General features: G+C 67.6%; 102 protein-coding genes, 2 tRNA genes and 3 rRNA genes (2 of these 107 only partly in view). 43 read left to right on the top strand and 64 right to left on the bottom strand.

The window, feature by feature from the left end:
• From sufC to QWG60_RS12110, 3 genes are all read right to left on the bottom strand, one after another.
• Positions 1–436, bottom strand: the 5' portion of a protein-coding gene (gene sufC, locus QWG60_RS12100; RefSeq protein WP_046079888.1) for a Fe-S cluster assembly ATPase SufC. Its footprint begins 317 nt before the window's first position; only the first 436 of its 753 coding nucleotides appear in the window; it begins with the start codon at positions 434–436; its stop codon lies beyond the left edge, outside the window.
• A 79-nt stretch (positions 437–515) separates the two neighbouring features.
• Positions 516–1,958, bottom strand: coding sequence for a Fe-S cluster assembly protein SufB (sufB, locus tag QWG60_RS12105; RefSeq protein ID WP_035595374.1), 1,443 nt, complete (start codon positions 1,956–1,958; stop codon positions 516–518).
• Between the two features lie 69 nt (positions 1,959–2,027).
• Positions 2,028–2,489, bottom strand: coding sequence for an SUF system Fe-S cluster assembly regulator (locus QWG60_RS12110; RefSeq protein WP_035595372.1), 462 nt, complete (start codon positions 2,487–2,489; stop codon positions 2,028–2,030).
• 392 nt (positions 2,490–2,881) lie between these two features.
• On the opposite strand from QWG60_RS12110, the gene QWG60_RS12115 reads away from it, so the two are divergent.
• The 7 genes from QWG60_RS12115 to QWG60_RS12145 all read left to right on the top strand — a co-directional run bounded on the left by QWG60_RS12115 (position 2,882) and on the right by QWG60_RS12145 (position 9,330).
• Complete coding sequence (locus QWG60_RS12115; protein ID WP_035595369.1) at positions 2,882–3,547, top strand: ABC transporter permease; 666 nt, start codon at positions 2,882–2,884, stop codon at positions 3,545–3,547.
• A 45-nt stretch (positions 3,548–3,592) separates the two neighbouring features.
• Positions 3,593–4,750, top strand: a complete 1,158-nt coding sequence (locus tag QWG60_RS12120; RefSeq protein ID WP_146907142.1) for an ABC transporter ATP-binding protein — start codon at positions 3,593–3,595, stop codon at positions 4,748–4,750.
• 4 nt (positions 4,751–4,754) lie between these two features.
• Positions 4,755–5,486, top strand: coding sequence for an ABC transporter permease (locus QWG60_RS12125; protein WP_046079890.1), 732 nt, complete (start codon positions 4,755–4,757; stop codon positions 5,484–5,486).
• Positions 5,487–5,548: 62 nt separating this feature from the next.
• Positions 5,549–6,430 (top strand): glycine betaine ABC transporter substrate-binding protein, encoded by an 882-nt coding sequence (locus QWG60_RS12130; protein ID WP_146907138.1) that lies wholly within the window; start codon positions 5,549–5,551, stop codon positions 6,428–6,430.
• A gap of 78 nt (positions 6,431–6,508) precedes the next feature.
• The gene (locus QWG60_RS12135; RefSeq protein WP_146907136.1) at positions 6,509–7,819 is read left to right on the top strand and encodes an MmgE/PrpD family protein; all 1,311 of its coding nucleotides are present in this window, start codon (positions 6,509–6,511) and stop codon (positions 7,817–7,819) included.
• A 47-nt stretch (positions 7,820–7,866) separates the two neighbouring features.
• Complete coding sequence (locus QWG60_RS12140; RefSeq protein ID WP_046079893.1) at positions 7,867–8,709, top strand: nitrilase-related carbon-nitrogen hydrolase; 843 nt, start codon at positions 7,867–7,869, stop codon at positions 8,707–8,709.
• Between the two features lie 99 nt (positions 8,710–8,808).
• Positions 8,809–9,330 (top strand): gluconokinase, encoded by a 522-nt coding sequence (locus QWG60_RS12145; protein WP_146907133.1) that lies wholly within the window; start codon positions 8,809–8,811, stop codon positions 9,328–9,330.
• A gap of 20 nt (positions 9,331–9,350) precedes the next feature.
• Here the strand turns inward: QWG60_RS12145 and QWG60_RS12150 are convergent, their stop codons facing one another.
• The 5 genes from QWG60_RS12150 to QWG60_RS12170 form a co-directional block, all read right to left on the bottom strand.
• Positions 9,351–9,503: a hypothetical protein gene (locus tag QWG60_RS12150; RefSeq protein WP_173834956.1), complete on the bottom strand. Its 153-nt coding sequence runs from the start codon at positions 9,501–9,503 to the stop codon at positions 9,351–9,353.
• A 33-nt stretch (positions 9,504–9,536) separates the two neighbouring features.
• The gene (locus QWG60_RS12155; RefSeq protein WP_290130902.1) at positions 9,537–10,838 is read right to left on the bottom strand and encodes a TRAP transporter large permease; all 1,302 of its coding nucleotides are present in this window, start codon (positions 10,836–10,838) and stop codon (positions 9,537–9,539) included.
• Positions 10,838–11,434 carry a TRAP transporter small permease subunit gene (locus tag QWG60_RS12160; protein ID WP_107181026.1) on the bottom strand — a complete coding sequence of 199 codons (597 nt, stop codon included), beginning with the start codon at positions 11,432–11,434 and terminating at the stop codon, positions 10,838–10,840. The genes QWG60_RS12155 and QWG60_RS12160 overlap by 1 nt, the downstream gene beginning before the upstream one ends.
• 82 nt (positions 11,435–11,516) lie before the next feature.
• Positions 11,517–12,536, bottom strand: a complete 1,020-nt coding sequence (locus QWG60_RS12165) for a TRAP transporter substrate-binding protein (RefSeq protein WP_046077864.1) — start codon at positions 12,534–12,536, stop codon at positions 11,517–11,519.
• Positions 12,533–13,336, bottom strand: a complete 804-nt coding sequence (locus QWG60_RS12170) for a FadR/GntR family transcriptional regulator (RefSeq protein WP_046077872.1) — start codon at positions 13,334–13,336, stop codon at positions 12,533–12,535. Before QWG60_RS12170 ends, QWG60_RS12165 begins: the two co-directional genes overlap by 4 nt.
• A 197-nt stretch (positions 13,337–13,533) precedes the next feature.
• Here QWG60_RS12170 and QWG60_RS12175 point away from each other — a divergent pair, with 197 nt between their 5' ends.
• Positions 13,534–14,439, top strand: coding sequence for a complex I NDUFA9 subunit family protein (locus QWG60_RS12175; protein ID WP_146909507.1), 906 nt, complete (start codon positions 13,534–13,536; stop codon positions 14,437–14,439).
• Positions 14,440–14,479: 40 nt separating this feature from the next.
• On the opposite strand, the gene QWG60_RS12180 is transcribed toward QWG60_RS12175, so the two are convergent.
• The gene (locus QWG60_RS12180; RefSeq protein WP_046077862.1) at positions 14,480–14,818 is read right to left on the bottom strand and encodes a zinc ribbon domain-containing protein YjdM; all 339 of its coding nucleotides are present in this window, start codon (positions 14,816–14,818) and stop codon (positions 14,480–14,482) included.
• A 131-nt stretch (positions 14,819–14,949) separates the two neighbouring features.
• Between QWG60_RS12180 and QWG60_RS12185 the strand changes: the two genes are divergently transcribed.
• A complete protein-coding gene (locus tag QWG60_RS12185; protein WP_046077861.1) occupies positions 14,950–15,153 on the top strand; it encodes a YjfB family protein in 204 nt (67 codons plus the stop codon).
• A 9-nt stretch (positions 15,154–15,162) separates the two neighbouring features.
• Here QWG60_RS12185 and QWG60_RS12190 read toward each other — a convergent pair whose 3' ends face one another.
• Together QWG60_RS12190 and QWG60_RS12195 are read right to left on the bottom strand one after the other, a co-directional pair.
• Positions 15,163–15,495, bottom strand: a complete 333-nt coding sequence (locus QWG60_RS12190) for an antibiotic biosynthesis monooxygenase family protein (protein ID WP_237022360.1) — start codon at positions 15,493–15,495, stop codon at positions 15,163–15,165.
• Positions 15,492–15,929 carry a nucleoside deaminase gene (locus QWG60_RS12195; RefSeq protein WP_046077860.1) on the bottom strand — a complete coding sequence of 146 codons (438 nt, stop codon included), beginning with the start codon at positions 15,927–15,929 and terminating at the stop codon, positions 15,492–15,494. Before QWG60_RS12195 ends, QWG60_RS12190 begins: the two co-directional genes overlap by 4 nt.
• A 298-nt stretch (positions 15,930–16,227) precedes the next feature.
• Here QWG60_RS12195 and QWG60_RS12200 point away from each other — a divergent pair, with 298 nt between their 5' ends.
• From QWG60_RS12200 to QWG60_RS12215, 4 genes are read left to right on the top strand one after another with little or no spacing between them, the layout of a single operon-like run.
• Complete coding sequence (locus QWG60_RS12200; protein ID WP_222593872.1) at positions 16,228–16,395, top strand: hypothetical protein; 168 nt, start codon at positions 16,228–16,230, stop codon at positions 16,393–16,395.
• A gap of 12 nt (positions 16,396–16,407) precedes the next feature.
• Positions 16,408–17,841 carry an arylsulfatase gene (locus QWG60_RS12205; RefSeq protein WP_222593871.1) on the top strand — a complete coding sequence of 478 codons (1,434 nt, stop codon included), beginning with the start codon at positions 16,408–16,410 and terminating at the stop codon, positions 17,839–17,841.
• A gap of 39 nt (positions 17,842–17,880) precedes the next feature.
• Positions 17,881–20,400 (top strand): tetratricopeptide repeat protein, encoded by a 2,520-nt coding sequence (locus QWG60_RS12210; protein WP_146909505.1) that lies wholly within the window; start codon positions 17,881–17,883, stop codon positions 20,398–20,400.
• A 55-nt stretch (positions 20,401–20,455) separates the two neighbouring features.
• A complete protein-coding gene (locus QWG60_RS12215) occupies positions 20,456–21,037 on the top strand; it encodes an NADPH-dependent FMN reductase (protein WP_035595910.1) in 582 nt (193 codons plus the stop codon).
• A 19-nt stretch (positions 21,038–21,056) separates the two neighbouring features.
• Here QWG60_RS12215 and QWG60_RS12220 read toward each other — a convergent pair whose 3' ends face one another.
• Positions 21,057–21,341, bottom strand: a complete 285-nt coding sequence (locus QWG60_RS12220) for a DUF2798 domain-containing protein (RefSeq protein ID WP_046077859.1) — start codon at positions 21,339–21,341, stop codon at positions 21,057–21,059.
• 132 nt (positions 21,342–21,473) lie between these two features.
• Here QWG60_RS12220 and QWG60_RS12225 point away from each other — a divergent pair, with 132 nt between their 5' ends.
• Positions 21,474–22,409 carry a LysR family transcriptional regulator gene (locus QWG60_RS12225; protein WP_046077858.1) on the top strand — a complete coding sequence of 312 codons (936 nt, stop codon included), beginning with the start codon at positions 21,474–21,476 and terminating at the stop codon, positions 22,407–22,409.
• Positions 22,410–22,427: 18 nt separating this feature from the next.
• On the opposite strand, the gene QWG60_RS12230 is transcribed toward QWG60_RS12225, so the two are convergent.
• The 4 genes from QWG60_RS12230 to QWG60_RS12245 form a co-directional block, all read right to left on the bottom strand.
• On the bottom strand, positions 22,428–22,793 hold the full coding sequence (locus QWG60_RS12230) for a thiol-disulfide oxidoreductase DCC family protein (RefSeq protein ID WP_046077857.1): 366 nt from the start codon (positions 22,791–22,793) through the stop codon (positions 22,428–22,430).
• 31 nt (positions 22,794–22,824) lie between these two features.
• Positions 22,825–23,451 carry an O-methyltransferase gene (locus tag QWG60_RS12235; RefSeq protein ID WP_246124704.1) on the bottom strand — a complete coding sequence of 209 codons (627 nt, stop codon included), beginning with the start codon at positions 23,449–23,451 and terminating at the stop codon, positions 22,825–22,827.
• A gap of 37 nt (positions 23,452–23,488) precedes the next feature.
• Positions 23,489–24,064, bottom strand: coding sequence for a retropepsin-like aspartic peptidase RloA3 (rloA3, locus tag QWG60_RS12240; protein WP_146909503.1), 576 nt, complete (start codon positions 24,062–24,064; stop codon positions 23,489–23,491).
• A 148-nt stretch (positions 24,065–24,212) separates the two neighbouring features.
• Positions 24,213–24,719 (bottom strand): Hsp20/alpha crystallin family protein, encoded by a 507-nt coding sequence (locus QWG60_RS12245; RefSeq protein WP_146909501.1) that lies wholly within the window; start codon positions 24,717–24,719, stop codon positions 24,213–24,215.
• Positions 24,720–25,001: 282 nt separating this feature from the next.
• On the opposite strand from QWG60_RS12245, the gene QWG60_RS12250 reads away from it, so the two are divergent.
• On the top strand, positions 25,002–25,940 hold the full coding sequence (locus tag QWG60_RS12250; RefSeq protein WP_146909499.1) for a zinc metalloprotease HtpX: 939 nt from the start codon (positions 25,002–25,004) through the stop codon (positions 25,938–25,940).
• Positions 25,941–25,957: 17 nt separating this feature from the next.
• On the opposite strand, the gene QWG60_RS12255 is transcribed toward QWG60_RS12250, so the two are convergent.
• From QWG60_RS12255 to QWG60_RS12285, 7 genes are all read right to left on the bottom strand, one after another.
• Entirely contained in the window at positions 25,958–26,242 is a 285-nt protein-coding gene (locus tag QWG60_RS12255) for a YrhK family protein (protein ID WP_046077853.1), read from the bottom strand.
• Positions 26,243–26,271: 29 nt separating this feature from the next.
• Positions 26,272–26,898, bottom strand: coding sequence for a cell division protein ZipA C-terminal FtsZ-binding domain-containing protein (locus QWG60_RS12260; protein WP_146909497.1), 627 nt, complete (start codon positions 26,896–26,898; stop codon positions 26,272–26,274).
• A gap of 240 nt (positions 26,899–27,138) precedes the next feature.
• Positions 27,139–28,056, bottom strand: a complete 918-nt coding sequence (locus tag QWG60_RS12265) for a ribose-phosphate diphosphokinase (protein WP_146909495.1) — start codon at positions 28,054–28,056, stop codon at positions 27,139–27,141.
• Positions 28,057–28,075: 19 nt separating this feature from the next.
• Positions 28,076–29,659, bottom strand: a complete 1,584-nt coding sequence (locus QWG60_RS12270; RefSeq protein WP_107181017.1) for a thymidine phosphorylase family protein — start codon at positions 29,657–29,659, stop codon at positions 28,076–28,078.
• Positions 29,660–29,876: 217 nt separating this feature from the next.
• Positions 29,877–31,382, bottom strand: a complete 1,506-nt coding sequence (locus tag QWG60_RS12275) for a CoA-acylating methylmalonate-semialdehyde dehydrogenase (RefSeq protein WP_146909492.1) — start codon at positions 31,380–31,382, stop codon at positions 29,877–29,879.
• Positions 31,383–31,503: 121 nt separating this feature from the next.
• Positions 31,504–32,787 carry a M24 family metallopeptidase gene (locus QWG60_RS12280; protein ID WP_107181015.1) on the bottom strand — a complete coding sequence of 428 codons (1,284 nt, stop codon included), beginning with the start codon at positions 32,785–32,787 and terminating at the stop codon, positions 31,504–31,506.
• Between the two features lie 89 nt (positions 32,788–32,876).
• A complete protein-coding gene (locus tag QWG60_RS12285; RefSeq protein WP_107181014.1) occupies positions 32,877–33,761 on the bottom strand; it encodes a HalD/BesD family halogenase in 885 nt (294 codons plus the stop codon).
• A gap of 103 nt (positions 33,762–33,864) precedes the next feature.
• Here QWG60_RS12285 and QWG60_RS12290 point away from each other — a divergent pair, with 103 nt between their 5' ends.
• Positions 33,865–34,764 (top strand): LysR family transcriptional regulator, encoded by a 900-nt coding sequence (locus QWG60_RS12290; RefSeq protein ID WP_107181013.1) that lies wholly within the window; start codon positions 33,865–33,867, stop codon positions 34,762–34,764.
• A 54-nt stretch (positions 34,765–34,818) separates the two neighbouring features.
• On the opposite strand, the gene QWG60_RS12295 is transcribed toward QWG60_RS12290, so the two are convergent.
• Positions 34,819–35,295, bottom strand: coding sequence for a YbhB/YbcL family Raf kinase inhibitor-like protein (locus tag QWG60_RS12295; protein WP_146909490.1), 477 nt, complete (start codon positions 35,293–35,295; stop codon positions 34,819–34,821).
• A gap of 123 nt (positions 35,296–35,418) precedes the next feature.
• On the opposite strand from QWG60_RS12295, the gene QWG60_RS12300 reads away from it, so the two are divergent.
• Entirely contained in the window at positions 35,419–35,880 is a 462-nt protein-coding gene (locus QWG60_RS12300) for a flavodoxin family protein (protein WP_107181011.1), read from the top strand.
• A gap of 38 nt (positions 35,881–35,918) precedes the next feature.
• Here QWG60_RS12300 and QWG60_RS12305 read toward each other — a convergent pair whose 3' ends face one another.
• Positions 35,919–37,469: a malonate--CoA ligase gene (locus QWG60_RS12305; protein WP_146909488.1), complete on the bottom strand. Its 1,551-nt coding sequence runs from the start codon at positions 37,467–37,469 to the stop codon at positions 35,919–35,921.
• Positions 37,470–37,506: 37 nt separating this feature from the next.
• Positions 37,507–38,874: a malonyl-CoA decarboxylase gene (locus QWG60_RS12310; RefSeq protein WP_186810087.1), complete on the bottom strand. Its 1,368-nt coding sequence runs from the start codon at positions 38,872–38,874 to the stop codon at positions 37,507–37,509.
• A 134-nt stretch (positions 38,875–39,008) separates the two neighbouring features.
• Here QWG60_RS12310 and QWG60_RS12315 point away from each other — a divergent pair, with 134 nt between their 5' ends.
• The gene (locus QWG60_RS12315; protein WP_107181008.1) at positions 39,009–39,680 is read left to right on the top strand and encodes a GntR family transcriptional regulator; all 672 of its coding nucleotides are present in this window, start codon (positions 39,009–39,011) and stop codon (positions 39,678–39,680) included.
• A gap of 85 nt (positions 39,681–39,765) precedes the next feature.
• Here the strand turns inward: QWG60_RS12315 and fadA are convergent, their stop codons facing one another.
• Together fadA and fadB are read right to left on the bottom strand one after the other, a co-directional pair.
• Positions 39,766–40,944 carry an acetyl-CoA C-acyltransferase FadA gene (gene fadA / locus QWG60_RS12320; RefSeq protein ID WP_146909483.1) on the bottom strand — a complete coding sequence of 393 codons (1,179 nt, stop codon included), beginning with the start codon at positions 40,942–40,944 and terminating at the stop codon, positions 39,766–39,768.
• Between the two features lie 20 nt (positions 40,945–40,964).
• Positions 40,965–43,130 (bottom strand): fatty acid oxidation complex subunit alpha FadB, encoded by a 2,166-nt coding sequence (gene fadB / locus QWG60_RS12325; RefSeq protein ID WP_046077836.1) that lies wholly within the window; start codon positions 43,128–43,130, stop codon positions 40,965–40,967.
• Between the two features lie 146 nt (positions 43,131–43,276).
• On the opposite strand from fadB, the gene QWG60_RS12330 reads away from it, so the two are divergent.
• Complete coding sequence (locus QWG60_RS12330) at positions 43,277–44,437, top strand: DUF5924 family protein (protein ID WP_146909481.1); 1,161 nt, start codon at positions 43,277–43,279, stop codon at positions 44,435–44,437.
• 72 nt (positions 44,438–44,509) lie between these two features.
• Positions 44,510–44,950, top strand: a complete 441-nt coding sequence (gene slyA / locus QWG60_RS12335) for a transcriptional regulator SlyA (protein WP_035595941.1) — start codon at positions 44,510–44,512, stop codon at positions 44,948–44,950.
• A gap of 58 nt (positions 44,951–45,008) precedes the next feature.
• On the opposite strand, the gene QWG60_RS12340 is transcribed toward slyA, so the two are convergent.
• Entirely contained in the window at positions 45,009–45,539 is a 531-nt protein-coding gene (locus QWG60_RS12340; protein WP_107181006.1) for a preprotein translocase subunit YajC, read from the bottom strand.
• 106 nt (positions 45,540–45,645) lie between these two features.
• Here QWG60_RS12340 and QWG60_RS12345 point away from each other — a divergent pair, with 106 nt between their 5' ends.
• Positions 45,646–46,098, top strand: coding sequence for a universal stress protein (locus QWG60_RS12345; protein ID WP_046077832.1), 453 nt, complete (start codon positions 45,646–45,648; stop codon positions 46,096–46,098).
• A 308-nt stretch (positions 46,099–46,406) separates the two neighbouring features.
• Here QWG60_RS12345 and QWG60_RS12350 read toward each other — a convergent pair whose 3' ends face one another.
• The gene (locus tag QWG60_RS12350; protein WP_046077831.1) at positions 46,407–48,353 is read right to left on the bottom strand and encodes an ATP-binding cassette domain-containing protein; all 1,947 of its coding nucleotides are present in this window, start codon (positions 48,351–48,353) and stop codon (positions 46,407–46,409) included.
• 136 nt (positions 48,354–48,489) lie between these two features.
• Here QWG60_RS12350 and QWG60_RS12355 point away from each other — a divergent pair, with 136 nt between their 5' ends.
• Positions 48,490–49,371, top strand: coding sequence for a TatD family hydrolase (locus tag QWG60_RS12355; RefSeq protein ID WP_046077830.1), 882 nt, complete (start codon positions 48,490–48,492; stop codon positions 49,369–49,371).
• Complete coding sequence (locus QWG60_RS12360; RefSeq protein WP_035593054.1) at positions 49,364–49,846, top strand: hypothetical protein; 483 nt, start codon at positions 49,364–49,366, stop codon at positions 49,844–49,846. The genes QWG60_RS12355 and QWG60_RS12360 overlap by 8 nt, the downstream gene beginning before the upstream one ends.
• Positions 49,847–49,862: 16 nt before the next feature.
• Here the strand turns inward: QWG60_RS12360 and QWG60_RS12365 are convergent, their stop codons facing one another.
• Positions 49,863–50,453, bottom strand: coding sequence for an elongation factor P hydroxylase (locus QWG60_RS12365; RefSeq protein ID WP_107181004.1), 591 nt, complete (start codon positions 50,451–50,453; stop codon positions 49,863–49,865).
• 133 nt (positions 50,454–50,586) lie between these two features.
• Entirely contained in the window at positions 50,587–52,011 is a 1,425-nt protein-coding gene (locus QWG60_RS12370) for an FAD-binding oxidoreductase (protein ID WP_146909478.1), read from the bottom strand.
• 205 nt (positions 52,012–52,216) lie between these two features.
• Here QWG60_RS12370 and QWG60_RS12375 point away from each other — a divergent pair, with 205 nt between their 5' ends.
• From QWG60_RS12375 to QWG60_RS12385, 3 genes are all read left to right on the top strand, one after another.
• The gene (locus QWG60_RS12375) at positions 52,217–53,665 is read left to right on the top strand and encodes an MATE family efflux transporter (RefSeq protein ID WP_146909476.1); all 1,449 of its coding nucleotides are present in this window, start codon (positions 52,217–52,219) and stop codon (positions 53,663–53,665) included.
• On the top strand, positions 53,637–54,668 hold the full coding sequence (locus tag QWG60_RS12380; protein ID WP_046077827.1) for a DUF3080 family protein: 1,032 nt from the start codon (positions 53,637–53,639) through the stop codon (positions 54,666–54,668). Before QWG60_RS12375 ends, QWG60_RS12380 begins: the two co-directional genes overlap by 29 nt.
• A 118-nt stretch (positions 54,669–54,786) precedes the next feature.
• Positions 54,787–55,503, top strand: a complete 717-nt coding sequence (locus QWG60_RS12385; RefSeq protein ID WP_046077826.1) for a hypothetical protein — start codon at positions 54,787–54,789, stop codon at positions 55,501–55,503.
• A 28-nt stretch (positions 55,504–55,531) separates the two neighbouring features.
• On the opposite strand, the gene tusA is transcribed toward QWG60_RS12385, so the two are convergent.
• Positions 55,532–55,783 carry a sulfurtransferase TusA gene (gene tusA, locus QWG60_RS12390; protein ID WP_035593066.1) on the bottom strand — a complete coding sequence of 84 codons (252 nt, stop codon included), beginning with the start codon at positions 55,781–55,783 and terminating at the stop codon, positions 55,532–55,534.
• Between the two features lie 45 nt (positions 55,784–55,828).
• Between tusA and QWG60_RS12395 the strand changes: the two genes are divergently transcribed.
• Positions 55,829–56,116, top strand: a complete 288-nt coding sequence (locus QWG60_RS12395; protein ID WP_035593068.1) for an antibiotic biosynthesis monooxygenase family protein — start codon at positions 55,829–55,831, stop codon at positions 56,114–56,116.
• Positions 56,117–56,120: 4 nt separating this feature from the next.
• Here QWG60_RS12395 and rlmM read toward each other — a convergent pair whose 3' ends face one another.
• From rlmM to QWG60_RS12460, 13 genes are all read right to left on the bottom strand, one after another.
• Complete coding sequence (gene rlmM / locus QWG60_RS12400) at positions 56,121–57,188, bottom strand: 23S rRNA (cytidine(2498)-2'-O)-methyltransferase RlmM (RefSeq protein WP_107181001.1); 1,068 nt, start codon at positions 57,186–57,188, stop codon at positions 56,121–56,123.
• A 47-nt stretch (positions 57,189–57,235) separates the two neighbouring features.
• Positions 57,236–57,688, bottom strand: coding sequence for a DUF2721 domain-containing protein (locus tag QWG60_RS12405; protein WP_046077824.1), 453 nt, complete (start codon positions 57,686–57,688; stop codon positions 57,236–57,238).
• Positions 57,689–57,827: 139 nt separating this feature from the next.
• Positions 57,828–59,405: a BCCT family transporter gene (locus QWG60_RS12410; RefSeq protein ID WP_046077823.1), complete on the bottom strand. Its 1,578-nt coding sequence runs from the start codon at positions 59,403–59,405 to the stop codon at positions 57,828–57,830.
• Positions 59,406–59,765: 360 nt separating this feature from the next.
• Positions 59,766–59,880: ribosomal RNA gene (gene rrf / locus QWG60_RS12415) — 5S ribosomal RNA — on the bottom strand.
• A 90-nt stretch (positions 59,881–59,970) separates the two neighbouring features.
• A 23S ribosomal RNA gene (locus tag QWG60_RS12420) occupies positions 59,971–62,857 on the bottom strand.
• Between the two features lie 226 nt (positions 62,858–63,083).
• Positions 63,084–63,159, bottom strand: a tRNA-Ala gene (locus QWG60_RS12425).
• A 107-nt stretch (positions 63,160–63,266) separates the two neighbouring features.
• Positions 63,267–63,343 (bottom strand) — tRNA-Ile (locus tag QWG60_RS12430).
• Between the two features lie 96 nt (positions 63,344–63,439).
• Positions 63,440–64,977 (bottom strand): 16S ribosomal RNA (locus QWG60_RS12435).
• The 16S, 23S and 5S rRNA genes sit together here with 2 tRNA genes alongside, the layout of an rRNA operon.
• Positions 64,978–65,575: 598 nt before the next feature.
• A complete protein-coding gene (gene prpF, locus QWG60_RS12440; RefSeq protein WP_146910054.1) occupies positions 65,576–66,745 on the bottom strand; it encodes a 2-methylaconitate cis-trans isomerase PrpF in 1,170 nt (389 codons plus the stop codon).
• On the bottom strand, positions 66,742–69,378 hold the full coding sequence (acnD, locus tag QWG60_RS12445) for a Fe/S-dependent 2-methylisocitrate dehydratase AcnD (protein ID WP_146910051.1): 2,637 nt from the start codon (positions 69,376–69,378) through the stop codon (positions 66,742–66,744). Before acnD ends, prpF begins: the two co-directional genes overlap by 4 nt.
• 188 nt (positions 69,379–69,566) lie before the next feature.
• A complete protein-coding gene (prpC, locus tag QWG60_RS12450) occupies positions 69,567–70,694 on the bottom strand; it encodes a bifunctional 2-methylcitrate synthase/citrate synthase (protein ID WP_107182553.1) in 1,128 nt (375 codons plus the stop codon).
• Positions 70,695–70,779: 85 nt separating this feature from the next.
• Positions 70,780–71,682: a methylisocitrate lyase gene (gene prpB / locus QWG60_RS12455; protein WP_035598803.1), complete on the bottom strand. Its 903-nt coding sequence runs from the start codon at positions 71,680–71,682 to the stop codon at positions 70,780–70,782.
• Positions 71,679–72,422 (bottom strand): GntR family transcriptional regulator, encoded by a 744-nt coding sequence (locus QWG60_RS12460; protein WP_035598806.1) that lies wholly within the window; start codon positions 72,420–72,422, stop codon positions 71,679–71,681. The genes prpB and QWG60_RS12460 overlap by 4 nt, the downstream gene beginning before the upstream one ends.
• Before the next feature lie 225 nt (positions 72,423–72,647).
• Here QWG60_RS12460 and pabB point away from each other — a divergent pair, with 225 nt between their 5' ends.
• Entirely contained in the window at positions 72,648–74,003 is a 1,356-nt protein-coding gene (gene pabB, locus QWG60_RS12465; protein ID WP_146910049.1) for an aminodeoxychorismate synthase component I, read from the top strand.
• Between the two features lie 171 nt (positions 74,004–74,174).
• On the top strand, positions 74,175–74,795 hold the full coding sequence (locus QWG60_RS12470) for a phosphoadenosine phosphosulfate reductase domain-containing protein (protein ID WP_035598813.1): 621 nt from the start codon (positions 74,175–74,177) through the stop codon (positions 74,793–74,795).
• An 87-nt stretch (positions 74,796–74,882) separates the two neighbouring features.
• On the opposite strand, the gene cysB is transcribed toward QWG60_RS12470, so the two are convergent.
• On the bottom strand, positions 74,883–75,854 hold the full coding sequence (gene cysB, locus QWG60_RS12475) for an HTH-type transcriptional regulator CysB (RefSeq protein ID WP_035598816.1): 972 nt from the start codon (positions 75,852–75,854) through the stop codon (positions 74,883–74,885).
• A 240-nt stretch (positions 75,855–76,094) separates the two neighbouring features.
• Between cysB and trxA the strand changes: the two genes are divergently transcribed.
• Positions 76,095–76,418, top strand: a complete 324-nt coding sequence (gene trxA / locus QWG60_RS12480) for a thioredoxin (protein WP_035598819.1) — start codon at positions 76,095–76,097, stop codon at positions 76,416–76,418.
• A gap of 68 nt (positions 76,419–76,486) precedes the next feature.
• On the opposite strand, the gene QWG60_RS12485 is transcribed toward trxA, so the two are convergent.
• Positions 76,487–77,599 carry an AI-2E family transporter gene (locus tag QWG60_RS12485; RefSeq protein ID WP_146910047.1) on the bottom strand — a complete coding sequence of 371 codons (1,113 nt, stop codon included), beginning with the start codon at positions 77,597–77,599 and terminating at the stop codon, positions 76,487–76,489.
• Between the two features lie 171 nt (positions 77,600–77,770).
• On the opposite strand from QWG60_RS12485, the gene QWG60_RS12490 reads away from it, so the two are divergent.
• On the top strand, positions 77,771–78,574 hold the full coding sequence (locus tag QWG60_RS12490; protein ID WP_146910045.1) for an SIMPL domain-containing protein: 804 nt from the start codon (positions 77,771–77,773) through the stop codon (positions 78,572–78,574).
• A gap of 86 nt (positions 78,575–78,660) precedes the next feature.
• Here QWG60_RS12490 and serS read toward each other — a convergent pair whose 3' ends face one another.
• Positions 78,661–79,938 carry a serine--tRNA ligase gene (serS, locus tag QWG60_RS12495; RefSeq protein WP_146910043.1) on the bottom strand — a complete coding sequence of 426 codons (1,278 nt, stop codon included), beginning with the start codon at positions 79,936–79,938 and terminating at the stop codon, positions 78,661–78,663.
• 169 nt (positions 79,939–80,107) lie between these two features.
• Here serS and QWG60_RS12500 point away from each other — a divergent pair, with 169 nt between their 5' ends.
• From QWG60_RS12500 to QWG60_RS12510, 3 genes are all read left to right on the top strand, one after another.
• Positions 80,108–83,374, top strand: a complete 3,267-nt coding sequence (locus tag QWG60_RS12500) for an FAD-binding and (Fe-S)-binding domain-containing protein (protein ID WP_146910040.1) — start codon at positions 80,108–80,110, stop codon at positions 83,372–83,374.
• A gap of 37 nt (positions 83,375–83,411) precedes the next feature.
• Positions 83,412–83,612 (top strand): DUF2905 domain-containing protein, encoded by a 201-nt coding sequence (locus QWG60_RS12505; RefSeq protein ID WP_107181590.1) that lies wholly within the window; start codon positions 83,412–83,414, stop codon positions 83,610–83,612.
• Between the two features lie 103 nt (positions 83,613–83,715).
• On the top strand, positions 83,716–85,542 hold the full coding sequence (locus QWG60_RS12510) for a cation:proton antiporter (RefSeq protein ID WP_146910038.1): 1,827 nt from the start codon (positions 83,716–83,718) through the stop codon (positions 85,540–85,542).
• Positions 85,543–85,619: 77 nt separating this feature from the next.
• Here QWG60_RS12510 and eat read toward each other — a convergent pair whose 3' ends face one another.
• From eat to QWG60_RS12525, 3 genes are all read right to left on the bottom strand, one after another.
• Positions 85,620–87,071 (bottom strand): ethanolamine permease, encoded by a 1,452-nt coding sequence (gene eat, locus QWG60_RS12515; RefSeq protein WP_035598836.1) that lies wholly within the window; start codon positions 87,069–87,071, stop codon positions 85,620–85,622.
• A gap of 91 nt (positions 87,072–87,162) precedes the next feature.
• Positions 87,163–87,987 carry an ethanolamine ammonia-lyase subunit EutC gene (eutC, locus tag QWG60_RS12520; protein WP_146910036.1) on the bottom strand — a complete coding sequence of 275 codons (825 nt, stop codon included), beginning with the start codon at positions 87,985–87,987 and terminating at the stop codon, positions 87,163–87,165.
• Positions 87,984–89,393, bottom strand: a complete 1,410-nt coding sequence (locus QWG60_RS12525; RefSeq protein WP_046077976.1) for an ethanolamine ammonia-lyase subunit EutB — start codon at positions 89,391–89,393, stop codon at positions 87,984–87,986. The genes eutC and QWG60_RS12525 overlap by 4 nt, the downstream gene beginning before the upstream one ends.
• Before the next feature lie 234 nt (positions 89,394–89,627).
• Here QWG60_RS12525 and QWG60_RS12530 point away from each other — a divergent pair, with 234 nt between their 5' ends.
• Positions 89,628–90,539, top strand: coding sequence for a helix-turn-helix domain-containing protein (locus tag QWG60_RS12530; protein ID WP_146910060.1), 912 nt, complete (start codon positions 89,628–89,630; stop codon positions 90,537–90,539).
• Between the two features lie 75 nt (positions 90,540–90,614).
• Here the strand turns inward: QWG60_RS12530 and trpC are convergent, their stop codons facing one another.
• The 5 genes from trpC to QWG60_RS12555 form a co-directional block, all read right to left on the bottom strand.
• Positions 90,615–91,421: an indole-3-glycerol phosphate synthase TrpC gene (gene trpC / locus QWG60_RS12535; protein WP_046077978.1), complete on the bottom strand. Its 807-nt coding sequence runs from the start codon at positions 91,419–91,421 to the stop codon at positions 90,615–90,617.
• 37 nt (positions 91,422–91,458) lie between these two features.
• Positions 91,459–92,478: an anthranilate phosphoribosyltransferase gene (gene trpD / locus QWG60_RS12540; protein WP_046077979.1), complete on the bottom strand. Its 1,020-nt coding sequence runs from the start codon at positions 92,476–92,478 to the stop codon at positions 91,459–91,461.
• A 32-nt stretch (positions 92,479–92,510) separates the two neighbouring features.
• Positions 92,511–93,095, bottom strand: a complete 585-nt coding sequence (locus tag QWG60_RS12545) for an anthranilate synthase component II (protein ID WP_046077980.1) — start codon at positions 93,093–93,095, stop codon at positions 92,511–92,513.
• A 306-nt stretch (positions 93,096–93,401) separates the two neighbouring features.
• The gene (gene trpE, locus QWG60_RS12550) at positions 93,402–94,889 is read right to left on the bottom strand and encodes an anthranilate synthase component I (RefSeq protein ID WP_146910058.1); all 1,488 of its coding nucleotides are present in this window, start codon (positions 94,887–94,889) and stop codon (positions 93,402–93,404) included.
• A gap of 218 nt (positions 94,890–95,107) precedes the next feature.
• On the bottom strand, positions 95,108–95,803 hold the full coding sequence (locus tag QWG60_RS12555; RefSeq protein ID WP_107181588.1) for a phosphoglycolate phosphatase: 696 nt from the start codon (positions 95,801–95,803) through the stop codon (positions 95,108–95,110).
• 290 nt (positions 95,804–96,093) lie between these two features.
• On the opposite strand from QWG60_RS12555, the gene QWG60_RS12560 reads away from it, so the two are divergent.
• Positions 96,094–97,389 carry an NAD(P)/FAD-dependent oxidoreductase gene (locus QWG60_RS12560; RefSeq protein WP_035598856.1) on the top strand — a complete coding sequence of 432 codons (1,296 nt, stop codon included), beginning with the start codon at positions 96,094–96,096 and terminating at the stop codon, positions 97,387–97,389.
• Between the two features lie 239 nt (positions 97,390–97,628).
• Here the strand turns inward: QWG60_RS12560 and QWG60_RS12565 are convergent, their stop codons facing one another.
• The 3 genes from QWG60_RS12565 to rpe all read right to left on the bottom strand — a co-directional run bounded on the left by QWG60_RS12565 (position 97,629) and on the right by rpe (position 99,542).
• Positions 97,629–98,474, bottom strand: a complete 846-nt coding sequence (locus QWG60_RS12565) for a mechanosensitive ion channel family protein (RefSeq protein ID WP_146910034.1) — start codon at positions 98,472–98,474, stop codon at positions 97,629–97,631.
• Positions 98,475–98,544: 70 nt separating this feature from the next.
• Positions 98,545–98,841, bottom strand: a complete 297-nt coding sequence (locus QWG60_RS12570; protein ID WP_107181585.1) for a GIY-YIG nuclease family protein — start codon at positions 98,839–98,841, stop codon at positions 98,545–98,547.
• 2 nt (positions 98,842–98,843) lie between these two features.
• On the bottom strand, positions 98,844–99,542 hold the full coding sequence (gene rpe / locus QWG60_RS12575; protein ID WP_016853796.1) for a ribulose-phosphate 3-epimerase: 699 nt from the start codon (positions 99,540–99,542) through the stop codon (positions 98,844–98,846).
• A 186-nt stretch (positions 99,543–99,728) separates the two neighbouring features.
• Here rpe and ggt point away from each other — a divergent pair, with 186 nt between their 5' ends.
• Complete coding sequence (ggt, locus tag QWG60_RS12580; protein WP_290130903.1) at positions 99,729–101,504, top strand: gamma-glutamyltransferase; 1,776 nt, start codon at positions 99,729–99,731, stop codon at positions 101,502–101,504.
• Positions 101,505–101,550: 46 nt separating this feature from the next.
• Here ggt and QWG60_RS12585 read toward each other — a convergent pair whose 3' ends face one another.
• A complete protein-coding gene (locus QWG60_RS12585) occupies positions 101,551–102,567 on the bottom strand; it encodes an IS481 family transposase (RefSeq protein WP_290130894.1) in 1,017 nt (338 codons plus the stop codon).
• 322 nt (positions 102,568–102,889) lie between these two features.
• Between QWG60_RS12585 and QWG60_RS12590 the strand changes: the two genes are divergently transcribed.
• Positions 102,890–103,480 (top strand): YajG family lipoprotein, encoded by a 591-nt coding sequence (locus tag QWG60_RS12590; protein WP_046078965.1) that lies wholly within the window; start codon positions 102,890–102,892, stop codon positions 103,478–103,480.
• Positions 103,481–103,551: 71 nt separating this feature from the next.
• Here QWG60_RS12590 and QWG60_RS12595 read toward each other — a convergent pair whose 3' ends face one another.
• A complete protein-coding gene (locus QWG60_RS12595; protein WP_107181584.1) occupies positions 103,552–104,193 on the bottom strand; it encodes a class I SAM-dependent methyltransferase in 642 nt (213 codons plus the stop codon).
• Positions 104,194–104,202: 9 nt separating this feature from the next.
• Positions 104,203–104,844: a TIGR04211 family SH3 domain-containing protein gene (locus QWG60_RS12600; RefSeq protein WP_035598875.1), complete on the bottom strand. Its 642-nt coding sequence runs from the start codon at positions 104,842–104,844 to the stop codon at positions 104,203–104,205.
• Positions 104,845–105,239: 395 nt separating this feature from the next.
• Between QWG60_RS12600 and miaB the strand changes: the two genes are divergently transcribed.
• From miaB to lnt, 5 genes are all read left to right on the top strand, one after another.
• On the top strand, positions 105,240–106,583 hold the full coding sequence (gene miaB / locus QWG60_RS12605; RefSeq protein WP_046078961.1) for a tRNA (N6-isopentenyl adenosine(37)-C2)-methylthiotransferase MiaB: 1,344 nt from the start codon (positions 105,240–105,242) through the stop codon (positions 106,581–106,583).
• A 250-nt stretch (positions 106,584–106,833) separates the two neighbouring features.
• Positions 106,834–107,922 carry a PhoH family protein gene (locus QWG60_RS12610; protein WP_146910132.1) on the top strand — a complete coding sequence of 363 codons (1,089 nt, stop codon included), beginning with the start codon at positions 106,834–106,836 and terminating at the stop codon, positions 107,920–107,922.
• Complete coding sequence (ybeY, locus tag QWG60_RS12615) at positions 107,919–108,431, top strand: rRNA maturation RNase YbeY (protein ID WP_046078959.1); 513 nt, start codon at positions 107,919–107,921, stop codon at positions 108,429–108,431. The genes QWG60_RS12610 and ybeY overlap by 4 nt, the downstream gene beginning before the upstream one ends.
• Entirely contained in the window at positions 108,428–109,297 is an 870-nt protein-coding gene (locus tag QWG60_RS12620; protein ID WP_035598886.1) for an HlyC/CorC family transporter, read from the top strand. Before ybeY ends, QWG60_RS12620 begins: the two co-directional genes overlap by 4 nt.
• Positions 109,298–109,347: 50 nt before the next feature.
• Positions 109,348–110,805 (top strand): apolipoprotein N-acyltransferase, encoded by a 1,458-nt coding sequence (gene lnt / locus QWG60_RS12625; RefSeq protein ID WP_046078958.1) that lies wholly within the window; start codon positions 109,348–109,350, stop codon positions 110,803–110,805.
• 196 nt (positions 110,806–111,001) lie between these two features.
• Here lnt and phaC read toward each other — a convergent pair whose 3' ends face one another.
• On the bottom strand, positions 111,002–111,361 hold the final stretch of the coding sequence (gene phaC, locus QWG60_RS12630; RefSeq protein ID WP_146910135.1) for a class I poly(R)-hydroxyalkanoic acid synthase. Its footprint extends 1,470 nt past the window's final position; only the last 360 of its 1,830 coding nucleotides appear in the window; its start codon lies off the right edge, out of view; it ends in the stop codon at positions 111,002–111,004.

Raw genomic sequence — 111,361 nt, forward strand, 5'->3', positions numbered from 1 at the left:
AGCCTTCGTTGACGGCGCGCTGCAGGAAGCTGGCGTCCATCTTCATGAAGGCGATCTTCTCCTTGATCAGCTTCATGAACTCGGGCGCCGGAATCTCGCCCAGGCCCTCGGCCTCGCGCTTGGCGTTGAGCGCGGCCTTGAGCAGGTAGATGTTCTTCACCCCGGGGATCTCGACCGGGTACTGAAAGCCCAGCAGCAGACCGACGCGGGCGCGCTCCTCGATCTCCATCTCGAGGACGTCCTGGCCCTCGTAGGTGATCGAGCCGGCGGTGACCTCGTAGCCGTCCTTGCCGGCGATCACCGCGGACAGCGTGGACTTGCCGGCGCCGTTGGGGCCCATGATGGCGTGGACTTCACCGGCGCCGATGGTCAGGTTGAGGCCCTTGAGGATCTCGGAACCCTCGACCGTGACGTGCAGATCCTTGACTTCGAGCATCTTGACTACCTTTCGATCTTTGGGCCGCCGCGGCGGCTCGCAATAAGTTGATTCGTTTCCAACCCGCACTAGACGTGGCCTAGCCGACCGCCCCTTCGAGGGTGACGTTGAGCAGCGCCTCGGCTTCGACGGCGAACTCCATCGGCAGCTCCTGGAAGACGTCCTTGCAGAAGCCGTTGACGATCATGTTCACCGCGTCTTCCTCGGAGATGCCGCGGCTCTGGCAGTAGAACAGCTGGTCCTCGCCGATCTTGGAGGTGGTCGCCTCGTGCTCCACGGTGGCCGTGCTGTTGCCGATCTCCTGATAGGGGAAGGTATGGGCCCCGCAGGTGTCGCCGATCAGCAGCGAGTCGCACTGGGTATAGTTGCGCGCGCCCTTGGCCCGCGGCCCCACCTTGACCAGGCCGCGATAGGACTGCTCGGAGCGGCCGGCGGAGATGCCCTTGGAGACGATGGTCGAGCGCGAGCCCTCGCCGATGTGGATCATCTTGGTACCGGTATCGGCCTGCTGACGGCCGTTGGTCACCGCCACCGAGTAGAACTCGCCGACGCTGTCCTTGCCGCGCAGCACGCAGGAGGGATACTTCCAGGTGATGGCCGAGCCGGTCTCGACCTGGGTCCAGCTGATGTGGGAACGGTCGCCGCGGCAGTCGCCGCGCTTGGTGACGAAGTTGTAGATGCCGCCCTTGCCGTCCTCGTCACCCGGATACCAGTTCTGCACCGTGGAGTACTTGATGGAGGCGTCTTCCAGCGCCACCAGCTCGACCACCGCCGCGTGCAGCTGGTTCTCGTCGCGCTGGGGTGCGGTGCAGCCTTCCAGGTAGGAGACCTGGGCACGGCTCTCGCAGACGATCAGGGTGCGCTCGAACTGGCCGGTGTTGGCGGCGTTGATGCGGAAGTAGGTGGACAGCTCCATGGGGCAGGTCACGCCTTCCGGCACGAACACGAAGGAACCGTCGGTGAACACCGCGGAGTTCAGCGCCGTGAAGTAGTTGTCGCCCTGGGGCACCACGCTGCCGAGGTACTGCTTGACCAGCTCCGGGTAGTCGCGGATCGCCTCGGAGATCGAGCAGAAGATCACGCCCGCCTCGTGCAGCTTCTCTTTGAAGGTGGTGGTCACGGAGACGGAGTCGAAGACCGCGTCCACCGCCACGCCGGCCAGCGCCGCCCGCTCGTGCAGCGGAATGCCCAGCTTCTCGTAAGTCTCGAGCAGCTTGGGGTCGACCTCGTCGAGGCTCTGGGGCTTGTCCTCGTCGCGCTTGGGGGCGCTGTAGTAGGAGATCGCCTGGTAGTCGATCGGCGGGTAGTTCAGATGCGCCCAGGAGGGCGGCGTCATCTTCAGCCACTGGTGGTAGGCCTGGAGGCGCCACTCCAGCATCCATTCCGGCTCGCCCTTCTTCTTGGAGATGAAGGCGATGGTGTTCTCGTCCAGACCCGGCGGTACCGTATCGCTCTCGATGTCGGTCACGAAACCTTCTTTGTATTCGCGACGGACAAGCTGTTCCATTTCCTGACTTGCCATGATGTCTCCCCTCCCGGGCTGGTTGGGTCGGCGAGCCGGGCTCGCCTCGGGTGGTGAATCCGCGGGTGATCAGGCCTCGGCGGCCAGACTCACGCCTTGTATGGGCAGCTGCACCGGCAGCTTGATCGGGGTGGTGTCGGCCAGGTGGGCCAGGGTCACGCTGTGGAGCAGTGTCTGCATCGCCAGCGACACCCGCTGCCAGTTGTCGGACACCCCGCAGGTGTCCACCAGTTCGCAGTCGCCCTCGGCCTGGCTGCATTCGGTCATCGCCACCGGCCCCTCGATCGCCGCGATGATGTCGCCGGCGGTGATCTGCGACGCGGGACGCGCCAGAGAATAGCCGCCCTGGGCGCCACGGCGGGACTCCAGCAGCCCGGCGCGCACCAGCATCTTCAGGGTCTTGCTGACCGTCGGGTGCGGCACCTGCACCGCCTCGGCGAGCTCCGCCGCCGCGTGTGGCTGCTCGGGGTGACGGGCGATCTGCGCCATCACCACCGCCGCGTAGTCGGTCAGTCTGGACAGCTTCAGCAAGACAGGCCTCCCCGGGAACACCCCTGGTGATCGATTGCGGACCATTTTAGTCCTGTATGTCGACGATGTGAACCCTCGCCGTGCCGTATTGCGCCGCCGAACACGCCGTTGGCGACACGTTCGACACCGTTCACATCAAAAACAACAATCGTTCTCATTGGGAGGCACTATGCCCCGAACCCGCGGCCCAGCGCATGCATCAGCCCCCGCAATTTATCCCATTGCGCATCGTCATCCATGGAAAAACAAATAGATATGGAGCTTTGCTAAGCTGAGTCACCGCTTCACGGCCTTCCATCGCGGCCCTGCCACCGCCGGAGGCGCCACCCACGCCGTCAACGCGCCTCGAGCGCTATGCTGTATCGGCATGGGAACGACCAGGAGATAGGGACTTGGAACTCATTCAATACGCCATCGACAACCTCGACCTGCTGCTCTCGAGAACCCTCGAGCACATCGCGCTGGTCGGGGTCGCCGTCGGCATCGCCACCCTCACCGGGGTGCCCATCGGCATCGCCATCACCAAGAACGAACGCCTGGCCAAGGCGGTGCTGTATGCGGCGTCCATCATCGTCACGGTGCCGTCCATCGCGCTGTTCGGGATCATGATCCCGGTGCTGTCGCTGATCGGCCAGGGCATCGGCTATCTGCCGGCGGTCATCGCCGTGCTGCTCTACTCGCAGCTGCCGATCATCCGCAACACCTACACCGCCATCCACAACGTGGATCCGGCGCTGCGCGAGGCGGCACGCGGCATCGGCATGAGCCAGAACCAGCGCCTGCGCATGGTCGAGATCCCGCTGGCGGTGCCGGTGATCATGGCCGGCGTCAGGACCGCCGTGGTGCTCAACATCGGCGTGATGGCGATCGCCGCCTACATCGGCGCCGGCGGGCTCGGCACCTTCATCAGCCGCGGCATCTCGCAGTCCGACCCGCGCCAGCTGATCGTCGGCGCGGTGGCGGTCAGCCTGCTGGCCATCATCGTCGACTACGGCCTGCTGGCGCTGCAGAAACGCCTGACGCCCCTCGGGATGGAGCGCGCCGCCGAGACGGCCTGATCCCGTCCCGCGCGACTCCGGCTCATCACACAAGGATTCCCCTGCATGATTCGACTCGACAACCTGACCAAGGTCTTCGACACCCCCAAGGGCGCGGTCACCGCCGCCGACCACATCAACATGGAGGTGCCGGCCGGCGAGATCTGCATCCTGCTCGGCCCCTCCGGCTGCGGCAAGACCACCACCCTGAAGATGATCAACCGCATCGTGCGCCCCACCTCGGGCAAGGTGTTCATCAACGGCGAGGACACCACCGGCCTGGACACCCAGGAGCTGCGTCGCAACATCGGCTACGTGATCCAGCAGATCGGCCTGTTCCCCAACATGACCATCGAGGACAACATCACGGTGGTGCCCAAGCTGCTGGGCTGGGACAAGGCCAAGTACCGGGAACGCGCCCGGGAGCTGATGGACATGATCGCGCTGGACCCGGACGCCTTCCTCAAGCGCTATCCCAACGAGCTGTCCGGCGGCCAGCAGCAGCGCATCGGCGTGGCCCGGGCGCTGGCGGCCGATCCCCCGGTGATGCTGATGGACGAGCCCTTCGGCGCCATCGACCCGATCAACCGCGCGGTGATCCAGGACGAGTTCCTCAAGATGCAGCAGGCACTCAACAAGACCATCATGTTCGTCAGCCACGACATCGACGAAGCGATCAAGATGGGCGACCGCGTCGCCATCTTCCGCGCCGGCCGCCTGGAGCAGTACTCCACCCCGGACGAGCTGCTGGCCAATCCCAAGGACGAGTTCGTGGAGTCCTTCCTCGGCGAGGACCGGGCGCTCAAGCGCCTCAACCTGGTGAAGGTGCGCGACGTGGTCTCCGACGAGATCGGCACCGTATCGCCCAGCGACACCCTGGAGACCGCCCTGGCCCGGATCGACGACTTCGGCTACCAGAACGCCATCCTGGTGGTGAACGATCGTCGCCAGCCGGTGGGGCTGATCAGCCGCTCCCAGGCGCGTACCACCAAGGGCTACTGCCGCGACCATTTCCAGAACGTGCCGGCCACCGTGTCGCTGGACGACGACCTGCGCAAGGTCGCCTCGCTGATGTTCTCCAACGACATCACCTGGCTGCCCTGCGTGGACGAGGCCGGCCGGGTCTGCGGCCAGATCACCCAGCGCGCCATGACCCACCATCTGGGCTCGCGGTTCCGCCCCACGGAACCCGCCGCGACCGCCGAACCGGCCACCAAGGAGTAAGCCGATGCCGATCCGGAGCCTGAAGGGGGCCCTGCGCATTGCGCTGCTCATCGCCATCTTCTTTCTCGGCGTGTGGAGCCAGTCCAGCGGGGTCATCGACGACTTCATCTTCTATCTGCCCGACGTGCAGTTTCTGGCCGTGCAGCACCTGTGGCTGACCCTCATTTCCGGGGGCCTGGCCATCCTGGTGGCCATTCCGCTGGGCGTGGTGCTGTCGCGACCCAGCATGGCGCGCGTCGCCGAATCGGCCATGCAGGTGCTCAACGTCGGCACCACCATCCCGACGCTGGCGGTGCTGGCGCTGTCGATGAGTTTCCTCGGCATCGGCACCGTACCGGCGGTGTTCGGGCTGTTCGTGGCCACGCTGCTGCCGATCACCCGCAACACCTACGCCGGCCTCAAGGGCGTCAACCCGGCGCTGAAGGAGGCCGCCTCGGGCATAGGCATGTCGCCGGCCCAGCGCCTGCTTCGCGTCGAGATGCCCAACGCCCTCTACGTGATCTTCGCCGGCATCCGCACGGCGCTGACCATCAACGTGGGCACCGTGCCGCTGGCCTTCCTGATCGGCGCCGGCGGGCTGGGCGAGCTGATCTTCACCGGCATCGACCTCTACGACCCGGTAATGATGCTGTCCGGCGCCATCCCTACCGCCCTGCTGGCGATCGTGGTCGATGCCATCGTGGCGACCACCGCCTTCCTGGTGGTACCCCGAGGGGTCAACCCCTCCCGCAGCTGAGCAAGAGTCCTTTCGATCCGGCCGCCGATGAGCGGCTACGCGGCAACCACAAGGAGATCACCATGAAACGCTTGATGATGACGCTTTCCGGCCTGGCACTGGCCGGCGCCATGACTACCGCCCAGGCCGAAGAGATCGTGGTCGGTGGCAAGAACTTCACCGAGCAGCAGATACTCGCCAGCATGACGTCCCAGTACCTGAGCGGGCTCGGCTACGACGTCGAGACCCGTGCCGGCATGGGCTCCGCCGTGCTGCGCCAGGCCCAGGAGAACGGCCAGATCGACCTCTACTGGGAATACACCGGCACCTCGCTGATCAACTACAACGACGTCACCGAGTCGCTGTCGCCCGAGGAGACCTATGAACGGGTCAAGGAGCTCGACGGCGAGAAGGGCCTGGTGTGGCTGGAGCCCTCGGCGGCCAACAACACCTACGCCCTGGCCATGCGCCAGGAGAGCGTCGAGGAGACCGGCATCGAGTCGCTGTCCGAGCTGGCCCAGGCGGTCAACGACGGCGAGGACCTGACCTTCGCCATGAACGCCGAGTTCTACGCTCGCGAGGACGGCTGGCGCCCGCTCCAGCAGGCCTACGACTTCCGCGTCGGCCGCGGTGAGGTCAAGCGCATGGACTCCGGCCTGGTCTACCAGGCGCTGCGCGACGGTCAGGTCGACGTGGGCCTGGTGTTCGCCACCGACGGCCGCATCCCGGCCTTCGATTTCCAGGTCCTCGAGGACGACCAGGCCTTCTTCCCGGCCTACGCCCTGACGCCGGTGGTGCGCGAGGAAACCCTCGAGGCCAACCCGGACCTCGCCGAGCAGATGAATGCGCTGTCCGCGCTGCTCGACGACGAGACCATGGCCACCCTCAACGCCCGGGTCGACGTCGAGCGCGAGACCATCGAGGACGTGGCACAGAGCTTCCTCGACGACAACGAACTGCTGTAACGGCATCGCCCGTCATGCGATCGCACCGGAGGCCGCCCCAGGGCGGCCTCCGTCGTTTCCTCGAAGCGAGAGGTCCTCATGCCCCGGCCCACTACCCTGCTCGACTGGATGCTCGACGCCGACCCGCTCCCCGACGACGCCCTGCTGACCCAGGCCAAGCGCTGCCTGCTGGATCTCGTCGGCGTGGCCGCCGGCGCCACCCGCACCGAACTGGCCGCGCCTGCCCGGCGTTTCGCCGTCTCCCAGCACGGCGGCGAGCGGCCGCTGCTGTTCGCTGAGGGGCGCGCCTCGTCCACCGGCGTGGCCCTGCACGGGGCCTGGCTGATCGATGCCCTGGACGCCCACGACGGCCAGGTGCTGACCAAGGGGCATGCCGGGGTCGCCCTGCTGCCGGGGCTGCTCGCCCTGCCCGAGGCCGACCGCCTCTCCGGCCGCGATTTCCTCGGCCTGCTGGCCATGGGCTACGAGATCGCCACCCGCGCCGGCATCGCGCTGCATGCCACGAGCCCCGACTACCACACCTCGGGCGCCTGGAACGCGCTGGGCGTGGCGGCCGTGGCCGGCCGCCTGATGGGGCTCGACGCCGAGCGCCTGCACCACGCTCTGGGCATCGCCGAGTTCTACGGGCCGCGCAGCCAGATGATGCGCTGCATCGATCACCCCACCATGCTCAAGGACGGCTCGGGCTGGGGCGCCATGACCGGCGTCTCCGCCGCGCTGCTGGCCCGCGACGGTTTCACCGGCGCCCCGGCGCTGACCGTTGCCGCCCCCGAGGTCGAACAGCTCTGGGCCGATCGGGGTCAGCGCTGGTACCTTCACGAGCAGTACTTCAAGGCCTATCCGGTGTGCCGCTGGGCCCAGCCGGCGGTGGAGGCGGTGCTGTCGCTGCGCGAGCGAATCGGTGATCCGGCGACGATCGCGCGCATCGAGATCACCACCTTTCACGAAGGCAAGCGGCTGCATGTGGTGCACCCGGACAGCACCGAGCAGGCCCAGTACAGCCTGCCCTGGTCGGTGGCCTGCGCGCTGGCCCGCGGCACCCTCGACGCCGAGGCCGTCACCGAGCTCGGCGCACCGCTGCCCCGCGCCCTCGCCGAGCGGGTCGAGATCCGCGAGAGCGACACCTTCAATGCGCGCTTCCCGGCCGAGCGCTGGGCCTCGGCGCGGCTGCATCTGAGCGACGGCCGGATCATCGAGAGCGAGCCCTGCGAGGCCCGCGGCAACCCGCACAACCCGCTGTCCGACGACGAGCTGGCCGCCAAGTATCATGCCCTCGCCGGCCCGGTGCTCGGCGAGCGCGCCGAGCGCCTCGAACGCGTCATCCAGACCCTGGAGGACCGCCCGGCCGGCGACCTGCTCGCCCTGCTCGGCCCGCCCGGGGCAGAATGACGTTCCGGGCATCGCCCGCCTTCCTGCTGCAACGACGAGACCGTGACATGCACTATCAGGACGAACTCCCTGTGGCCGCCGCCCAGATCAACGCCGCGCTGGGCGAGGTCGACACCAACCTCGAGCGCCATCTCGAGATCATTCACGAGGCCGGCCAGCGCGGCGTGGCGCTGCTGGTCTTCCCCGAACTCTCGCTGACCGGCTACGGGCTCGGCGGCGAGGTCATGCGCGTCGCCATGCCGGTCGAGGACCCTCGCCTGGCCCGGCTGGCCCGGGCCTGCGGCGAGATGCAGACGGTGGTCGGCTTCGTCGAGGAAGCCAGCCCCGGCGAGTACTACAATGCCCTGGCGATCCTCCAGCACGGCGCGATCGTCGCCGTGCACCGCAAGCTCAACCTGCCCACCTACGGCGGGCTAGAGGAAGGCAAGTGGTTCACCCACGGCAGCGAGCTCACCCAGGCCGAGATCCTCCCCGGCTGGTCCGCGACCCAGCTGATCTGCGCCGACCTGTGGAATCCCGCCCTGGTACATGCCGCCCTGCTGCCCCGCCCCACGGTGCTGTGTGCGCCGATCAACTCGGCCTCGGGCATCGTCAGCGAGGACTTCTCCAACGAGCAGAACTGGGTGCTCAACGTGCGCTTCTACGCCATGACCTACGGCACCCCGGTGATCATGGCCAACCGCTTCGGGCCGGAAAACGGCAGCCACTTCTGGGGCGGCTCGCGCATTCTCGGCCCGCGCGGCGAGGCCCTGGCCGAGGCCGAGGACGGCGAAGGGCTGATCACCGCGACCCTGTCGCGTACCGCCATCGCCCAGGCCCGCTTCGAGCTGCCGACCCATCGCGATGCCGATACGCCACTCATTCGCGAGCTGATGGCCGGCCACCGCTGAACAATCCCTGACCAAAGAGCGCCCTTTTCACTCCCCATCCCGTCAAAAAATGCTAGAATTCCCGACATTCTTTCGACGCCATGAAAAGCAGACTCGCGCATGAAGACGACCGCCAAGAGCCTTCTCGTCATGGGCGTTTCCGGATCGGGAAAGTCCCATATCGGGCGCCAGCTGGCCGCCTCTCTCGGGGCTACCTTCATCGACGGGGACGACCATCACGGTCCAGACAACATCGCCAAGATGAGCCGCGGTGAGCCCCTCAACGACGACGATCGCGCCGCCTGGCTGGCGACCCTCGCCGACCTGTATCGCCAGTATCGCGACCAGGGCCGCGATCTGGTCATCGGCTGCTCGGCGCTCAAGCGCCGCTACCGTGACCAGCTTCGCGAAGCCGCTCCCGATCTGGCGATCCTCTATCTGGCCGGCAGCCGCGAGGTGCTGCTGGAGCGCCTCGGTTCCCGCGACGATCACTTCTTCGCCGGCGCCCACATGCTCGACAGTCAGCTCGCCACCCTGGAAGCGCCCGGCGAGGACGAGGCCGTCCTGGCCGACATCCGTCGACCTCCCCAGGCAATCGTCGAGAACTTTCTCGCGGCGATATCCCGTGAAGCCTCAGACTGATCCAGTCTCTCCAAAGACAGTCAACCATAAGAAAACGGCGCCGCGGCGCCGTTTTCTTTTTGCCGAAAAACCGGAAAACCTCCATGAAAGCGCATCAATAAAAAACGCGCCATATCGCTATGCGATATGGCGCGCTTCCAGAGCGCTGATATCAGCAGTTCATGGCGGGGCATCGAGGCGTCTTTGCCCCGCCATGGACAGCGCCTTTACACCAGCCACATGGCGAGGTTCGGCCAGAACAGCAGCGCGAACAGCACGCACAGCTGTAGGGCGATGAAGGGCAGCACCGCGACGAAGATGTCCTTCAGGCTGACCTCGGGCGGCGCCACGCCCTTGAGGTAGAAGGCGGCCGGACCGAACGGCGGCGACAGGAACGACACCTGCATGTTCACCGCGAACAGGATACCGAACCAGATCGGGCTGTAGCCCAGCTGCTCGACGATGGGCACGAAGATCGGCAGCGTCAGCATGGCCACGCCGATCCAGTCGAGGAACATGCCCAGCACCAGCAGGATCGCCATCATCACCAGGATGATCGCGATCGGCGCCACGTCGAGGCCCATGATCATGCCCGAGATGAAGCGGTTGCCGCCCATCAGGTTGTAGACGCCCACCAGCGCCGCGGCGCCGATGCCGATCCAGATGATCATGCCGCAGGTGGTCAGGGTCTGGCCCAGGCTCTGGTGCAGCGTCTTGACCGAGAACTCGCCGCGGGCGACCACCGCCAGCAGCACGCCGAACACGCCCATGGCCGCCGCCTCGGTGACCGAGGCCACGCCGCCGTAGATCGAGCCCAGCACCAGGCCGGCGATCAGCGCCGGCACGATGATGGCGCGCAGCGCCTGCCAGCGGTTGGCGAAGCCTTCCTCGCGGTCGGCGTCGGTCATCGGCGGCCCCATCGCGGGATTCTTCAGGCAGCGCACCAGCACGTAGCCGATGTAGCTGGCCATCAGGATCACCGCCGGGGTGATGGCCGCGGTGAACAGGTCGGCGATCGACTGGGAGGCGATCAGGCCGTAGATGATCAGCACGATGGACGGCGGCATCATGGTGCCGAGCGCACCGCCGGCGCAGACCACGCCGATGGAGAGGTGCTTGTCGTAGCCCAGGCGCAGCATCTGCGGCAGCGCCAGGATGCCCAGCAGCACGATCTCGCCGCCGATGATCCCTGACAGCGCGGCCAGGAAAAAGGCCACCACGACGGTCTGCACCGCCACGCCGCCGGGCAGGCGACCGGCGAACACGCGCATGGCGTTGAACAGGTCCTTGGCGATCCCCGATCGGTCCAGTAGCGAGGCCATCAGCACGAACATCGGCACCGCCACCAGGGAGTATTCGGTGACGAAGCCGTAGACCCGGCTGGTGACCAGCGGCAGGGCGTTGGGCCCGAACCAGCCGAAGGTGAAGGCTAGTGCCACCAGGCCGGTGATGAAGGCCAGCGGTAGGCCGGTGACCAGCAGGGCGAAGATCAGCCCCACCATCAGCATGGTTCCGGTTGCGATATCCATCAGGCAGCGCCCTCCGTGTCATCCGGGGTGGGGGCGGGCTTGCCGCGCAGCGACTGCACCACGTGCAGCAGGGCCTGGATGCACATGATGGCCAGCGCCAGCAGGATCACGCCCTTCACCAGCGCCGGGAACGGCGGGTTCCAGGAGGTGCCGGAACGCTCCAGCTGCCATTCGCCCAGCGGGTTGTGGGAGGCACCCCAGAACATCACGAAGGCGGCGTAGCTCATGGCCAGGCAGAAGCCGAAGGTCACCAGGTCGTTGAAGCGATCGAGCCACAGCCTGAGGCGCGGCCCGGCGCTGTCGTAGATCACCCGCACACGAATGTGGCGGTTGCAGGCCAGCGTCGCCGGCCCGCCCAGGGCGAAGCTCACCGCCACCAGCATCACCACGCTCTCGTGGACCCAGGAGGTGGGGGAGCCGAAGCCGTAGCGCATGATGACCTCATAGACGCTGATCGCCATGGCGATCAGCACCAGCCAGGCGGCTACTCGGCCGCCCCCCATGATGGCGCGGTCGAAGGCGTTGCGAGCCGGATCGGGCGGGCTCGCCTCGGCGGCGGCCGGGTCGCCCTCCGGACGACGAGACGCTTGTGTCATGGAACTTCCTCGATACAGGAGCGGGCCACCCGGAGTGGCCCGCCGTCAGGATGGCCGGCACCATTCGGTGCCGGCGGGTGGATCACATCAGGTTGTGGTTTTCCAGGTAGCCGACCACGGAGTCGTAGAACTCCTGGGTGATCTCGTTCTTCTCGGCCCAGCTGGCCCACTCTTCCTTGGCGATGTTGCGGAACTTGACGCGCTCCTCGGCCGGCAGATCGATGATCTCGATGTCCGGGTTCTGGCGCGCCTCGCGCACGGCCTCGAGGTCGCGGGTCTTGAGCTCGGCGACCATCTCGTAGGCCAGATCATCCACGGAGGTCTCGAGGATCGCCTGGAGGTCCGCCGGCAGGCCATCCCAGATGTCCTTGTTCAGCGAGACCGAGACCATCGGCAGGGAGTGGAAGCCCGGATACAGCGGATACGGCGCGAACTCGTGCAGGCCCTGGGCCTGGTTGGTGGCGAACACCGTGTAGTCGGCCGCGTCGATCACGCCCTTCTCCAGGCCGGTGTAGACCTCGGAGCCCGGCAGGTTGACCGGCGTCGCGCCGGCGGCCTCGAAGATGTTGTAGACCATGCCCTCGGGGGCACGCAGCTTGAGCCCCTGCATGTCCTCGATGGAGCGAATCGGCTTGGTGGACGGCAGCGACTCGAGGCCGGTGGCGGCGGCGCCGATCAGGTGCAGGCCGTAGGGCTCGACGAGCTCGTTGTAGAGCTCTTCGCCACCGGCGTTGTTCATGTAGTCGAGGAAGTCGTAGGGATCGCTCCAGGCGCCGACCAGGTTGCCGATCATGCCGAAGGCCGGGTTCTGGCCGGTGAAGTAGCTCGGGTCGGTCAGGTGGCCCTGGAGGATACCGGACTGCACCGCCTGCAGGGTCTGGTTGGCCTGGACGACCGCGTTCACCGGCAGGATCTCTATGCTGATGCGGCCATCGGACATCTGCTCGACGTTGTCGGCCCAGGCCTTCTTCATCTCGAACTGCGGCTCGCCGGAGGTCTCGGACGTCTGGAAGGTCCACTCGTAGTCGGCGGCCTGGGCGTTGAAGGCCATGGCACCGAGCACGGCGACGGTCAGGGTCTTGAGAGGCATGCGTGTGATCATGAGGCTTCCTTATCGCTGCTTGTTTTAGAAACGTCAGATGTCGAAACATCGAGGGTGGGAAGGGCCGGCAGCATGGCCTCGAGGCCCAGATCCCGGCCGGTGCGTTCCAGCACCTTGAGGGCCGCCGCAGCGGCCTGTTCCGGCTGACGCAGGCGAATCGCCTCCATCATCCGGCGATGGCGTTCCATGCTGTCATGGAGCTCGTCGGCACTATGGTTGGAGCGCTCTACCAGCAGCGCGATGGCCGGCTTCAGCACATGGCTGATCTGGGCCCAGACCAGGTTGTGCGACGCCGCGAAGATGGCCTCGTGAAAGGCCACGTCGTAGTCGTCGTGGGAGATGCCCTGCCAGTGCAGATCGTCATGTTCCAGCGCGTGGATCATGCCCTCGTAGGCGGACTCGATGGCCAGCAGATCGGCGGCAGTGGCGTGCTCCGCGGCCAGGCGCGCGACGAACGGTTCCACGGCGACCCGGAAGGCGAAGATCTCACGCTGGATGCGCGGGTTGGGCTGGGCGAAGCGCGCCATCCAGCCGCTCACCCGGGGATCGAGGAGATGCCACTCGGTCAGCGCCCGCACCCGCGTGCCCTGGCCGGAGATGCGCGTCAGCAGGCCCGCCGTGACCAGCGTCTGCAGGGCGCTGCGCACGGTGCTGCGACTGACGCCGAAGCGCTCGCAGAGGTCAAGCTCCTTGGGCACGAAGTCGCCCGGGCCGTAATGGCCGCTGAAGATGTCCTCGGCGAGCACATCGGCGATGTCGGGGCGCGCGGCGCGGCGCGTGGAGTCGGCGGCGTGGGACATGTTCGGCATTCCACTGTTCCGGAGCCCTGTCGGACTCCATTCTCGTTATGTCGGACATAGGCTCGGATAAAATCGGACTCGACGCCTTTAGACTTTGGTCTTCTTTCTATACCCGAGCGCATCGCGCCCGACGCTTGCGACCCCGCAGACGTCAGGCACAATGCCTCCATGGACCCTGAGCAGCGGCAAGGAACGATATGACGCGACCGATCGTCGTCTTCGGCGGCAGCGGCTTTCTCGGCGACGCCCTGGTGCGCGAACTGGTGGAGGCCGGGCGGCCGGTGCGTCTGGTGGCCCGTCACCCGGCCTGGCCGAGCTGGGCCGAGAGCGGCGATCCGCTGGAGCTGGTCACGGCCGATATCCGCCATGAGGAAGAAGTGGCCGCGGCGCTGGAAGGCGCGGCGACGGTGGTCAACGCGGTCAGCCTCTACGTGGAGACCCGCGAGCTCGGCTTCGAGGCGATTCATGTGGAAGGAGCCGGCCGGCTGGCGCGGCTGGCGAGGGAGGTCGGCATCGACCGGCTGGTGCAGCTCTCGGGCATCGGCGCCGAGTCGACCTCGCCCTCGGCCTACGTGCGCGCCCGGGCGCAGGGAGAGCGCGCGGTGCTGGCGGCCATGCCCAGGGCGATCATCGTGCGACCGAGCGTGCTGTTCGGGCCGAATGACGCCTTTCTCGGCGGACTGGCGCGGCTCGTCCGGCTCCCGGCAGTCCCGCTGTTCGGGCGCGGCGAGACCCGCCTGCAGCCGGTGCACGTCATCGACGTGGCGCGCGCCCTCGCCCGCCTGACCGGCCCCGAGGCGCCGGCCCGGCGGCTGTTCGAGCTCGGCGGTGGCGACGTGCTGCGCTATCGGGAGATCGTCGAGCTGGTGATGGCCCGACTCGGCCATGAACGTCCGCTGGTGCCGGTGCCCTTCTGGCTGTGGCGGGCCCTGGCCGGCGGGCTCTCGCGGCTGCCGAGCCCGCCGCTGACCCGCGATCAGATCATCCTCATGCAGCGCGACAACGTGGTCGCCGACGGTGTCGGCACCTTCGACGACCTGGGACTCCGGCCGCGCTCGCTACGCGAGGGCCTGCCGGACAGCCTGGTGTCGCCTGCCCGCTGAGCCCCGCTCGACGAGCCCGCCGCACGGCGGCGGGCGAGGCTCAAGCCTTCTTGACGAACGCCGACTTCAGCTTCATCGGGCCGATGCCGTCGATCTTGCAGTCGATGTCGTGATCCCCGTCGACCAGGCGAATGCCCTTCACCTTGGTGCCCACCTTCACCACCGAGGACGAACCCTTGACCTTGAGGTCCTTGATCACGGTGACGGTGTCGCCGTCGACCAGCGCGTTGCCGTTGGCATCGCGGATCACCGGGGCGTCGTCTTCCGCGTCCGGGGCCGCATCGGTCCACTCATGAGCGCACTCGGGGCACACGTACTGCAGGCCGTCGTGATAGGTGAACTCGGAGGCGCACTGGGGGCACTGGGGCATATCGCTCATGAAAAAGACCTCAGGGAAATTCGGAGAGCGCGCAAGCCTACACCGTTGGCCACTCGAACTCCATGTCGCCGTTGCACCCGGTCAGGATCCTGCTAGGGTGAGACCGACATTCTCTCATGCAGGAGATAGCGATGGACTCATCCGTCAACAACGTCGTCGCCCAGTCGCAGATGCTGGCGCACTACCAGACCGCCCAGCAGGCCCAGATGCAGGTGTTCAAGGAAGCCCTGGACACCCAGCAGCAGCAGGTCACCTCACTGCTGGAATCCGCCGCCGCCCAGCCCCAGCTGGCCCGGGACGGCAGCCTCGGCACCCAGATCAACACCTACGCCTGAATCTACGTCCTAGAGGCCGTACTCGCGCTCCACCCGCGCCACGCGTACCCGGTAGCGCGAGTACCAGACCTCCCGCCCCAGCCGCTGCGCCTCGCGATGTTCCACCTGCGCCTTCCAGCCTCGAATCGCCTCCGGGTCCGACCAGTAGGACACGGTGATGCCCACGCCCTCCCGGGCCGACTCCACGCCCAGAAATCCCGGCTGTCCGGCGGCCAGCGCCAGCATGCGCTCGGCCATGGCGGCATAGCCCTCGTCATGCTCGTGGCGCAGCGAGGTGAAGATCACGGCGTAGTAAGGTGGCTGGGGCGTCTCGGCCAGCATGCCGGCCTCCATGACACTCATTCGCCGATGTCCTCATGCCAGAGCGCGGGCTTCTCGGCGATGAAGGCCTCCATCAGGGCGATGCAGTCCGGATCCTGCAGCACCTCGACCTCGACGCCCCGCTCCCGCAGCAGCGCCTCCTCGCCGAGGAAGGTGCGGTTCTCGCCGATCACCACCCGCGGGATGCCGTAGAGCAGGATCGCCCCGGTGCACATCGCGCAGGGCGACAGCGTGGTATAGAGGGTCGACTCGCGATAGATCTCTGCCGCCTGGCGCCCGGCGTTCTCCAGGGCGTCCATCTCGCCGTGCAGCACGGTGCTGCCGAGCTGCACGCGTTGATTGTGGCCGGTGCCGAGGATCACCCCGCGATGCACCAGCACCGATCCGATCGGAATGCCGCCCTCGTCACGGCTGGTCCGCGCGGCCTCCAGTGCCGCCCTCATGAAATGCTCCATGGCTGATGCTCCCGTATCGTGCTGCGGTCGAATATGTCCACTCACAGCCTATGCCTTCCCGCCAGGGCCCGACCAGCCCCGCCCCCCGCACGAGGCATCCACGCCGGCCTCCCCCCACCGGCATCAGACCGCTCCGAAGAAAAACGACAACCTTTTGTTTTAAAAAGAATTCCTGAGAAAAATGCTCCGTATCAACCGCCTTGCCAGTCTCCCGCTTTCGACTAACTTTAGCCATGTGGCCGACGCATTCCCGGGGGATGCCCGAGTCACACGGGATAATTCCACAAGGGGGTGATGCATGAAGCACACGACGTCAGGGATAGTGGCAGCGGGGCTCGCGATCTCCATGACCGGTACGGCCTGGGCGCAGGAAAACGCCTCCCAGGACACGCAGGGCAGCGAGGGCCCTCCGAATATCCTGGTGATCTGGGGCGACGACATCGGCTGGAGCAACCTCTCGGCCTAAGAGCACTCGGTGATGGGCTACTCGACCCCGAACATCGACCGGATCGCCGACGAAGGCGCAATGTTCACGGACCACTATGCCCAGCCGTCCTGCACCGCGGGGCGCGCCGCCTTCCTCACTGGGCAATATCCGATCCGCTCGGGCATGACCACGGTCGGCCAGCCCGGCTCGCCCCTGGGCCTTCAGACCGAATCGCCGAGCCTCGCCGAGATGCTGAAGGCGGAAGGCTATCGCACCGGCCAGTTCGGCAAGAATCACCTGGGCGACCGCAACGAGCATCTGCCAACGATGCACGGCTTCGATGAATTCTTCGGCAATCTCTATCATCTCAACACTCAGGAAGAATCCGAACAGCGTGACTACCAGCGCTTCGGCGAGGCCTTCTCCGGGTCGCTGGAGGCCTACGAGGAACGGTTCGGCACCCGTGGGGTGCTCCACACCTTCGCCACGGAGGAATTCGACGACACGGAGATGCCGCGCTTCGGCGTGATCGGCGCCCAGACCATCGAGGACACCGGCCCGCTGACCCGCGAGCGCATGGAGAATTTCGACTCCGACGAGGTGATACCCCTGGCCCTGGACTTCATGGAGGAGGCCAGCAGCGCCGGCGATCCCTTCTTCGTATGGCTGAACACCAGCCGCATGCATCTGTACACGCACCTCGACGACGAGTGGCGCTACGCCGCGGAGGAACACACGTCCGAGGCCGATATTCACGGCTCGGGGATGCTGCAGCACGATCACGACATCGGCACGGTGCTGGACTGGCTGGACGAGCAGGGACTGGCCGGGAACACCATCGTCTGGTACTCCACCGACAACGGCCCCGAGCACAGCTCCTGGCCGCACGGCGGCACCACGCCCTTCCGCGGCGAGAAGATGACCACCTTCGAGGGCGGCGTCCGAGTTCCGTCAATGATTCGCTGGCCCGACCATATTCCCGCCGGCAGCGTCCTGAACGGCATCCAGGGCCACCAGGACATGTTCACCAGCCTGGCAGTAGCGGCCGGCGTCGAGGATCCCGCCGAGCGCATGATGAGCGAGAAGGAGCAATACATCGACGGCGTCAATAACCTGCCCTACTGGATGGGCGAACGGGACCGGTCCGATCGCGACCATATCTTCCACTACTACGAGAGCAAGCTCACCGCGGTACGCATGGGTCCCTGGAAGTTCCACTTCTCTACCAAGGAGAACTACTACGACAACCTGGTGCCGCGGACCGTACCGCTGGTGTTCAACCTGCGCATGGACCCTTACGAAAGCTACGACTCGCCGGACAGCTACGGCCACCTGATGCAGAAGGTCTCGTGGCTCATCCAGCCGATGTCGGTGCTGATGCAGGAGCACCTGGCCTCGCTGGCCGAGTATCCGCCGGTACAGGGTGGCGCTTCCTTCGACATGTCCAACGTGGTCGATGAGTTCATGAACAAGGCCATCCAGTAACCCGGCCTCGCCGTCCGCCATGGCCACCCGAGGGTGGCCATGGCGGTGTCGCGTCTGGACGTCACGCTGCCGACACGACAGGATGATCACCGTGGCTGGCCACCGGGGCGCCACGACACAGGGAATGTCATCGCATTGAATACCCAGGCCTCATCCCGTACCGCCGTCTTCGTCCATCGCTGCCTGCGCCCGAGCGCCGCGGCGGCCCTTCTGCTGACCGGCCTGCTGACCCTGTTGATAGCAGGCGCCGCCCAGGCCGCCTCGCCGCGACTGGCCAGCGAGGGCGACGGCTACGCGCCGGAAGGCAGCTGCGCCGGCTGTCATCAGGCCGAACATGACGCCTGGAAGGATTCCGACCACGGCTGGGCCATGCGCCCCGCCACGCCGGACAACGTGCTCGGCGACTTCGCGGATGCTCGCTTCACCGACAGTGGCCAGGAAGGCGAGAGCCAGGCTCTGTTCCACCGGCAGGGCGAGCGTTTCCTGGTCACCCTCGAAGGCCCCGGCGAGCCCGAGGCCACCCACGAGATCGCCTATACCTTCGGCTACCAGCCCCTCCAGCAATACCTGATCGCGATGCCCGGTGGCCGACTGCAGAGCCTGACCATCGCCTGGGACTCTCGTTCGGCGGCGGAAGGGGGCCAGCGCTGGTTTTCGCTCTATCCCGGCCAGACCTTCACCCCGGACGATCCCCTGCACTGGCAGGGCCGCTACCAGAACTGGAACGCCATGTGCGCCGACTGCCACTCCACCAACCTGCAGAAGGGTTATGACCCGGTGGAGGACGTCTTCGACACCACCTGGCACGAGCAGAGCGTCGGCTGCCAGAGCTGCCACGGCCCGAGCCAGGCGCACCTCGACTGGGCCCAGGACGTGCCCTGGGCACAGGACGACGCATCGGCGGCCGCCCCGAGCGCCGAATTGAGCGCCGCCTCCAGCGACACGCCGGGCACGTCGAACAGCGCCGAGGACATCGGCCTCGGCGTGGACCTCGACGACATGTCCGGCCAGGAGATGGTCGGCCAGTGCGCCCGCTGCCACAGCCGGCGCACCACTCTGGGGGCAGGCCCGGCCCACGGCGAGCCGCTGCTCGACAGCGCGCTGCCCAGCCTGCTGACGGAGGGGCTCTATCATGCCGACGGCCAGATCCAGGGCGAGGTCTACGTCTACGGCTCCTTCGCCCAGAGCAGGATGTACCAGGCAGGCGTGACCTGCACCGACTGCCACGACCCGCACACCAACCGCGTGCGGGTCGAAGGCAACGGACTCTGCACCCAGTGCCACAACACCGCTCAATCGCCCCGCTTCCCGGAGCTCGAACCCGGCGACTACGACAGCGTCGAACACCACCATCACAGGCCCGGCAGCGAAGGCGCCCAGTGCGTGAACTGCCACATGCCGGAGACCACCTACATGGTGGTGGACCCGCGCCGCGATCACGCCTTCCGCGTGCCCCGCCCGGACCTGAACGAGGCCACTGACAGTCCGGATGCCTGCACCCGCTGCCACGACGGCATGTCTCCCCACCGTGCGGCCGGCAGCATCAGGGACTGGTTCGGCGACCTCGCCAGCACCGAGCAAGGCGGCACTCACTACGGCGAGGTCTTCGCCGCCGCGCGCCAGGGTCGCGACGACGCCCTCCGCCCCCTGCAGCGGCTGGCGGCGGACGACGACACGCCGGACATCGTGCGCGCCACGACCATCGACGCCCTGGCGGACATGGGGCCGCCGGCCCTGCCCACCCTCGAGGCCGCGCTGGACGACGACAGCGGCCGGGTGCGCGCGGCCGCCGCGCCGGCCTTCGCCAGCGCCCCGGACGCGCTCAGGATGGAGCGCCTGCTGCCGCTGCTCGACGACCCGCTGCGGGCGGTCCGCGACGAAGCCGTGCGCGCCCTGGCCGGCATCTCGCCGATGGAGCTGCCCGAGGAGAGCCGCCAGGCCTACCGCGCCGCCCGCGAGGACACCGAACGCCGCCTGCGCGCCAATGCGGACCTGCCGGGCAACCGCCTGAGCCTGGCGGTGCTGCTCGAGCGCAGCGGAGAGCGCGACGACGCCATCGACCAGTACCGCGCGGCCCTGGCGATGGATCCCTACTTCCTGCCGGCTCGGGTCAACCTGGTCACGCTCCACTCGCGCGGCGGCGACACGGCGGCATCACGCCGGCTGCTGGAGGACGGGCTGGCCCTGGACGACATGCCCCGCACCGACCGCGGCCACCTGGCCTACCTGCTGGCCCTGTCGCTGGCGGAGACGCAGCAGTTCGACGAGGCCCTGGAGTGGCTGTCGAAGGCCGTCGAGTGGCGCCCCGGGCACGTGCGAACCCACTACAACCGCGCCCTGATCCTCGACCGCCTGGGCCACAAGCCTCAGGCCCTGGCGGCGCTGGAACAGGGCCTGCGACTGGCACCGGACTCGCCGGACCTGCTCTACGCCGCCGTCTACCTGAACGCCGCGGCGGGGCGGATTCCCCAGGCGCTGTCGGCCCTGGAGCGGCTGCGTCGCCAGCACCCGAACGACCCGCGCCTGCAGCAGCTCGAACGTCAGCTGCGCGCCCGTTGACGAGGCGGCCGGCGACGCCGCCTATCTTGAGACATGCCCACAGAAGGAGTCTTCCATGAGTCAGTCCCCCCGCATCCTGGTCTTCGCCGGCAGCGCCCGCCGGGGCTCGTTCAACAAGCGCCTGGCCAAGCTGGCCGCCGAACGCATCGAGGCCCACGGCGGCCGGCCGACCCTCATCGACCTGGCCGACTACCCGATGCCGCTCTACGACGGTGACCTGGAAGAGACCAGCGGCCTGCCCGAGTCGGCGCTGGCCCTGCGCGAGCAGCTCGCCGAGCACCAGGGCCTGCTGATCGCCTCGCCGGAATACAACGGCTTCATCACGCCGCTGCTCAAGAACACCATCGACTGGCTGACCCGCCCCCATCAGGGCGACAGCGGCCTGGCGCTGTTCCAGGGTCGGCTGGCGGCCGTGGTGGCCGCCTCACCGGGCGGGCTCGGCGGACTGCGCGGCCTGGCATTGATCCGCCAGCTGCTCGGCAACATCGGCGTCACGGTACTGCCGGACCAGCTCGCCGTGGCCGGTGCCGGCGATGCCTTCGACGAAGAGGGACGGCTGGTCCAGGAAGGCCAGCGCAAGAGCCTCGACGGCATCTGCCGCCGGCTGGTCGAGGATCTGGAGCGCCTGCACGGCTGATCTCGGCGATGCGGCGCCCTCAGCGGGCGCCGTCATCAGCCAGGGTCCAGGCCACCAGCCGCACCACCAGCGGCCGCACGCTCAGCACGCCGATGAAGGCCACCGGCACGGCCCGCACGTAGGCCTGAGCCACCGCCGCGGGATAGCCGGCGTCGACGCCGCCGTTCACCGCGGTGATCACCAGGCTCATCAGCAGCGTCATCAGCGCGGACATGTAGAAGGCGAAGACCACGGGCGCGAAGCGGGTCGGCACGCCACGGCGGCGTGTCGCGCCGGCGGCGTCCTGCGTAGGGCGTGAAGGCATGGTGCTGTCCTCTGTCGGTGAATCGAACGCCTTCAGCCTAGGGAAGGACAGGGGGCATCAGTAGACGCCCCGGCCTTGGTTCACTATAAAGCTTTATTGACGAATCAATACCTGCATTACGAGATATACCCAATGGATACCCTGCGCGCCATCGAGAGCTTCGTGAAGGCCGTCGAGGCCGGCAGCATTGCCGGTGGTGCCCGGCGCCTCGGCATCAGCCCGGCCGCGGCCAGCCAGGCCATCGCGCGGCTCGAGGCCACGGTGGGCACTCGGCTGCTGGCCCGCACCACCCGCCGCATGTCGCTGACCGACAGCGGGGAGCTCTACTACCAGCACGTGCGACACGTGGCCCGCGATCTGGAGCGCGCCCACGGTGCCGTCTCCACGCTGCAGGCCGAGCCGCGCGGGCGGCTGCGGATCACCTCCACCGCCGCCTTCGGCCGCCACGTGCTGGCACCGCTGATGCCAGGCTTCAACGCCCGCTATCCACATCTGGCCCCGGAGCTGCTCACCACCGACCGCCGCGTGGACCACATCCACGAGGACGTGGACGTCAGCATTCGCTTCACGCCACAGCTCGAGGAGGGACTGGTGGCGCGGCGCATCGCCTCCATCCCCTTCCTGTTCTGCGCCTCGCCGGAGTACCTGGCCCGCGCCGGACATCCGCAGAGCCCAGAGGCGCTGCGCGACCACGATTGCCTGGTGTTTCGCTTTCCCACCGACGGCCGCTTCCTGAGCTGGGGCTTCATTCGTGACGGGATACGCTTCGAGGCGGACTTCCGGGCCGCCCTGATCAGCGACGATATCGACGTGCTGGCGAGCATGGCACTGGCCGGCGGCGGCATCACACGGCTGGCGGACTTCATCGCCGCCCCGCACATCGCGGCGGGGCGCCTGGTGCCGCTGTTCGTGGACGTGGAGGAAGGGGACGGCAGCGACACCCGCGCGGTGTCGGAGCCGATGGATATCTATCTGTGCGTCGACGACCGGCTGGCGCTGACGCCCAAGGTCTACGCCTTCATGGACTATCTGGTCGAGCATCTGCCGGCGGCCTGGCGACCGCGCTGACGGGCGCCCGGCGGCGGCTCACCGCCGCCCCTGACGGCGCAGGCGGCGGCGCACCCCGTGGCGATAGGCCACGGCGAGCGCCGGATTGATCAGCGGCAGGCCGATCAGCCACGCCAGCGGGCGCAGCCGCGGCACCCGGCGCATCAGCAGGAGGTAGGCGTCGAGACCGTCACACAGCCGGCCGTGCTCGTCCTCGACGTGAAGGGAATGCAGGGCATCATTCGGATCGATGCCGCGTTCGCGCAGGCGCGCCTGGTTGGCGGTGACGTCGACCCATTCCACTGCCGACGCCTCGCCGGCCATTCGCTCGTAGCGGCGCCGATCGCGGCGACATTTCGGGCAGACCGCATCGTAGTAGACCCTTAGCGTCGGTTCCTCTGGCATGGCAACCTCATCGTGAGACGCGCGCGGTGGGTCAGGCGGTCGCGGACGCCGGGGTCCGGGTCGCCAGGAACTCGCCCTTGCCCACCGGCACCAGGCTGGTGGTGAAGTCATCGTCCGCCTCCACCAGATCGATGAACGGCGCCAGCTCGTCGGCGTGGGAGGTGGCGTTGTCCACCACCAGCAGCCCGCCCGGCGCCAGGGTCTCGCGCACCACGGGCCACCAGTCGACGTAGCGCTCGCGGTCGGCATCGAGGAACACCAGGTCCCGCGAGGCCGGGGCCTCGCGGTCGAGCACCCGGCCGGCCTCGGCATGCAGCGATTCGATCACGTCCGCCAGCCCGGCCCGGGCGAAGTGTTCGCCGGCCATGCTCCAGCGTCCGGCGGCCCACTCCACCGTGGTGACCCGGCCGCCGAGCGCCCGGGCCGCCTCGGCCAGCCACAGGGTGGAGTAGCCGTTGGAGGTACCGATCTCGAGGATACGCCGCGCCCCGGTCGCCCGGACCAGCACGGCGAGGAACTCGCCGGTATCGCGGGTGATGTTGCGCAGTCGCTCGTCCGGCGTCGTGACGCTCCGGTCGTGGTGCTCGCCGAGACTCTCCAGCTCGGCCAGCAGGGCCCCGAAGGGCGTGGCGTGTTCCATGGCCATATCCTCTGGCATGTCGTCTCGTGATCGTCGTGCTCGCGGCTGGCGGCCCTCAGACGCCGATCTTGTCCTCGTATTCCTTGTCGGCATGACGATGCAGCGTCGAGTCGTCATCGCAGCTCGGCGACTGCAGGAAGGTCTCGGTGACGTCGAGATGGCCGAGGCTCTGGATGGTGCGGCGTCCCAGCAGCACCGGATAGTTCATGTCGCTGCGGTCCTCGAGGCTGAACTGCTCCTCGAAGCGTTCGTCGCCCATGCAGATGGTCATCAGCACCACCGGACGGTGATCCCGGCCGCCGGCGCCAACCACGGTGAGGTCGCGATAAAGCTGGCGCTCGAATTCGTGGCTGACGATCTCGCCGCTCTCCTCGTCCTCGACCTCGACCTCGAAGCGCACCCAGTCCTCGCCGTCGCGCTCGAACTCCTCGATATTCTCCGCCTGCATGGAGGACGTCAGGGCGCCGCTGTCGAGCTTCGCCTTCACTTCCACGCCCCAGCTCGGGTCGATCAGGGTCTTCTCCACCCAGCCGTAGACTTCCGGCGCTTCGGCATCACTGGCCAGGGCGGTGCCGGACAGCAGGCCGGCCCCCAGCAGGGGCATCAGGGCTCGCGACAGGGACTTGTGCATGTTCTCTCCTTCGAATCATACGGTTGAGGACGGTGCCGGCGCAGGCCGGGCAGCATCGAGTGTCATCTGACACGTCCTCGGCGTCCAGGGTTCCGCCGGGCCATGGCATCGCGCCCGCCGGCCCGAGAGGCACCGGCGGGCGCCGCCGTCATGATGAGATGTCGAGCCGGCGGCGATGCGCCTCCTTGACCTTGGGCAGGGTCAGCTCCAGCACCCCGTCGCGGAAGCTCGCCCCGGCCTTGTCGGCGTCGATGTCGCAGGGCAGTTCCACGGTGCGCAGCACGCTGCCGCGGGAGATCTCGCAGCGATAGTACTCACCCTCCTCCTTCGTGCCGCTCTCCTTGCGGCTCTCGCCCTTGATGGTGACCGTGCGGTCGGTCACCGAGACGTCGAGATCCTCGCGAGCGAACCCGGGAACCTCGGCGCGCACCACCACCTCGGCGTCCTTGTCGAGGATATCGACCCGCGGCATCCGCGGCTCCAGACGATCCCAGCGCAGCGGATGCATCCAGTCCCGCGCCAGCAGGCCATCGAACAGGCGATCCAGCTCGCGGAACGGGCTGGCGGGACGCGACTCGGGGACCCGGGCTTCCGGCTCATCGGCCCCGGTGGCCGTGCGGGAGGAAGCGGCTTGTTGAAATGTCTTGTCGGCCATGATGTGGCACCTCGATACCGTCGATACGCAGAAGAATGCGCGGCGAGGCCTTGGCAGCCATCCTCGATCCCTCAGCTGCCCTCGATCCCTCCATGCGCTCGATCCATCGCCCGCCGTCCTCGCCGGCAGGGAGACGACCGCGCTTGCCGGTCGCATCATCAAGCGTAGGCGAGCGATCACTCACCACGATGACGCCGATCAACGTTTGTGTCGGTTCCTGTCCCGCAACCGCGGGCGTGGCGGCTAGCCTTAGGGGAAAGGGCCAACGACGGGAGACGCGGCATGGTGCTGGAACACGAACTCGGCCGGCATCGCCTGTTCAACGGACTGCAGACGGTGCTGATCCTGGGCGGCCTGACGCTGACGCTGTCCCTGCCCGGCTACCTGCTGGCGGGACCGGGCGGCGTGCTGATGAGCCTCTCGGCGGTGATCGTGACGGCCGTGATGATGAGCTGGATGCCGGCCCGGATGATCCTGGCTCGGGCCGGCGCCGAGCGGCTGCCGCCGTCCCGGGCGCCGGAGGTGCATGCGCTGCTCCGGCATCTCTACGCCGGCGCCGGCCTGACGATCGCGCCGCAGCTCTACTATGCGCCCTCGGCGGAGATCAACGCCTTCGCCGTGGGCGGCCCCCACGACGGCGGCATCGCGGTCACCGACGGCCTGCTGCGCTTGTTGACGCGGCGGGAGCTGGGCGGGGTGCTGGCCCATGAAGTGAGCCATCTGCGGCGCGGCGACACCCGGGTGATGTCGATCGCCACGGCCATGACCCGCATGACGCTGTGGCTGACCACGGCCGTGCAGCTGGCGATCCTGATCAGCCTGCCGATGATGCTGTCCGGCGAGGGCTCCCTGCCCTGGCTCACCCTGCTGACGATCGCCGTGGCGCCGACGCTCAGCGTGCTGCTATCACTGGCGCTGTCGCGCAATCGCGAATACACCGCCGACATGGAGGCCGTGGCGCTCACCGGCGATCCGGCGGGTCTCGCCTCGGCGCTGGTGGTGCTGGAGCGTCAGCGCAGCGGCTGGCTGGCAAGCCTGTTCGGGCGTCGCCCGCCGCTGGAGATCGCCTGGCTGCGCACTCATCCGTCCACCGCGGCACGCATCCACCGGCTGGCCGAGATCGACGACGCGCCACATGCCCCGTTCGGCGATACCGACGAGGTCATGCCGCTTCGGCGCCCGATCCCAACCCGACGTCGCAGCGGGCACCGCTGGCGCTGAGGAAAGCCGCCGGCGGCTCAGTCCCGGCGACCTTCCCGCTCCAGGTCTTCCACGTCACCCATGGACGCCAGCTTGACGTCGCGCACGGTGCGGATGGTGGGCTTGAAGGCGAACAGCGCCGAGCCGACGATGAAGAACCAGGTCGCCAGCGTCTGCTGGCTCTCGTAGAGGAACAGCACCGAGCCAACCAGGAAGGCAGCCGCGGCGCCGAAGTCGACGAAGGTGTAGATCAGCTCCCAGAGGGCGTAGAGCCGGCGGGTGCGCGGGTTTTCCTCGCGCCGGTCGCGATCGAATAGCGCCATGCGCATCTCCTTGGACGATGGGGAAGGTCTCAGGGAGCGGCGCGTCGCAGCTGTTCGAACTCCTCGTCGCCGACTTCCTGACGCTCGGCATCGAGGATCCTGCCGCCCAGCGCGGCCACCGAGCGGGTGAAGTCGATCAGCGCATCGGGACTGTGGGCGACCCGCCGCTTGTTGCGAAAATGCACCAGGATGGAGATGCCGTCGACCACCGGATGCTCACCGTCCTCGTGAAGCGGCGGCAGCGCGCCGGGCGGCGTGCTGTTGGCGATCACCATGCGATAGCCGGTGCGCGGCGGATGGACGTTGTAGACCCGCTGCTTCGGATCGTAGGCCGCCCCGACCTCCTCCAGCTTGCGCCGGAGACGCCGATTGGTATCGAGCCCCGGCCAGTCGAGCACCACGAACAGGCACTGGCGCACCTCAGCGCCCTTGGCGACGCGAAAGCGCTCGGCCACCTGCTCGGGCTCGGGGAGCGTCGGGCCACTGGACGCCGAAGCGGGTTCAGGCGGCGACTCGGGCTTGGCCGCCGGCGCGGGCGTCGGCTCGCCGGATGTCTCGACGCGGTCTCGGCGCAGATACCAGAAGACCCCCAGGGCCGAGACGCCCATGGCCAGTGCCACCACGGCCATCAGCATGGCACCGCTCATCATGTCCATCGCCCTCTATCCCCATCGAACCGTCATTTCCCTGAAAGAAACATGCCCACGGCCTCGGCACAATGCTTCCATGCCGGAAGCATCCCCCGGAAATCACGGCATTTTTCGGCTTTGTCAGCAAGGCTTCGTAACGTACTGCTTTGCCAGGAAAAGTTGGCGTCACCCCGACACCTGCGCCGCACGCTGATCGAGTCCCGCCCTCTCGTCGGGGCGCCGCCAGCTCATCAAGGGCGCCGCCAGCTAGTACAGAGAACCCAGCACGTTCGCCAGCGCCGGCGCCAGCAGCGGCGCCATGGGAATGGCGTTGCTGACATGGACGATGCAGTCGGTGCTCCACACCTCCCCCACGCCGGCGGCCTCGATCACCGCCAGGGCATCGTCGGCGAACAGCGCATGGGTCACCGCCAGGTCCACCGACGCCGCGCCGGCGGCCAGCAGCGCCTCGGCGGCCCGGGCCACGGTGTGGCCGGTGCTGGCCACGTCGTCCATCAGCACCGTTCGACGGCCGCGCAGCGCGATATCGGGCAGCGCGATCACCACCTCGCGGTCGCCGCGGCGGGTCTTGTGACAGACGCCGAAGGCGAAGCCCGTGGCGCTGGCGGCCTGCTGCACCCACTGGCGCGACTCGGCATCGGGGCCGATCAGCAGCGCCTCGTCGCGCTGCGCGGCGATCAGCTCGCCGAGGCGGACGGCGCCTGACAGTGCGACGGCATGCTCGAGCGGGATCGCCTGGTCGAGGCGGTCGATACGATGCAGATGCGGGTCGACGGTGATCACGGCGTCGAACAGCTCGGCCAGGAAGGCGCCGACCAGCGCCTGGCTGACGATCTCGCCGGGATGAAAGGCGATGTCCTGGCGCATGTAGGCCAGATAGGGCGCCACCAGCACCAGATGCCGTACGCCCTGACGACGGGCATGGCGGGCGATCAGCAGCAGCTCGACCAGCTTGTCGTTGGGCCGGTCGAGGCTGCGGTAGATCACCAGGGTCTCCGGCATCGGCTCGGGGGAAGCGGCGGTGCCGGCGAAGGGCAGCGTCAGGCGCAGCTCCTGATCGGGAAAGCGGTGCTCCGCCACGGCCCGGGCCTCGAGTCCGGCAGCCTCGGCCAGCCGCCGGGCCGGGCCGGCCTCGTCGTTGACGTAGAGCAGCATGATGCTCATGGGCTCGCCATCCCTCCCGTTACCCTTCCACATTGAGCCGCACGATGCCCTCGGGCGAGCCGATGGCGACGCCGCGATCGCGCTCGCAGGCCTGGCGGGCGAAGGTCAGCTCGTTGGGCGAGGCGGCGTAGACGCGATACAGCGGCTGGCCGGTGTTCACCGTGTCGCCGATGCGCACCGCCAGATCGACGCCGGCCCCGATCGCCCGCGGCGCCCCGGCGAGCCGGGCGATGCGCGCCAGCTGCAGGTTGTCCAGGGCGGTCACGGCGCCGCCGGTGTGAGCGGTCACTTCCAGGGTATGCGGTGCCAGCGGCGGATGCTCGGGATCGAAGGCGTGCGCGCCCTGGGCCTGGATGATGGCCCGCATCTTGTCGAGCGCGCGGCCGTCGTCGAGGATGTCGCGCGCCAACCCGAAGCCGTCGCCGCCGCGCACGTCGGGGTCGAACTCCAGCATCCGCCCGGCCAGGCGCAGCGCCTTCTGGCGCAGGTCCATGGGCGCTTCGGAATGGTTGGTGAGCACTCGCATCACGTCCCGAGCCTCCAGGGCGGGGCCGATGCCGCGCCCCACCGGCTGGCTGCCATCGGTGATCACCACGTCCAGCGTCAGGCCCAGGCGCCGGGCCACGAACTCGAACAGCTTGCGCAGCCGATGGGCCTCGGGCATGGAGCGCACCTTGGCGTGGGGTCCGATGGGCAGGTCGAGCAGCAGATGGGTCGAGCCGGCGGCGATCTTCTTGGACAGGATCGAGGCCACCATCTGGCCCGGCGAGTCCACCGACAGCGGTCGCTCCACCGAGATCAGCACGTCATCCGCGGGCGACAGCTCGCTGGTGCCGCCCCAGGCCAGGCAACCGCGGTGAGTACGCACCAACTCACCCAGCTCGTCGAAGGGCATGTCGACCCGCGCCAGCACCTCCATGGTGTCGGCGGTGCCGGAGGGCGAGGTGATCGCCCGGGACGAGGTCTTGGGGCACAGCAGGCCATGGGCGGCGACGATCGGCACCAGCAGCATCGAGGTGCGATTGCCGGGCACGCCGCCGATGCAGTGCTTGTCGACCACCGGCTGCTCGTGCCAGTCCAGCCGCCGCCCCACCCGGCTCATGGCGTCGCTGAGATAGAACACTTCCTCGCGGTCGAGCTCGCCCAGGTCGCAGGCGACCACGAAGGCAGTGAGCTCGATCTTGGAATAGCGCCGTTCGGCGATGTCGCGGATGATGCCGCGGAAGTCGTCGCGGGTCAGGCGCTCGCCGGCGAGCTTGCGGTGCATGGCGGGAATCGAGGCCGGCGGCTCGGCCTGGCGGATGCTGACCGGGCAGCCCTCCGCCGCGTCCAGCGAGGCGAAGGCATCCTCGGAGAGGCCGAGCTCGCCGCAGCCGACGATGGCCGCGTCGTCGACCACGTTGAGCGTGGCCAGGATACGCCGGCCGTCGGCGCGCACCTCCACCTTGGCCAGGGCCTGGAATCCCTCGGCCCGGTAGCGGTCGCACTCGCGGTGCATGTAGGCCACGTTCTCGCGATAGGTGTCGATGCCGACGCGCTTGAGCGTCAGCGGCGTCAGCGTATCGGCCTGTTCGGCGGGCTCGGTGGCGGGCGATCCATTCATGCCGTCATGGCACCCCGGTGATCGGTCCATGACGACAGCCTAGCAGCGCCTGGAAGATGCCTCCCATGACGCCGGACAAGCCGCCGGCACAACGCGGCGCGCCCGCCTCGTTGTGGCAACGGGGCGGGCGCGATCGGAGCGAGACAGATCGTTTGTCACGCTCGGTTAGAGACGGTCAGTTCGACCCGCTCGGTTGGAGACGGTCAGTTTGTCACGCTCAGTTCGAGGGGAAGTTGAACTGGGCGCTCTCCTGCTGGGCGCGCTGCGGCCAGCGCTGGGACACGGCCTTGCGGCGGGTGTAGAAGCGCACCGCGTCGGGGCCGTAGGCGTGCAGGTCACCGAACAGCGATTCTTTCCAGCCGCCGAAGCTGTGGAAGGCCACCGGCACCGGCAGCGGCACGTTGATGCCGACCATGCCGACCTCGATGGCATCACTGAAGCGGCGCCCGGCCTCGCCGTCACGGGTGAACACGCAGGTGCCGTTGCCGTACTGGTGGGCATTGATCAGCGCGATGGCCTCCTCGAAGGTCTCGACGCGGACCACGCACAGCACCGGCCCGAAGATCTCATCGCGGTAGATGTCCATCGCCGGCGTCACCCGGTCGAACAGGGTCGCGCCCAGGAAGTAGCCCTTTGATTCCTCGACCAGCGGATGCTCGCGGCCATCGACCACCAGCTCCGCGCCGGCCTGCTCGCCACGCTCGATATAGCCGGCGACCTTGTCGCGGTGGCCGGCGTTGACCAGCGCGCCCATGTCCAGCCCCTTCTCGGTGCCGGGGCCGATCTTCAGGGTGCGGGCCTGATCGGCGAGCTTGCCGACCAGGGCATCGGCGGTCTCGTCGCCCACGCAGACCGCCACCGAGATCGCCATGCAGCGCTCGCCGGCGCTGCCGAAGGCCGCCCCGATCAGGGTGCTGGCGGCGTTGTCCAGGTCGGCGTCGGGCAGCACGATGGCGTGGTTCTTGGCCCCGCCCAGGGCCTGCACGCGCTTGCCGTTCTCGGCGCCGCGGCGATAGATGCTCCTGGCCACCGGCGTGGAGCCCACGAACGACAGCGCCTTCACGTCCGGCGCGTCGATCAGCGCCTCCACGGTCTCGCGGTCGCCGTGGACCACGCTGAAGAGGCCGCGCGGCAGGCCGGCCTCGTCGAGCAGCTCGGCCATCTTGATCGCGGTCGAGGGCACCTGCTCCGAGGGCTTGAGGATGAAGGCGTTGCCGCAGGCGATGGCCATCGGGTACATCCACAGCGGCACCATGGCCGGGAAGTTGAACGGCGTGATGCCGGCCACGATGCCCAGCGGCTGGTGGTTGGACCAGGTATCGATGCCCGGCCCGGCGTTGTGGGAGTACTCGCCCTTGAGCAGCTCCGGCACGCCGCAGGCGTACTCGACGCTCTCGATGCCGCGCTTGAGCTCGCCCATGGCGTCCTCGAGCACCTTGCCGTGCTCTTCGGCGACCAGCTGGCAGATCTCGTCGGCGTCACGCTCAAGCAGCGTCTTGAAGCGGAACATCACCTGGGCGCGCTTGGCCGGCGGCAGATCGCGCCAGGCCGGCTGGGCCTCGCGAGCGGCCTCGATGGCGCGCGCCACGGTGGCGGTATCGCCCAGCGTCACGCGGCGCACGGCCTCGCCGGTGGCGGGGTTGAAGACGTCGAGCGTACGGTTGCCGGCCGGGCGCTCGCCGGCGATCCAGTGGTTCACCTGTGTCTGGGTCACGTCTGTCATGGGGGCTCTCTTGTTCAGTCACTCGGCGCGCGCTCGGATCGAGCGCGCGCCTTGCTTGATTCGGCGAATAGAAACGGTCGGGTTCCGCGGCCGGCCCGTCAGGGAGGCAATGTCGTCGCGCTTAGACTTCCCGGTCGAGCAGGGCCTCGTCGAACGGATAGCGCGACAGCTTCTCGATGCCGGTGTCGGTGACCAGCACCTCCTCCTCCAGCTTGACGCCGTCGGCGGCGCCGACCTCGCCGATGTAGCTCTCCACCGAGACGACCATGCCGGGCTCCAGGATGCCGTCCTTGGAGAAGCGGTCGAAGTCCATATGGTGGGCGACCAGCGGCGTCTCGCCGTGCATGCCCACGCCGTGGATGATCGAGGGATAGCGGCGGTCGAGGAAGCGCTCGGGAATCTTCCACGCCTGCTCGGCGATCTCGCGGTAGCTCATGCCCGGCTTGAGGATGCCCATGTTGTGGTGCACCTGGTCGTAGGCCATGCGGTAGAGGCTCTTCTGGTAGGCGCTCGGCTTGCCGGGCCCCACATGGAAGGTACGCGAGAAGTCGGAGTAGTAGCCGTGGCAGCCGATGGTATCGGTGTCCAGCGCCACCAGCTCGCCGGGGCGGATCACCCGGTCGCTGGCCTCGTTGAACCAGGGGTTGGTGCGCGGCCCGGAGGACAGCAGCCGGGTCTCGATGAACTCGCCGCCCTGGCGAATGACGTCGCCGTACATGATGGCGAACAGCTCGTTCTCGGTGACGCCGGGCTTGATGGCGGCCTCGACCTCGGCCACGGCGGCCTCGCTGCCGGCCATGGACTGGGCCAGGCAGGCGATCTCCTCGGGGGTCTTGATGCGACGGCAGTGCAGGGTGTCCTGCATGCAGTCGAAGACCTCCAGCCCCTGGGCCTCCAGCGAGCGCGCCAGGTTCAGGGCGCAGCGATCCAGGCCGATCTTCCTGTTGCCACGGCCGTGCTCCTCGATCAGCTCGGCGATCTCGACGCCGAAGGGATCGGAGGACAGGTTGTCGCGCTGGTTGACCGCCGACCACACCACCTTGGAGGTGCGCGACTCGTCGATGGTCTCCAGCCAGGTGGAGACGTGGGCGCTGCCCGGGTACTCGAACAGGATCACCGGGCCGTCGAGCGGCACGTAGACGTAGCGAGTCGAGTTGCGCAGGAAGTAGCCGAACATGTTGCGCGAGCCGGTGGCATAGCGCTGGTTGTACGGGTCGAACAGCACCACGGCGGCATAGCCCTGCTCGGCCATCATGGCGCGCAGGCGATCGAGGCGGCCGGCGCGCAGCTGCTTCGGGTCGAAGGCGGTGGGGATGCTGTCGCCGTTAGCCATGGGGGCCGAGGGAATCACCGGGATCTGGTCCGGTTCGTTGTCGGTCAGCTTCTCGAAATCCACGATGCTCATGTCAGGTCTCTCGGAGAGTCGTTATTGAGTGTCGGTCTGGATGGCGCCGGCCGGACCGGCGCCAAGGGCATGACGATCGGCAGGCGCGATCAGTCGACCAGGGCGTCGCTGCGCTGCATGCCCTCTTCGAGCAGCCGCTCGTGGACCGGTGCCATGCGGCCGAAGATGCGGCGAGCGCGTTCGGGGCGACCGATGAAGCCCGGCTCCTTGGCGTAGGCGAAGATCACCGTGTGGCGCTCCTTGTCGCCCTCGACCGGGGTGACCCGGTGCAGGGAGTAGCGGCCGAAGAAGATCTGCAGATCGCCGGGCTGAAGATCCAGCGACTTGAGCCGCGAGCGGTCGCCGTCGATGACCTCCTCGACCTCGTCGAAGTTCTCGCCCTCGGGGCTGCGGATGCCCGGGGCATACTCGAAGCGGCCGCCGCCGTGGGACTGGCGGGTCATCATGGTGACGATGAACTCGTTGGTGTCGTAGTGCCACGGATGCTGGCAGCCCTCGCGCAGCACGTTGACCACCAGGTCGGCCAGCGGGTCGGCGTACGGGTGGATCTCCTCCATGCCGACCACGGTGGCGATGAAACGCTGGAAATCGGCGTTCCGGTAGACCTGGCGAATGATGGTGTCACCGTCGATGCGGTCGCCGGCGACGAAGCCGTTGGTGCGGTCGCCGAAGCGGTTCAGCGGGTGGCTGGCCGGCTTCGAGGGATCGGCGTCGCTGTTGTAGGGATTGGTCTCGGTCTGGTTGTAGTGCGCCTCGGGCGACAGGCGCTCGGTCTCGCGCTCCAGGCGCTCGAGGGCCTCGTCGGGCACGAAGTGCTTGAGCACCACGCAGCCGTCGTCCTCCAGCTGGCGGCGGCAGCGGTCGATCAGCGCACGTCCGGTGTCGCCGTCGAGATCGTCGAGGGGATAACGTTGCAGATCGATGAGGCCATCGAGGGCGGTGGCGGGGGTATCGACCGAGGGTTCCACAGGCATGGTTGTCTCCGCTGTCGTGTGCATGCTGGACAGCCTAGAGACGGCATCTCCATAATAAAAATGAATCATTGAGATACAACCAATTTCAAAGGCTCATTAATTTATGGATACGGACCTGCTCCGCGCCTTCGTCACCGTGGCCGAGTGCCAGGGGTTCAGCGCCGCCGGCAAGGTGCTGCATCGCACCCAGTCGGCGGTGAGCCTGCAGATCAAGCGCCTCGAGGACCAGATGCGACAGTCGCTGTTCGAGCGCACCAGCCGCAGCGTGCTGCTGACCCGCCACGGCGAGCGACTGCTGCCCTACGCCCGGCACATGCTGACCCTCGAGGACGAGGCCCGTGAGGCCCTGGGCGAGCGCCAGCGCGGCGAACTGATCCGTTTCGCCACCTCCGAGGAACAGGCCAGCGCCTACCTGCCCGAGCTTATGGAGCGCTACGCCCGGCGCTTTCCGGACACGCGCCTCAACATCACCTGCGACATGAGCGCGGCGCTGGTCGGCCAGTTTCAGGAGGGCCTGCTGGACGTGGTGCTGTCGATCCGCCACGTGCCGACGCAGTCGGGGCAGCTGCTGGGCTGGGAGCCGATGGTGTGGGTGGTCGCCGAGGACTGCCGGCTGGAAGAGTGGGACGTGCTGCCGCTGGCGCTCAACCCGGAGGGCTGCACCTTCCGCGCCCATGCGCTGTCGGCGCTGGGCCGCGACGAGCGGCGCTGGGAGATCCGCTACGCCAGCACTTCGCCCACCGGCATCAACCTGCCGGTCCAGGCGGGCCTGGCGATGACGGTGAAGACGCCGCGCAGCGTGCCGGCGGGCTGCCGGATCGTCGGCGAGGCCGAGGGCCTGCCGACGCTGGGGCAGGTCGAGATCGAGCTGCATCGCCGCCCGGGCCACACCCGCGAGGCGCTGGACGCCTTCTGCGAGGAACTCGAACGCATCGTCACCGAAAACGACGCCATCGCCGCCCCCCAAGCGGGCGAGGCGACGGACGAGGCCAGCAACGGCTGAGCCCCGCCGATGGCGGGGCTCGAAAACTGACGCTTGCTGCCTGTCAGGCGGTGATCAGCCTCGCTGATACGTACCGATCAGCCGGTTCATGCCCAGCAGGTGCGGCTCGAGCTGCTTGAGCAGCTCGGTCATGGAGAGCCCTTCCGGCAGCGCCGTGGGCTTGTCCAGCGCCAGCACCCAGAAGTAGTACAGATGCGTGCCGTGGCCTTCCGGCGGCATGGGGCCGCCATAGCCGTTGCGCTGGAAGTCGTTGTGCCCGCGAGTGCCCTCGGCGGTGGCCTCCTCCAATGAGGTGACGGAACCCGGCAGGTTGTAGAGCAGCCAGTGCACGAAGCCCTGCTGGCCGTGCTGCACCAGCGGCGCATCCGGATCTTGGCAGATCACCGCATAGCCCTTGGTGCCCTCCGGCGGGTTCTCCCAGGCCAGGGGCGGCGAAAGATCGTCACCGTCCGCCGCATGCCGCCCGGGCATGGCTTGAAAGTTCTCGAAGGCGGAGCTGGTCACCTGCATCTTCGAAAGGGCAAAGGCCATGAGACGTCCTCCCTGATGGGGTCGTGAATACCGAATTCAGCGTCGGCAAGGCGTTGGCGCCTGTCAACGCCGCTGTCCCCTGTATGATGGCGGGCCGGACACTCTTCAACCCGGCAGGCTCCCATGAAGCGACTGTTGATCGTGGCCCATGCGCCCTCCCCCAACACCCGCCGGCTGCGCGAGGCCGCCGAACGCGGCGCCCGCCATCCCGACATTGAGGCCATCGAGGTGGTCGTCAGGCCGCCGCTGGAGGCCGGCCCCGACGACGTGCGCGCCTGCGACGCCATCCTGCTCGGCACGCCCGAGAACCTCGGGTATATGAGCGGCGCCCTCAAGGACTTCTTCGACCGCAGCTACTACGCCGTGCTGGACGACACCCGCGGCCTGCCCTGCGCGCTCTACATCCGGGCCGGCCTCGACGGCACCGGCACCCGGCGCGCCGTGGAAGGCATCGTCACCGGGCTCGGCTGGAAGTGGGCGCAGGCCCCGCTGACGCTGCGCGGCGAGTGGCAGGACGCCTTCGAGGCCCGGGTGGAGGAGCTCGGCATGGCGATGGCGGCAGGGCTCGAGGCGGGCGTGCTGTAAGCCCCGGCCACCGCCGACGGGCCGGGCATGATATTCCCTCATCCTGCCGTGGCGGCCACCTCCTTCACGGCGTAGAGGTCGGCATAGGCGTCGCGCAGCTGGTTCTTCTGCACCTTGCCCATCACGTTGCGCGGCAGCGCCTCGATGGTGAACACCCGCTTGGGCTGCTTGTAGCGCGCCAACCGGTCGGCGAGCGCCGCCTGGACGGCCGCCTCGTCGGGGGCGACCTCGCCCTCGCGGGCCACGATCACCGCGGTGACGCCCTCGCCGAGGTCAGGATGCCCGACGCCGAACACCGCGGACTCGGCGACGCCCGGCAGCTCATCGATCAGCTGCTCGACCTCCTTCGGATAGACGTTGTAGCCGCCGGAGATCACCAGGTCCTTGTCGCGGCCGACGATGTGCAGGTAGCCGTCGGCATCGATCCGCCCCAGGTCGCCGGTGATGAAGAAGCCGTCGTCGCGGAATTCGCTGCGGGTCTTCTCCGGCATCTGCCAGTAGCCCCGGAAGACGTTGTCGCCGCGCACCTCCACCCGCCCGGTCTCGCCGCGGGGCAGCTCGGCGCCGCTGTCGCGGTCGGTGATGCGCACCTCGCTGCCCGGCAGCGGGAAGCCGACCGTGCCGGGGCGCCGCTCGCCGTCGTAGGGATTGGAGGTGTTCATGTTGGTCTCGGTCATGCCGTAGCGTTCGAGGATGACATGGCCGGTCCGCTCTCGGAATTGATCATGCGTCTCAGCCAGCAGCGGCGCCGAGCCGGAGACGAACAGCCGCATGTTGGCCACGGCCTCGCGGTCCAGCCGCGGCGACTGCAGCAGCCGGGTGTAGAAGGTCGGCACGCCCATCAGCACCGTGGCCCGGGGCATCAGGTCGAGCAGCTGCTCGACGTCGAGCCTGGGCAGGAAGGTCATCGAGGCGCCCACCGTCAGCACGATGTTGCAGGCCACGAACAGCCCGTGGGTATGGAAGATCGGCAGCGCATGCAGCAGGTGGTCGTCGGCGGTGAAGCGCCAGGCCTCGGCCAGCGCCCGGCTGTTGGAGGCCAGGTTGGCGTGGCTGAGCATCGCCCCCTTGGAACGCCCGGTGGTGCCGGAGGTGTAGAGGATCGCCGCCAGGTCATCGGCCTCGAGGCAGGCGATCTCGGTCATCGGCTCGGCGTCGGCGGCACGCTCCATCAGGCTGCCGTCGCCGGCCGTGCCCAGGCTCTCCACGTGGACCACCAGCCCCTCCTGGTAGAAGCGATTGGCGTCCGACGCCCGCGCCGGCGGGCACACGTAGAGCTGCGGCGCGGCGTCGCCCAGGAAGTACGCGATCTCGGCGCCGGTATAGCCGGTGTTGAGGGGCAGGTAGACCGCGCCGGCCTGCAGGCAGGCCAGGTAGAGCATGATCGCCTCGGGGCTCTTGTCGACCTGCACCGCCACCCGATCGCCGGACTGCACGTCGAGGGACTGCAGCACCCCGGCCAGGCGCCGGGAGGTCTCGAGCACCTCGCCGTAGGCGTAGCGACGCCCGTCGGGGGTATCGATCAGCGTCTTGTCCGGCGTCTGGCGAAAGTGGGCCTCGAACTGCAGGAACAGATTGTGATGGTGCATGGCAGTCGTCCTCGTGATCGTGGGGAAATCGGGGGAATCAGGCATCGGCCGGCGCGGCCAGCAGCGGCTGGGCGCGTCTGGCCTGGCGCTGGATGTCGCCGGCGCAGACCACGCTGCCCTCGCGGCTGTAGGCCTCGTGGTTCTGCTCGATGCGGTCCGGCTCGTAGCGGTAGTTGACCATCAGGCCATGGGCCTGACGGCAGCCCTTGGCGGAGATGTCGGCGGGCCAGTTCAGGCGGTGCAGGCTCGCCCCGTTGCCCAGGTGAAAGCGCGCCACCGGATCCCGGGGCAGGCCGTGGCGCCGCTTGGCCTCGATGAGATAGTGGGCGGCCAGTGCCGTGAGCTCGGGCTCGAGCGCCTCCCGGGCCGCCGGATCGTCGCGCCAGGCGGTGGCGTCGAGCGCATCGGCGGTCTCGGGCGACAGCCGGCACTCGCCGGCCTCGCGGCGCTCCGAAAGCCACTTGGCGAAGCCCGGCACCGGCGACAGGGTCACGAAGTTGGCGAGCTCTGGCAGCTCGCGCTGGAGCTCCTGTACCACCTGTTTGATCAGGAAGTTGCCGAAGGAAATGCCCTTCAGGCCGGCCTGGCAGTTGCTGATGCTGTAGAACACCGCGGTGTCGGCGTCCTGGGGCGCCACCTCGTCGCCGCCGGCCAGCAGCGTCTGGATATTGCCGGGAATGCCGCGACACAGCGCCACCTCGACGAAGATCAGCGGCTCGTCGCCGATGGCCGGGTGGAAGAAGGCGTAGCAGCGCCGGTCCTCGGGATCGAGGCGCCGACGCAGATCGTTCCAGTCCTGAATCTCGTGCACCGCCTCGTAGCGGATCAGCTTCTCGAGCACCGCCGCCGGGGTGTTCCAGTCGATGCTCCGGAGCACCAGGAAGCCGCGGTTGAACCAGGACGCGAACAGGTGCGCGAAGTCCTCGTCGAGGCCGGCCAGCGCCGGCGCCTCGCCGAGATGCCCCAGCAGGTCGGCGCGCATCTTGACCAGCTCGAAGGTGCCGCCGGGGCACAGGTTGAGCCGGCGCAGCAGCTCCTGGCGCGGCGGCTCGCAGGCCTCGATCAGCGCCCGCAGACCGGCCTCGTCCTCGCCCTCGCGATAGGCCGCATAGGCGGCATGGATCGCCTCGGGTCGCGCGCCGTGTCGCTCGGCGAGCCGGCTCAGGAAGTCACGACGCGCCTCGGCCTCCAGGGCGGCATAGCCGTCGAGCACCCGCCGGGCGACCAGGATCTGCGAGGCCTCGCCGCCGCCTCCGGCCAGCAGGGCGTCGCAGGCCGAGGTGAGCTCGTCGAGACCGGGCGTCGCCGCCCCCTGCCCTCCGCTGACGCCGCGCTCCCGCCCCGGGCGCTGGCGGGCCCGACGGGCGACGCTCGACAGCAGGCCTTCCAGGAAATCCATGTTCATCTTCATGCCGCGTCCTCCAGAGACCAGGGCCGTCTTGCGGTGGCGTTGATTCGGCACATGGAATACATGATGCCAAGTTGTTATATATAACAGGTAGGTTCAAGATATAGTTGTGTCAAGCGGGAGGACAGCAAATGAGCAAGGTTTCCCAGGCGCAGCGACTGCGCGACCTGCTGGAAGACGCCATCATCAAGGGGCGCTACCCGCCCGGGGCACGCCTCGATCCGGAGGCCCTGGAGCGGGAGTACGACTGCTCGCGCACGCCGGTCCGCGAGGCGATCCAGCAGCTGGCGATGTCGGGCATGGTGAAGGTGGTGCCGAAGCGCGGCACCTTCGTGACCCAGCTCAGCGTGGCCGAGCTGGTGGAACGCTTCGAGGTGATGGCCGAACTGGAGGGCATGTGCGCGCGGCTGGCGGCGCGGCGCATCGGCGCCGAGGAACTGGAGGCGCTGCGCGAGGCCCACGAGGCCTGCCGACGCATGGCCGAGGCCGGCGACGCCAACGGCTACTACTACGAGAACAGCATCTTCCATCAGCGCATCTACGAGGCCAGCCACAACGCCTTCCTGGCCCAGGAGGCCACCCGGCTGCACGCGGTGCTGCAGCCCTACCGACGTATGCAGCTGCACCTGCGCCACCGCCCGGAGCGCTCGCTGGCCGAGCACGAGGCGGTGCTGGACGCCATCGCCGCCGGCGACGAGCAGCGCGCCCAGACCGAGCTCGTCTCTCACGTCCAGATCCAGGGCGAGCGCTTCAATGACCTGGTCGCCTCGGTGCAGCAGCTCCAGCAGACCGGCAACGACTGAGCCCCGATGACTGAACACCAACGACGACGGCACCCCTCGGGGTGCCGTCGTCATGGAGAGCCACTTCGCGGACGCGCTGCCGTCGTCAGCGGAGGCGCTCGAACACCGTGGCCACGCCCTGCCCCATGCCGATGCACATGGTCGCCAGGCCCAGGCTGGTGTCCTGCTCGCGCATCACGTTGAGCAGCGTGGTGCAGATGCGCGCCCCGGAGCAGCCCAGCGGATGGCCCAGGGCGATGGCGCCGCCGTGCAGGTTGACCGCCTCGTCCATGCGGTCGCGCAGGCCCAGGTCCTTGAGCACCGGCAGCGACTGGGCGGCGAAGGCCTCGTTGAGCTCCACGGTCTGGATGTCGTCCATGGTCAGCCCCGCCGCCTTCAGCGCCTTCTTCGAGGCCGGCACCGGACCGTAGCCCATGATCGAGGCATCGCAGCCCGCCACCCCGGTGGAGAGCACCCGGGCAATGGGCTCGAGGCCCAGCGCCTCGGCCCGCTCGGCGCTCATCACCGCCATGCCGCTGGCGCCCACCGACAGCGCCGAGGAGGTACCGGCGGTGACGGTGCCGTTCTTCGGGTCGAAGGCCGGCTTGAGCTCGGCCATCGCCTCGAGGCTGGCGTCGTCGCGGATCACCTCGTCACGGTCGACCCGCACCCGGTAGCCGCGCGAATCATGGCCCTCGACGCCGACGATCTCGCGGTCGAAGCCGCCGCCGTCCCGGGCCTCCCTGGCCAGCCGGTGGGAGCGCACGCCGAAGGCGTCCTGCTCCTCGCGCGAGATGCCATGCATCTTGCCCAGCAGCTCGGCGGTCAGGCCCATCATCATCGCCGCCTTGGCGGCGTGCTTGCTGGCCGCCGGATTGACGTCGATGCCGTGGGTCATGGGCACGTGCTCCATGTGCTCGACGCCGCCGATCACGTAGACGTCGCCCATGCCGGCGCGGATGTTGGCCGCGGCGATGTGCAGCGCGCTCATCGAGGAGCCGCACAGCCGGTTGACGGTCTGGGCGGGCACGCTGCGCGGGATGCCGGTCATGATCGCCGCGTTACGGGCGATGTTCATGGCCTGCTCCAGGGTCTGGTTCACGCAGCCCCAGATGACGTCGTCGACCTCCTTCGGGTCGAGCCCCGGGTTGCGGTCGAACAGCGCCTGCATGACGGCGGCGGACAGGTTCTCGGCGCGCACGTGGCGGAAGGCGCCGTTCCTGGCCCGGGCCATGGCGGTGCGCACGCCGTCGACCACCACGATGTCTCTCGGATGCAAACTCATCGATACTGTCTCCCTGTGAATCAGGCCGGGTCGGCGTCGCGGTGAAAGCGCTGGCCGCTGCGCGCCATCTCGCGCAGCCCGTCGGTGGGCGCGTAGAGCGGCCCCAGCTCGGCGGCGAGCTCGTCCGCCTGGGCGACGAAGGCCTCCGCCCCCATGGCATCGATGTAGCGCAGCGCCCCGCCGCGGAACGGCGGGAAGCCGATGCCGTAGATCAGCGCCATGTCGGCCTCGGCGGCACTGCCGACGATGCCGTCCTCGAGGCAGCGCACCGCCTCCAGGCACAGCGGCACCATCATCCGCGCGATGATCGCCTCGTCGGAGAACTCCCGCTCGCCCTCGGCCACCTGCCGCACCAGCGCCAGCGCCTCGTCGTCCTCGACCTTCTGGGGCTTGCCCTTCCTGTCTTCCTCGTAGGCGTAGAAGCCCTTGCCATTCTTCTGGCCGAGGCGCTCGTGCTCGACCATCAGCGGGATCACGCCGCCACTCATCTCGCCCATGCGCTCGGGGAAGCCTTCGGCCATCACCTCGCCGGCGTGCAACGCGGTATCCATGCCCACCACGTCGAGCAGGTAGGCCGGCCCCATCGGCCAGCCGAAGCGCTCCATCACCTTGTCGACCCGGCGGAAGTCGGCGCCCTGGGCCACCAGGGCGCTGAAGCCGCCGAAGTAGGGGAACAGGATGCGGTTGACCAGAAACCCCGGGCAATCGTTGACCACGATCGGCGTCTTGCCCATCTGGCGGGCGTAGGCGACGGTGGCCGCCACGGCGGCGTCACCGGTCTTCTCGCCGCGGATCACCTCCACCAGCGGCATGCGGTGCACCGGGTTGAAGAAGTGCATGCCGCAGAACTGCTCGGGGCGCTTCAGGTGCTCGGCCAGCCGGGTGATGGAGATGGTCGAGGTATTGGAGGCGAGGATGGCATCGTCACCCAGCGCCGCCTCGGCCTCGGCCAGCACCGCGCCCTTGACCTTGGGGTTCTCCACCACGGCCTCGACCACCAGGTCGACCTCGCCGAAGTCGCCGTAGGACAGCGTCGGGCGAATGTGAGTCAGCCGCTCGGCCATCTGCTCGGTGGTAAGTTTCTTTCGCTCGACCTGCTTGGCGAACAGCTTGCGGGCCTCCTTGAGGCCGAGGTCGATGGCCTCGGCCTTGATGTCCTTCATCAGGATCGGCGTGCCCTTGGAGGCGCTCTGGTAGGCGATGCCGCCGCCCATGATGCCGGCGCCCAGCACCGCGGCCCGCTCGACGGGGCGCGCCTGCTTGGCATAGCGACCGCCGGCCTTCTTGACCGCCTGGTCGTTGAGGAACAGCCCCACCAGGTTGTAGCAGACGTCGGTCTTCGCCAGTTTGGCGAAGGACGCGGCCTCGATCGCCTGGGCGCGCTCGCGGGTCTCGCCGGCGCCCTTCTGGATCACCTTGATCGCCTCGATCGGCGCCGGGTAGTGCGGCCCGGCCTTGCCGGCCACGTAGCCCTTGGCGGTCTCGAAGACCATCATCTGCTCGATGGCGTCGAGCCCGAGGGGCGAACGCTTCTCGGTGCGCCGGGCCTCGTGGTCGAGCTCGCCGCGGCGGGCGCGATCGAGCAGATCGCGGGCCGCCTCCTGCAGCGACTCGCCGGGCACCACGGCATCCACGGCACCCATACGAAGCGCCTCGTCGGCCTTGTTCTGGGTCCCGCCGGCGATCCACTCGATGGCGTTGTCGGCACCGATCAGTCGCGGCAGTCGCACGCAGCCGCCCCAGCCCGGCAGGATGCCCAGCTTGGTTTCCGGCAGGCCGAGCTGGGCCGAATCGCTCATCACCCGAAAGTCGGTGGTCAAGGCCAGCTCGCAGCCGCCACCCAGCGCCAGGCCGTTGAGGGCGGTGACGGTGGGAAACGGCAGATCCTCGATGGCATTGAAGATGCTGTGCACCCGCTCGAGCATGGTACGGATCTCGTCTTCCCCGCGCTCGAACATGCCATGGAACTCGGTGATGTCGGCGCCAACGACGAAGGCCTCCTTGGCGCTGGTCACGATCAGCCCTTCGAGGCCGGATTCGGCGCGGAGCGCCTCCACCGCCTCGGCGAGCTCGCCGACCACCGTCGACGACAGGGTGTTGACCGACTCGTCGCGGTGGTCGAGGGTCAGGGTGGCGACGGCGTCATCGTCGCGCGCCACGGTGATGGCATTGCCTTGGTAGATCATCCACGAATCTCCGTGCAGAAATTCATACGGCCGTTTGATTCCATCAGCTTGGGCCAGTCCACGAGGAGCGTCAAGCCCTGTTCGAGGCGATCGGCGTCGCTTCCCGGCGACTCCCGCCACCGGCGGCACCCTGCTAGGATGCGCCCATGACTGCCGACCGCCTGCCACCGCCCCCCGATTCCCGTGCCTCCCGCCTCGAGGGCTGGCAACACCGCCTCACCCGCGTGGCGGAACGCGCCCGTCGCTGGCACTGGCTATGGCCGCCGGTGGCTTTCCTCGCCGGCGCGGCGAGCTTCTTCCTGGTGGAGCGCCAGCAGTGGCTGGGGGCCGCCCTGGCGCTCGGCATGCTGGTGGCCTGGGTGCTGCTGCTCACGGAGAGTCTGATCGCCCGCTGGCTGACCCACCGGGGCTATCCCGCCCTGCCGCGCGGCATCACCACCTTCATCGCCCAGATGGTCCACCAGGAGACGCTGTTCTTCACCCTGCCGTTCCTGCTGGCGACGACCGCCTGGACCAGCGGCCAGGCGCTGTTCACGGCGCTGATGGTGGGGCTCGCGCTGCTGTCGATCCTCGACCCGCTCTACTACCGCCTGGCCGCCCGCCACCGCTGGCTCTACTTCGCCTTCCACGCCCAGTGCGTGTTCCTGGTGGTGCTGGTGACGCTGCCGACGGTGCTGCACCTGACCACCGGCGAGAGCCTGATCATCGCGCTGATCGCCATGATGGTCTTCAGCCTGCCGAGCCTGATGCAGCTGCTGCGGCCGATGAACACCGCCCGCTGGCTGGCCATGCTGGTGCTGCTGCCGCTGCTGGCCGGCCTCGGCTGGCTGGGACGCGCCTGGGTGCCGCCGGCCAGCCTGTGGCTCTCGGGCCATGCGCTGTCGCCCGGCTTCGACGAACAGACCCGCACGCCAGAGGGCGGCCTGCGGCTCACCCCGCAGGCGCTGGCCGCTCACGGGCTCTACGCCTACACGGCGATTCACGCCCCGCGGGGCCTGGAGGAGAAGGTCGTGCACGAATGGCGCCATGACGGCCGGCTGATCGATCGCATCCCGCTGCAGATTCAGGGCGGCCGCGAGGCAGGCTACCGGGCCTGGACGCACAAGCGTCACTTCCCGAAGGAAGCATCGGGCCGCTGGCGAGTGGACGTGATGACCGCCAGCGGCCAGCGGATCGGCGTGCTGCGTTTCCGGGTCAGCGACACGCCGGAACAGGCGACCTTAGCCGATGGTCGTATCCGCCTGCCGGTCGGGCTGCCGGGGCTCGACCTGCGGCGCCTCATCGCCCGGCCGGCGGAAGCACCGTAGAGTGCTAACGGCTTGCATTACACTCCGGAGCTCCGGACAATCCCATCAGATTCATCGTTTGTGCAGACACTCATGCAACAGAACATCGGTTTCACCCTTGCTCGACTGCCGCGCCTGTGGCGCGCGGTCATCGATCGTCGTCTGGCCCCCGAGGGGCTGACCCAGACACGCTGGGTCACGCTCTACCATCTGTGGCAGATGGGCGATGACCAGCCCCAATGCGACCTGGCGCGGACCATCGGGGTCGAGGCGCCGTCGCTGGTCCGCACCCTCGACCAGCTCGCCGAGCAGGGGCTGGTCAAACGCTGCCCCTGCGACAAGGACCGGCGCACCAAGCGCATCATGCTCACCGACGAGGCGATGCCGCTGCTCGAGCGCATCGACAACGTGGTCAGCGAGATCCGGGAAGAGATGCTGGCGGGCCTGTCCGACGAGGAGGTCGAACAGCTGGGCGACCTGCTGGGCCGCATCGAGGCCAACGGGCTGGCCATCCAGGCCCGGGAAGAAGGCTGACGCCGCTCCTCGTCCAGGCCCCGCCTCCGCCCTGGACGGACGATGCCCAGGCACCGCGCTAGCCGCGCGGTGGCCCAAGATCGGGCTGCCGTTCGGGGCGGTCCGGCCGCCCCGCGAGGCCATCGCGCAGCTCGTCCATGTCGGCGGCCATGGCCGCGAAGGCCTCCGTCCCCAGCGATTCATCCCACCACAGGATCAGCGCCTCGGCGCTCGACTCCACCGCTACCGCGTCCGCGGGAAGGCGTGCCAGCAGCGCCTCGAAACGGCCCCGCACGGCGGCCGGCAACGCATGCAGCGGTTCCTTGCGCCAGCGCCAGCCCTCGATGAAGGGCTTCAGGGCATCGCTGGCCTCGGCGTCGCGCAGCAGCAGGAAGTCGGGGCCTCGCCGACGGGGCGGATAGACCCAGCGATAGGCGGGACGCCGCCGGTCGTCCTGGTGAAGCGGCGACGGGTCGAGACGCACCTGGATCCCGGCCTGTCTGGCCGCCTCGCGCAGCGTCGTGGCGCGCTGCTCCCGGGGGCTCGGGCGAAGCCACATCGCCGGCGCGAACACCAGCCCGACGACGGCGGCAATGATCAACCAGACCATAAGCGTTTTCCGCTCCTCTCTTGATGCAAGTCGTTGTCTTGTCTCACCGTGCGTCCTAGAGTGGGAGGCAGCCACCTACCCTGGACCATCCGCCGGAGGCAATGCCATGAGCAACGAGTATCGTCACGTCCTGGTCGCCGTCGACCTGACCAAGGATTCCCACAAGGTGCTGGAGCGGGCGATGCAGATCGCCGACCGCAACGAGGCCAGGCTCTCCATCATGCATACCCTCGAGCCTCTCGGCTTCGCCTACGGCGGCGACATTCCCATGGATCTCACCAGCATTCAGGATCAGCTCGATGAGCACGCCAAGCAGCGCCTGTCCGAGATCGCCGATGCCCACGTGGCCAAGGAGAACCAGCACGTGGTGGTGGGCATGCCCGACACCGAGATCCACCGCTTCGCCGAGGAGCAGAACGTCGACCTGATCGTGGTCGGCTCCCACGGTCGCCACGGCTTCGCGCTGCTGCTGGGCTCCACCTCCACCGGCGTCCTGCATGGCGCCCAGTGCGACGTGCTGGCGGTGCGGGTCGGCAAGGACGGCGAATCCGAGGAGTAAGCCTCTCCGGTACATCGCACGATGCATACGAAAGGCGCCCCAGGGGCGCCTTTCTGCTTTAGCAGACACTCCACTGTGTTCGCTGGGCAGTGTCCAAGATTCGCGTCATGAGCGAAGATAGGTTGACCGCTGCCGGAGCGCAGAATCGAGCGAAGGTTCCGAGCCAACCGGAAGGCAGCCTGCCACATGAGGATTCCGATCGGACCGGCGCCCCGGTACCGCCGGCGGTCAAGATCGCCAGGTTTGTTCCCGACAAACCTATGCACTTCCCACATCCCTGTGGATCATCGAGCGCAATAGCGAATCCCTCAGGCTTCGCCGGCCGCCATCGCCTCCAACTCCATCCACCGCTCCATCGCGGTTTCGAGCGCTTCCTGCCGGTCGTTCAGCGCCTGCAGCGTCGCGGTGACCGTCTCGCTGTCCTGCTGGTAGAAGGCCGGATCGCCGACCTGCTCCTCGAAGTCGGCCACCGCCGCCTCCAGGCGCTCGATCTCCGCCGGCAGGCCGTCCAGCTCGCGCTGCAGCTTGTAGGACAGCTTGACGCGCTTCGGCGCGGCCTTGGCCGTCGCCTCGCTCTCGCTGGCCGATGCGGCCGGTTCGCTCGCCGCCGGGGCCTGCTCGGCGACCGGCTCCGCCGCCTGACGGGCCGCCCCCTCCCAGGGCGCCGGTGGCAGCTTGCCACCCTGGCGCACCCAGTCGTGGTAGCCGCCCACGTACTCGCGCACGCAGCCCTGGCCCTCGAAGGCCAGCACGCTGGTCACCACGTTGTCCATGAAGGCGCGGTCGTGGGACACCAGCAGCAGAGTGCCGTCGAAGTCGAGCAGCAGCTCCTCGAGCAGCTCCAGAGTCTCCACGTCCAGGTCGTTGGTCGGCTCGTCGAGCACCAGCACGTTGGCCGGCTGGGTGAACAGCTTGGCCAGCAGCAGGCGGTTGGACTCGCCGCCGGACAGCGCCTTGACCGGCTGGCGCACGCGCTCCGGGGTGAACAGGAAGTCCTGCAGGTAGCTCATCACATGGCGATCGCGGCCGCCCACGGTGAGCCGGTCGCTGCCCTGGGCGACGTTGTCGTAGACCGTCTTCTCCGGCTCGAGGCCGGCGCGCAGCTGGTCGAAGTAGGCCACCTGCAGCTTGGTGCCCATCCGCACCTGCCCCTCGCTGGGCTCGAGCTCGCCGAGCAGGATCTTGAGCAGGGTCGTCTTGCCGGCGCCGTTGCGGCCGATCAGGCCGATGCGGTCGCCGCGCTGAATCTCGAGGTTGAGGTCGCGAATGACCGCCTCGCCGTCGTAGTACTGGGTGACGTGAGACAGCTCCACCACCCGCTTGCCACTGCGCTCGCCGGTGTCCACCGAGAGGCTGGCGCGGCCCTGGCGCTCGCGACGCTCGCCGCGGTCGCGACGCATCTGCTGCAGGGCGCGCACGCGGCCCTCGTTGCGGGTCCGACGAGCCTTGATGCCCTGGCGGATCCACGCCTCTTCCTGGGCCAGCTTCTTGTCGAACTCGGCGTTCTCGCGGGCCTCGACCTCGAGTTCGTGGGTCTTCTGCTCCTGGTATTTGGCGTAGTCGCCGGGATAGCGCCCCAGGCGGCCGCGGTCGAGCTCGAGGATGTTGGTGGCCAGCCGCGACAGGAAGGCGCGGTCGTGGGTGATGAACAGCACCGCGCCGTTGAAGGCGGACAGCTGTTCCTCCAGCCAGGCGATGGTGTCCAGGTCCAGGTGGTTGGTGGGCTCGTCGAGCAGCAGCAGGTCGGGCTCGACCACCAGCGCCCGCGCCAGCGCCACGCGCCGCCGCCAGCCGCCGGAGAGGTCCGCCATGGCGGCATCCGCCGGCAGCCCCAGGCGCGTCAGCACCACGTCGATGCGCTGGTGGAAGGACCAGCCGTCGATGGCCTCGAGGCGGGTCTGTAGCTGGGCCATCCGCGTCATGTCGGGCTCGGCCTGCTGCACCAGATGGTGATACTCGGACAGCAGCTCGCCGGCCTCGGGCAGGCCCTGGGCGACCACGTCGAAGATGGTCTCGCCGGAGGCGGCGGGCAGGTCCTGGGCGAGCACGCCGATCTTGAGGCCGGGCGCGCGCCAGATGGTGCCGCCGTCGGGCAGGCTCTCGCCCGACACCAGCTTGAGCAGGGTCGACTTGCCGGTTCCGTTGCGGCCCACCAGCGCCAGACGCTCGCCCTTCTCCAGCACCAGATCGGCGCCGTCGAGAAGCACATGGGTGCCGTAGGCCAGTTGCAGCTGTTCCAGACGTAGCAGGGTCACGCATTCACCTCATCGTTCGATCAAGCCGCCAGTGTAACGCATGCCTGCCCCGACGTGGCCCCACCCCACCCTCCGCGGGTACAATGCGCGCCCGTTTCCCGCGCGCTAGACGAACCGCCCAGAGGAGAGCTTCGCCTTGGCCGACGCCACGCCCCCCTTCGACGACGTGCTGCCCGAGGCGCTGAGATTCCGTTCGCCGGCCCCGCTGGTGGACATCGGCGCCAACCTGACCCACGAGAGCTTCGCCCGCGACCTCGAGGCGACGATCCAGCGCGCTCGCGCCGCCGGCGTCGACACGCTGATCCTCACCGGCACCGACCGCGAGCACGCCGAGCAGGCCGTGACCCTGGCGCGCCGCTACCCGGGGCTGTATGCCACCGCCGGCGTGCATCCCCATGACGCCAGCCGCTGGAACGCCGAGCTCGAGGCCGCGATGCGCGAGCTCCACCGCCAGCCGGAGGTCGTGTCGGTGGGCGAATGCGGCCTGGACTTCAACCGCAACTTCTCGACGCCGGCCGAGCAGCAGCACGCCTTCGAGGCGCAGCTTACGCTGGCCGCCGAGAGCGGCCTGCCGCTGTTCCTCCACGAGCGCGACGCCGGGCCGCGCATGCGCGAGATGCTGCACGCCTGGCGCGACGACATCTCGAAGGCGGTGGTGCACTGCTTCACCGCCGACCGCGACACCCTTTACGGCTACCTGGACCTCGACCTGCACATCGGCCTGACCGGCTGGCTGTGCGACGAGCGCCGCGGCCATCACCTGCGCGAGCTGGTGGGGGCGATTCCCGCCGAGCGGCTGATGGTGGAAACCGACTGCCCCTACCTGCTGCCGCGCAATTTACCTGCCAAACTCAAGGGCAGACGCCACGAGCCGGCGCTGCTGCCCTGGATCGTGCGCGAGATCGCCCACTGGCGCGGCGACACGGAAGCCGACCTGGCCCGCATCACCACCGCCACCGCCCGGGCCTTCTTCGGCCTCGACGAGCCTGCCCGCGAGGAGGGGCAACAGAATGGATGATCTGCCTGCGTTCATCGCCATCGAGACCGGCGACGACGGCGACCTGCCGCTGTCCATCGCCTGGACCCTGCCCGATGGCCGCGTCAAGCACACCCTGATCCAGCCCGACGACGAGTGGCTGGACGACGAGCTGGTCTCGCTGGGCGCCTACAGCCTGGAGGAGCTCTCCAGCATGGGCGTGAGCCCGCTGGACGTGATCCGCGAGCTGGAGACCGACCACTTCAACGCCACCCTCTACACCGCCGGCGTCGGCGACGACGAGGCGGCGCTGTCGCGGCTGTTCGAGACCTACGGGCTGGACCCGTTCGTCGAGCTGGCCCCGGCCGAGAGCCTCTATGCCGAGCTGGCGCCCGGCGACTGGTCCCGCGCCCGCGGCGAGCTGTTCGGCGAGCTGGGGCTCGAACCGCTGCGCCCCGAGGAGGAGATCCAGGTGATGCTGACGCTGCATCAGCGGCTCGGCAACGCCGAGCTCTGAGACAGCGACGAGACCGTCAGGCGGGCTCGGCGGCGGGCGCCTCACGGCGTTCGAGACACGCCCGGCCCGCCACCAGCGCCGCCTCGAGCGGCGCGCCCTCGCCTCTCTCCCGGCCCTGGCCGTAGAAGACCGCCAGCGCGGTGCGGAAGGCCTCGGCCCGGGCCGGCAGGCCTTCCCGCTCGTAGCGCGCCGCCCGCGCCGCGACCCGCTCGGCGAAGCCTTCCCGGTCGACCTCCACCTCGCCCAGGTTGTCCACGCTGACCTGGAAGCGATGGCCGCAGGCGGCGGCGAACAGACTCTCCAGCGCCTGGGGCGCCACCTCCACCGCCTCGAAGTCGCGCTGCTGGTCGGCGTCGCGGCCGTCGGGCAGGTACCAGTAGCCGTAGTCCTCGAGCTCGCGGCGCCGCGCGCCGGCGATGCACCAGTGGCTGATCTCGTGCAGCGCGCTGGCGTAGAAGCCGCGGGCGAAGATCACCCGATGCCAGGGCGTCTCGGCATCGGCGGGCAGGTACAGCGGCTCGTCGCCGCCGCGCACCAGGCGGGTGTTGCAGGCGGGCAGGAAGAGGCCGTCGAACAGGGCGATGACATCCTCGAGGCGGTGGCTCACGCGGGCTCCGGCGGGTCGTGAATGGGCGGCACAGTATAGCGAGGCCGGCCCGGCGGCGAAAACCGCCAGGTCAGGTGCCTGCCATGCTCCGTGCGCTTCGCCTTCACCCATCTCTCGCGGCCGCCATTTCCCCTCATGCGACCCGGTCGACCGGCGGGATGTTGTGGTTCAACCGAAACAGGTTGCCGGGGTCGACGCGGGCCTTGAGGCGGGCCAGACGGTCGTAGTGCTGGCGATAGTTGTCGGCGACCCGATGGCCGTCGTCGTCGGCCATGAAGTTCACGTAGCCGCCGCCGTCGGTGTAGGGCCGCAGGGCACGATAGTAGTCCCGCCCCCAGGCGATGTTGCGCTCGCTGTCTGCGGGGTCGGACCAGCTCGGGCCCAGTGCCGTGGCGAAGCCGGCATCGCGATAGGCGAAGGCGGTGGCCCCGGCCTCGACCCGGCCGCTGGCCCCGTCGAGGGGGAACAGCAGGGTCGCCGTTTCCGCGCTGGGCAGCCGGGCCCCGAAGTCCAGGTGCACCGCGATCGCCTCGTCCGTGGGCGGCCCGGAGAAGCATCCCTTCCAGTAATGATGCAGCCCCGGCGGCAGCAGCTCGTCGAACAGGGTGTTGATGGTCGGGTACGGCATGCGCCGCAGCGCCTGCCCCTGAATCTCGCCGAGGTCGGCCAGCCACTCGCCGATCCGGGCATCGTCCTGTTCCGGCCCGCTCCAGCAGCTCAGCACCGCCGCCATCGGCCGACCGTGCCAGGCCTCGGGCAGAAACGGCAGCGGCGGCCCCGGCGTGATGACCAGCAGCGCGCCCAGGGCCTCGGGTGCCTCACAGATCCGCTCCCGGTAGCGGCGGATCACCTCACCGTCGAGCGGATAGAAGGTCGGGCCACCGAGGATGTCCGGGACCTCGTGCAGGCGATACTCGAAGGCCGTCACCACGCCGAAGTTGCCGCCGCCGCCGCGCAGCGCCCAGAACAGCTCGGCATGGGCGTCCTCGCGGCAGGTCAGGCATTCGCCGTCCGCGGTGACGACATCGGCGGCGATCAGGTTGTCGCAGGCGAGACCGAAGCGCCGGTTCAGATAGCCGAGCCCGCCACCCAGCGTCAGCCCGGCGATGCCGGTGGTGGACACGATGCCGCCCGGCGTCGCCAAGCCGAAGGCCGCCGCGGCCCGGTTGAGATCGGCCCAGGTCGCACCACCGCCGGCGCGCAGGGTGCGCGCCTCGGGATCGACCCGGCAATCGTTCAGGTCGCCGAGGTCGAGCACCAGGCCGTCGTCGCAGGTGCCGTAGCCCGCCACGCTGTGCCCGCCGCCGCGCACCGCCAGCGCCAGCCCCGTGCTCCGGGCGGCCTCGAGGGTGGCCGTCACGTCGGCGGTGTCCGCCGCCTGGACGATCAGCGCCGGGTGACGGTCGTGCTGCGCATTATAGACCCTACGCGCCGCGTCATACTCGGGATGATCCGGGCGTGTCAGGCGCCCGTGGAGGCGTGAAACCAGCGCCCGGACGGCCGCCTCGGCCCGCTCCGGTTCGCCCCGCCCCGTGGCATCGATATCGTGATCGTTCATCTCGCACCTCCCGGCGACTCGCGCCTGCGCTGGATCACGACGGCCGCCGTCGCGGCCTCCTTCTCTAGGTATAGCGCCGATTCACCGCCGCGGCATGACGCGCCCGGCACGCCACGGCGGCGAGGCGCCGAGGGGGCTGCTAGACTAGCGCGCTCTCCCCGATTGCATGGAGCACGGGGGCCGACCTTTCCATGGAGCATGATTCTTGGCCCAGTTCATTCCTCGGCTGCTCGCCACCACACGCACGGAAACCCGCCCGCTGATTCGCCTGGCGCTGCCGATCTGCGGCGCCCAGCTCGCCCAGGCCGCCATGAGCACGGTGGACGTGATGATGACCGGGCGGCTCAGCGCCACCGACCTGGCCGCCGTCTCGGTGGGTTCCAGCCTGTGGATGCCGCTGATGCTGCTGATGACCGGCACCCTCATGGGCCTGACCCCGGTGGTAGCGCAGCTGCTCGGCGCCGAACGCCGGGACGGCATTCGCCTGCAGGTGCACCAGGCGCTGTGGATCGGCCTGGTGATGGGCGTGATCGCGGCGGTACTCCTGTGGACGGCGGTGATGCCGGTATTTCACCTGATGGAGGTGCCCGAGGCGGTGGCCGAGCGCGCCGCGGGCTATCTGGGCGCCGTGGCCCTGGGGCTGCCGGCGGTGGGACTGTTCATGGCGTTACGCGCCTTCTCCGACGGCATGAATCATACCCGCCCGGCGCTGTGGATCAGCCTGCTGGGGCTCGCCGTCAACGTCCCCAGCAACTACCTGCTGATCTACGGTGGCCCGGGGCTCGAAGCCCTGCTGGGCGGCTGGCTGCCGACACCGATCACGGCCCTGCCGGCACTGGGGGCGGTGGGCTGCGGCATCGCCACCGCGCTGTCGATGTGGGTGATGTGCCTGGCCATGGTCGCCTACACCCGGCGCAGCCGAGCCTATGGCGACGTCGAGCTGTGGCACTCGCCGACGCCACCGCGGTGGCGGCCGATCCTGGAGCTGCTCTACGTGGGCGTGCCGATCGGCCTGGCGATCTTCATGGAGGTGACGCTGTTCACGCTGATCGCGCTGTTCATCGCCAGCCTCGGCGAGGTCGTGGTGGCGGCGCACCAGGTGGCCCTGAACTACACCGGCCTGCTGTTCATGCTGCCGCTGTCGCTGGGCATGGCATTGACGGTGCGGGTCGGCAACGTCCTGGGTCAGGGACGTCCCGAGGCCGCGCGCCTGGTGGCATGGAATGGCATGCTGATCGCCCTCGCGGTGGCGCTGTTCAACTGTCTGCTGCTGTGGTTCACCGCCGAGCCGGTGATCGGCTTCTACACCCACGACCCGGCCGTCGCGCGGCTGACCCTGTCGCTGGTGGGCCTGGCCATGATCTACCAGATCTCGGACTCGCTGCAGGCCAACCTGGCCGGCGCGCTGCGTGGCTACAAGGACACCAGGATCATCATGGTGATCACCCTGGTCGCCTTCTGGCTGGTCGGCCTCGGCGGCGGCCACTGGCTCGGCGACCATGGCCTGTTCGGCCTGGTGGAGCCGCTCGAGGTCTATGGTTACTGGATCGGGCTGGTGGCCGGGCTGACGGTCGCCGCCCTGCTGCTGGGCGAACGCCTGAGACGACGGAGCAAGGCAGTCATCGATGAGGATTCCACGCCCCGACCGGCCTAGCCTCGGCGCGCTGCTGATCGGCCTTGTGGCCCTCGCCGGCTGCGGCGAAGGGCCCGCCGAGACGCGGCTCGCCGACTACCAGCGGGGGCTGGCCGAGTCGCTCGATCTGCCCGCGCCGGAGCGCACCGCGCCCGACAATATCGGCGACTTCCCCGGCCCCGAGGCGCGATTGTTCGAGATCCCCGAGACCCGCGAGGGGATGCTCGACGTCTTCGCCCTGCGCGGCTGCCATATCGCCAACCTGGTCGCCGAACGCAACAACCAGCTGGGCAAGGTGGCCGCGCCCAGCCAGCGCTGGCTCTACGAGCTGGCTCTGTGGCGCCGCCTGAGCGGCTGCTGGAACACCGAGGTGCCACAAACGCTCGGCGACGACCACCGGGCCCGGCTGGAGCGGCTCACCCGGCTCAAGACCGGGCAGCTGCCCCGGGCCAGCTGGAACGCCCTGTTCGCCTCGGAGGAGTGGATCGACAGTTTCTCCCGGGCCAGCTCGCCGCTGCCGCCGGAGTCTCTGGACGAGGTCGATGCCCAGCTGCCGGCACTTGCCTACCTGCGCGAGACCACCCTGCACCAGTTCGATCGCGACTGGGTGCCGGATTCCGCCACCCTGGAAGGGCATCTCAAAACGCTGCGTGACCGGCCGTTGACCGCCGAGCTGCTGCGCGCCCTGATGCTCGCGGAACGACGCCTGACGGAAGGCTCCGACCTGCTGGAGACGGCACTGGCCGACGACCACTGCCCTGCCCCGGCGGCCGGTGCCTTCGAGGCATCGATGCCTCCTTCCCTGACGAGCTGGCTCGATAGCCTGACGCAGGCCTCCCGACACTGGCTCACGGCCATTCAACGCCTGCTGGAGGCCCAGAAGGTGGCGCCACGCCCGGCCATCGAACGCTACCGGGAGCGCTGGCTATCGCGGGAAACGCCCGGAGCGCCCTGGCCCGCCCTCCAGGCGGCTCGCCGGCATCACCAGGCGCTGCGCGCCGAGCTGGCACGACGCTGCCGCTGACCACCGGGGCTTAACCTCGGTCATCGGTCTGTGCTATTGATGGGATGACAGTGACGTCGTGCGCTGCCGACCGGCCCGAGGGCCAATGCCGTGATCAAGCCGCCGCTGGAGGGACTTCATGGGTATCCCGCTGTCATCTCGCCCCGCCCGGGTCATCGACCTGGAGACCATGCGCCAACGCCAGCAGGCTCGCAAACGCCTGATTCGTCTCGCGCCCGAGCTCGATGGCCTGGAGATGGTGTATCAACTGCCCGACGAACCCGAGGCCTACTACGGCATGCCCCTGCTCGCCTGGGGACTGCGTGACGACGGAGACGTCGTCGGCCTCGTGCCCTGGATGGAGCGCCTGACGCCCTGCCAGGCGCTCGACGACCCGGAACATGGCCACTTCATCGGCTACCGGGATCCGGAAACCGAAGAGCTGTTCGAGCTGCCGCCGGAGCACAAGGTGCTGGAGCTCGAGCAGGCCGCCGCCTACTTCGACTATGAAGAAACCGAATCACCGACGCTGATCCAGCAGCTGCCCGAGACCCAGGGCACCCATGCCCTGTGCATGGACGAGGGCGACACGCCTTGGCAGCTCAAGCAGGTGTTCGGCTGGCGACTCTACAGCGACGGCGCCGTGGAGGCCCTGCTGGCCGACGAACGCTACGTCGAGACGACCCCGATCCTGCCGGGCGATGCCTGTCTGTATCCCGGCCACAGCCGCCATCAGGTGGTCTACTTCTTCCAACGTCAGATCGCCAATCGCATCCGGCGCGAGGATCCGGAGACGCTGGAAGCCCTGGCGCTGATGGTGATGCCCGACACGCCGGAGCGCGGCGACGAGACGTGAGGGCAGCGTCGGGGCCCGATCCGAACGATCAGCCCAGGCGGATGTAGTAGAGGTAGTGGCCGTCGCGCTCTTCCTGGGCCAGCAGCTCGTGGCCCAGGAAGCTGCAGAACTTGGGTACGTCCCGGGTGGTTGCCGGATCGCTGGCCACCACCTTGAGCACCTCGCCCGACGCCATGTCCCGCACCTTGTTGTGCATCAGCATGATGGGCTCGGGGCAGTAGAGCCCGGTGGTGTCCAGTTCGGCCTGGCAGGTTGGCAGGGAGTCCGGGGAATCAACCATCGATGACCTCGCCTCGTAATACGGAATGAAAGGGAGAATAGCGGGATGATCAAGATCATTATCGAGCGCCGTATCATGCCCGGGCTGGAGGAAGAATACGAGCAGGTCGCCCGCGAAGCCATGCGTCAGGTGCTCGGGGCCCCGGGCTTCGGCGGCGGCGAAAGCCTGGTCGAGATGGGGCATGAGGACAGGCGTATGGTGATCACCAAGTGGCGCGACCTGCGCGCCTGGCAGGAGTGGCGCGACAGCGAACAGCGCGCCCGGGTCATGCAGGACCTCTACCCGCTGCTCACCGAGGAGGAACGCATTCGCCTCTATACCCTCAGCTACTGACGCCTCAGTTGAGCAGCCGGACGTGGACCGTCACCTCTTCGCGATCGTGATAGAGGTGTCGGCACGCGATCTCGGCGTGCACCCCTGCCTCCGCCAGTGAGCGATCGAGACGGGCCAGTCCCTCCGACACCGCCTCCCAGCGCCGCTTCATCGGCAGCTTCAGGTTGAACACCGCCTCGCGACACCAGCGCTTCACCAGCCAGCGCTCGACCATGTCGATCACCCTCGCCGGTTTGTCGACGATGTCACAGACCAGCCAGTCCAGACGCATCGGCGGGGCCCAGACGAAACCGTCCTCGCGCAGGTGCTCGACCAGTCCGGTCGCCATCAGACCGCGGTCCATGGGGCCGTTGTCGATGGCATAGACCTGCATGCCGCGCTGCACCAGCTGCCAGGTCCAGCCGCCCGGTGCCGCGCCGAGATCCGCCGCCTGCATGCCCTCGGCCAGGCGCGTCTCCCACTGGTCCCGCGGCACGAATTCGTGCCAGGCCTCCTCGAGCTTGAGGGTCGAGCGGCTGGGCGCATCGTGGGGAAAGCGCAGGCGGCGGATGCCACCCGGCTGCTCGCTGCGGTTACCGGGGAAGCTCATGCCCAGCTGGACCCGGTCGCCGTCGGTCCACAGCAGATGCAAGCGTCGACCGCCCGCCTTGCGGCGCAAGGCGCCACGCTTCTTGAGGATCGATTCCAGCGGACGCTGAAGCGCCTTGATCAGCCCGGCCAGCGCCTTGGCGTCGTTGGTGTCCGGCGTTTCCTGCCACAGCGACTCGAAGTTCCAGCCGCTGGCCACCACCTGCTCGACGATCGGCGAGAGGCGATCTTCCCGGGACAGCCCCTCCAGCGGCGCCAGGGCGACCAGGCTCTGCCGGGCGAAGACCAGCGACGCCAGTGGCAGATCGCGATGCAGGGCGTTGGCGGGACGTTCGTCGGTCAGCACGAAGCGGACATGGCCGGACTGGGGCTGGGCCAGGGGGTAGCCCTGCCAGCCGAGGGCGGCCGCCTTGATGGCGATCTCGGCGGCCAGGTCGGACTCGAAGCCGGGGCGGCAATAGAACAGCAGCTGCTGGGGGATCATGGGGCCTCCTGTGAAGGCCCGACAGTCTAGCCGGGCCCCTGCTGGACTCACAAGTCGCGCGGCGTATCGTCGCTGTCGTCACGCTCGCCGGCCGCGCCGGAGGCGCGATGACGATTGAGGACTTCCAGGTCCTGGAGCTGAACGTTCAAGGCGTTGGTCGAGATCTTCACCTCCCACAGGGAGAAGCACAACGAGACCGAGAGCGTGATCAGGCTGATGCCGAACAGCACCATGCCCAGCAGGGTGAGCGACAGGAACAGCGCGAACATCGACAGTGTGCACAGCAGGAAACTCGACACCCCTGCCATCTGCATGCGTTTGGTCAGGGTGATGCGCTTGCGCAGCATCAGGATCTGACGGGCGGCCACCTCATGGTGGGTATCCCGATCCTCCTCGGCGAGCTTGCGAATCAGCTGTGCCAGGGTCAGGAAGCGATTGGTATAGGCCAGCAGCAGCAGGGAAATGGCCGGAAACAGCAGGGCCGGTGTGGTCAGCGTCAAGAAACGAACTCCATCATTATTAGACTTTAGTCGCATTATACGGCATCCAGGGCGCATGGCCGACCCCTGAAAGCGAATCGGCCCCCGAGCGATGATGCGCGGGGGCCGATGCGTCTGGCGGCAGGCGTGTCGTCGAGCGTCAGGTACGCCGCGGGTCGGCGACGATGCCCTGCTCCCTCGCCATGGCCATGGCCGCCTGGGGGCCCGTCCACAGCGAGGGCAGCAGCACCAGCGAGACCGGAATCGCGGTGATGACGATGAATTGCTGCAGCGCGCTGATCTGACCGGCTCCCATGTACAGCAGAATCGCCGCCATCAGCGCCATGGCGATGCCCCAGAAGGCCCGCACGAAGACGTTCGGCGCATCATGCCCGGCGCCGACCACCGAGATCGCGTAGCTCATGGAATCGCCGGTAGTGGCGACGAAGATGGTCGTCAGCACCAGGATCGCCAGCGCCATCAGCGATCCGCCCGGCAAGGCCTGGGCCACGGTCAGGGTGGCGACGTCGAACTGAAAGTCGTTGAGCGCCGAGGTGAGGTCGATGGCTCCGGTCAGCTGATAGTGGATCCCCGAGCCCCCCAGCAGGGTGAACCAGATCGTGGTGGCGATGGGCGCCATGACGGCCACGGCCAGGATCATCTGCCGGATGGTGCGGCCCCGGGAGATGCGCGCCACGAAAATCGCCATCAGCGGGCCGTAGCCGATGAACCAGGCGAAGAAGAACACCGTCCACCACTGCATCCACCAGGCCGGCGCGGTCTGGGTGGTCATGGTGGCCATGGGGAAGAACGCATTCAGATACTCGCCGAAGCCCTGGGTGAAGGCGTTGACCAGAAACCGGGTCGGGCCGAACAGGAAGATGACCGCCGCGATGACCAGCGCCAGGATCACGTTGAACCGGCTCAGCCACTGGATGCCGCGATGGACACCGGTCATGGCCGAACTCACGTAGACCGCGCCCAGGCCGATCAGGATCACCAGCTGGGTGCCATAGCCTTCCGGCAGCCCGAACAGCTCGTGCAGGCCGAAACTCACCTGGGTCGCCAGGAAGCCGATCGGCCCCACGGTGCCCGCCACCACGGCGATCACGCACAGGCCATCCACCACGCCGCCGAACCAGCCGTGCATCACGCGCTCGCCGAGCACCGGGGTCAGCAGGGTGCGTGGCTGCAGGGGAAGGCCGCGCACGTAGTGAGCATGGGCCAGGACCACGGCGGTCAGCGAGCCCAGCACCGCCCAGGCCAGAAAGCCCCAGTGCATGAAGGACTGCGCCAGGGCGCCGGCGATCGCCTCGGCGGTGCCGGCCTCGGTGTCGAAGGCCGGTGGCGTGACCACGAAGTGATAGACCGGCTCGCCCGCGGCGAAGAACACTCCTCCCCCGGCCAGCAGCGTGCACATGATGATCGACAGCCACTTGAAGGTGCTCATCTCGGGCGCGTCCAGGTTACCGACCTTGGCGCTGGCCGCCGGTGAAAAGACCAGCCCCATCGCCACCAGGAAGGTCAGCAGCAGCAGCCATTGGAAATAGCTGCCCAGCGTCCTGGCGGTCCAGGCGAAACCGGCGGCGATGCCGTCGGCCACCATGTTGACGTCATACAGCGACAGGGCGATGAAGCCCAGGATGAAGCCGATGCTGACGCCGAGCACGACTGGATCTCCCAGCCGCCTGACGGCGGAAGGCGTGGAACTCGTCGCGTGGGCTTGAGATTCACTCATGCAATGCTGTCGGCCGAAGTGGGCCGCTCTCTCCTTTGTGGTGTATCGAAACAGGGTATGTCGGCAGTCATGCCGAAAGCGCGATAGACGCCTTCTCAGCGAAGGACATGTATCGAAAAAGAGCTTGTGGAACGTTTGGCCCCGTCTTGGAGCGGTGGGGCTGTGGATAGCGTATCGCCGCCCGTGAAGACGTTGATGCCATATGGCGATGAACCGGGATGTCGACGGCCTTTCCGGTGAAGAGGCAATATCTCGGCGCCGACATGCGTTTGGCGGAAAGGCGGGGAGCGCTCATCGGAGCAAACGGGACAACAAGAAAAACCCCGAGCCTTTTGGGCTCGGGGTTTTCTCGGTATAAGTGCCTGACGATGACCTACTCTCGCATGGGAACTCCCACACTACCATCGGCGCTGAGCGGTTTCACTGCTGAGTTCGGCATGGGATCAGGTGGTTCCCGCACGCTATGGTCGTCAGGCGAAAAAGGCAATGCGAATCATGCTGACGAGATATGTCTCTCGCGTATCCGCCGTCGTCTGTTGTCAGTCACAGACCACTTGGGTGTTATATGGTCAAGCCTCACGGGCCATTAGTATCGGTTAGCTCAACGCCTTGCAGCGCTTCCACACCCGACCTATCAACCAGCTCGTCTCGCTGGGCCCTTCAGGAGGCTCGAGGCCTCGGGGAGATCTCATCTTGAAGGAGGCTTCCCGCTTAGATGCTTTCAGCGGTTATCCCGTCCGACCATAGCTACCCGGCGATGCCACTGGCGTGACAACCGGAACACCAGAGGGTCGTCCACTCCGGTCCTCTCGTACTAGGAGCAGCACTTCTCAAATCTCCAACGCCCACGGCAGATAGGGACCGAACTGTCTCACGACGTTCTAAACCCAGCTCGCGTACCACTTTAAATGGCGAACAGCCATACCCTTGGGACCGACTTCAGCCCCAGGATGTGATGAGCCGACATCGAGGTGCCAAACACCGCCGTCGATGTGAACTCTTGGGCGGTATCAGCCTGTTATCCCCGGAGTACCTTTTATCCGTTGAGCGATGGCCCTTCCATACAGAACCACCGGATCACTAGAACCTACTTTCGTACCTGCTCGACGTGTCTGTCTCGCAGTTAAGCACCCTTATGCTCTTGCACTCATTGCACGATTTCCAACCGTGCTGAGGGTACCTTCGTGCTCCTCCGTTACGCTTTGGGAGGAGACCGCCCCAGTCAAACTACCCACCACACACGGTCCTCGATCCGGATAACGGACCGGAGTTAGAACGCCAATGATGCCAGGCTGGTATTTCAAGGTTGGCTCCACTCGATCTGGCGACCGGGTTTCCAAGCCTCCCAGCTATCCTACACAAGCAACATCAGCGTCCAGTGTGAAGCTGTAGTAAAGGTTCACGGGGTCTTTCCGTCTAGCCGCGGGTACACAGCATCTTCACTGCGATTTCAATTTCACTGAGTCTCGGGTGGAGACAGCGTGGCCATCATTACGCCATTCGTGCAGGTCGGAACTTACCCGACAAGGAATTTCGCTACCTTAGGACCGTTATAGTTACGGCCGCCGTTTACCGGGGCTTCGATCAGGAGCTTCGCTTACGCTAACACCATCAATTAACCTTCCGGCACCGGGCAGGCGTCATACCCTATACGTCCGCTTACGCGTTTGCAGAGTACTGTGTTTTTAATAAACAGTTGCAGCCACCTGGTATCTTCGACCGGCGTCAGCTCCACCCGCAAGGGGCTTCACCTAATACCGGCGTGCCTTCTCCCGAAGTTACGGCACCATTTTGCCTAGTTCCTTCACCCGAGTTCTCTCAAGCGCCTTGGTATTCTCTACCTGACCACCTGTGTCGGTTTGGGGTACGGTTCCACTGTATCTGAAGCTTAGAGGCTTTTCCTGGGAGCGTGGCATCGATGACTTCCAGACCGTAGTCTGTTCGTCTCGTCTCTCGGCCTTGGGGAACCGGATTTGCCTAATCCCCCAGCCTACTGACTTTCACCAGGACAACCAACGCCTGGCTCACCTAGCCTTCTCCGTCCCCCCATCGCAATACAGTGAAGTACGGGAATATTGACCCGTTTCCCATCGACTACGCCTTTCGGCCTCGCCTTAGGGGCCGACTCACTCTGCTCCGATTAGCGTCGAACAGAAACCCTTGGTCTTCCGGCGGGGAGGTTTTTCACCCCCCTTATCGTTACTCATGTCAGCATTCGCACTCGTGATACCTCCAGCAAGCCTCTCGACTCACCTTCGTCGGCGTACACGACGCTCCTCTACCGCGCATCATTCGATGCACCCGTAGCTTCGGTACCTGGTTTGAGCCCCGTTACATCTTCCGCGCAGGCCGACTCGACTAGTGAGCTATTACGCTTTCTTTAAAGGATGGCTGCTTCTAAGCCAACCTCCTAGCTGTCTGAGCCTTCCCACATCGTTTCCCACTTAACCAGGATTTGGGGACCTTAGCTGACGGTCTGGGTTGTTTCCCTTTTCACAACGGACGTTAGCACCCGCTGTGTGTCTCCCACGCTGCACTCACCGGTATTCGGAGTTTGCCTCGGGTTGGTAAGTCGGGATGACCCCCTAGCCGAAACAGTGCTCTACCCCCGGCGGTGATACGTGAGGCGCTACCTAAATAGCTTTCGAGGAGAACCAGCTATCTCCGGGCTTGATTAGCCTTTCACTCCGATCCACAAGTCATCCAAATCTTTTTCAACAGATCCTGGTTCGGTCCTCCAGTTGATGTTACTCAACCTTCAACCTGCTCATGGATAGATCGCCCGGTTTCGGGTCTATATCCAGCGACTGGTCGCCCAGTTAAGACTCGGTTTCCCTACGCCTCCCCTATACGGTTAAGCTCGCCACTGAATATAAGTCGCTGACCCATTATACAAAAGGTACGCGGTCACGGGACGAGCCCGCTCCCACTGCTTGTACGCACACGGTTTCAGGGTCTATTTCACTCCCCTCTCCGGGGTTCTTTTCGCCTTTCCCTCACGGTACTGGTTCACTATCGGTCAGTCAGGAGTATTTAGCCTTGGAGGATGGTCCCCCCGTCTTCAATCAGGGTTTCACGTGCCCCGACCTACTCGATTTCACGGGATCAGGCTTTCGACTACGGGGCTATCACCCTGTATCGCTGAGTTTCCCAACTCATTCGCCTAACCTTTCACCCGCTTAAGGGCTGGTCCCCGTTCGCTCGCCGCTACTGGGGGAATCTCGGTTGATTTCTTTTCCTCGGGGTACTTAGATGTTTCAGTTCCCCCGGTTCGCCTCGTGCACCTATGTATTCAGTGCACGATACCTATCTGACGATAGGTGGGTTTCCCCATTCAGAGATGTCCGGGTCGCAGGTTGTTTGCCACCTCGCCGAACCTTATCGCAGGCTTCCACGTCTTTCATCGCCTCTGACTGCCAAGGCATCCACCGTGTGCGCTTCATCGCTTGACCATATAACCCCAAGGGGTCTGATCCGCGATGACAACCACGACAATTGCCGGATACGCTTGAGACGTATCTCATGCCCTCTCCCGGGTAGGAGAGGGACTTTGTCAGCATGATTCACATTGTTAAAGAGCGACTGTCAATCGACAGTCACAAACGTGTCATTGCCTTTTGCAATGATCGTTTGTGACTGCGGATTCACATAAAACCGACTGCAGGACCCTGTGGAGCGTGGTGGAGCCTAGCGGGATCGAACCGCTGACCTCCTGCGTGCAAGGCAGGCGCTCTCCCAGCTGAGCTAAGGCCCCTCTGAATACCCATACGTGACATGGGAATTTTATTCAGGACAAGGCGTTTTGTGGCGACGCATAGCCTGCTATGCGAGTCACAAAACAACGCGGTACTGGATAAAATTTGGTGGGTCTGGGCAGATTTGAACTGCCGACCTCACCCTTATCAGGGGTGCGCTCTAACCAACTGAGCTACAGACCCATTGGTCACGCTGGGTCTATACCCAAACAGTCTTTTGCTCTGGCCGATCAGATAATTCATTGTGGACACTTGCCGGGTGGCGGTGACGTCGTCGATTAAGGAGGTGATCCAGCCGCAGGTTCCCCTACGGCTACCTTGTTACGACTTCACCCCAGTCATGAACCACACCGTGGTGATCGCCCTCCGAAGTTAGGCTAACCACTTCTGGTGCAGTCCACTCCCATGGTGTGACGGGCGGTGTGTACAAGGCCCGGGAACGTATTCACCGTGCCATTCTGATGCACGATTACTAGCGATTCCGACTTCACGGAGTCGAGTTGCAGACTCCGATCCGGACTGAGACCGGCTTTATGAGATTAGCTCCCCCTCGCGGGATGGCAGCCCATTGTACCGGCCATTGTAGCACGTGTGTAGCCCTACTCGTAAGGGCCATGATGACCTGACGTCGTCCCCACCTTCCTCCGGTTTGTCACCGGCAGTCTCCCTAGAGTTCCCGACCGAATCGCTGGCAAATAGGGACAAGGGTTGCGCTCGTTACGGGACTTAACCCAACATTTCACAACACGAGCTGACGACGGCCATGCAGCACCTGTCTGAGCGTTCCCGAAGGCACCCATCCATCTCTGGATGGTTCGCTCGATGTCAAGAGTAGGTAAGGTTCTTCGCGTTGCATCGAATTAAACCACATGCTCCACCGCTTGTGCGGGCCCCCGTCAATTCATTTGAGTTTTAACCTTGCGGCCGTACTCCCCAGGCGGTCGACTTATCGCGTTAACTGCGCCACAAAGGTCTCGAGGACCCCAACGGCTAGTCGACATCGTTTACGGCGTGGACTACCAGGGTATCTAATCCTGTTTGCTACCCACGCTTTCGCACCTCAGCGTCAGTGTCAGTCCAGAAGGCCGCCTTCGCCACTGGTATTCCTCCCGATCTCTACGCATTTCACCGCTACACCGGGAATTCTACCTTCCTCTCCTGCACTCTAGCCTGACAGTTCCGGATGCCGTTCCCAGGTTGAGCCCGGGGCTTTCACAACCGGCTTATCAAGCCGCCTACGCGCGCTTTACGCCCAGTAATTCCGATTAACGCTTGCACCCTCCGTATTACCGCGGCTGCTGGCACGGAGTTAGCCGGTGCTTCTTCTGCGAGTGATGTCCTTCTTGCAGGGTATTAACCCACAAGCGTTCTTCCTCGCTGAAAGTGCTTTACAACCCGAAGGCCTTCTTCACACACGCGGCATGGCTGGATCAGGCTTTCGCCCATTGTCCAATATTCCCCACTGCTGCCTCCCGTAGGAGTTCGGGCCGTGTCTCAGTCCCGATGTGGCTGATCATCCTCTCAGACCAGCTACGGATCGCGGCCTTGGTGAGCCATTACCTCACCAACTAGCTAATCCGACATAGGCTCATCCGATAGCGCAAGGTCCGAAGATCCCCTGCTTTCCCCCTTGGGGCGTATGCGGTATTAGCTTGAGTTTCCTCAAGTTATCCCCCACTACCGGGCAGATTCCTATGCATTACTCACCCGTCCGCCGCTCGACGCCTCCTAGCAAGCTAGGATCGTTTCCGCTCGACTTGCATGTGTTAGGCCTGCCGCCAGCGTTCAATCTGAGCCATGATCAAACTCTTCAGTTAAAAGCTTGATAGTTCCTAAGGTGGAACCAAACCTGGTTCAAGATTCAAACGTCTCTTTGACGAGTCGCTTGTCTTGATATCTAGTGACTGGTCACCGACATCCCGACAAGCGCCCACATGAATTATCTGATCGATTGTTAAAGAGCAGCTCGACTCAATAAGGAGAAGAGCATCTTGCGTTCCCGGCCGCTTGACCAGTGCCTCGCAAGGAAGGCGTATTCTACGTAATCGGCGCGTCGTGTCAACCGGGGATCTTCAAGCTCTCGAAAGAGCGAAGCGGATGACCGAGCGGTCGTCTTCAGCGAGTGAAGCGAGGTCCGATCGAGCCCTCAGCGGGCTACCGTAGCGAGTGGCGGGCATTTTACCGATTCCGCTGACCCTGTCAATCGAGCGATTTCGACATCCGTCGAAAAACCTCAAGAAAAACAAGCGCTTCTGCCACTCATCACCGCCTGCAACGTTGCCCGTCGCCGGCAGCGGATGCGTACTCTACGGATTCTCCCGGGTCGACGCAAGACTTATCTTAAAATATAGTCCAGCCCACCCTGCAGACCAAGACGATGCCCATGCCGTTTCGGCATCGCCTTGGCTCACCGCTCTAGAAGCTATCCTCTGGCACTCGAACGAATCCTTCCATCAGCACGCGCGCGCTGCGGCTCATGGTGGCCTTGAGCGCCGTCCAGCCACTGCCCGCCTGACGTGCCTCGGCGCCCACCCGCAGCGTGCCGGAGGGATGGCCGAAGCATACCGAGGTACGCTCGCCGCCGCCGGCGGCGAGATTCACCAGGGTGCCCGGCACCGCCGCCGCACTGGCGATGGCCACCGCGGCGGTCCCCATCATGGCGTGATGCAGCTTGCCCATGGACATCGCCCGCACCAGCAGGTCGATATCCTCCGCGGATACGGCCTTGCCGCTGGAGGCGACATAGTCGGCCGGCGGCGCCACGAAGGCCACCTTGGGCGTATGCTGACGCTGCGCCGCTTCCTCGGGCCGGGCGATCAGCCCCATGCGCAACGCGCCCTGGGTGCGGATCGCCTCGAGGCGCGCCAGCGCCTCGGCGTCATTGTTGATCGCCTCCTGCAGCTCGGTGCCGGTATAGCCGATGGCCGCCGCCTCGACGAAGACGGTAGGAATGCCGGCGTCGATCAGGGTCGCTTGCAACGTGCCGATACCCGGCACCTCGAGCTCGTCGACCACGTTGCCGGTGGGAAACATGGCGCCCTCCCCGTCCGCGGGATCCATGAAGTCCACCGCCACCTCGGCGGCCGGGAAGGTGACGCCATCGAGTTCGAAGTCGCCGGTCTCCTGGACCTCGCCGCCCCGCATCGGCACGTGGCCAACGAGGGTCTTGCCGATGTTGGCCTGCCAGATGCGCACCTCGGCGATGCCGTCTCGCGGCAGGCGCTCGGGATCGACCAGGCCACTGGCGATGGCGAAGGACCCCACGGCCGACGAGAGATTGCCGCAGTTGCCACTCCAGTCGACGAAGGGCGCGTCGATGGACACCTGGCCGAACAGGTAGTCGACGTCGTGATCGGGACGCTCGCTCTTCGACAGGATCACCGTCTTGCTGGTGCTCGAGGTCGCCCCGCCCATGCCGTCGATCTGCTTGCCATAGGGATCGGGGCTGCCGATCACGCGCAGCAGCAGCGCATCGCGTGCCACTCCGGGCACTCGAGCGGCCTCGGGCAGGTCGTCCAGGCGGAAGAACACGCCCTTGCTGGTGCCGCCACGCATATAGGTGGCGGGAATGCGAATCTGGGTCATGCGTGGGTCGCCTCCTCGCTCTCTTCCCCTTCCAGGAAGTCCTCGGCGAAGCGCTGCAGCACGCCGCCAGCCTTGTAAATGGAGACTTCCTCGGCGGTATCCAGGCGGCAGATCACCGGCACGCGCTCGCTCTCTTCCGTACGCTCGCCAGCGGCACGATGAATCACCAGCGTCAGCGTCGCGCCCGGCGCGGGTTCGCCCTCCACGTCATAGGTCTCGGTGCCGTCGAGCGACAGCGTATGACGGGTGGTGCCGGGCTCGAACTGCAGCGGCATCACGCCCATGCCGATGAGATTGGTGCGGTGAATGCGCTCGAAGCCCTCGGCGACGATCGCCTCCACGCCGGCGAGCGCCACGCCCTTGGCCGCCCAGTCCCGCGACGAGCCCTGGCCATAGTCGGCGCCGGCGATGATGATCAGCGGCTGGCGACGTGCCATGTAGGCCTCGATGGCCTCCCACATGCGGGTGACCTTCCCTTCCGGCTCGATCCGCGCCAGCGAGCCCTGGATCACCTCGCCCGCTTCGTCGCGCACCATCTCGTTGAACAGCTTGGGATTCGCCAGCGTCGCACGTTGGGCGGTGAGATGGTCACCGCGGTGGGTGGCGTAGGAATTGAAGTCCTCTTCCGGCAGGCCCATCTTCGTCAGGTACTCGCCGGCGGCGCTGTCGGCCATGATGGCGTTGGACGGCGACAGATGATCGGTGGTGATGTTGTCCGGCAGTATCGCCAGCGGCCGCATGCCCTTGAGCCCACGCTCGGCCGCCATGGTGCCTTCCCAGTAGGGCGGCCGGCGGATATAGGTACTCTGCGGGCGCCAGTCATAGAGCGGGCTCTCGGCGGCTTCCACCGCGTCGAGATCGAACATCGGGATATAGACCTCGCGGAACTGCTCCGGCTTGACGTACTCGCCGACGATGGCGTCGATCTCCTCGTCCGAGGGCCACAGGTCCTTGAGGGTGATCGGCTGGCCGTCGGGATCGAAGCCCAGCGCGTCCTGCTCGATATCGAAGCGCACCGTCCCGGCGATGGCGTAGGCCACCACCAGCGGCGGCGAGGCCAGGAAGGCCTGCTTGGCATAGGGATGAATGCGCCCGTCGAAGTTGCGGTTGCCGGACAGCACGGCGGTGGAATAGAGATCGCGGTCGATGATCTCCTGCTGGATCTTCGGGTCCAGGGCCCCGGACATGCCGTTACAGGTGGTGCAGGCGTAGGCGACGATGCCGAAGCCGAGCCTCTCCAGCTCGGGCAGCAGACCGGCCTCTTCCAGGTAGAGGCGCGCGACCTTGGACCCCGGCGCAAAGGACGACTTCACCCAGGGCTTGCGCACGAGGCCCAGCGCGTTGGCCTTCTTCGCCAGCAGGCCGGCGGCCACCACGTTGCGCGGATTCGACGTGTTGGTGCAGCTGGTGATGGCGGCGATGATCACCGCGCCATCGGGCATCTTGCCCTCCTTCTCCTCTTCCTGTGCCTTGTCGTAGTCGACGGCGATGCCGCGGTCGTGCAGCGCGCTGGTCGGCAGGCGACGGTGCGGATTGGAGGGACCTGCCAGGTTGCGCTCCACGCCGGAGAGGTCGAACTCCAGCACCCGCTCGTACTCGGCGCCGGCCAGGTCATCGGCCCACAGGCCGGCGGTCCTGGCGTACTGCTCGACCAGCGCCACCTGCTCCGGCTCGCGGCCGGTCAGCCTGAGATAGTCGAGGGTCTGGTCGTCGATGTAGAACATCGCCGCCGAGGCCCCGTATTCCGGCGTCATGTTGGAGATGGTGGCACGGTCGCCGATGGTCAGGCTCGCCGCGCCCTCACCGAAGAACTCCAGATAGGCCCCCACCACCCGCTCGTTGCGCAGGAACTCGGTGATCGCCAGCACGATGTCGGTGGCGGTGATGCCGGGCTTGCGCTGGCCGGTCAGCCGCACGCCGACGATATCGGGCAGGCGCATCATCGAGGGGCGACCCAACATGACGGTCTCGGCCTCGAGGCCGCCGACGCCGATGGCGATCACCCCCAGGCAGTCGATGTGCGGGGTGTGACTGTCGGTGCCGACGCAGGTATCCGGGAAGGCCACGCCGTCGCGTGCCTGTACCACCGGCGACATCTTCTCCAGGTTGATCTGGTGCATGATGCCGTTGCCGGCGGGGATAACGTCGACGTTCTCGAAGGCGGTGCGCGTCCAGTCGATGAAGTCGAAGCGATCCTCGTTGCGGCGATCCTCCACCGCCCGGTTCTGCTCGAAGGCATCCTTCTCGAAGCCGGCATGCTCCACGGCCAGGGAATGGTCGACGATCAGCTGGGTCGGCACCACCGGATTGACCTTGGCCGGGTCGCCGCCGCGCTCGGCGATGGCGTCACGCAGCCCGGCCAGGTCGACCAGCGCCGTCTGGCCGAGGATGTCGTGACAGACCACCCGGGCCGGGTACCAGGGAAAGTCCAGGTCGCGCTTGCCGTCGATGATCTGCTCGAGGGCGGCGTCGCGCAGGCCCGGCTCGCAGCGGCGCACCAGCTGCTCGGTCAGCACCCGGGCGGTGTAGGTCAGGGTGTCATAGGCGCCGGGGCGAATCGTCTCGACCGCCTCGCGGGTATCGAAGTAGTCCAGCCCGGTGCCGGGCAGGGGCTTGCGGTAATCGGTATTCATGGCGTGGCCACCCTCGGATCGGGTCGTGGACAGGAAAAGGCGCGCCGGAAGCAGCAGTGAAGCCGGGGACAAGGCGAAGCGAGGGTCCTACGCCATGGATGGCGTCGGTAGCGCCCAGGGATGGGTTCACAGCGCCCTCGCGCAGACTTGTCCCCGGCGAAGCTCATGCCGGGCATCGAACTGGAGCGTCAGTCTCGCTCCTCGATCGGCACCCACTCGCTGTCTTCCGGCCCGGTGTAGTCGGCGCTCGGGCGGATGATGCGGTTGTTCTCGCGCTGCTCGAAGACGTGGGCACACCAGCCGGTCACCCGCGAGCAGACGAAGATCGGGGTGAACAGCTTGGTGGGGATGTCCATGAAGTGATAGGCGCTGGCGTGGAAGAAGTCGGCGTTGCAGAACAGCTTCTTCTCGCGCCACATCACCGCCTCGACGCGCTCGGAGACCGGATAGAGCACGCTGTCGCCCACGTCCTCGGCCAGCTGCTTCGACCATTTCTTGATGATGGCGTTGCGCGGGTCGGACTCGCGGTAGATGGCATGCCCGAAACCCATGATCTTGTCCTTCCGCTCCAGCATGCCGAGGATCTCGCGCTCGGCCTCCTCCGGCGACTGCCAGTGCTCGATCATTGCCATGGCGGCCTCGTTGGCGCCGCCGTGCAGCGGGCCGCGCAGCGAACCGATGGCCCCGGTCACGCAGGAATGCATGTCAGAGAGCGTCGAGGCGCAGACCCGCGCGGTGAAGGTCGAGGCATTGAACTCGTGCTCGGCATAGAGGATCAGCGAGACGTTCATCACCCGGGCGTGCAGCTCGGAGGCCGGCTCGCCGCGCAGCAGGTGCAGGAAGTGCCCGCCCACGGACGCGTCGTCGGTCTCGGTCTCGATACGCACGCCGTCGTGGCTGAAGCGATACCAGTAGCAGATGATCGAGGGCAGGGCCGCCAGCAGGCGGTCGGCGACGTCCTGCTGCTGGTCGAAGCTCTCCTCGGTCTCGAGGTTGCCGAGCATGGAGGCGCCGGTGCGCATCACGTCCATGGGGTGGGCGTCGGCCGGAATCTGCTCGAGCACGGTCTTCAGCGCCGGCGGCAGGCCGCGCAGGCCCTTGAGCTTGGCGATGTAGCCGTCAAGCTCGGCCCGGTTCGGCAACTTGCCCTTGAGCAGCAGGTAGGCCACTTCCTCGAAGCGTGCCTTGTCGGCGAGCTCGCTGATGTCGAAGCCACGATAGGTCAGGCCGGCACCGCTCTTGCCGACGGTGCACAGGGCGGTGGAGCCGGCGCTCTGGCCGCGCAGGCCGGCGCCGCCGATCGGTTTGTCTGCCATGGTGTCTCTCCTCTTGCTGCGTAAGCTTGGCGTGGTCTTGTTGTTCGAAGTCGGCTCAAGAGACGCGGACGCGCCCTCGCCCCTGCTATGCCGAGTCGTTCTCTGCAGACGCGTTCTCTGCAAACAGGGCATCGAGCTTGCGCTCGAAGTCGTGGTAATTGAGGAAATCGTAGAGCTCCTCGCGGGTCTGCATCTGGTCCACCACGTCGCGCTGATGGCCCTGTTCGTGAATGCTCTGATAGACCCTGAGCGCCGCGGCGTTCATGGCGCGGAAGGCCGACAGCGGATAGAGCACCATGCGACAGCCGACCTCGGCGAGCTCCTGCTGGCTGAACAGCGGGGTGGCGCCGAATTCGGTGATGTTGGCCAGTATCGGCGCGTCGAGGCGCTCGCAGAAGGCGCGGTAATCGTCCAGCGTGTGCACGGCCTCGGCGAAGATGGCGTCGGCGCCGGCCTCCAGACAGGCGTTGGCACGCTCGATGGCGGCCTCCAGCCCTTCCTTCTGGAAGGCGTCAGTGCGGGCGATCAGGTAGAAGTCCGGATCGAGGCGCGCGTCGGCGGCGGCCTTGATACGGTCGACCATCTCCTGCTGGGAGACGATGGCCTTGTTGGGCCGGTGCCCGCAACGCTTCTGGGCCACCTGATCCTCCAGATGCACGGCGGCGACGCCGGCACGCTGCATCTCCTTGACCGTACGGGCGATGTTGAAGGCCCCGCCCCAGCCGGTATCGATGTCCACCAGCAGCGGCCGATCGGTGGCGCCGCAGATGCGGTGGGCGTCCTCGACCACGTCGTTCATGGTGGTCATGCCGAGATCCGGCAGGCCGAAGGAGGCGTTGGCCACGCCGCCGCCGGACAGGTAGATCGCCGGATGGCCGACGCGTTCGGCCATCATCGCGGTGTAGGCATTGACGGTGCCGACGATCGGCAGCGGCCGACTGGCCTCGAGGGCGGCGCGGAAACGGGCGCCGGGCGTCGCTTGTGTCATGGGTTTCTCCGGTCGGTGGCGGCGGCCTGGGAAGCGGCCGACTGTTCCTGTTCGAGGACGGCGGCGTAGCGCTCGACGACGTTCTCCCGCGAGGCGCTGACGTGGCGCCGCATCAACAGCTCGGCGAGCTCGGCGTCGCCGGCCTCGATGGCATCGACGATGCGGTGGTGCTCGACGAAGGCCCGCTGTGGACGCGAGCCGCTGGCGCTGAACTGGGTGCGATACAGCCGCACCAGGTAGTAGAGGTCATCGCACAGCATGCCCATCAGCATCCTGTTGTGGCTGCCCTGAACGATGCGGTAGTGGAAGTCCAGATCGCCCTCGCGCTGGTAGTAGGCCTCGCCGCGGCTCAGGTCGCTCTGGCGCTCGTGAAGCGCCAGCACCTCGCGCAGCCCGGCGATCTCCTCGGGCGTCATGTGTTCGGCGGCGATCCGCGCCGCCATGCTCTCCAGCGCCTCGCGCACGTCGAACAACTCGAGCAGTTCCTGGATGGAGAGCTTCACCACCCGAGCCCCTACATGCGGGACCCGCTCGATCAGGCGGTGCGCCTCGAGGCGACGCATCGCCTCGCGCAGCGGCCCGCGGGAGATGCCATAGGCCCGCGACAGTCCCGGCTCGGTAATCTTGCTGCCGGGCGGCAGCTCGCCACGCACGATGGCATCCTGCAACTGCTGGAAGACCCGCTCCGCCAGGGTGCGGACCTCGGGAACGTTGGCCGGTGATGTCTGGGCGTTGGTCATGGTAATTGTCGACAATCAAGGGGTGTAAGCACTCTAGCCAGTGCCGTCTCAGGGGTCAATACGCCTCATGATCGCACTTATCCCCCTTTGGTTGTAAACAACCTGACGGAACGCCCCGTCGAGCGGCGGCCTCCACGGCGCCCCGTCGACGCTCGGCCGCGCGGTGACGGGACAAAGCCCTTCTTGGCGCCTAGAATGTGCCGCCTGACGAGGGAAACCGCATCGATGACATCACCACTCGAGATCACCCCCTACCCCTATCGGGACTCGCCCCTGGACGCCTTCGCCGCCCTGCGCCACCGGCCCCACGCCGTGCTGCTCGACAGTGGCCGTCCGGCCGCACCGGGCGGCCGCTACGACATCCTCTCCTGCGACCCGCTTAGCGTACTGGAGGTCGACGCCGAGGGCCGCAGCCACGTCGATGATGCGCCCGCGGACCTGTCGCCCTTCGAGGCCCAGCGCGCGCTGCTCGAGCGGCTGCCCCGGGACGTGCCCGACAGCGAGCTGCCCTTCCTCGGCGGACTGATCGGTTATTGGAGCTACGACCTCGGCCGCTGCCTGGAGCCGATTCCCGGCCGCGCCCAGCCCGCGGCCGAGCTGCCGGCGGCTCGGGTCGGCCTCTACGACTGGGCGCTGATCCAGGATCACGAGCGCTGCGAGGCCTGGCTGGTCGCCACGCCGGAACGCCGCGCCCAGGCGCTGGGCTGGCTCGACGCGACGGCCGAGCGCCAGGATGACGACGCGTTCCGCCTGACCGGCGACTTCACGGCGGCGATGAGCCGGGACGACTATCTGGCACGCTTCGATGCCGTGCAGCGCTACATCCGCGCCGGCGACTGCTACCAGATCAACCTCGCCCAACGACTCAGCGCGCCCTACGAAGGCGACCTGTGGACGGCCTATCGCCGCCTGCGTCGGGCCACGCCCACGCCCTTCTCCGGCTTCCTCGAATGGGGAGAGCAGGCGATCCTGTCGATGTCGCCTGAGCGCTTCCTGCACTGCGCCGAGGGCCGAGTGGAAACGCGCCCGATCAAGGGCACCCGGCCGCGCGGCGCCACGCCGGAAGAGGACCGCCGTCTGGCGGAGGAACTCACGACGAGCGTCAAGGATCGCGCCGAGAACGTGATGATCGTCGACCTGCTGCGCAACGACCTGGGACGGGTATGCCGCCCCGGCACGGTGCGAGTGCCCCAGCTGTGCGGGCTGGAAAGCTATGCCAACGTCCATCACCTGGTCAGCGTGGTGATCGGCGAGCTGGCCGAGCAGCACTCGCCCCTGGCGCTGCTGGCCGCCGCCTTCCCCGGCGGCTCGATCACCGGCGCCCCCAAGGTACGCGCCATGCAGATCATCGACGAGCTGGAGCCCTCGGCGCGCAGCGCCTACTGCGGCAGCCTCGGCTACGTCGACGTGCGCGGCCACATGGACACCTCCATCGCCATCCGCACCGCCGTGGCCGACCGCGGCCGGCTGCACCTGTGGGGCGGCGGCGGCCTGGTGGCGGACTCCGAGGGCGAGGCGGAATACACCGAGACCCTGGACAAGATCCGCCACCTGATGGCGGCGCTGAGCGATCCGGCCTGACCGCGCCCGGACACTCCGCGGCCACGCCGGTCAAACAGTCCGCCATGGAATAAGAAAAACACGCTTTTAATTCTTAGCGGAATAAATATCCAAGCAATCGGTATTGGGGCCGCTCATGGCGGCTCTGCTAGGGTAGCGTCATCGAGAACACCATCATTCTTGGAGGCGCTCATGGAGCCGCAACTCGACGCCATCAACCGCGACCTGGGCCAGGACCCCGAAGCCCTGGTCCGCTGGGCCCTGGAACAGGGCGCCCGACCGATCGTCACCACCAACTTCCGTCCCTTCGAGGCGGTGATCCTGCACATGGTCAGCCAGGTGCGGCCGGACATTCCGGTGGTGTGGATGGACCACGGCTACAACACCGAGGCCACCTACCGCTTCGCCGACGCCGTGGTGAAACAGCTCGGCCTCAACCTGGTCAGCTACATCCCGCGTCGCACCCGGGCGCACCGCGAGGCCGTCGAGGGCCCCATGCCGGGCATCGACGACCCGCGCCACGCGGCCTTCACCGAGGAGGTCAAGCTCGAGCCCTTCAATCGCGCCCTGAGCGAGATGGCCCCGGACGTCTGGTTCACCGCGCTGCGCGCCGAGGACACCCCGGAACGCGCCAAGATGGATCCGGTCAGCCGCAACGCCGACGGCCTGCTGAAGGTCGCCCCGCTGCTGCACTGGAGCGCCCGCGACATGTACCAGTACCTGGAAGCCCACGGCCTGCCCAACGAGTTCGACTACTTCGACCCCACCAAGGTGGAAGAGAAGCGCGAGTGCGGCCTGCACCTGCAGCATTGAGCCGACGCTGAAACGCAAGACGCCGGCGCCCGTCCTCTGGACGGGCGCCGGCGTTCTCTTTCCGTGTACGGGCCGGGCCGCCCCGGGTCAGCGCACCGGCAGCACGATGTCGTCGAACAGCGCCTGCTCGTGGCGCGGCCCGGCGGCCAGGGCCGCATCGACCAGTGCCCGGTCCAGGTGATCGGCGAAGCCCTGCAGGAAGTCGTACATGAAGCTGCGCATGAAGGTGCCGCGGCGGATGGCGATCTTGGTGGTGGAGCTCTCGAACAGATGGCTGGCATCCAGCGCCACCAGGTCGTCGTCGAGTTCCGGATCCACCGCCATGTGGGCGACGATGCCCACGCCCATGCCGAGGCGCACGTAGGTCTTGATGACGTCGGCATCGGCGGCCGTCAGCACCACGTTGGGCGTGAGCCCTTCGGCGCGGAAGGCATCATCGAGCTGCGAGCGCCCGGTGAAGCCGAACACGTAGGTCACCAACGGGTGCTCGGCCAGCGCCTCCAAGGTCAACGACTCCAGCGAGGCCAGCGGATGCCCCTTGGGCACCAGCAGGCAACGGTTCCAGCGATAGCAAGGCAGCAGCACCAGGTCGTTGAACAGCTCCAGGGATTCGGTGCAGATGGCGAAGTCGGCCTGTCCCTCGCTGACCATCTGGGCGATCTGCTTGGGCGTGCCCTGCTGCATGTGCAGGGCGACGTCGGGATACCGGCGGGTGAACTCGCGAATCACCGGCGGCAGCGCGTAGCGCGCCTGGGTATGAGTGGTGGCGATGGACAGGCTGCCACGCCGCTCGTCGCTATGCTCCTGGGCGACGTGCTTGATATTCTCGGTGAGGCGCAGCACCTGGCCGGCCAGGTCGATGATCGCCTGCCCCGCCGGCGTGACCCGGGTCAGGTGCTTGCCGCTACGGGCGAAGATCTCCACGCCCAGCTCGTCCTCCAGCAGGCGAATCTGCTTGGAGATGCCCGGCTGCGAGGTATAGAGGCTCTGGGCGGTGGCTGAGACGTTGAGGTTGTGACGCGAGACTTCCCAGATGTATTTCAGCTGCTGGAGCTTCATGCGCGCGTCTCCCCCTGGCTCATCCGGCCTTTAAAAGACCAATGCGAAATAAGAATATCATCCATAATTACTTTATAGCATAGCAAGCCGGGCGACACACGCCCGTCGACGTGGCGAGGTTCCGATACGCGAGATTTGCCAGCATCCTAACCGACCGCTAACATCGAGCCACCTAGCATGCCTGAGAGCATGCCCAGACCATCCGCGCACGATGCGCTACGTAGTAATTGGAGAATCCCCATGGCCAACAACGTCGATGTCACCAATGCCAACTTCGAGCAGGAAGTCCTCAACGCCGAGACCCCGGTGCTGCTGAAGTTCTGGGCGCCCTGGTGCGGCCCCTGCAAGGTCATGGCACCGGTGGTCGACGAGGTCGCCGAAGAACGCGACGGCAGCCTCAAGATCGTCAGCATCAACGTGGATGACGCCCCGGAGATCGCCGCCGAACAGGGCGTGCGCGGCGTGCCCACCGTGATGCTGTTCAAGTCCGGCGCCAAGGTCGCCTCCCTGGTCGGCGCCCAGTCCAAGTCACAGCTGACCCAGTTCATCGATCAGAACGCCTGATCGATCGACGCAAGGCTGCGGTCTCCACGACGTCCCGGCTCCGGCCGGGGCGTCGTCGTTTCGGAGAGTCAGTCGGCGTTCGTCTTCCCCTTCACCTTGTCGCGCTCGGAGGGCGGGCGATTGGCCGTCTCGAGGGGCGCGCTGCCCGAGCCCAGCAGATGGGCGATCCAGCGTGTCTGGGGATGGCTGTCCAGCGCGATCTTCAGGGTCATGGTCAACACCACCGACAGCAACATGCCCACCGCCCCGAAGATCCAGCCCCACACCACCAGCGACAGGAAGGCGACGAAGGTCGAGAGCCCCAGCGCCCGCCCCATGACCCGCGGCTCGACCAGGTTGCCGAGCACGAAGTTCACGCCCAGGTAAGCACCGCTCAGCATCACCGCCTTGAACATACCACCGTCCGGCGACACCAACAGCAGCAGCACCGGCGGCACCGCGGCGATGGCCGAGCCGATGTTGGGGATATAGTTGAGGGCGAAGGCCAGCACCGCCCACAGCAGTGGGAACTCGACCCCGATCAGCTTGCAGGCCAGCCAGATCAGCGCCCCGGTGGCCAGGCTGATGACCGTCTTCACCGCCAGGTAGCGCTTCAGCGTCATGCTGAATTCCTGGAACCGGCGCAGACTCGGCGCCGGGTTGACCAGCGCCCGAGACACCTTGTCGCGGAAGTTCAGCGTCTCGAACAGCAGGAACATCACCAGCAGCGCCACCACCACGCTCTGCATCATCAGATTGCCGACCTGACCGAGCAGCGCCGGGATCCAGTCGCCGAGCTGCTGGGCATCCACCAGCTCGGCCAGCCGGTCGGTGTCGATGGCCAACCCCAGGCTGGCGAGGCCGTCGAGCAGGCTCAGGTAGTACTGATTGAGCTTCTCCTCTATGCCCGGCAGGGCATCGACGAAGGTGCCGACGCTGTTGACCAGCAGCAGGCCCAGCAGCGACAGCAGTCCACCGATCACCACCAGCGTCAGCCACACCGAGAGCCGCAGCCCGAGCCCCAGGCGATTCAGCCAGTGAACCGGTCCGGTGCACACCACCGCGATGAACACCGACAGCAGCAAGGGCACCAGCAGGCTGGAGCCGACCCGCATCCCGGCGACGATCACCACCAGGGCGGCCAGCGCCAGCGTCAGGTTAAGGGGTATGCTGCTCGGGGTATCGTTCTCGGGTGCCGCCATGCCGCCCACTCCGCCATAGAAAAGACCGCCATCATGACGCCTGGCGCCTCGGCGCACAACGCGGCGGAAAGCCGTCAACGTGCAAGCTCTAAGGAAACCGCCGACACCAAGGAACCCGGGCAATGCTGACGGCTCAAAGCGAACGAACCCATCGCCGATAAGGAAAGTCTCATGCGCCACGTTCGTCGCACCGTCCGCGGTCTCCCCCCTGCCCGCCTCTCGGGCGGCCTGCTCGCCCTGGCCCTCGCCACCCTGCCGATGACCGCCGCCGCCAATGGCCAGCCCGCGCCGCATCGCCTCGACGTCCAGGCCCGCGCCGAAGTCGAGGTGGTGCCGGACCAGGCCACGCTCAGCTCCCGGCTGTGGGAGCGCACCCCGGCCATCGCCCAGCGCGACGCCAGCGGCGGCGATGCCCTGGCGCTGAGCCAGGCTCGCAGCCGGCTCGAGGAGCGCGCCGCCACGCTGATCCAGGCGCTCGAGGCGGCCGGCGTCGATCGCGATGCCATCAGCGCCGGCTCGCTACGCGTGCAGCCCGAGATGATTCGCGAATCCAGCGGCCCCGACGGCGAGACCGAGACGCTCTCGCGCACCCGCCTCGAACGACCCATGGAAGTCGAGATCCACGAACTCGACCGGCTGCCGACGATTCTCGACGCCCTCACCGAGGCCGGCGTCGACGCCCTCGACGGCGTCACCTACGACCTCGCCGATCGCGACGCGGCCACCGACGAGGCCCTGAACCAGGCCCTTCAGCGTGCGAAGCACAAGGCCGAGCTGATGGCCGGCACCCTCGACGTCGAGCTGGGCGACGTGCTGTCGGTCAGCGAGAACCAGGCGCCGGTGTTCCAGCCGCGGATGATGGCGATGAGCGCCGATGCGCGGGAAAGCGGCGGCGCCACCGAGTATCGCCCCGGCACTCTCTCCATCGACGCCGCGGTCAGCGTCAGCTGGGAGATCGAGGGCGGCCAGGAATAAGCGGCACGCCTGCCCCGACGAAAAAGAAAGCCCCGAAGGCGAAACCTTCGGGGCTTTCTCGTGGCTCGGCGCCTGCCGCTGGGGGCTTAGACGTTGATCGTCTCGACGCCGCCCATGTAGGGCCGCAGCGCCTCGGGCACCGTGATCGAGCCGTCGGCGTTCTGATGGTTCTCCATTACCGCGATCAGGCAGCGGCCCACGGCCAGGCCGGAGCCGTTGAGGGTGTGCAGCAGCCGCGGCTTCTTCTCGTCGGGATGACGGAAGCGGGCCTGCATGCGACGGGCCTGGAAGTCCTCGCAGTTGGAGACCGAGGAAATCTCGCGGTAGGTGTCCTGGCTCGGCAGCCAGACTTCCAGGTCGTAGGTCTTGGCGGCGCCGAAGCCCATGTCGCCGGTGCACAGGGTCACCACGCGGTACGGCAGCTCCAGCGCCTGCAGCAGCGCCTCGGCGTGGCCGCGCATCTCCTCCAGGGTGTCGTAGCTGGTCTCGGGCTCGACCAGCTGCACCATCTCGACCTTGTCGAACTGGTGCTGGCGGATCATGCCACGGGTATCGCGGCCGTGAGAGCCGGCCTCGCTGCGGAAACACGGCGTGTGCGCGGTCAGGCGCATCGGCAGCCGCTTGTGCTCGAGGATCTCGTCGCGGGCGAAGTTGGTCAGCGGCACCTCGGCGGTGGGGATCAGGCGATAGCCGCGCTCGTCCTCCAGGCGGAACAGGTCCTCGCCGAACTTGGGCAGCTGGCCGGTCCCGTATAGCGAGTCGTCGTTGACCATGTAGGGGACGTAGCACTCCTCGTAGCCGTGCTCGAGGGTCTGCTTGTCGAGCATGAACTGCGTGAGCGCACGGTGCAGGCGGGCGATGGTGCCGCGCATCACCGCGAAGCGGGCGCCGGTCAGCTTGGAGGCCAGATCGAAGTCGAGCTGGCCGGTCCGGGCGCCCAGGTCCACGTGGTCGCGGACCTCGAAATCGAAGCTGCGCGGCGTGCCCCAGCGGTGCAGCTCGACGTTGTCGTCCTCGCTCGCGCCCTGGGGCACGCTCTCGTGGGGCAGATTCGGCAGGCCGCTGATCTGCTCGTCCCACTCGGCCTGCAGCTCGGCCAGGCGCGCCTTGGCGGCGTCCAGGCGCTCGCCCAGGTCGCTGACCTCGTCGAGCAGCGGCTGAATGTCCTCGCCGGCGGCCTTGGCCTTGCCGATCGCCTTGGACCGGGTGTTGCGCTCGTTCTGCAGGCGCTCGGTCTCGGCCTGGAGCTCCCGGCGCCGGGATTCGAGGTCGGCGAGACGAGCGGTGTCGAGGGCAAAGCCCCGGGTGGCCAGTCGTTGGGCGACCATCTCGAGGTCGCCGCGCAGCAGTTTGGGATCGAGCATGGAATCCGGTCCGTCGCAGTCGGTGAAATCAACAAACGCAAGGCGACCATTGTAGGCAAAAGCCCGCCCCGGCGCCACGCGCCAGGATGCGTGTTGCGGCCCGTCGCGGTACAGTAGGGTTTCCTTCTCCCCCTGCCCCGCGCGGCAGCGACAGCGACCGAAAAACGCCATGATCGCCAGACTGGACACCGGGCGCCTCAGCGCCTCCGACCGTTCCGACGCCCCCTACCTGCACTTTCTCGAGGCCCTCGCGGACGCCGGCTTCGAGGGCGAGATCGCCCCCGACTACGCCAACCGCACGGTGCTGGCCACCGACAATTCGATCTACCAGCGCCTGCCCCAGGCGGTCATCTATCCGAAGAATGCCACCGACCTGGAGCGCCTGGCCCGGCTGGCCGCCCGCGACGAGTTTCGCCGGGTGGCACTCGCCCCGCGCGGCGGCGGCACCGGCACCAACGGCCAGTCGCTGACCGACGGCCTGGTGGTCGACGTCTCGAAGCACATGACCGCCATCCTCGACATCGACGTCGAGGCCCGCCGGGTGCGCGTCCAGGCCGGCGTGGTCAAGGACCAGCTCAACGCCGCGCTCAAGCCCCACGGGCTGTTCTTTGCCCCGGAGCTCTCCACCTCCAACCGCGCCACCCTCGGTGGCATGATCGCCACCGATGCCAGCGGCCAGGGCAGCTGCGAGTACGGCAAGACCCGCAACCACGTGCTCGAACTCGACAGCGTGCTGCTCGGCGGCGAGCGCCTGGTCACCCGCCCGGTGGACGACGACGAACTCGAGGCGCTGTGCCAGCGCGACGACGCCGTGGGCCGGGTGCACCGCATGGCCCGCGAGATCATCGACACCGAGCGCGAACGCATCCGCGAGACCTTCCCGCCGCTCAACCGCTGCCTGACCGGCTACGACCTGGCGCACCTGCGCACCGAGGACGGCAAGTTCGATCTCAACAGCGTGCTGTGCGGCGCCGAGGGCTCGCTGGCCTTCACCAGCGAGGCGGTGCTCAACGTGCTGCCGATCCCGAAGCATTCGACCCTGGTCAACGTGCGCTACGCCGGCTTCATGGACGCCCTGCGCGACGCTCGGGCCCTGATGTCCAGCAGTCGCTCTTCACCAGAGCAGCCGCAGGCGCGCCCCACCTCCATCGAGACGGTGGACGACAAGGTGCTGGGCCTGGCCCAGCAGGACTTCGTGTGGGACAGCGTCGGCGAGTTCTTTCCTGACACCGGCGACACGCCGACCCACGGCATCAACCTGGTCGAGTTCAACGACGACGATCCCGAGCGTCTGGCCGCGCGGGTCGCGTCTTTCTGCGCGCACCTCGCCGAGGACGACAGCGTCATCCGGCTGGGCTACACCCAGGCCGTGGGCCGCGAAGCGATCACCCGGGTCTACGGCATGCGCAAGCGCGCCGTGGGCCTGCTCGGCAACGTCCAGGGCGAGAAGCGCCCGCTGCCCTTCGTCGAGGACACCGCGGTGCCGCCTGAGCATCTGGCCGACTACATCGCCGAGTTCCGCGCCCTGCTCGACGCCCGCGGCCTGGCCTACGGCATGTTCGGCCACGTCGACGCCGGCGTGCTGCACGTGCGCCCGGCGCTGGACATGAAGGACCCGGCCCAGGAAGCGATGATCCGCGAGATCTCCGACGAGGTCGCCGCGCTGACCCAGAAGTACGGCGGCCTGCTGTGGGGCGAGCACGGCAAGGGTGTGCGCTCGGAATACGCGCCGGCCTTCTTTGGCCCGCTCTACCCGAGCCTGCAGCGGCTCAAGGGCGCCTTCGACCCGCATAACCAGCTCAACCCGGGCAAGATCGCGACGCCGCTCGCTCTTTCCAAGCCGCCCGAAGACGCGGCGCCATCTATCCCGCCCGAAGACGCGGCGCCATCTATCCCGCCCGAAGACGCGGGTAGGGCCCAGGCTTCCGCTTCCGAGCCGACAACGCCGAGCGACGACGAGCAGGCCGTGAAGTGGGTCGACCCGGACCTGCTGGCCATCGACGGCGTGCCGACCCGCGGCCAGCATGACCGCCGCATCGACGAACGGGTCTGGCAGGCCCACGGCGACGCCGTCTACTGCAACGGCAACGGCGCCTGCTACAACTACGATCCCGACGACGCCATGTGCCCGTCGTGGAAGGCCACCCGCCAGCGCATCCACTCGCCCAAGGGCCGCGCCAGCCTGATGCGCGAATGGCTGCGCCTGCAGGGCGAGGCCGGCGTCGACGTGCTCGAGGCCTCGCGCGACGCCCGACGCGGCGGCGCCTTGGGCGCGCTCAAGGCCTTCCCCGGCAAGCTGAAGAACACCCTGGCCAAACGCCGCGGCGAGGACGACTTCTCCCACGAGGTCTACGACGCCATGGCGGGCTGCCTGGCCTGCAAGTCCTGCGCCGGCCAGTGCCCGGTGAAGGTCAGCGTGCCGACCTTCCGCTCGCAGTTCCTCGAGGTCTATCACGGCCGCTATCTGCGTCCGCCCCGCGACTACCTGATCGGCGGTCTGGAGTTCATGATGCCGGCGCTGTCCCGCATCGCGCCGCTCTACAACGCCGCCCTGGACAGCCGCTGGGTCAGCCGCCTGCTGGCCGGTCCCGTGGGCATGGTCGACAGCCCCAAGCTGTCCCGGGCGCGCCTGGACAAGCAGCTCACGGCCTGGGGCGTGGCGCCGGCCACGCCGACCACCCTCGGCCGGCTCACCGAGACGCAGAAGGCCAACAGCGTGGTGCTGGTGCAGGACGCCTTCACCAGTCACTTCGAGTCCCGGCTTGTGATGGACGTGGTCGAGCTGCTCGAGCGCCTCGACGTGCGGGTGTTCGTCGCGCCCTTCTCACCCAACGGCAAGCCGCTGCACGTGCAGGGCTTCCTTGGCGCCTTCGAGCGCACCGCCGAGAAGCAGGCCGAGCGCCTGCGGACGCTGGCCGAGTTCGGGGTGCCGCTGGTCGGCATCGACCCGGCGATGACCCTGACCTACCGCCAGGAGTACGTGAAGGCGCTGGGCGCCGACGCCGTGCCCGAGGTACAGCTGCTGCCCGAATGGCTGAGTGAGCGGCTGGCCGAGCGAGCGCCCGAGCTGGCACCGCAGGGCGCCAGCCTCGACGATCCCGGCTACCGGCTGCTCGCCCATTGCACCGAGAAGACCAACGCCCCGGGCACGCCCAAGGCCTGGCAGCGGCTGTTCGCCGCCTTCGGCCTCGAGCTCGAGGTGGTCGCCACCGGCTGCTGCGGCATGTCCGGCACCTACGGTCACGAGGCACGCAACCTCGAGACCTCGAAGACCATCTACGCCCAGTCCTGGCAGCCGAAGGTCGAGGACCCGGCCAACGCCGGCCGGCTGCTGGCCAGCGGCTACTCCTGCCGCAGCCAGGCCAAGCGCCTCTCGGATGCCGCCCTGCCCCATCCGCTGCAGGGGCTTCTGAGCGCCATCAGGCGGGCCACCTGAAGGCGGCCTTCACTCCACCCGGCCCGGAGGCGAGACCATGTCACGCACGCTGATCGTCATCGGCCTGCTGCTGTTCGCCGCCGGGCTGCTGTGGCCCTGGCTCGGTCGGCTGCCCCTGGGGCAGCTGCCGGGCGATATCCTGATCCGCCGCGGCCACACCACCTTCTACGTTCCCCTCACCAGCATGCTGCTGATCAGCGCCATACTGACGCTGCTGCTGTGGCTTTTCCGACGTTGACGCGTTATCGACGTTATTCATCGCTTCCATCGATTGCATGTCGGGGCCGGCGACGCTAGGCTGCGCGCCCTTTAACCCAACCCTGACGAGAGAGCGAACGACCATGGAGCATGCCGGTTTCGACCTGGCGATGATCGGCCTGCTGGCGCTGATCTGCCAATGGCTCGCCTGGCAGCTGAAGCTGCCCGCCATCCTGACGCTGCTGGTTGCCGGCATCGCCGCCGGCCCGGTCACGGGTCTGCTGAACCCCGATGCGCTGTTCGGCGACCTGCTGTTCCCGCTGGTCTCGCTGGCGGTGGCGGTGATCCTGTTCGAGGGCAGCCTGACGCTGAACTTCCGCGAGCTCGGCGGCCACGGACGCACGGTGCGCCGGCTGGTGACCTGGGGCGCGCTGATCACCGGCGTCATCGCCACCGTGGCCGCCCGGCTGCTGCTGGACCTCTCCTGGGAGATGGCCAGCGTGCTGGGGGCGCTGCTGGTGGTCACCGGCCCCACCGTGATCCTGCCGATGCTGCAGACGCTGCGCGCCCGCGAGCACCTGACCCAGATCCTGCGCTGGGAAGGCATCCTGATCGATCCCATGGGCGCCATCGGCGCGGTGCTGGTCTACGAGTTCGTGGCCCTGGGCGCCGGCGGCGAGGCGGCCACCCAGACGTTGATGGTGTTCGCCCAGACGGCGCTGATCGGCTTCGGCCTCGGCATCGCCGGCGGCTGGTGCTGGGGCCTGGTGCTTCGGCAGCACTGGCTGCCCCACCAGCTGCACAGCTTCGGCACCCTGATGCTGATGCTGACGCTGTTCACCGTCTCCAACCAGCTGTTCCACGAGTCGGGGCTGCTCACGGTGACGGTGATGGGTGTATGGATGGCCAACATGCGCGGCGTACCGACCCGCCCCATCATCGAGTTCAAGGAAACCCTCTCGGTGCTGCTGATCTCGGGGCTCTTCCTGCTGCTCGCCGCGCGGCTCACCGTGGAGCAGCTGGCGCTGCTGAGCTGGCCGACCTGGATCTTCCTGCTGGTGCTGGTGGGCGTCGCCCGGCCGCTGTCGGTCTGGCTGTGCACCCTGGGCAGCAACCTGGCATGGCGCGAGAAGGCGCTGCTGGCGTTCATCTCGCCGCGCGGCATCGTGGCCGCCGCGGTGGCCTCGCTGTTCGCCCTGCGCCTCGAGGAGGAAGGCATGCCCGGGGCCGAGATGCTGGTGCCGGTGACCTTCCTGGTGATCATCAGCACCGTGGTCAGCCAGAGCCTGCTGTCGCGCCCCCTGGCCCGCTGGCTGGGCGTGCAGCGCCCCTCACCCAACGGCGTGCTGATCATCGGCGCCAACGCCGTGGCACGCCAGCTGGCCTGCAAGCTACGCGACGCCGGCGTCAGCGTGGTACTGGCCGACAGCAGCTGGGACGCCATCCAGCTGGCCCGCAACGAAGGCCTGACCACCTACTACGGCGACCCGCTCTCCGAGCACGCCGCTCAGCACCTGGAGCTCAGCGGCATCGGCTACCTGCTGCCGCTCTCGCCGTACCGGGAGCTCAACGACCTGGCGGCGCTGCACTTCGAGCACCTGCTGGGCCGCGATCGGGTCTTCCGCCTGGCGGTGGACGAGGGCCGTCGTGGCAACCGCCCCCAGGGCCAGGCGCTGGATCATCTGCCGCTGCTGTTCGGCCGCGACGTCACCTTCGCCAAGCTGTCGCGCCTGGTGGCGGAAGGTGGCGAAGTGCGCCTGGAGCGCTGCGGCGAGAAATTCCGCATGGAACCGCTGCGGCAGGGACACGCCGGCCGCTGGCTGCCGATGATCTGCATCGGCCCCGCCGGACGGCTGCGCCTGGCGACGGCCGAGACCGGCCTGTCGCCCAAACGCGGCGACACCCTGATCAGCCTGGTCTACGCCGACTCGCCCAAGCACTCGCTGCAGACGGTCGCCAGCCCGATCTAGTCGCGCTCGTCGCCTGCACGGATGCAGCGGGGCCGCCCAGATGGGCGGCCCCGCTGCGTTATCGGCCGGCTTCAGACTTACCCTGCGGGGCTGGGCCTGGTGTCGGTCTCGGCATCAGTGCCGCCGCTGGCCTCGAGGCTCTCCTCGGCGTCCGCCACCAGCGCGAACTCCTCCTCGGCGGTCTTCGCCACCAGGGTGTTCCTGCTGTACAGGAAGAAGTAGGCCGCACCGAGTGCGAACAGCCCCAGGGTGTAGAGGAAGGCCCGCGGATCGAAGGCATACACGCCGGACAACGCCACCAGCGACAGCACCAGGGCCACGCCGGAGGTCAGGATGCCGCCGGGCGTCCTGTAGGGGCGCGCGAGCTCCGGGCGCTTCACGCGCAGCAGGATATGGCTCAGCGCCATCAGCGCGTAGGACACGGTGGCGCCGACCACGGCCATGCCCAGGATCAGGTCACCCTCGCCGCTCAGCGAGACCAGGAAACCGAACACGCCCGGCACCACCAGCGCCCAGGTCGGTGCCTTGCGGCGACTGGTCAGCGACAGCATCTTCGGCAGGTACCCGGCCCGGGACAGGGCGAAGACCAGGCGACTGTAGCCGTAGATGATCGAGAAGAAGGAGGCAACCAGCCCGGCCAGGCCCAGCACGTTGACCAGAGTGGCCAGCGTCGGATGATCGGCGGCCTTGAGTGCGTCGACCAGCGGCACGCCGCTCGCGCCGATGGCGCCGGCCCCGGCGGCCCCTGCCAGCAGCACCACCACCAGCACCGCCGTGACCAGCAGGAACAGCATCGCGCCGATGATGCCGCGGGGCACATCACGGGCCGGGTTCTTGGCTTCCTCGGCGGCCAGCGGTACGCCCTCCACCGCCAGGAACAGCCACATGCCGAACGGCAGCGCGGCCCACACCCCGGCCCAGCCGAAGGGCAGGAAGGCGCTGGCGCCGGCGGCATCGCTGGGCGCGATGTCGAACAGGTTGCTGGCATCGAAGACGCCGAACAGTGCCAGCGCGGTGGCCAGGATGGCGAACACCGCCAGGCCACTGATCACCATCATCACCTTGAGCGCCTCGCCGGCGCCGGTCAGATGGATGCCGATGAACACCGCGTAGAACAGCGCGTAGATCGCGGGGCCGTTGAGCCCCAGCAGCTCCTCCACCGCGGCGCCGATGAAGATGACGATGGCCGCCGGCGCCAGGGCATATTCGATCAGCACCGCCAGGCCGGTCAGGTAGCCGCCGGCCGGGCCCATCGCCTGGCGGGCGAAGCTGTAGCCGCCGCCGGCGGCGGGAATCGCCGCCGACATCTCGGCCAGCGACAGCACCAGGGCGAAGTACATCAGGCCCATCAGGCCGGCGGCGATGACGAAGCCGCCCCAGCCCGCCTCGGCGATGCCGAAGTTCCATCCGGCGAAGTCGCCGGAGATCACATAGGACACGCCGAGGCCGGCCAGCAGCAGCCAGCCGGCGCTGCCCTTCTTCAGCTGTCGTTTGGCCAGGTAGTCCTGGTCCAGGGTCGCGTCGTTCATCGGGTCACCTTTGCGCTGTTGTTATGAAATCGCGATGTGATGTCGGTCGTGAGGTTGCGGTGGAGCATGGCGGGTGCGACACCCGCCGGTGTCAGGAGGTCAGGAAGTTCTGGACGCTGCCCGAGGACGCGATGACGTCGTCCTGGGTACGATCCTTGAGCTGCACGCCGGACAGGCCCCTGGCCCGGGCCTCGCGCAGCAGGTACATCAGCCGGCGGCTGGCCTCGTCGAAGACGAAGCCCGCCGGACGCACGTTGGAGATGCAGTTGCGGGCGGCATCGTTGAGCCCGACCCGCGGCCCCCAGGTCAGGTAGAGGCCGAGGCTGTCCGGCGAGCTGAGCCCCGGACGCTCGCCGATCAGCACCAGCACGGCGCGGGCGTTGAGGCCCTCGCCGATCTCGTCGCCGATCGCCACCCGGCCCTGCTCGACCACCGTCAGCGGCGCCAGCGACCAGTCCTGGTCGTCCTCGGCCAGTGCCTGGGTCAGCGCCTCGAGGAAGGGCGGCACGTTCTGCTGCACCGCCAGCGACGACAGCCCGTCGACCACGGCGATGGCCAGATCGACGGCGGGACGCGGCGCGTCGTCGGTCTCGGCCAGCCGCTCCCGGGAGGCCTCATCGAGGCGCCGACCCAGGTCCGGACGCTGCAGGTAGGTCTCGCGGTCGGCCGCCCGGCTGTGCAGGCGATGGATCGACTGACCGGTCTTCAGGCCGTCGAGGTCGCGGCACAGCGCCTCGACGTCCAGCGGCAGATGCACGGCATCCTGGGCGCGGGCATGGGCCAGCTGGAACTCCAGCGAACGCCGGGTGGGCAGGCTGGTGCCGGCGCGGCCGAGGCCGATGCGCGCGTCGGTGAACTCGCGCAGCCGATGCCAGGGGTTGTCGATGACGCCATGGGTGGGAGTCGCATCGCTCATCGCGCACCTCCCTCGGGCAGGCGGCTCAGCGGACGGGCGAAGGCGTCGGGCAGCCGGCCGCTGGGACGATGGCGGGCCACGTCCTCGAAGATCGCCATCTCGTCCAGCCAGCGTTCGAACTCCGGGGCCGGCGACAGGTCGAGCACCCGACGCGCATAGAGGGCGTCGTGGAAGGAGGTGGTCTGATAGTTGAGCATGATGTCGTCGGAACCGGGGATGCCCATGATGAAGGTGCAACCCGCCGCGCCCAGCAGGGTCAGCAGGTTGTCCATGTCGTTCTGGTCGGCATCGGCGTGGTTGGTGTAGCAGATGTCGCAGCCCATGGGCACGCCGAGCAGCTTGGCGCAGAAGTGATCCTCGAGGCCCGCGCGGATGATCTGCTTGCCGTCGAACAGGTACTCGGGGCCGATGAAGCCGACCACGGTGTTGACCAGCAGCGGCTCGAAGTGACGGGCCACGGCGTAGGCGCGGGCCTCACAGGTCTGCTGGTCGAGGCCGTGATGGGCGTTGGCGGACAGCGAGCTGCCCTGCCCGGTCTCGAAGTACATGACGTTGTCGCCCACGGTGCCACGCTGGAGGCTGCGGGCGGCGTCCCGCGCCTCGCCGAGGGTGGCGAGATCGAAGCCGAAGCTCTCGTTGGTGGCCTGGGTGCCGCCGATGGACTGGAACACCAGATCCACGGGGGCGCCCTGCTCGATCGCCTCCAGGGTGTTGGTGACGTGGGTCAGCACGCAGGACTGGGTGGGAATCGAATACTTCTGGATCACCTCGTCCATCAGCGTCATCAGCTTGATGCTCTGGGCGACGTTGTCGGTGGCCGGGTTGATGCCGATCACCGCGTCGCCGTTGCCGTAGAGCAGGCCGTCGAGGATGCTGGCGGCGATGCCGGTGGCATCGTCGGTGGGGTGATTGGGCTGCAGCCGGGTGGAGAGCCGCCCCGGCAGGCCGATGGTGTTGCGAAAGGCGGTGGTCACCCGGCACTTGCGGGCGACGAGAATGAGGTCCTGGTTGCGCATGATCTTGCTCACCGCGGCGGCCATCTCAGGAGTGATGCCGGCGCGCGCCCGGGCGATCGCCTCGGGCGTGGCGAGATCGCTCAGCAGCCAGTTGCGGAAGTCGCCCACCGTCAGGTGTCGAATCGGCGCGAAGGCGGCGGCGGCGTGAGTATCGACGATCAGGCGGGTGATCTCGTCCTCGCCGTAGGGCACCAGATGGTCCTCGAGGAAGGTAGAGAGCGGCAGCTCCGCCAGCGCCATCTGGGCCACCACCCGCTCCTCGGCGGACTCGGCGATGACGCCGGCCAGCCGGTCGCCGGAACGCGCCGGCGTGGCCTTGGCCATCAGCTCGGCGAGACTCGCGAAGTGATAGCGCCGATTTCCCAGCGTATGGTGATAGGCCTTGGCCATGAGCGTCTCCTGGTCGAGCGTTCGGGCCGCCGCGAGGCGCCGGAACGGAACGAATGTTGCTTCATGAAAGGGTAACGAGGGCGCCAAGGCCGGCGTTATCGATTTCCGGCAAAAGCCAATAGTTCAATACCAACAACAACTTACCCCATAGAGCACCGTAAAGGGCCGGGGCAGAAGGAGTGACGCCGCGTGTCACAGACGATTCGAACCGCCGAGAGCGCACCAAGGAAGTGCATGTGGGAGGCCTGGGACGCCAACGAGCACGCCCACAACCTGACGGACTGGTCCCAGGAATACGACCAGTTCGGCCAGGGCGGCTTCTACGGCCGCATCGACGAGGTCCACCTGCCGGCGATGCAGGTGTTCAAGGAATACACCAGCCATGCGCTGGGCCAGCAGTGCAACGTCTGGCCCGACTCGCTGTGGCTCGGCATTCCGGTCGACGAACGCAGCTGCCGCATCAACGGTCACGAGGTCGGCGAGCGGGAGATCATGTGCCAGCCCGGCGACCGCGACTTCGAGCTGGTGACCCCGGACGGTTTCGGCATCTACGGGCTGGTGGTCAGCCGCGAATGGCTGGTCCGGGCGGGCGGCGAGGCGGCACGCCCGCTGCTGGACGCCGATCCGGAGCGGGTGATGCGCCTGAAGCTGCCACACCGGACGCGCCGGGCCACGACCTTCCTGATCGAGCGCCTACTGGGCCTGCAGGGCGAAGGGCTCGCCCCCCAGGTGCATCAGGACATCCTCGGCCTGGCGCTGCAGGAGATCCTCCACGAGGAGACGCCCAATACCGAGCGCCCGCCCAGCTACCGTCACCGCCGCCAGGTCGTGGACGGCATCCGCGACCATCTGGAGAGCGGTGCGGCGCTGCCGGTCAGCCTCGACGAGCTGTGCGAGATCGCCCACGTCAGCCAGCGCACCCTGCGCTACAGCTTCAGCAGCATCCTCGGCATCAGCCCCATCCAGTTCCTGCGTCTGACGCGGCTCAACCGGGTGCGCCGCCGCCTGTGCGAGCCAGACACCAAGACCACGGTGAGCCAGGCGGCGGCCGACTGGGGGTTCTACCACCTGGGGCAGTTCGCCCGGGACTACCGCCGGCTGTTCAGCGAATCCCCCTCCGCCACCCTGGTCCGGCACCGCCACTGACGCAGCGGCGCGCCCTGAAACCACGACGCCCCCGGCGATGAATCGCCGGGGGCGTCGTGCTGCGTCGAAGACGCGCTAGTAGAACAGGCGGCGCAGCGCCTCGCCGGGATCGTCCTCGCGCATGAAGGCCTCGCCCACCAGGAAGCCGTGGACGTCGTGCTCGCGCATGCGCAGCACGTCGTCGCGGCTGTGGATGCCGGACTCGGTGACCACGGTGACGCCGGCGGGAATCCGCGGCAGCAGGTCCAGGGTGGTCTCGAGGCGGGTCGCGAAGGAGTGCAGGTCGCGGTTGTTGATGCCGACCAGCGACAGGTCCAGCGCCAGGGCGCGCTCCAGCTCGGCGGCATCGTGGACCTCGACCAGCACGTCCATGCCGAGCTCGGTGGCCTGGCGGTGCAGGTCCGCCAGCCGGGCGTCGTCCAGGGCGGCGACGATCAGCAGGATGCAGTCGGCACCGATGGCCCGCGCCTCGCTGACCTGGTAGCCGTGGGTGATGAAGTCCTTGCGGATCACCGGCAGCGAGCAGGCCTCCCGGGCCTCGACCAGGAAGTCCTCATGCCCCTGGAAGAAGTCGGCATCGGTGAGCACCGACAGGCAGGCGGCACCGCCCGCGGCATAGCGGGGGGCGATTTCGGCCGGACGGAAATCCTCGCGGATCACGCCCTTGGAGGGCGACGCCTTCTTGACCTCGGCGATCACCGCCGGATCGCCGTCGCGAATGCGCGCGTCCAGGGCCGTCACGAAGCCGCGCGGCGCGGACTGCAGGCCAGCCAGGCGCAGCAGCTCGTCCTCGGACACGGCCTGGCGGCGCTCGGCGACCTCGGCGTCCTTGCGCGCCAGGATGCGGGTCAGGATGGTCGGAGTAGCGTTGGATGCGGTCATCGAAGAGTCCTGAGCGGATGAGTCCCTGAATGGGCGACTACTGGGCGAAGACGCGAGTGAAGTTGGCCAGTTCCCTGAGCTTCTCGCGGGCCAGCTGGCAGTCCTGGGCGTCCTGCGCCAGGGCCACGCCTTCCTTGAGGGTATCGGCGACGTCGGCGGCATACAGCGCCGCGCCGGCGTTGAGCGCCACGATGTCCGCCGCCGGACCCTCGCCGATCAGCGCCTGCTCCACCAGCCGCAGGCTGTCCTCGGCGGTCTTCACCTTGAGGGCGTCGAGGTCGTGGCGGGCGATGCCGAAGTCCTCGGGGGCGATGGTGTACTCGTGGATCTCGCCGTCCTTGAGCTCGGCGACCCGGGTCGGCGCGGCCAGCGAGATCTCGTCGAGGCCGTCCTCGGCGCAGACCACCAGCACGTGCTCGCTGCCCAGGCGCTTGAGCACCTCGGCCATCAGCGGCACCAGCTCGGCGGAATAAACGCCGAGCAGCTGGCGGCTGGCGCCGGCCGGGTTGGTCAGCGGGCCGAGGATATTGAACAGGGTACGCACGCCCATCTCGCGCCGCGCGGTGATGGCATGGCGCATGGCGGGATGGTGGTTGGGGGCGAACATGAAGCCGACGCCCACGTCCTCGATGCAGCGCGCCACCTGGTCGGCGTCCAGATCGAGGCCGATGCCGGCCACGGCGAACAGGTCGGCGCTGCCCGACGACGACGACACCCCGCGGTTGCCGTGCTTGGCCACGTGGGCGCCGGCGGCGGCGGCCACGAAGCTCGAGGCGGTGGACACGTTGAACAGGTTGGCGCCGTCACCGCCGGTGCCAACGATGTCGACCACGTTCTCGACGTGCAGCGTGACCGGCGACATCAGCTCGCGCATCACCTGGGCGGCAGCACTGATCTCCTCGGGGGTCTCGCCCTTCATCGCCATGCCCATCAGGAAGGCGGCGATCTGGGCGTCGCTGGCCTCCCCGGTCATGATGGCGGTCATCAGCGCATGGGTCTGGTCGAAGCTGAGGTTCTCGTGGCGCATCAGGGCACCAAGGGCTTCCCGCATCTGCATGGCCGTCGTCTCCTTGTGGCAGTGTCAGCGATTCAGCGACGCTTGAGAAAGTTGGCCAGAAGCTCGTGGCCCTGGCGGGTCAGGATCGATTCCGGATGGAACTGGACGCCCTCGATGTCGAGCTCGCGGTGGCGCATGCCCATGATCAGTCCCGGCGTCACGTCGTCCGCGTCGGTCCAGGAAGTGACCTCCAGGCACTCCGGCAGGCTGTCGCGATCCACCACCAGCGAATGATAGCGGGTCACCTCCAGCGGATCCTCGAGGCCCTCGAACACGCCCTGGCCCGTGTGGCGGATGCGCGAGGTCTTGCCGTGCATCACCTGCGGGGCGCGGCCTACCCGGCCGCCGAACACCTGGCCGATGGCCTGGTGGCCCAGGCAGATGCCGAGGATCGGCAAGCGACCGGCGAAGTGGCGGATCGCCTCCATGGAGATGCCCGCCTCGTTGGGCGTGCAGGGCCCCGGCGACACCACCAGGTGGCTCGGCGCCAGCGCCTCGATCTGCTCCAGGGTGATGGCATCGTTGCGATGGGTCACCACCTCGGCGCCGAGTTCGCCGAGGTACTGCACGACGTTGAAGGTGAAGCTGTCGTAGTTGTCGATCATCAGCACGGACATGGCGATAGGTCCTGATTTCCTTGGCTTGGATTCGTGATCCGGTGATTGTTACCCAGCATCTTGCCCGGGTCGGCGCGTCGGGCTGGCCAGCCGTGCAGGGATCGATAGACACAAAAATGCCGCCCTGACGGCGGCATTTTTTTCGGTCGCAAGCGTGCCGCCCCTTCGCTCAGGAGCGCCACCACGCCATCGGGCCGAATGTCTGATCTGGTACGTTCATGGTCGTCATAGTGCTCGCCGGCGGCCGGCCGTGTCAAGACGCCCGGGGCCCGCGGTGACGGGGCCTCGCGCGCACTCCGGCGGGACTTACTCGAGATTGTCCAGGCCCCGCTCGGCCATGGCCACGGCGCGGAACAGCGCGCGCCCCTTGTTCAGGGTCTCCTGCCACTCCATCTCGGGCACGGAATCGGCCACCACGCCGGCACCGGCCTGGACGTGCAGCTCGCCATCCTTGATCACCGCGGTGCGGATGGCGATGGCGGTGTCCATGTTGCCGTGCCAGGACAGATAGCCCACGGCCCCGGAGTAGACGCCGCGCTTGACCGGCTCCAGCTCGTCGATGATCTCCATGGCGCGGATCTTCGGCGCCCCGGAGAGCGTGCCCGCCGGGAAGGTCGCGCGCAGCGCGTCCATGGCGGTCAGCCCGGGCCGCAGCTTGCCGGTGACCTGGGACACGATGTGCATGACGTGGGAATAGCGCTCGACGGCCATGTTGTCGGTGACGGTCACCGAGCCGGTCTCGCAGATGCGGCCCACGTCGTTGCGCCCCAGGTCGATCAGCATCAGGTGCTCGGCGCATTCCTTGGGGTCATTCAGCAGATCGGCCTCGAGCGCCTGATCCTCGGCCTCGGTGCGGCCGCGCACGCGAGTGCCGGCGATCGGGCGTACGGTGACCTCGCCCTCCTCGAGGCGGGTCAGGATCTCCGGCGAGGAGCCCACCACCTGATGATCGCCCAGGTCGAAGTAGAACATGTAGGGCGAGGGGTTGAGGCTGCGCAGCGCGCGGTACAAGTCCAGCGGCGGCGCCTGATAGGGGATCGACATCCGCTGGGAGGGCACGCACTGCATGATGTCACCGGCCAGCACGTATTCCTTGATCGTCTCCACCGCCGACTTGAAGCCTTCCTCGGTGAAGCCGGAGGTGAAGTGCCCCTCCTCCACCGCCCGGCCGCCGGTGCCGGGGCTGCGGGCGTCCAGGACCGCGCCGCGCAGCCGTTCCTCGAGGCGCGCCAGGCGCGCCACGGCACCCTCGTAGGCCTCGGGCTCGGCCGGATCGGCGTGGGTCCATAGCGTCAGGCGGCCCGACAGGTTGTCGAACACCACCAGGTCGTTGCAGACCATCAGCAGGATGTCCGGCACGCCGAGAGGATCGGGCTTCTCCACCCCGCGCAGGCGCGGCTCGATGTAGCGGATGGTGTCGTAGCCGAAGTAGCCCACCAGCCCGCCGTCAAAGCGCGGCTGGTCGTCGAGGCGCGGTACCTTGAAGCGTGCCTGGAAGGTCTCGATCCAGGCCAGCGGGTCCTCGACCTCGGTCACGCCCTGGGTCTCGCCGTCGACGATGTGCGTGACCTGGAAGCCGCGCACCTCGATGCGTTCCTGGCACGGCAGGCCGATGATCGAGTAGCGCCCCCACTTCTCGCCGCCCTGCACGGACTCCAGCAGGAAGGTCCAGGGCGCGTCGGCGAGCTTGAGGTAGGTGGACAGCGGCGTGTCGAGATCGGCCAGCACCTCGCGGGTGACCGGAATGCGGTTGTAGCCGTCCTCGGCCAGGGACTGGAAGCGTTCGGGGGTCATCATGGGCCCGTATCCTCGATGAAGGGTGTGCGACGGTGAAGCGACGACGGTCGCCCCGGAAGGCGCCGTTTCAGGAAGCGAGCGTCACCATCGCCAGCCGCCGAGCAGGCCGGTAGCACGGTGAAGGCGGGGAAGGGTCGAGGATACGAAAAAGGCCAGCATGATGCGGGGTTCCATCGGCAATGGCGGAATCGTATATAACGAAAAATAATCAATTATTACATCGTTATAGCGCAATTCGATTTACAGTAAACGAGTTGTGCCAGCGATTCAACCGTGGCATCCGGCCCGCTGGCCGCCACCGGTTCACCGTGGTTATAGCCGTACGGCACGGCCAGGGTGCGAAAGCCCGCCGCCCTGCCCGCAGCGATGTCATGGCGCGAATCGCCGACCATCAGGCAGCGACCGGGGGCGACGCCGAAACGCTCGGCGACGTGGGTCAGCGGCAGCGGGTCGGGCTTGCGGCGCGGCAGGCTGTCGCCGCCCAGGCACAGCGAGAAATGCCCGGCGATGCCGGTGGCCTCGAGGATCGGCGCGATGAAGTCCTCGGGCTTGTTGGTCACCAGCACCAGCCGTTGACCGCTGGCGGTGAGTCCCTCCAGCGCCTCACGCACACCGGGATACAAACGGGTTCGCGCACAGGGCGCCTCGCCGTAGCGCGCCAGGAAGCCCTCATGGGCGGTATCCAGAAACGCCGTGGCCGGCGCCTCACCAAGGGCGTCGGTGAGCGCCCGCTCCACCAGCACGCGCGAGCCGTTGCCGACCCAGTCGCGCACCTTGTCCTCACCGGGAGCGGGCAGCGCCAGGTCACTCAGGGCGGCGTCCACCGCCGCGGCGAGATCGGGCACCGAGTCCACCAGGGTGCCGTCCAGGTCGAAGGCGACCAGGGTGATGCCTTCCAGGCAGGGGTGCATGGGCGAGCCTCTCCATGTCAGGGTTAGCGTGGCCCCGCGGCCGTCGAGCACCGGCCCGGGGCACTGAAAGTAATATTACGGAAAACATAGCGCCTTTTTCCTGTCGCCCATAGGCAGGCGAAGGTCGCAGCGTTATGCTGAAACCAGCCGTTGCCGACTACAGGGCATGCCCCCTACCTCGGCCGGACGCCGACGACGCCTGCCGTGACGCCCGACCGCCGTATCGAGGCGAGCCCTGACCCGGGCAACTCTTTGCCACGTCCCTTTTATGCATTCAGTCAGGAGACTCCATGACACTACCACGCATCGTGGTGGTCGGCGGAGGTGCGGGCGGACTCGAGCTGGTGACCCGGCTCGGCCGCAAGCTCGGCAAGCGCAAGCGTGCCGAGATCGTGCTCGTCGATCGCAACCCCACCCATATCTGGAAACCGCTGCTCCACGAGGTCGCCACCGGCGCGCTGGATTCCGGCCTCGATGAAATCTCCTATCAGGGCCATGCCCGCGCCAACGGCTATCGCTTCCAGCTGGGCACCCTCACCGACCTCGACCGCGACGGCCGGACCCTGACCCTGGCCCCGGTGCTGGACGACGACGGCGAGGAGGTGCTCCCCGCCCGCACCCTGCCGTATGACGAGCTGGTGCTCTCCCTGGGCAGCGTCAGCAACGATTTCGGCACCCCCGGCGTGGCCGAGCACTGCCACTTCCTCGACAGCCCCCACCAGGCCGAGCAGTTCCGCCAGGCCATGCTCAACGCCTTCCTGCGCTACAACGCGCCGCAGGAGCCCTCGGCGAAGATGGTCGTCGGCATCGTCGGCGCCGGCGCCACCGGCGTGGAGCTGGCCGCCGAGCTCTACGGCGCCTCCGAGATGCTCAACAGCTACGGCTTCACCACCCTGGACAGCGATCATCTCGAGGTCCACCTGATCGAGGCCGCCCCCAAGGTGCTGCCCGCCCTGCCCGAGCGCATCAGCGGCGCCGTGCACGACGAGCTGGAGCGTCTGGGCGTGAACGTGCATGTCGGCACCCGGGTCACCGAGGTGAACGACGAGGCCATCATCACCGCCGACGGCGAGCGCATCGACATCGACCTGGGCGTCTGGGCGGCCGGCATCAAGGCCCCGGCGCTGCTCTCCGAACTGGGGCTCTCCACCGAGCGCAACCATCGCCTCAAGGTCGACGCCACCCTGCAGAGCCTCGACGACGAACACGTCTTCGCCTTCGGCGACTGCGCCAGCTGCCCCCAGGCGGACGGCTCCACGGTGCCGCCGCGCGCCCAGGCGGCCCACCAGCAGGCCGACCGCCTGTACAGGAACCTGCTGGCGCGGCTGGACGGCAAGCCGCTCAAGCCCTTCGTGTTCCGCGACCGTGGCTCGCTGATCTCGCTGGCCCACTTCGACGCCATCGGCAGCCTGATGCGTGGCGCCTCGGCGCGCAGCCTGTTCATCGAGGGCCACCTGGCCAAGTTCTTCTACGCCTCGCTCTACCGCATGCACCAGCGGGCGATCCACGGCACGCTGAAGACCGGCCTGATGGTCGTCGTCGACGGCCTCAACAAGTTTCTCAAGCCGCGCCTCAAGCTTCACTGAGGGGAAACACCGATTGATTGCTGCGCTCGATATCTCGGCCGCCGGCGCTGTCGATGCGTCGAACCGTCGCCATCCTCATGTAGCAGGCTACACTCCGGTGGCTGCGCTTCGGCGGCGGCCGACCTCTCATCGCTCGCGACATCAATCAGCGCTTCCCTGAAACGGAGGGACTTCTTTCCAGCCAAACGACACGGGCCCCGGCAAATTGCCGGGGCCCGTGTCGTTTCCGAGCGTTAGGCTCAGCGCTCGAGGCTCGCCTCGCCGTCCTTGTCGGGATGGTGATAGACGTGCACGTCGCGCTGCGGGAAGGGAATGCTGATGCCCTCGGCGTCGAAGCGGCGCTTGATCTCTTCGGTCATCTCCCAGTAGACGCTCCAGTAGTCCGCGGCCTTGACCCAGGGACGCACGATCCAGCTGACGGAGGAGTCGCCCATGGCGCTCATGCGGATGTTGGGCGCCGGGTCGGCCAGCACGCGAGGATCGTCGGCCACCACGCCTTCCAGCACCCGACGCACGACATCGATGTCGTCGTCGTAACCGACGCCGACCACCAGGTCCACCCGGCGGGTGTCGTGGCTGGAATAGTTGGTGATGGCGCCGCTCATCATCTGGCCGTTGGGCACGATGATCTTGCGGTTGTCCGCGGTCTTCAGCTCGGTGGTGAAGATCTGCACGTCGTCGATGGTACCGGCCACGCCGCCGGCCTCCACGTAGTCGCCGATCTTGTAGGGGCGGAAGATGATCACCAGTACGCCGGCGGCGAAGTTGGCCAGCGAGCCCTGCAGCGCCAGCCCCACCGCCAGGCCGGCGGCACCAATCACCGCGATCAGCGAGGTGGTCTGGATGCCGACCTGGCTGATCGCCGCCAGCACCACGAACACCATCAGCAGCGCGTAGAGAATGTTGCCCAGGAACTTGACCAGCAGCGGGTCGAGCTTGCCGCGCTGCATGGCCTTGATGCTGAGCGAATGCAGCAGCTTCACCACCCAGCGGCCGACCACGAAGATCGCCAGCGCCGCCACCAGATTGACGGCCAGATTCGTGCCCTGAAACTGCACGAAGTCGATGATTCCTTGAAGGTCCATAGGCTCTCCCTGTCGTGTTCGTGCCATGTCGGATGTCGCGCCGGCGCCCGGCCGGCACTATCGACACAGCCTAGGGGAAGGATTCCCCGCTTGCCTGAATGGCTCGCCGCTCGGCCAGCCAGCGGCGCTTGGCCGCGGCGGTGAGGCGCTTCATCGCCGCCTCGCGACGCAGCGCCTCGCCGTGTTCACCGATACATTCGTGATATACCAGATGCAACGGGCCCTTGCCACGCAGCGCCTTGGCGCCCCGCCCGCCGCGATGCTCGCCGAGGCGCCGTGTCACGTCGGTGGTGATGCCGGTGTAGAGGGCCCCAGCGGCCGTCTCGATCACATAGAGATGCCAGCGAGGAGCGGCCTCGTCCGTCACGCTCAGGCCTCGGCCAGGGCGCGGCGGAAGTCGGCGATGACGCCGTCGTAGCGGTTCGGGTCGGCCTCGTTGCGGGCCTTGAACACCGCCGAGCCGGCGACGAAGGTATCGGCCCCGGCGCGGGCGATCTCGGCGATGTTGTCGACCTTGACCCCGCCGTCGATCTCCAGGCGGATCGGGCGCCCCGAGGCATCGATACGCCGGCGCGCCTCGCGCAGCTTGTCGAGGGTGCCGGGAATGAACGACTGCCCGCCGAAGCCCGGGTTGACGCTCATCAGCAGCACCATGTCGACCTTGTCCATCACGTAGTCGAGATACGACAGCGGCGTGGCCGGGTTGAATACCAGGCCGGCCTTGCAGCCGCCGTCACGGATCAGCTGCAGCGAGCGGTCGATGTGCTCGGAGGCCTCGGGATGGAAGGTGATGTAGCTGGCGCCGGCATCGATGAAGTCGCCGATCAGCCGATCCACCGGCTTGACCATCAGGTGGGCATCGATGGGGGCGGTCACGCCGTGCTTGCGCAGCGCCTCGCAGACCATCGGGCCGATGGTCAGGTTGGGCACGTAGTGATTGTCCATGACGTCGAAGTGCACGATGTCGGCGCCGGAGGCGAGGACGTCGTCGACCTCCGCACCGAGGCGGGCGAAGTCGGCGGAGAGAATCGAGGGGGCTATCTGGAAGTCGGTCGTCGAATCGCTCATGGAAAGAGGGTCCTGTCGGGTCACGGTCATGTGGACGGCATTCTAACAGCATCCCGCGCCCGCGCCTGCCGCTTCTCCCCTTGCCGCCTCAGCTTGTACATCCTCTTCTTGCACCCTGTTCTTGCACCCCGGCCGCGGGCCTTCGATAGTGAAGGTTCCCCTTGCCCTCGAGACACGGAGACGTCCATGCGAATCCCCGCCCTGCCCCGTCGATCCCTGCCCTGCACCGCTTTGCCCCATCGATTTCTGCCCCGGGTCCTCGGCACCGGCGTGCTGGCCGCTGCGTTGCTGGCCCCACAGCTCGCCGTCGCCCAGTCCGCCATCCTCGAGGGCGAGCGCTTCCACCCCGAGGTCGGCGAGCGCGGCATGGTGGCGACCAGCCACTTCCTGGCCTCCGAGGTCGCCCATGACGTCTTGGCCGAGGGCGGCAACGCCGTGGACGCCGCCGTTACCGCCGGCTTCGCCCTGGCGGTCACCCAGCCGCGCTCGGGCAACATCGGCGGCGGCGGCTTCATGCTGATCTCCGACGAGGACAGCGACGAGGTGATCGCCATCGACTACCGCGAGACCGCCCCGGCCGCCGCCACCGAGACCATGTTCCAGGACGAGGACGGCAATGCCGTCGCCGAATGGTCGCGCTTCACTCATCGCGCCGCCGGCGTGCCGGGCACCGTGGCCGGCCTGGCGCTGGCGCTCAAGGAATACGGCACCCTGAGCCTGGCCGAGGCGCTGGCCCCGGCGATCCGCCTGGCCGAGGACGGTTTCACGGTGCCCCAGCGCTTTGTCGACGGCGTGGCCGAGGCCGGCGAGCGGCTGACGAAGTGGGAGGCCACCGAAGCGATGTTCTACAAGGCAGACGGCAGCGCCTATGTAGTGGGCGAGACCTTCCGCCAGCCGGACCTGGCGGCGACGCTCAAGCGCATCGCCGAGCAGGGCGCGCGGGAATTCTACGAGGGCGAGACCGCCGAGCTGATCGTCGCCGAGATGCAGCGCCACGACGGCCTGATCACCCGCGAGGACCTGGCCGGCTACCAGCCAGAGATCCGCGAGCCCAGCCACGGCAGCTACCGCGGCTACGACGTCTACGCCATGAGCCCGCCCTCCTCCGGCGGCGTCCATATCGTGCAGATGCTCAATATCCTCGAGGCCTACGACATCGGCACCATGGGCTTCGGCGCCGCCGACACCATGCATGTGATGGCGGAAGCCATGAAGCGCGCCTACGCCGACCGGGCCGAGTACCTGGGCGACACCGACTTCGTCGAGGTGCCGCTCGAGGGCCTGACTTCCGAAAGCTACGCCGACGAGCTGCGTGCCCAGATCGCCATCGACCGCGCCACGCCCAGCGACGAGATCGCCGCCGGCGACCCGGCGCCCTATGAGTCCAACGAGACCACCCACTTCTCGATCGCCGACGACGACGGCCTGGCCGTTTCGAACACCTACACCATCAACTTCAGCTACGGCTCGGGCATCGCCGTGGACGGCGCGGGCTTCCTGCTCAACAACGAGATGGACGACTTCTCCGCCAAGCCCGGCGTGCCCAACGCCTACGGCCTGATCGGCGGCGAGGCCAACAGGATCGAGCCCGGCAAGCGCATGCTGTCGTCGATGACCCCGACCATCGTCAGGCGCGACGGCGAGAACTTCCTGATCACCGGCAGCCCCGGCGGCTCGCGGATCATCACCACCACCCTGCAGGTGCTGATGAACGTCATCGACCACGGCATGAACGTTCAGTCGGCGGTGAGCGCCCCGCGCCTGCACCACCAGTGGCTGCCCGACGAGCTGCGCGTCGAGGCCGGTTTCAGCCCCGACACCCTGTCGCTGCTCGAGGCCCGCGGCCACACCATCAGCCAGCAGTCGGCCATGGGCGCCGCCCAGTCGATCGTGATCGACGACGGCCGCTTCTACGGCGGCGCCGACCCGCGCCGTTCCACCTCCTCGGCGATGGGGCTCTGAGAAAGGCGATGACGGCCGTAAAGTGGCAGGCCACACCGGGGAAAAGTTACGCGAGGGCGCTGTAAACCCTTCCATAGGTGTCGGGTCCCGTGTGATTGACTACCCGCTTGGTGAATAACTCCGGCCGCTTGGCCTGCCATTCCTTCATCGCTGCAATCGGTGATTGATGATGCAGCGCCTTCTGAGGGATGTGGTGATTGTACAGCCAAGCGTAGCGTTTGAGCGTCTGCTCCAGATCCTCGCCTGAGGTATAGCGCCGGGTCGCCAGCACGTCACTGATGCGGCCGTTGAACCGCTCCACCATACCGTTCGTCTGTGGCCTTCCCGGCTTGATCAGGCGATGTTCGATATCATGGGCCTGGCACTCCTGGTCGAAGGGGTGGCGGCCGCTGGGCTTGCGCTCACCTGCCCGTGTGAAGCGATCGGTGAACGACTTGCCGTTGTCAGTGAGTACCGTCTGGATCGTGAAGGGAGCTTTCTCCTCGACGCACCTCATGAACGCCTTGGCATCCTTGGCAGACTGGCTTCGCCTGATCTCCAGATAGACCCAGCGTGTGGCACGGTCGATGGCGACGTACAGGTAGCGCTTCTGCTCCTCATCAGGCATCTGAGGCAGGTGCTTGATGTCGATATGCACGTACCCGGGCTCGTAGTCCTTGAAGGGCTTGTGCCGGGGCTTCCCATCATCGCCAGCGTCCTGCCGAGCCAGTTCTGCCAGTGTCGGCACCTCGCGCCGCTGGAGCATGCGGTGTAGGCCTGAGCGGGACAGTCGAGGGTTCAGGAACTCACGTGCCACGACGAGCAGATCATCCAGACCGAGGCGCAGGAATTCACGAGCGGCGATCAGCACCTCCTCCTGCTCAGACGAGAGGGTGGCGAGTAGGTTGTGACGCGTGTGCGGTCGGTCATGGACATCGTTGCGGTACCGCCAGCGGCGGATGGTCGCGTGGGAGACACCATACTGGCGGGCCAGCTCGCTATCCGTGATGCTGGACGGTGCCGCCTGGATTTCAGCACGGATCTTCGGTGTCGTGGTGGCCTGCTTATGCAGCTTGATGTCCATGAACCTGCTCCCGAATGAATTGCTTTAGAAGCTCTCTGGCTGCCAGCAGAGGATAACTCCTATAGCTCATTTGATCATCCGGGACCCTACACATAGGCGCTACTTTTGCCCTGCGGCGCTCTCACATCCTGCTTCGCTTGCAGGACAGGTGCTGGCCATCCCTGGGCCAGCCCGTTCGGCGAGAATCGCCTCACCCATGGCAAAAACCCCTCGCTCCAACTTTCCCCGGTGTTTCCAATCCCGCTGCGGAAAGCCTCATGCGTCGGCGCCGGCAAGAGAAGTCGCTATACTCGGGCCTTTGCGATCGACAAGGAGACCGCCCATGACGACTCGACGCCTTCTCGGCCTCGGCCTGGTACTGCTGGCCACCAGCTGGCTCGCCGGCTGCGCCGGTCCCCACTATCTGACGCCGGACCCCAAGCGCAGCGTCCAGGTGCCGGCCGCCGGGCAGGGCCAGGAGGTCAGCGTGACCGCCCGGGACACCCGCCAGGACGCGGTGATCGGCACCCGCTCCGGCAGCGCCGGCTCCACGGCGGTGGTGATCGTCGATCCGGGCGAGCTGACGCCGCGCCTGCAGGCCGAGGCCGAGCGCGCGGTGCGCGACATGGGCTTCCGGCCGGTCGGCGACACCGCACCGGGCCGGCCGAGCCTGACGCTGACCCTGAAGCGGCTCGACTACGGCCGCGGCGACGCCCCGCCGATGGTCGGCAGCGTGCGCCTGACGGCGGTGCTGGAGGCCAGGGCCGAGAACGACGGCACCACCTACACCGGCAGCTACACCGCGCGTCGCACCCAGCAATACGCGGTGAAGCCAGATCGCGAGGCCAACCAGGCGATGATCGAGGAGCTGCTCTCCGACGCCCTGGACCGCGCCTTCCGCGACCCGGAGCTGGCCGGCCTGCTGGCGCGCTGATCACGCCGCACTCGCCAAAACACAGGCCCGCCGGCGCGACGCCGACGGGCCCGTGTGGGTGAACGGCGCGATCAGCCGCCCTGGGGACCGCGACGCGTCAGCGACCAGACGCTCTCGCGGAAGCCGCTGCCCGGCTCGGGCTCGCCCTCTTCCAGGTGCACCACCTCGAAGTTGGCCGCAAACAGCTCGCGAATCTCGTCGGCGTCGACGCTGAAGGGCGGACCGCCCTCGTCGCCGGGGGCGCGGGTCAGGCCGATCAGCAGCCCCTGGCTGCCGGGGGGCAGCAGCTGGGCCAGGTGGAAGGCGTAGCGCTGGCGGGTCGCCTCGGGCAGCGCGATCAGCGCCGCCCGGTCATAGAAGGCGCCCAGCTCGGCGGCGGCCTCGATGTGGAAGTGGAAGAAGTCGCCGCGCCACAGCTCCACGTTGCCCTGGCGGCTGATGTCGAAGCCGTCGCCCCGATAACGGGAGACCTCCCCCTCGCCCTCCGCCAGAAACTGCTCGATGGCCTCGTCGGCCAGCTCGATGCCCAGCACCGGATAGCCTTCGCCGGCCAGCCAGCGCATGTCCAGGCTCTTGCCGCACAGCGGCACCAACACCTTGGTGCCGGGTGCCACGCTCAGCGTCGGCCAGTAACGCACCAGGGCCGGATGCGCCTCGTGGCGATGGAAGCCGATGCGTCCCTCGCGCCAGCGCGCGAGCCATTCGTTGTCCATGGCCGGGCCTCAGAACCAGCGGTCGCGCTTGCGGCGACGACGCGGCAGGTGCGGCACGATCAGGCCCACCAGCAGCCCGGCACCGGCCACCCCGCCGCCGTACATGAAGTAGCGCATCAGCAGGTCTTCCTCTTGGGTATCCAGGCGTGCCTGAAGCTCGCGCACCCGTGCGCCGGCCTCCTCGCTCTCCGAGGCGAGCGCCTGATTGCGCCGCTCGAGTTCGGCGATGCGCTGCTCACGCACGTCGAGGGTCTCGGTGACCGAGGCCATGCGGCTCTCCCAGGTCTCGTTGATGCCGGAGAGCTCCTCGGACAGTTCTTCCACCCGCGCCTCCAGTTCGGGCAGCCGGACCTTGGCGCTGGGCTCGCCCTGCAGGTCGCTCGAGGGCACCCAGACCACGTCGCCGCTCTGGCTGCGCACGCGGCTGTAGTCGCCCTGGGTCTCGAGCAGCTCGACCGGGTCGCCGGCGGTCAGGGTACCGACGATGCGATAGCCGTCGGTGGGGCCGCTGCGCACGAAGGTGGTGAGGTCGCCGGACACCCAGCGTGCATCGGCGTTCTGAGCGTCGTCCTGCTGGGCCTGCACCGGCAGGGCCAGGGCCCCGAGCAGTGCGCCCAGCGTCATCAGTGTCTTGTATCGTTGCATCGTCATGCGTCGTCCTGGCTGTCCAAGGCTCTGTGTCCGCCGCTCGCGGCGATGGCGGTCGTGACCGGACCATCCCTGCCCGGTCCGCCGAGATGAGAGTGCGTCTCCGGATCATCCACAGCATCTGTGGACAAGTGCCGGGAAAACCGCTGGAAACCCGCGGCCAGGCGGCATGGCTGCCGATACGGCAACGTTTCGGTCATTTCCTGACCACCTCGCCGGCGCCTCCGAAGCCGCCAAGGGTACCACAGGCCCGCGCGCCGGGCGTTCCGGCACTCTGGCCCCGTCCCGACTGGGCGCGTATAATCTCCGCTCTCAATCGGACGGCCCTGCCGGCCGCCTCTCCTGCGAACGAATATCCACCGGTGCAACGTCGGGCCCAGGCGCCACGACCTATTCTTATGGCGAAGAAACTCTTCATCAAGACGCATGGCTGCCAGATGAACGAGTACGATTCCGCACGCATGGCGGATCTGCTCGGCGAATCCCACCAGCTGGAGCTCACCGACGACGAGCGCGATGCCGACGTCATCCTGCTCAACACCTGCTCGATCCGCGAGAAGGCCCAGGAGAAGGTCTTCCACCAGCTCGGCCGCTGGAAGAAGCTCAAGGACGCCAACCCGGATCTGGTCATCGGCGTGGGCGGCTGCGTCGCCAGCCAGGAAGGCGAAGCGCTGCGCAAGCGCGCGCCCCAGGTCGACATGGTCTTCGGCCCCCAGACCCTGCACCGGGTGCCGTCGATGCTCGACGCCCGCCAGGACAACCAGATCTCGGTGGTCGACGTGACCTTCCCCGAGGTGGAGAAGTTCGACCACCTGCCCAAGCCGAACTCCGATGGCGCCACCGCCTTCGTCTCGGTGATGGAAGGCTGCTCCAAGTACTGCACCTTCTGCGTGGTGCCCTACACCCGCGGCGAAGAGGTCTCGCGGCCCTTCGAGGCGGTGATGGACGAGGTCATCCACCTGGCCGACCAGGGCGTGCGCGAGATCAACCTGCTGGGCCAGAACGTCAACGCCTACCGCGGCGAGAACCAGCTCGGCGAGGAGATCGACCTGGCCGAACTGATCGCCTGCGTGGCGGCGGTGGAAGGCATCGACCGCATTCGCTTCACCACCTCGCATCCGGTGGAGTTCTCCGACAGCCTGATCGAGGCCTACGGCGAGATCCCGGAGCTGGTCAGCCACCTGCACCTGCCGGTGCAGGCCGGCTCCGACCGCATCCTGGCGGCCATGAAGCGCGGTCACACCGTCGAGGAGTATGTGGACAAGATGGAGCGCATCCGTGCGCTGCGTCCGGACATCAGCTTCTCCTCGGACTTCATCATCGGCTTCCCCGGCGAGACCGAGGAGGACTTCGCGAACACCATGGACCTGATCGGTCGCATCGGCTTCGACGTGTCCTTCAGCTTCGTCTACTCGGCCCGTCCCGGCACCCCGGCGGCCGGCCTCGAGGACGACACCCCGGAAGCGGTCAAGAAGCAGCGCCTGGCGATCCTGCAGGAGCGCATCAACCAGCAGGCCATGCAGATCAGCCGCCGCATGGTGGGCACCACCCAGCGGGTGCTGGTCACCGGCTTCTCGCCGAAGGACCCGGGCCAGCTGTCCGGCCGCACCGAGAACAACCGGGTGGTCAACTTCCGCGCGCCGAACCCCACCGAGCTGATCGGCTACTTCGTCGACGTGGAAATCACCGAGGCGCTGCCCAACTCGCTGCGCGGCGATCTGGCCTCGCCGGAGCGTTTCTGAAGCGGTTAGAGACAACCTGTTCATCCCGCACTCGGGGCTGATCCGGCGACAGGTCTACGAGGAGGCGCTATGAACCCATCCCTGGGCGCTACCGACGCCATCCCTGGCGTAGGACCTCCTCTGCGACCTGTCCCCGGCGCCCCTCGCCGGGGACAACCCACTTCGGCTTCCAGCCAACCCAACATTGCCCCAGTAAGCGCCGGGGCAGTAAGCTGACCCCGACATCCATCAACTCACGGACTTGCCCGTCTTGAGCCAGCCAGCAGCCTCCGCGTCCAACCGCGTCATCACCCTGAATCTCGAGCCCAACGATCCCCAGCGCCTGGCCAACCTCTGCGGTCAGCAGGACGAGCACCTCAAGCTGATCGAGGAACGCCTCGGCGTCACCCTGCGCAACCGGGGCAACGTCTTCCAGCTGGCCGGCCCCGGCCCCCGGGTCAAGGCCGCCTCCAACGTCGTCGAGCACCTCTATCGCGAGACCGAAGCCGGTGAGCTGACCCCGGACACCGTGCACCTCTTCCTGCAGGAATCCGGCCTCGAGGCCCTGGAGGAGGAAGAAGGCGGCAGCGGCGACGGCGAGGTGCTGCTGCGCACGCCCAAGGCGCTGATCAAGCCCCGCGGGCTCAACCAACAGAGCTATGTCTCGAGCATCCGCGACCACGACATCAACTTCGGCATCGGCCCGGCCGGCACCGGCAAGACCTACCTGGCCGTCGCCGCCGCGGTGGAAGCGTTGAACCAGCAGCAGGTGCGTCGCATCCTGCTGGTGCGTCCGGCGGTCGAGGCCGGCGAGAAGCTCGGCTTCCTGCCCGGCGACCTGGCGCAGAAGATCGACCCCTACCTGCGCCCGCTCTACGACGCCCTGTACGAGATGATCGGCTTCGAGCAGGTCGCCAAGCTGATCGAGCGCCAGGTGATCGAGATCGCCCCGCTGGCCTACATGCGCGGGCGCACCCTGAACAACGCCTTCATCATCCTCGACGAGAGCCAGAACACCACCCGCGAGCAGATGAAGATGTTCCTGACCCGCATCGGCTTCGGCTCCACCGCGGTGATCACCGGCGACATCACCCAGGTCGACCTGCCCCGCGGCCAGGCCTCCGGGCTGATCCAGGTGCTCGACGTGCTCGACGGCACCCCGGGCATCGGCGTGACCCACTTCGCCGCCAAGGACGTGGTCCGCCACCCGCTGGTACAGCGCATCATCGAGGCCTACGACCAGTTCGAAGCCGAGGAAGAGGCCCAGGCCCGCGCCAAGCGCGAGGCCCGCGAGCAGGAACGCGAAGCCATCCGCCTGGAGCGCCTCGAGCGACAGAACGGCCGCGAGGACGAGGAATGAGCCTGGCCGAGGTCGACCGCCAGCAGGCCATCGACGCCGAGGGCCTGCCCAGTCAGGCCGAGCTCGAGGCCTGGGTGGGCGCCGTGCTGGCCCGCCTGCCCGACGAGACCCGTCAAGAACTGACGGTGCGCTTCGTCGACGCCGACGAGAGCCAGGCGCTCAACCGCGACTACCGCGGCAAGGACAAGCCCACCAACGTGCTGTCCTTCCCCTTCGAGTGCCCGCCGGGCGTGCCGCTGCCGCTGCTCGGCGATCTGGTGATCTGCCACCCGGTGGTGACCGACGAGGCCCGCGATCAGGACAAGGCGCTCGGCGATCACTACGCTCATATGGTGGTTCACGGCACCCTGCACCTGATGGGCTACGACCATATCGAGGACGACGAGGCCGAGGTCATGGAAGCGCTGGAGCGGGACATCCTCGCCGGCCTCGGCATCGGCGACCCCTACCGGGCCTCGGGCCCGCCGCATCGCGATTCCGACCCCGATGACGAGAGAGCCGACGCATGAGCGAAGACCGATCGACCGGCCAGGGCAACAAGTCCTGGTTCGACAAGTTGTTCAGCGCCCTGTCCAGCGACAGCGACGAACCGAGCTCGCGGGACGAGCTGCTGGCCTTTCTGCGCCAGGCGGCGACCCGGCTCAAGCTCGAGCAGGACGCCATGATGATCATCGAGGGCGCCCTGAACATCAGCGATCAACAGGTCCGCGAAGTGCTGATCCCGCGCTCGCAGATCACCGCCATCGGCCTCGACCAGCCCCTCGAGGAATACCTGCCGGTGATCCTCGAGACCGGCCACTCCCGCTATCCGGTGGTCGGCGAGAACCTCGACGAGGTGAAGGGCATCCTGCTGGTCAAGGACCTGCTGCCGCTGCTGCGCCAGGGCCAGGATAACGGCCATCCCTTCCAGCTCGAGGAGGTGCTGCGCCCGGCCATGTTCGTGCCGGAGTCCAAGCGCCTGAACAGCCTGCTCAAGGAATTCCGCGATACCCACAACCACATGGCCGTGGTGGTGGACGAGTATGGCGGCACCGCCGGCATCATCACCATCGAGGACATCCTCGAGGAGATCGTCGGCGACATCGAGGACGAGCACGACACCGACGAGGAAGAGGACATCCGCGCGCTCGGCGAGTCACGCTTCGCGATCCGCGCCCTGACTCCCATCGAGGACTTCAACGAGCGCTTCGGCACGCGCTTCTCCGACGAGGAGTTCGACACCCTCGGCGGCCTGGTCATGCAGCGTTTCGGCCACCTCCCCGGCCGCGGCGAGCACACCGAGATCGGTGGCTGGCGCTTCACGGTGCTCAACGCCGACAACCGACGCATCCGCCTGCTCGAGGCCGAGCCGGCCTCGGCGTCCGGCGAGGACTGATCCCGCCTCTCACCCTCTTTCCTCTGGCCATCTTCACCAAGGACGGTGCCATGACGCCCTCTCGCCTTCATCGGTTCCTCGGGCCCCTGGCGGCGATCGCCGCCGGCGTGCTCACCACCCTGTCCGCCGCCCCGTTTCAGCTCTGGTGGCTGGCCCCGGTGGCGGCCGGCCTGCTCTACGCCGGGCTGCCATCGCTCAATGCCCGTCAGGCCGCCTGGCGCGGCTGGTGCTACGGGCTCGGCCTGTTCGGCGCCGGTGCCTCCTGGGTCTATGTCTCGATCCACGACTACGGCTACACGGGGGTGCCGCTGGCGCTGGCGCTGACCGTGCTGTTCGTCGCCGCCCTGTCGCTGTTCTTCGCCGTCACCCTGGGCCTCTACCGGCGCCTGTGCGGGCCGCGGCTGTCGGTGCTGACCTTCGCCGGCGCCTGGGTGCTCGGCGAGGCGCTGCGCACCTGGCTGTTCACCGGCTTCCCGTGGCTGCTGCTGGGCAGCGGCCAGGTGGATTCCCCGCTGGCCCCCTGGGCGCCGGTCGGCGGCGTCTATCTGCTGTCGCTGATCGTGGCCCTCACCGGCGCGCTCGGCGTGTCGCTGCTGCGCCGGCGCTGGTGGGCCACTCTGCCGCTGGCCGTGCTGTGGCTCACGCCGCTGGCGCTGCCTGCCCAGTGGACGACGCCCGCCGGCGATCCGCTGCGCGTCGCCCTCCTGCAGGGCAACCTGCCCCAGCTGATCAAGTGGACGCCGGAGGGCCGGCGCCAGGCCGCTAACACCTATCTGTCGCTGACCGCCGAGCTGGACGAGGCCCCGGACCTGGTGATCTGGCCCGAGGCGGCGCTGCCGATGTTCGCCGACCAGGCCCGGCCGATCCTCGAGCGCGCCCAGACCCTGCTGCCGCCGGAGAGCACGCTGCTCACCGGCATTTTGACCCGCGAGGACGGCCGCTACTACAACGGCGTGCTCGACGTCGCCGACGGCGAGCGCTATCTCAAGCGCCATCTGGTGCCGTTCGGCGAGTACCTGCCGCTGGAAAGCCTGCTGCGCGGCGCCATCGCCTTCTTCGACCTGCCGATGCCGGCCATGACCCCCGGGCCGGCCCGGCAGGCACCGCTGGTGGCGGCCGGCACCCGCATCGGCAATGCCATCTGCTACGAGATCATCTACGCCGATCTGGTCGCCGAACAGGCCAGGCGCTCGAACGTGATCCTCACGGTCTCCAACGACACCTGGTTCGGCGCCTCCATCGGTCCGCTGCAGCACCTGCAGATGGCTCGCCTGCGGGCGCTGGAGAACGGCCGGCCGGTGATCCGCGCGACCAGCAACGGCGTCACCGCGCTGATCGATGCCCAGGGCCGCGTGACCGAGCGGGCACCGCAGTTCGAGGTCGCCACGCTCACCGGCGAGGTCACGCCGATGGCCGGCCTGACACCTTTCTCGCATATCGGCAGCTGGCCGATCTGGCTGCTCGGCGCGCTGCTGGTGCTGCCGGGGCTGCGACGCCGGAAGTCGTAAGCTGGAAGCTGGAAGCTGGAAGCTGGAAGCTGGAAGCTGGAAGCTGGAAGCTGGAACGCAGCGTAAAAAGAACCGCCCCCAGGCAAGGTACCTGGGGCGGTTTTCTTCCAGCTTCCAGGCGCGAAGCGCCGCTCTTAACTCTTCTGGCGTCAGGCGAAGCCCGGTGCTTCCCGCCGCGAAGCGGCGCTCTTCCCGCTCAGGCCTGGTGCTCGCCCAGCACCTCGGGAATGGTCATCTTCACGTAGCGCCCGGGCGCCGGCTCGAGGATATCCAGCTCGCCGTCGCCGGGCTGGCGGGCCGGCACCATCTTCTCGGCGTCGGCGTAGCCGTTGTCGGTCATCCAGGCCTGCCAGTGCGGCCACCAGGAGCCCTCGTGGGCCTTGGCCCCTTCCAGCCACTCCTCCGGGGTCGGAGGGAGCTCGTCGTTGGTCCAGAAGCCGTACTTGTTCTTGTGCGGCGGGTTGACGATGCCGGCGATATGGCCGGACCCGCCCAGCACGAACGTGACCGGCCCCTTGGGCAGCAGCGCCCCGTGGTAGGTGCTATTCCACTTGGC

The organism is Halomonas halophila, assembly GCF_030406665.1.
Taxonomy (GTDB): Bacteria; Pseudomonadota; Gammaproteobacteria; order Pseudomonadales; family Halomonadaceae; genus Halomonas; species Halomonas halophila.

Bases quoted from the DNA above. Each gene is read 5' to 3' on its own strand.
- sufB (WP_035595374.1), bottom strand. From the start codon at position 1,958: ATGGCAAGTCAGGAAATGGAACAGCTTGTCCGTCGCGAATACAAAGAA.
- QWG60_RS12120 (WP_146907142.1), top strand. From the start codon at position 3,593: ATGATTCGACTCGACAACCTGACCAAGGTCTTCGACACCCCCAAGGGC.
- QWG60_RS12125 (WP_046079890.1), top strand. From the start codon at position 4,755: ATGCCGATCCGGAGCCTGAAGGGGGCCCTGCGCATTGCGCTGCTCATC.
- QWG60_RS12130 (WP_146907138.1), top strand. From the start codon at position 5,549: ATGAAACGCTTGATGATGACGCTTTCCGGCCTGGCACTGGCCGGCGCC.
- QWG60_RS12135 (WP_146907136.1), top strand. From the start codon at position 6,509: ATGCCCCGGCCCACTACCCTGCTCGACTGGATGCTCGACGCCGACCCG.
- QWG60_RS12140 (WP_046079893.1), top strand. From the start codon at position 7,867: ATGCACTATCAGGACGAACTCCCTGTGGCCGCCGCCCAGATCAACGCC.
- QWG60_RS12145 (WP_146907133.1), top strand. From the start codon at position 8,809: ATGAAGACGACCGCCAAGAGCCTTCTCGTCATGGGCGTTTCCGGATCG.
- QWG60_RS12150 (WP_173834956.1), bottom strand. From the start codon at position 9,503: ATGCCCCGCCATGAACTGCTGATATCAGCGCTCTGGAAGCGCGCCATA.
- QWG60_RS12155 (WP_290130902.1), bottom strand. From the start codon at position 10,838: ATGGATATCGCAACCGGAACCATGCTGATGGTGGGGCTGATCTTCGCC.
- QWG60_RS12160 (WP_107181026.1), bottom strand. From the start codon at position 11,434: ATGACACAAGCGTCTCGTCGTCCGGAGGGCGACCCGGCCGCCGCCGAG.
- QWG60_RS12165 (WP_046077864.1), bottom strand. From the start codon at position 12,536: ATGATCACACGCATGCCTCTCAAGACCCTGACCGTCGCCGTGCTCGGT.
- QWG60_RS12170 (WP_046077872.1), bottom strand. From the start codon at position 13,336: ATGTCCCACGCCGCCGACTCCACGCGCCGCGCCGCGCGCCCCGACATC.
- QWG60_RS12175 (WP_146909507.1), top strand. From the start codon at position 13,534: ATGACGCGACCGATCGTCGTCTTCGGCGGCAGCGGCTTTCTCGGCGAC.
- QWG60_RS12180 (WP_046077862.1), bottom strand. From the start codon at position 14,818: ATGAGCGATATGCCCCAGTGCCCCCAGTGCGCCTCCGAGTTCACCTAT.
- QWG60_RS12185 (WP_046077861.1), top strand. From the start codon at position 14,950: ATGGACTCATCCGTCAACAACGTCGTCGCCCAGTCGCAGATGCTGGCG.
- QWG60_RS12190 (WP_237022360.1), bottom strand. From the start codon at position 15,495: ATGAGTGTCATGGAGGCCGGCATGCTGGCCGAGACGCCCCAGCCACCT.
- QWG60_RS12195 (WP_046077860.1), bottom strand. From the start codon at position 15,929: ATGGAGCATTTCATGAGGGCGGCACTGGAGGCCGCGCGGACCAGCCGT.
- QWG60_RS12200 (WP_222593872.1), top strand. From the start codon at position 16,228: ATGAAGCACACGACGTCAGGGATAGTGGCAGCGGGGCTCGCGATCTCC.
- QWG60_RS12205 (WP_222593871.1), top strand. From the start codon at position 16,408: ATGGGCTACTCGACCCCGAACATCGACCGGATCGCCGACGAAGGCGCA.
- QWG60_RS12210 (WP_146909505.1), top strand. From the start codon at position 17,881: ATGGCGGTGTCGCGTCTGGACGTCACGCTGCCGACACGACAGGATGAT.
- QWG60_RS12215 (WP_035595910.1), top strand. From the start codon at position 20,456: ATGAGTCAGTCCCCCCGCATCCTGGTCTTCGCCGGCAGCGCCCGCCGG.
- QWG60_RS12220 (WP_046077859.1), bottom strand. From the start codon at position 21,341: ATGCCTTCACGCCCTACGCAGGACGCCGCCGGCGCGACACGCCGCCGT.
- QWG60_RS12225 (WP_046077858.1), top strand. From the start codon at position 21,474: ATGGATACCCTGCGCGCCATCGAGAGCTTCGTGAAGGCCGTCGAGGCC.
- QWG60_RS12230 (WP_046077857.1), bottom strand. From the start codon at position 22,793: ATGCCAGAGGAACCGACGCTAAGGGTCTACTACGATGCGGTCTGCCCG.
- QWG60_RS12235 (WP_246124704.1), bottom strand. From the start codon at position 23,451: ATGCCAGAGGATATGGCCATGGAACACGCCACGCCCTTCGGGGCCCTG.
- rloA3 (WP_146909503.1), bottom strand. From the start codon at position 24,064: ATGCACAAGTCCCTGTCGCGAGCCCTGATGCCCCTGCTGGGGGCCGGC.
- QWG60_RS12245 (WP_146909501.1), bottom strand. From the start codon at position 24,719: ATGGCCGACAAGACATTTCAACAAGCCGCTTCCTCCCGCACGGCCACC.
- QWG60_RS12250 (WP_146909499.1), top strand. From the start codon at position 25,002: ATGGTGCTGGAACACGAACTCGGCCGGCATCGCCTGTTCAACGGACTG.
- QWG60_RS12255 (WP_046077853.1), bottom strand. From the start codon at position 26,242: ATGGCGCTATTCGATCGCGACCGGCGCGAGGAAAACCCGCGCACCCGC.
- QWG60_RS12260 (WP_146909497.1), bottom strand. From the start codon at position 26,898: ATGGACATGATGAGCGGTGCCATGCTGATGGCCGTGGTGGCACTGGCC.
- QWG60_RS12265 (WP_146909495.1), bottom strand. From the start codon at position 28,056: ATGAGCATCATGCTGCTCTACGTCAACGACGAGGCCGGCCCGGCCCGG.
- QWG60_RS12270 (WP_107181017.1), bottom strand. From the start codon at position 29,659: ATGAATGGATCGCCCGCCACCGAGCCCGCCGAACAGGCCGATACGCTG.
- QWG60_RS12275 (WP_146909492.1), bottom strand. From the start codon at position 31,382: ATGACAGACGTGACCCAGACACAGGTGAACCACTGGATCGCCGGCGAG.
- QWG60_RS12280 (WP_107181015.1), bottom strand. From the start codon at position 32,787: ATGAGCATCGTGGATTTCGAGAAGCTGACCGACAACGAACCGGACCAG.
- QWG60_RS12285 (WP_107181014.1), bottom strand. From the start codon at position 33,761: ATGCCTGTGGAACCCTCGGTCGATACCCCCGCCACCGCCCTCGATGGC.
- QWG60_RS12290 (WP_107181013.1), top strand. From the start codon at position 33,865: ATGGATACGGACCTGCTCCGCGCCTTCGTCACCGTGGCCGAGTGCCAG.
- QWG60_RS12295 (WP_146909490.1), bottom strand. From the start codon at position 35,295: ATGGCCTTTGCCCTTTCGAAGATGCAGGTGACCAGCTCCGCCTTCGAG.
- QWG60_RS12300 (WP_107181011.1), top strand. From the start codon at position 35,419: ATGAAGCGACTGTTGATCGTGGCCCATGCGCCCTCCCCCAACACCCGC.
- QWG60_RS12305 (WP_146909488.1), bottom strand. From the start codon at position 37,469: ATGCACCATCACAATCTGTTCCTGCAGTTCGAGGCCCACTTTCGCCAG.
- QWG60_RS12310 (WP_186810087.1), bottom strand. From the start codon at position 38,874: ATGAACATGGATTTCCTGGAAGGCCTGCTGTCGAGCGTCGCCCGTCGG.
- QWG60_RS12315 (WP_107181008.1), top strand. From the start codon at position 39,009: ATGAGCAAGGTTTCCCAGGCGCAGCGACTGCGCGACCTGCTGGAAGAC.
- fadA (WP_146909483.1), bottom strand. From the start codon at position 40,944: ATGAGTTTGCATCCGAGAGACATCGTGGTGGTCGACGGCGTGCGCACC.
- fadB (WP_046077836.1), bottom strand. From the start codon at position 43,130: ATGATCTACCAAGGCAATGCCATCACCGTGGCGCGCGACGATGACGCC.
- QWG60_RS12330 (WP_146909481.1), top strand. From the start codon at position 43,277: ATGACTGCCGACCGCCTGCCACCGCCCCCCGATTCCCGTGCCTCCCGC.
- slyA (WP_035595941.1), top strand. From the start codon at position 44,510: ATGCAACAGAACATCGGTTTCACCCTTGCTCGACTGCCGCGCCTGTGG.
- QWG60_RS12340 (WP_107181006.1), bottom strand. From the start codon at position 45,539: ATGGTCTGGTTGATCATTGCCGCCGTCGTCGGGCTGGTGTTCGCGCCG.
- QWG60_RS12345 (WP_046077832.1), top strand. From the start codon at position 45,646: ATGAGCAACGAGTATCGTCACGTCCTGGTCGCCGTCGACCTGACCAAG.
- QWG60_RS12360 (WP_035593054.1), top strand. From the start codon at position 49,364: ATGGATGATCTGCCTGCGTTCATCGCCATCGAGACCGGCGACGACGGC.
- QWG60_RS12370 (WP_146909478.1), bottom strand. From the start codon at position 52,011: ATGAACGATCACGATATCGATGCCACGGGGCGGGGCGAACCGGAGCGG.
- QWG60_RS12380 (WP_046077827.1), top strand. From the start codon at position 53,637: ATGAGGATTCCACGCCCCGACCGGCCTAGCCTCGGCGCGCTGCTGATC.
- QWG60_RS12385 (WP_046077826.1), top strand. From the start codon at position 54,787: ATGGGTATCCCGCTGTCATCTCGCCCCGCCCGGGTCATCGACCTGGAG.
- tusA (WP_035593066.1), bottom strand. From the start codon at position 55,783: ATGGTTGATTCCCCGGACTCCCTGCCAACCTGCCAGGCCGAACTGGAC.
- QWG60_RS12395 (WP_035593068.1), top strand. From the start codon at position 55,829: ATGATCAAGATCATTATCGAGCGCCGTATCATGCCCGGGCTGGAGGAA.
- rlmM (WP_107181001.1), bottom strand. From the start codon at position 57,188: ATGATCCCCCAGCAGCTGCTGTTCTATTGCCGCCCCGGCTTCGAGTCC.
- QWG60_RS12410 (WP_046077823.1), bottom strand. From the start codon at position 59,405: ATGAGTGAATCTCAAGCCCACGCGACGAGTTCCACGCCTTCCGCCGTC.
- prpF (WP_146910054.1), bottom strand. From the start codon at position 66,745: ATGACCCAGATTCGCATTCCCGCCACCTATATGCGTGGCGGCACCAGC.
- acnD (WP_146910051.1), bottom strand. From the start codon at position 69,378: ATGAATACCGATTACCGCAAGCCCCTGCCCGGCACCGGGCTGGACTAC.
- prpC (WP_107182553.1), bottom strand. From the start codon at position 70,694: ATGGCAGACAAACCGATCGGCGGCGCCGGCCTGCGCGGCCAGAGCGCC.
- prpB (WP_035598803.1), bottom strand. From the start codon at position 71,682: ATGACACAAGCGACGCCCGGCGCCCGTTTCCGCGCCGCCCTCGAGGCC.
- QWG60_RS12460 (WP_035598806.1), bottom strand. From the start codon at position 72,422: ATGACCAACGCCCAGACATCACCGGCCAACGTTCCCGAGGTCCGCACC.
- pabB (WP_146910049.1), top strand. From the start codon at position 72,648: ATGACATCACCACTCGAGATCACCCCCTACCCCTATCGGGACTCGCCC.
- QWG60_RS12470 (WP_035598813.1), top strand. From the start codon at position 74,175: ATGGAGCCGCAACTCGACGCCATCAACCGCGACCTGGGCCAGGACCCC.
- cysB (WP_035598816.1), bottom strand. From the start codon at position 75,854: ATGAAGCTCCAGCAGCTGAAATACATCTGGGAAGTCTCGCGTCACAAC.
- trxA (WP_035598819.1), top strand. From the start codon at position 76,095: ATGGCCAACAACGTCGATGTCACCAATGCCAACTTCGAGCAGGAAGTC.
- QWG60_RS12485 (WP_146910047.1), bottom strand. From the start codon at position 77,599: ATGGCGGCACCCGAGAACGATACCCCGAGCAGCATACCCCTTAACCTG.
- QWG60_RS12490 (WP_146910045.1), top strand. From the start codon at position 77,771: ATGCGCCACGTTCGTCGCACCGTCCGCGGTCTCCCCCCTGCCCGCCTC.
- serS (WP_146910043.1), bottom strand. From the start codon at position 79,938: ATGCTCGATCCCAAACTGCTGCGCGGCGACCTCGAGATGGTCGCCCAA.
- QWG60_RS12500 (WP_146910040.1), top strand. From the start codon at position 80,108: ATGATCGCCAGACTGGACACCGGGCGCCTCAGCGCCTCCGACCGTTCC.
- QWG60_RS12505 (WP_107181590.1), top strand. From the start codon at position 83,412: ATGTCACGCACGCTGATCGTCATCGGCCTGCTGCTGTTCGCCGCCGGG.
- QWG60_RS12510 (WP_146910038.1), top strand. From the start codon at position 83,716: ATGGAGCATGCCGGTTTCGACCTGGCGATGATCGGCCTGCTGGCGCTG.
- eat (WP_035598836.1), bottom strand. From the start codon at position 87,071: ATGAACGACGCGACCCTGGACCAGGACTACCTGGCCAAACGACAGCTG.
- eutC (WP_146910036.1), bottom strand. From the start codon at position 87,987: ATGAGCGATGCGACTCCCACCCATGGCGTCATCGACAACCCCTGGCAT.
- QWG60_RS12525 (WP_046077976.1), bottom strand. From the start codon at position 89,393: ATGGCCAAGGCCTATCACCATACGCTGGGAAATCGGCGCTATCACTTC.
- QWG60_RS12530 (WP_146910060.1), top strand. From the start codon at position 89,628: ATGTGGGAGGCCTGGGACGCCAACGAGCACGCCCACAACCTGACGGAC.
- trpC (WP_046077978.1), bottom strand. From the start codon at position 91,421: ATGACCGCATCCAACGCTACTCCGACCATCCTGACCCGCATCCTGGCG.
- trpD (WP_046077979.1), bottom strand. From the start codon at position 92,478: ATGCAGATGCGGGAAGCCCTTGGTGCCCTGATGCGCCACGAGAACCTC.
- QWG60_RS12545 (WP_046077980.1), bottom strand. From the start codon at position 93,095: ATGTCCGTGCTGATGATCGACAACTACGACAGCTTCACCTTCAACGTC.
- trpE (WP_146910058.1), bottom strand. From the start codon at position 94,889: ATGACCCCCGAACGCTTCCAGTCCCTGGCCGAGGACGGCTACAACCGC.
- QWG60_RS12555 (WP_107181588.1), bottom strand. From the start codon at position 95,803: ATGCACCCCTGCCTGGAAGGCATCACCCTGGTCGCCTTCGACCTGGAC.
- QWG60_RS12560 (WP_035598856.1), top strand. From the start codon at position 96,094: ATGACACTACCACGCATCGTGGTGGTCGGCGGAGGTGCGGGCGGACTC.
- QWG60_RS12565 (WP_146910034.1), bottom strand. From the start codon at position 98,474: ATGGACCTTCAAGGAATCATCGACTTCGTGCAGTTTCAGGGCACGAAT.
- rpe (WP_016853796.1), bottom strand. From the start codon at position 99,542: ATGAGCGATTCGACGACCGACTTCCAGATAGCCCCCTCGATTCTCTCC.
- ggt (WP_290130903.1), top strand. From the start codon at position 99,729: ATGCGAATCCCCGCCCTGCCCCGTCGATCCCTGCCCTGCACCGCTTTG.
- QWG60_RS12585 (WP_290130894.1), bottom strand. From the start codon at position 102,567: ATGGACATCAAGCTGCATAAGCAGGCCACCACGACACCGAAGATCCGT.
- QWG60_RS12590 (WP_046078965.1), top strand. From the start codon at position 102,890: ATGACGACTCGACGCCTTCTCGGCCTCGGCCTGGTACTGCTGGCCACC.
- QWG60_RS12595 (WP_107181584.1), bottom strand. From the start codon at position 104,193: ATGGACAACGAATGGCTCGCGCGCTGGCGCGAGGGACGCATCGGCTTC.
- QWG60_RS12600 (WP_035598875.1), bottom strand. From the start codon at position 104,844: ATGACGATGCAACGATACAAGACACTGATGACGCTGGGCGCACTGCTC.
- miaB (WP_046078961.1), top strand. From the start codon at position 105,240: ATGGCGAAGAAACTCTTCATCAAGACGCATGGCTGCCAGATGAACGAG.
- ybeY (WP_046078959.1), top strand. From the start codon at position 107,919: ATGAGCCTGGCCGAGGTCGACCGCCAGCAGGCCATCGACGCCGAGGGC.
- QWG60_RS12620 (WP_035598886.1), top strand. From the start codon at position 108,428: ATGAGCGAAGACCGATCGACCGGCCAGGGCAACAAGTCCTGGTTCGAC.
- lnt (WP_046078958.1), top strand. From the start codon at position 109,348: ATGACGCCCTCTCGCCTTCATCGGTTCCTCGGGCCCCTGGCGGCGATC.